Below are 112,351 nucleotides of genomic sequence, written 5' to 3'. Positions count from 1 at the left end.
GTGGGATGGCGGCGGGCGCCACCGCTCGTCCCTCGAGCAGGGGCGGCAGGTCGGAGGTCGATGTGGCACGGCAGCGGATCGGACAGCGCCGACCGGGACAGCAACCCGCACCGTACCGAGGGCCGGGCTGGCAGCGACGACCGACGCTCGGCGTCGACGTCGGCGGTGTGCTGGTGACGCTCGCCGGGCGGGACGAGGACACCTCGTTCTTCGGCGGCCAGCCGTTGCTGACCCCGGCGGTGGCGGGAGTCTTCGAGGCCCTCACCGCGTTGACCGCCGCACCGTTCGCCGGGCGGGTACACCTGGTCTCGAAGGCCGGTCCCAAGGTGGCCGCGAACACCCGGGCCTGGCTGGCGCACCACGAGTTCTTCGACCGTACCGGCATCCCCGCCGGCAACCTGCACGTCGTCCGGGAGCGCCGGGACAAGGCGCCGGTCTGCCAGCGCCTCGGCATCACCCACTTCGTCGACGACCGGCTCGACGTACTGGCCCACCTGGAGACGGTCGAGCACCGCTACCTGTTCCTGGGTGGGACCGACGACCGGCCGCCGGACGGGAGCGTTCCGGACTGGGCGACGGTGGCCGACACCTGGACGGCACTCGCCACCCTGCTCCGGGAGTCGATCCCCGTCCCGGCCACCGGCCGGCCGTGACCAGCACCGCCCACACCGACGGCTCCGGCCCCGTGGCGCGGAGCGGCGTGCACCGGAGCCGTCCTCGACAGTCCTGATCGGAGTGACGGATGAGTTCGGAAGACCCGAGGTGGCGCCTGCTCGACCTGGCCAGCCCCAAACTCCTCGCACACTTCGCCGACCGTGGGGTCGAGCGGATCGAGTACGTCGGCACGTTTCCCGAATTCGACCACTTCGCGGTCTGGCTCTGCACCCGGACCGACGCCCAGCGAGCGGCGTTGGGTACCCCGGACCCGGCGATCGACGAGGTCCGGCAGGTCCTGCGACAGACGGGCTTCACGCCGGCCCAGTTGGCGGGGCTCGGCACCACGGCCCAGTCGCAGGAGACGGTCGACCGCGACCACGAGGGCAGTTGGTTCTACGCCATGCGATGAGTGTTGCCAGCGGCCAGCTCAGCCGTTGGTCAGCGACACCGGGACCGAGCCCGGGTGCGGGATCGGAGGGCTCCCGGCGGGTTGCCGCGCCGGACGGCGCAGTTGGGCCAGCGCGTCCAGTACGGCGGCGATCGCCGGATGGACGGGGCCGTCGCCGCGCGGGCGGGTGACCGCGAAGATCCGGCGACCGGTGACCGGCCGGACCAGCGGCTCGACGTGCACCCCGGCCGGTACGTTCCGGAGCGCCATCCCCGGCACCAGCGCGGCGCCGAGCCCGGCCGCCACCAGGTCCAGGGTGAGCGCGAAGTCGATCGCCCGGTGCCGGATGTCCGGCTCGAAACCGGCCAGGTGGCAGGCGTGCAGGGTGGACCGGCCGCACGGGGTGTGTGCGGCGCTGGCCACCCAGGGTAGGTCAGCGAGGTCGGCGAGCAGTCCGGTGTGCCGGCCCCAGTCGACCGGGGTGATCAGGTGCATCGGGTCGGTGGCGATCGGGTGCCGGTCCAGTTCGGCGGTGGCGATCCCGGGCACGTGGTCGTATTCCTGGAGGACCGCGATGTCCAGTACGGCGGAGCGCAGGTCCAACCGGCTCTGCTCGTCCTCGGCCTCGCTGACGCGTACGTCCAGGTCGGGGTATGCGGCCATCGCCCGGGCGGCGGCCGGGGCGACCAGGGCACCGGCGGCGGACGGGAACGAGCCGACCCGGACGGTCCCGGCTACCCGCTGGTGCGCGACGGCCAGCCCGGTGACCGCCTGCTCGACGGCGCCGAGGATCCGCTCCGCGTGCCCGGCGAGCACCTGCCCGGCGGAGGTCAGCACCACGCCCCGGCCGGAGCGTTCGACCAGCGGATAGCCCGCCTCCCGGGCGAGCTGGGCGAGCTGCTGGGAGACCGCCGACGGGGTGACGTGCAGCGCGGCGGCGGCAGCGGTCACCCCGCCGCGCAGCGCCACCTCGTGCAGCACCCGCAGGCGCCGGACATCCAGGTCCATGTAGTCACGCTACAACGCCGGTTAAGAATCTTGAACTGGACCTTAAACGAGCTGGCCGGCAGCGTGGACGCCATGAGATTTCCGCACCGCATGCAGGCGGTCCTGGTCGCCGCCCTCTGGGGGGTCAACTTCGTCGTCATCGAGGTCGGCCTCCGCGACCTGCCGCCGCTGGTGCTGACCGCGCTGCGGTTCGTCGCCGCCGCGCTGCCGCTGGTCTTCCTGGTCCCCCGGCCGACCGCCCGGTTCCGCTACGTGCTCGGCTACGGTCTGGTCCTCGGCGTCCTCAAGTTCGGCGCCCTCTTCGTCGCCATCGACGCCGGGATGCCGCCCGGGCTCGCCTCGCTGGTGTTGCAGGCCCAGGCGCTGGTCTCGGTGATGCTGGCCACCGCCTTCCTCGGCGAGCGGCCGAGCGGTACGCAGCTCGCCGGGGTGCTCACCGGCTCGGCCGGGATCGCCCTGCTCGCGGTCGGTGCGGGCGGGCACGCCACCGCGATCGGCTTCGCGCTCACCCTGGCCGCCGCCGTCAGTTGGGCACTGGCGAACGTGGTGGTACGGGCCAGCGGCGAGACCCGGCCACTGTCGCTGCTGGTCTGGTCCAGCCTGGTACCGCCGCTGCCGCTGCTCGGCCTGGCCGGGGTGGTGGACGGGCCACGGGTGGTGTTCGACGCGATCACCGGGATGTCCTGGAGTGCCGTGCTGGCGGTCGGCTACGTCGGGTACCTCTCGACGCTGGTGGGCTGGGGCATCTGGAACCGGCTGATCGGCACGTACTCGGTGGCCCGGGTCGCCCCGTTCAGCCTGCTGGTGCCGATCTTCGGGCTGGCCGCCGCCGCCCTGCTGCTCGACGAGCCGATCACCGGTACGGAGATCGCGGCCGGTGTGGTCGTACTGGTCGGACTGGCCCTGGTGGTGCGTACCCCCGCCGACCGGGACGCCGGCACGGCGACGACGCCCGATCCGACCGGGACAGACGCGGCCAGCATGCCCGGTCACCGACACGGCCACGAACCGGCCGACTCCGTCGACCTCGTGCGCGACCACATGCGCGCCCAGCCACCCCGCTCCGCCGGCCCCCGGAAACGCCGCACCCCCACCCCGCCGGCATGAGCGGAGACCGGCCCGGTCACGGCTGGAAGCGGTAGCCCATTCCCGGTTCGGTCAGCAGGTGCCGAGGCCGGGACGGGTCGTCCTCCAGCTTCCGGCGCAACTGGGCCATGTACTGCCGCAGGTAGTTCGTCTCCGACTGGTACTTCGGGCCCCAGACGTCGTGCAGCAGTTGGCGCTGGCTGACCAGCCGGCCCGGGTTGCGTACCAGGATCTCCAGCAGGTGCCATTCGGTCGGGGTGAGCCGGACCTCGGCACCGTCGCCGGTGCGTACCGCGTGTGCGGTGAGGTCCACGGTGTGCCGGCCGATCTCCACCGCCGGCACCTCCTCCCCCGCTCCGGCGGCCCGCCGGGTCACCGCGCGGACCCGGGCCAGCAACTCGTCCACCCCGAACGGCTTGGTGACGTAGTCGTCGGCACCGGCGTCCAGCGCCGCCACCTTGTCCTGGCTGCCGGCCCGGCCGGAGAGCACGATGATCGGCACGTTGGTCCAGCCGCGCAGCCCCCGGATCACCTGCACCCCGTCCATGTCCGGCAGCCCGAGGTCGAGCACCACGATGTCCGGACGGTGGCTGGCCGCCAGACGCAGCGCCCCCGCACCGTCCCCGGCGACCTCGACGTCGTACCGCCGCGCCCGCAGGTTGATCCGCAGCGCGCGGAGGATCTGCGGCTCGTCGTCCACCACCAGTACCCGGGTCACCCGACCCCCTCCTCGTCCGCCACGGGCAGCCGCAGCACCATGGTCAGTCCGCCGCCCGGGGTCTCCTCCGGCTCCAGGTTGCCACCCATCGCCTCGGCCAGCCCTCGGGACAGCGCCAGTCCCAGCCCGATCCCGGCGTGGTTGTCCCGGTCGCCCTGCCGCTGGAACGGCAGGAAGGCCCGTTCCCACTGCTCCCGGGGCAGCCCTGGGCCCTGGTCCACCACCCGGAGTTCGACGAAGCCGCCGTGCTCGCTGGCGGTGACCGCCGGTGGCCGGTCCGCCGGGCTGAACCGGAGCGCGTTGGCGACCAGGTTGACCAGTACCCGTTCCAGCAGGCCGGGGTCGGAGCGGACCGCCGGCAGGTGCGCGGGCAGGCTGACCCGGACCCGGCGGGCCGGTTCGCCCAGTTCGTCCAGGGCCGACGGCACCACGTCCTCCAGGCCGAGCAGCGCCGGGCGCAGCCCCAGCGCCCCGGCCTGGAGCCGGCTCATGTCCAGCAGGTTGGCCACCAGGCGGCTGAGCCGGTCCAGCGACTCCTCGGCGGTGGCCAGCAACTCCTCCCGGTCGCCCGGGTCGAACTCGACGTCGGCGCTGCGCAGGCTGGTCACCGCCGCCTTCGCCGAGGCGAGCGGGGTACGCAGGTCGTGGCTGACCGCCGCCAGCAGTGCGGTACGCAGCCGGTCCGCCTCGGCGATCGGCTTGGCCGCGGCCGCCTCCTCGGCCAGCCGTTCCTGCCGGAGCGCCACCGCGGCCTGCGCGGCGAACGCCTGCACGATGCGCCGGTCGGCCGCCGGCAGCACGCGTCCACGCAGCACCAGGCGTAGGTCGTCGTCGGCGGCCACCTCGGCGTCCCCGGCGGCGGGGGTGCCGCACGCCTCGGCGCCGACGTTGGCGGCGACCCGCCAGGCGCGCGGGTCGCGCTGCTGGTCCGGGTGCTCCGGCGCGTCCGGGGCGCGTTCCAGCAGGGTCACCGAGGCGAGTCCGAACGTCTCGAGCAACCGTTCCAGCAGTGCCGTCAACGGCCGGGCACCCCGGACCACACTGCCGGCGACCGCGCCGAGCAGTTGGGCCTCCGCGCTGGCCCGGGCCGCCTGCCGGGTACGCCGGGCGGCCAGGTCCACCACCCCGCTGACCGCAGCCGCGACCAGTAGGAAGACCACCAGCGCCAGCAGGTTCTCGGTCTCGGCGATGGTGAACTCGTGGATCGGCGGGGTGAAGAAATAGTTGATCAGCAACGAGCTGAGCGCGGCGGCGAGCAGCGCCGGCCACCAGCCACCCACCAGGGCGATGCCGATCACGGCGGCGAGGAAGAGCAGGATGTCGCTGGTCAGCGACAGATCGTCGGCGAGCAGCCAGAGCAGGTACGTCAGCAGCGGGATGCCGATGACGGTCAGGCCGTGGCCGATCAGACGGCGCCGCCGGGACAGCGCCGCCGTCGGCGCCACCAGCCGGCCCAGGCCGGCCTGCTCGTGCGTGACCAGGTGTACGTCGATCGGCCCGGACAGCGCGGTGGTGGTGGCCCCGACGCCTCGGGACAGGATCTGGGCGAACCGCCCCCGCCGGCTGGCCCCGAGCACGATCTGGGTGGCGTTGACCCCTCGGGCGAAGTCGAGCAGTGCGGTCGGGATGTCGACCCCGATCGCCTGGTGGTAGGTGCCGCCCAGCCGCTCCACCAGCGTCCGCTGCCGCTCCAGGGTGGTCGGGTCGGCGCCGCGCAGCCCGTCGCTGCGGGCGACGTGGATCGCCATCAGTTCGGCCCCCCTGCCCCGGGCCGCGATCCGGGCCGCCCGGCGGATCAGCGTGTCCCCCTCCGGCCCGCCGGTCAGCCCGACCACCACCCGTTCCCGGGTCTCCCAGGTGGCGGCGATGCCCTGGTCGGCCCGGTACCGGTCGAGCTGGTCCTCGACCTTGTCGGCGAGCCAGAGCAGGGCGAGTTCGCGCAGCGCGGTCAGGTTGCCGATCCGGAAGTAGTTGGCCAGCGCCGCGTCGACCCTGTCCGGGTGGTAGACGTTGCCGTGCGCCATCCGCCGGCGCAGCGCCTCCGGGGTCATGTCGACCAGCTCGACCTGCTCGGCGCCGCGTACGACGCCGTCCGGCACGGTCTCCTGCTGGGTCACTCCGGTGATCTGCTCGACGACGTCGTTGAGCGACTCCAGGTGCTGCACGTTGACGGTGGAGAGTACGTCGATGCCGGCGTCCAGCAGTTCCTGGATGTCCTGCCAGCGCTTGCCGTTGCGCGACCCGGGCACGTTCGTGTGGGCCAGCTCGTCCACCACCGCGACCTCGGGCCGGCGGGCCAGGACAGCGTCGACGTCCATCTCGGTGAACTCGCTGTCCCGGTAGTGCACCGTCCGGCGGGGGATCGCGGGCAGGTCGCCGAGCATCGCGGCGGTGTGCCGGCGGCCGTGGGTCTCGACCAGACCCACGACCACGTCCGTACCGCGCGCCGCCCGGCGGTGCGCCTCTTCCAACATCGCGTACGTCTTGCCGACCCCCGGGGCGGCCCCGAGGTAGATGCGCAGTTGCCCGCGTGCCACGCTGCCGATCCTGCCTTATCTCTCGGAGCCGCCCGGTGCCGATCAGCCGCCGGCCGGCAACTCGCGGTCCAGGGCGAGGTTGAGTGCCAGTACGTTGACCCGGGGCTCGCCGAGGAAGCCGAGTCCCCGCCCGTCGGTGTGCTCCTCGACCAGCCGGCGTACCTCGTCCGGGCTGGTGCGCCGCTCCCGGGCGACCCGGTTCAGTTGGATCGCCGCGTACGCCGGGCTGATGTGCGGGTCGAGGCCGCTGCCGCTGGCGGTGACCGCGTCGGCCGGTACCGCCGGCTCGGCGGGTGCCTCGCCCCGGATCGGGGTGATCAGCCCGCCGGAGTAGTCCTGCCCGGGTACGGCGCACTCCACCGGCACCCTGCCGAAGGTGCCGACGAACGGGGTGGCCGGGCACGCCTGGTTGACGCTGACCGCCCGGGTCACCGGGCCGGTCAGGCCGTCGCGGTGGAAGACCCGCAGCACCGCACCGACCCCGTCCGGGGTGCAGAACGGCCGCCGGCCGTCCACCCCGTCGAGTTCACCCGCCGCCTTGCTGCGGGTGCAGACCTGGGTCAGCAGGCTCTGGGTACCCTCGTCCGGGTTCCCTTCGGAGTCGACCGCGCCGGGCACCGGCAGGGTGTCCTCGACGCTCTCCGGCCCCAGGTTGCTGGCGGCGGTGGCGGTGGGGTCGTAGCCGTCGCCGGCCGCCGACGGACGGCTCTGGAAGTAGCGCGGGACGGGGTTGCCGGCCGCGTCGGTGAAGGACTGGCCGATCAGTTCGCTGCCGACGACGGTGCCGTCGGCGGTGCGGACCAGCGAGCCCTCGGTCCGGTCGTGCAGGCCGGGTAGCTGCCCGACTCCGACCATGACCAGTGGGTAGGACAGCCCGAGCAGCGCGGTGAAAACCAGCACCGCCCGGAACGCGGCCAGGTGTTGGGCGAGCCAGGTGGGTAGGCGCATCACGAGATCCCTGGGATGAGCGAGATGAGAAGGTCGAGGATTTTGATGCCGACGAAGGGTGCGACGATGCCGCCGAGACCGTAGAGCCAGAGGTTGCGGGTCAGCAGTGTGCTGGCGCTGCTGGGCCGGTAGCGGACCCCGCGCAGGGCGAGCGGGATCAGCACCACGATGACGATCGCGTTGAACACCACCGCCGCGAGGATCGCCGATTCCGGGCTGGACAGCCGCATGATGTTCAGCGCGTCCAGGCTGGGATAGATCCCGGCGAACATGGCCGGGATGATCGCGAAGTACTTGGCGATGTCGTTGGCGATCGAGAAGGTCGTCAACGCACCCCGGGTGATCAGCAACTGCTTGCCGATCTCCACGATCTCGATCAGTTTGGTCGGGTCGGAGTCGAGGTCGACCATGTTGCCGGCCTCTTTGGCCGCCGTAGTGCCGGTGTTCATCGCCACCCCGACGTCGGCCTGGGCCAGCGCCGGTGCGTCGTTGGTGCCGTCCCCGGTCATCGCGACCAGCCGGCCGCCCTCCTGCTCCCGCCTGATCAGCGCGAGCTTGTCCTCCGGGGTGGCCTCGGCCAGAAAGTCGTCCACCCCGGCCTCGTCCGCGATCGCCTTCGCGGTACGCGGGTTGTCACCGGTGATCATCACGGTCCGGATGCCCATCCGGCGCATCTCGTCGAACCGCTCCCGCATGCCGGACTTGACCACGTCCTTGAGGTGGATCACCCCGAGGGTACGGGCCGGTTCGCCGTCGAGGTGCTCGGCCACCACCAGCGGAGTACCGCCACCGCCGCTGATGCCGTCGACGATGTCCCCGACCTGGTCGGTCGGGTGCCCGCCGTTGTCCCGTACCCACTTCATCACGGCTGCGGCGGCGCCCTTGCGGACCCGTCGGGCCGCCCCGCTGGGCCCGCCGTCCACGGTTGCCTCCGGGGCCAGGTCGACCCCGGACATCCGGGTCTGCGCCGTGAACGGCACGTTGCGATCCTCGCCGGACCTGCCGGCGCCGAAGTCGCTGCCGGCCAGGCCGGAGCGTTCGCGCAGACCGTACGCGTTCTTCGCCAGCACCACCACCGAGCGCCCCTCCGGGGTCTCGTCGGCCAGGCTGGCGAGCTGGGCCGCGTCCGCGACCTGCTCGGCGGTGACCCCGTCGACCGGGACGAACTCCGCCGCCTGCCGGTTGCCGAGCGTGATGGTGCCGGTCTTGTCCAGCAGCAGCGTGTTGACGTCACCGGCGGCCTCGACCGCCCGGCCGCTCATCGCCAGCACGTTGCGCTGGACCAGCCGGTCCATCCCGGCGATGCCGATCGCGGAGAGCAGTGCGCCGATGGTGGTCGGGATCAGGCAGACCAGCAGGGAGACCAGCACGATCCCGGTGACCCCGTCGGAGTTGATCGCCGCGGTGTCCGGCGCCGCGCCCTGGAAGCCCTTGGAGAAGATCGCCAACGGCTGGAGCGTGACCACCGCCATCAGGAAGATGACGGTCAGCGCCGCGAGCAGGATGTTCAGCGCGATCTCGTTCGGGGTCTTCTGCCGGTTCGCCCCTTCGACCAGGCCGATCATCCGGTCGATGAAGCTCTGCCCCGGCTGCTGGGTGATCCGCACGACGATCCGGTCCGAGAGCACCTTGGTCCCGCCGGTCACCGCGCTGCGGTCACCGCCGGACTCCCGGATCACCGGGGCGGACTCGCCGGTGATCGCCGACTCGTCCACGCTGGCGATCCCCTCGACCACGTCGCCGTCACCGGGGATGACCTGTCCGGCCTCGACCAGTACGACGTCGCCGTGCCGCAGCTCGGCGGCGGCGACCGCCTCCTCGCGGTAGGCGCCCGGCCGGGCCCCCGGCGACCAGCCGGTCAGCCGGGTCGCCACGGTGTCCCGCTTCGCCTGCCGCAGCGTCGCCGCCTGCGCCTTGCCCCGGCCCTCGGCGACCGCCTCGGCCAGGTTGGCGAAGAGCACGGTCAGCCAGAGCCAGACCGTGATCGCCCAGGCGAAGCCGGTCGGGTCGGCGACGGCCAGCCCGGTGGTGAAGACCGCGCCGACCTCCACGATCAACATCACCGGGTTGCGCCACAGTGTCACCGGGTTGAGCTTGCGGAACGCGTCCGGCAGCGCGCGGACGAGCTGCCGAGGATCCAACAGCCCACCGCCGACCCGGCCACCGCTCGCGGGGCCGGAGGAGGGCAGCCCACCGGAGGGGGCGGGCACCACCGGGCTGACAGTCATTTTCCCTTTCCTCACCATGTCGTTCAGGACTCTCACCGCGCTCACAGCCCTTCGGCCAGTGGGCCGAGCGCCAGCGCGGGCAGGAAGGTCAGCGCCACCAGGATCACCGTCACGCCGGCGAGCATCCCGACGAAGAGCGGCCGGTGCGTCGGCAGCGTTCCGGCGGAGGCGGGTACCGGCCTCTGCCGGGCCAGCGCGCCGGCCAGGCCGAGCACGAAGATGATCGGCAGGAACCGGCCGAGCAGCATGCAGAGCCCGAGGGCGGTGTCCCACCACGGCGTGTTCACGGTGATGCCGGCGAACGCCGAGCCGTTGTTGTTGCTCGCCGAGGTGAAGGCGTACAGCACCTCGGTCAGGCCGTGTGGGCCGACGTTCAGGGCCGTCGAGTTGTTGCCGGTGGCGAAGGCCGCCGCCGTGCCGATCAGCACCAGCATCGGGGTGATCAGGAAGTACAGCGAGGCGAACTTGATCTCCCGGGCACCGATCTTCTTGCCGACGTACTCCGGGGTGCGCCCCACCATCAGGCCGGCCACGAAGACCGTGATCACGGCGAGGATCAGCATCCCGTACAGGCCGGCGCCGACACCGCCCGGGGCGACCTCGCCGAGCATCATGTTGACCAGCGGCATCATGCCGCCGAGCGGGGTGAACGAGTCGTGGAACGAGTTCACCGCACCGGTCGAGGTGAGCGTGGTGACGGCGGCGAAGGTCGCCGAGTTGGAGACCCCGAACCGGGCCTCCTTGCCCTCCATCGCCGCCCCGACCGCCTGCGGCACCGCACCGTCGCCGGTCAACTCGAAGACGTTGGTCAGGGTGACGCTGACGATCGCCAGGATCGCCATCACCGCGACGATCGCGTAGCCCTGCCGGTTCTGCCCGACCATCCGGCCGAAGACCCGGGGCAGGCTGAACGGGATCACCAGGATCAGCAGCAGCTCGAACCAGTTGGTCCAGGTGGTCGGGTTCTCGAACGGGTGCGAGCTGTTGGCGTTGTAGAAGCCGCCGCCGTTGGTGCCGAGTTCCTTGATCACCTCTTGGGAGGCGACCGGGCCGCCGGTGATGGTCTGGGTACCGCCGGCCACCGTGGTCACGTCGGTGCCGCCAGAGAGGTTCTGCACCACCCCGCCGATCATCAGCACGATCGTGCCGAGTACCGCGATCGGCAGCAGCACCCGCAGGGCGATCCGGACCAGGTCGACCCAGAAGTTGCCGAGTTGGTCGGTGCGGCTCCGGGCGAAGCCCCGGACCAGGGCCACCGCCACCGCGATGCCGACGGCGGCGGAGACGAAGTTCTGTACGGCCAGCCCGGCCATCTGCACCAGGTGCCCCATGGTCGACTCACCGGAGTACGCCTGCCAGTTCGTGTTCGTCACGAAGCTGACCGCGGTGTTCCAGGCGATGTGGTCCGGTACGGCGTCGAAGCCGAGCGAGAGCCAGAGCCTGTCCTGCAACCGCAGGAAGGCGTAGAGGAAGAGCAGGGAGATCAGCGAGAACGCCAGTACGCTGCGGGCGTACGTGCCCCAGGACTGCTCGGCCTTGGCGTCGACGCCGATCAGCCGGTAGATGCCCCGCTCGACCCGGGAGTGCCGGGTGCCGGCGACCACCCGGTAGAGGTAGTCGCCGAAGGGCTTGTAGACGGCTGTCAGCACCACGGCGAGCGAGGCGACGAGGATGATGCCCGCGGTCGTCGTACTCATCTAGAAACGCTCCGGGAACAGGAGTGCGAACAACAGGAAGACGGCCAGCCCGGCCGCCAGTACCAGGCCGATCAGATTGACCAGGCTCACAGCCGCTCCACCGCCCGGGCCAGCAGGGCCAGGGCCGCGAAGAGCCCCAGCGTCAGCAGCACGAACACGACGTCGATCACCGAACGTCCTTTCCAGCACGCGATCGAGGCGACCGTTCTCGGCCGCCTGATCCAGGTAAACGCACAGGTCGGGGCGGGGTGATCGGTTCTGACGCTTCGGCTACGCGGCCGGGGCGCTTCTTGACGTGATCTTGACGAAGTCGGCCGTGGGCCTGCTCGTCCGGATAGCGACGGCGCGGTTCACGGTGCAGCGGTTCGCCGTGCAGCGGGTCACCGTGTAGCCGGTCACCGTGCAGCCGGTCAGCGGGGCGCGGTTCGCCGGGCGCGGCTGAGCTGCGGGTTTCCCGGCGGTCGTGCCGGGTAGCCCCGCCGGGGAGCCACACGGGGGGTGCGGGATGCCGGAATCGGAAGCCTGGGTGCACGAGGCCACCGCGACGGCCGAGGGGGGTCAGTTGCATACCGACGACGGTGAACTCTCCACCACCCTGGCCTCGCCGCTGGCGCCGCACTGCACCGGGCTCGCCCCCGAGCAGTTGCTCGCGGCGGCGTTCGCCTCCTGCCTGCACCACGCGGCGGTCGAGGCGGCCACCGGCATCACCGACGAGGCGCACACCGTCCAGGTCCGGGCCCAGGCCCGGCTCGCCCGGGACGCCGACGGGCTCTACCGGGCCGACGTACGGGCCAGCATCGCCTCGGTCGGCCTGAACCGCGACCAGCTCACCGACCTGGCCCGGTACGCCGACCAGCTCTGGCCGTTCTCCAGCGACGGCGGCCGGCACACCCTCACCGTCGGCCCGGCCGAACCCGGCCGCCGCTGACCCGCCCCATCCCGGACGCGCAGAGCCTGGTCGCGGAGCCGTTACCTAGCGGCGCTACCGGAAGCCGGCGCTACCGGAAGCCGGCGCTACCGGAAGCCGGCGGTCACGGCCCGGTGGTCGCTGGCCGGGGTACGGACGACCCCGGCGTACGCCGCGGTGAGCCCCCGGTACAGCACGTGGTCGGGCCGGGTCACCGGCAGGGCGGCCGGCCAGGTGAAGCCCGGTCCCCGACCGGCGTCCGCCTGGGCGTCGTTGAGCAGTGCGGTCAGCGGCTCGATCATGCGGTCGGTGGTGGCGGTGTTCAGGTCGCCGAGCACGATCAGCCGCTCCGCCGGGTCCTGCCGGATCTGGGTGGCGAGCGCGCTCACCGTACGGTCCCGGGTGCCGGTGTCCCCGGCCCGGGCGGAGCCGAGATGTACGACGTAGACGACCACGTCGCCGCCGGGCGCCGCCACCACCGCCCGCAGCGCCCGGGTCCAGGCCAGCCCGGTGTCGACGCCGACGTCCTCGCGGATCGGGAACCTGCTCCAGAGCGCGACCGTGGAGACGGCCGCCCGGTACGGATACCGCTCGGCCAGCGCACCGGCCGCCGGCACGCGGGTGTCGCCGGAAACCTCCTGCAACCCGATCAGGTCGGCGTCGGTGTCGGCCAGCCCGGCCAGCGTGCTGGCCGGGTCGGGGTTGCCGGCCCGCAGGTTCTGGCTGGCCACCCGTAGCCGCACCGACCCGCCACCGCCGCCGGGCAGCCATGCGGTGCCGAAGAGCACCGCCCAGAGCACCGCCGGCACCAGCGCCCCGGCCAGCGCGATCCGGGACCGGCGCAGCGCGGCGGCGAGCACGAGCAGCGGAATGCCGAGGCCGAGGAAGGGAGCGCCGCTGTCGACCAGGCTGCCCAGCCCTCGCACGTTGGGGATCAACCGGTGACCGGCCATCAGCGCGGTCAGCAGTGCGCCAGCGACCAGGATCAGCATGCCGCGGCGTCGCCCCCGCCCAGCCGGCCCGCCACCCGCAGGCTTGATCTTGCTCTCCGCCACCGAGAGCATCGTATCGGAGCCGGTGTGCTCAGGACCCGACGACCGCAGAGCCGGCCGCTCGACCATTCGGTCCAGCGCCAGACCGGGCCCGACCGGACCAGCGGAAGCAGAGCGGGCCGCTCGACCATTCGGTCCAGCGCCAGACCACGCCCGACCGGGCCAGCGGAAGGAGGAGCGGGCCGCTCGACCATTCGGTCCAGCTCCGGATGGGACCGACCGGGCCAGCGGAACTGGACCGAACGACCGAACCGGACGATCTTCGAGGTCGACCCGGGTCTCGGCGGGGAAGCGTGCCCGGCCGGCCCGGCCCACTCGACAAGACGGACATGCCGCATCTGTCCGGTCCCGCCACTGACCGCCGCCGGTGCCGACGACTGCCCGGTTGACCAGGCAAAAGTGTGGCGCAGGCCACCCATCCGACCCGCCCCATTCAGCTCGGCGTTACCTAACCTCGGCGGGTGCCTCACAGGGAACCGATTGATCGCGGACAGGACAACGGAGCGCAGGCTGACCGTTCGGCTGATGCCGGCTCCATCGACCAGCTAAACGGCCGCCACCGGGCCGGAGCGCCACGCCGGCTGCGCCGGACCCGCGCACTGCTCTCGTCGGGCCCGGTCCGGGTCGGTTCGGTCGCCGCGGTGGCCTGCTGCCTCGGCGCGGTGGTCTTCGTCGAGTCGCGGGCGGCGACCACACCGACCGACCCGGCCTCGGCCAGCCTGCTGGCCGAGCGCGCCGCCAGCGCCGACCGCCAACCCGCGTCCCGGGCCACCGAACGAGCCCCGGTACCGACCCCGCCGCCGACCCCGACCGGCGCCCCGTCCGCCACGCCCACCCCGACCGCCCGGCCGTCGCTGGCCAAGACCAAGGTCGCCCGGGTGACCAAGAAGCCGAGCAAGCCGACCCCGGTCGCCGGGCTCACCCAGGCGCAGATGGACAACGCGCACACCATCGTCCAGGTCGGGGTGAAGATGGACCTCCCGCGCCGGGGCCTGGTGGTCGCGATCGCCACCGCCATGCAGGAGAGCAACCTCTACAACCTGGCCAGCGGCGTACTGCCGGAGTCGCTGGACTATCCGAACCAGGGTGTCGGCTACGACCACGACTCGGTCGGGCTGTTCCAGCAGCGGCCCAGCTCCGGTTGGGGCACCGTCGCGGACCTGATGCGCCCGGCGTACGCGGCCGAGCAGTTCTACGCGGCCCTGCTCGAGATCCCCGGCTGGCAGGAGATGAGCGTGACCGCCGCCGCCCAGGCGGTGCAGGTCTCCGCGTTCCCCGACGCGTACGCCCAGCACGAGGAGCGGGCCGGCACCGTGGTCGGCGCGCTGGTCTGAGCGGCACCCCGGTACGGCGGGGCGGCTCAGTAGCGGCGCCACTCCGCGCGGGCGTACTCCAGCACCCGGGGGTGCAGCAGGGTGGACGGCGGCAGGTCCAGCCGCTGCCGGTCCGGCGGGAAGTTCGTGCCGGCCCGCAGTGTCCCGGCGTCCAGGTAGCGCAGCGCGGGTACGTCGGCCGGCAGCCCCAGTGCCGGAGCCGCCGGTCCGGGTGCGGCGAGCAGGAACCCCCAGTCGCCGAACGAGGGCACGTCGACGTGGTACGGCACGGTGCCGAAGCCGGCCGCCCGCAGCGACGCCTCCACGCACCAGTACGAGCGGGGCGCGAAGTACGGCGAACCGGCCTGGACCACCACCCGTCCCCGCTCGGCGACCACTGCCCTCACCAGCGAGTAGAACTCCACCGAGTAGAGCTTCGCGGTGGCCGTCTCGTCCGGGTCCGGCAGGTCCACCACCACCGCGTCGAACCGGGCCGGCTGGCCGCGCAGCCAGCCGAACGCGTCGGCGTTGACCACCGTGACCCGGGGATCGGTGAAGGCGTCCCGGTTCAGCGCCCGCAGCTGCGGCTCGGTCCGGGCCAGCCGGATCACCGCCGGATCCAGCTCCACCACGGTCACCGCGCCGACGTCGGGATAGCGCAGCAGTTCCCGTACGGCCAGCCCGTCGCCGCCGCCGAGGACCAGTACCGATCCCCGGCTGCCGGCCAGTGCCGGGTGCACCAGTGCCTCGTGGTAGCGGTACTCGTCGACCGAGCTGAACTGGAGGTCCCCGTTGAGATAGAGCCGCAGGTCGGTGACCCCCTGCGCGACGAGTGGCACCGACCGGGTCAGCACGATCTCCTGGTACGGGCTGCGCTCGGCGTGCACCACCGGGTCCCGGAAGAGCTGCTGGCGGGCGGTCACCTCGAAGTCGGCGGCGGTCAGGTAGGCGTACCCGAGGACGAGGCCGACCGCGACGGTGCCGGCGGCCAGCGCGACCCGGACCCGGGCGGTCAGCTCCCGCCGGAAGACCGTGCCGACCAGGGCCAGCCCGGCCAACGCGTTCACCACCCCGACCACCAGGACCCCGCGAAGCTGGCCGAAGAAGGGCATCAGCAGGAACGGGAAGGCGAGGCCGCCGAGCAGCGCGCCGACGTAGTCGGCCGCGAAGAGGTCGGCGACCGCGCTGCCGGCGGACTGTTCGCGGATCCGCTGCAACAGCACCATCAGCAGCGGAATCTCGGCCCCGATCAGCAGCCCGAGCAGCAGGGCGGTGCCGACCAGGGCCGGCGCGTAGAGGTCGAGCCAGGCGAAAGCGGCGTAGAGGCCGAGCACCGAGAGCCCGCCGAAGAGCGCGAGGGCGAGTTCGACGACCGCGAACGCGGCGGCGGCCCGGTGCTGGAACGGCTTGGCGACCAGCGCCCCGATGCCCATCGCGAAGACCATCACGCCGAGCACGATCGACGCCTGGCCGACGGTGTCCCCGATCAGGTAGCTGCCGAGCGCCACCAGGGCGAGTTCGTAGACCAGGCCGCAGGCGGCGCAGACGAAGACCGCGCCGAGCACCCCCGCCCGGGCCGCCCGCCGCCGCGGGCCGCTGGCCGGCGCGGCCGGCTCCGGTCCGGGCCCTGCCGCGTCGGGCGGCCCGGCGGGCACACCGTCGGGTGCCGGCCGGTCGGCCGAGGTCACGGTCACCGGCTGCGACCCCCATTCCCGGGTACGCCGGCAGCGTCCTCGGTCGGCCCGGCGCCGGACCCGGCCGGTGCGGGCCGCTGGTGCCGCCGCTCGTACCGGCCGATTGCCAGGAAGAGGGCGGTGAGCAGCAGGATGCCGGTGGCGCCGAGCAGCAGGGGCCAGCGGTCGCGCCAGAAGTCGTTTCCGGGATCGGGCAGTTCCGGTGGCACCGCCCCGGCGGCCGGCGCGACCACTGCCCGGGTCGCCGAACCGGCACCGTTCTCCGAGACCAGCAGCGGCAGCAGCACCGCCGCCTGGCAGACCGCCCAGCCGGGATCGTCGACGAACTGGTCGGGGTCGACGCCGAGCCGGGCCAGACCCCGGTCGAAGTCGATCTGAGCCAGGTCGGGAGAGCTGCTGACCCGGTAGGAGGCGCTGTCACTCGCCTCGCTGCTGGCCGAGGTGTACCAGACCACCGCGTCGATCTCCACCCAGCGGGGGCAGCGGGCCGGATCGCTCTCCGCCGCGAGGCTGTCGCCGAGGTTGGAGCCGACGCTGACCGGTGCGGTGTCGAACGCCGCTCCGCCGGTACGCAGCCGCCAGCCGTAGCAGATCTGCTGGGTCGTGTACGCCCGCTGGAGCAGCGTGACGGTGTCGGTCCGCTCGGCGGGTGCGGGCAGCGGGACCACGGTGCTCTCGCCGTCGGGGAGCAGTACCCCGTAGAGGATGAACCCCGCGAAGGCCAGGCTCAGCACGACGCCCAGGATGATCTTGAGTCGCCGGGCGGTCCCCTGGGCCGCCCTCGCCCGCTCGGCGGGGGCCCGGCGCGCGTTCCCGCGCCGCGCGCCGCTCCCGTTCCCGCCGACGGCCATCAGCTTATCGCCGCCGCGATCACGGCGCCGGTGGCCAGGTGCACCACGGCCGACACCCAGACCGCCGGGTGCGGCTCGGGGTCGACCAGGATCTCGCCGAGCTGTCCCGGGGTGGCCAGGTCCAGCAGCATGAACGCGCCAGCCATGATCAGCAGCCCCAACAGCCCGTACGCGGCGCAGCTCACCAGCCCTTCGACGAGGCCGTCGTGGCTGACCACGATCGCCGTGGTCACGATGACGCCCACCCCGGCCAGGTTCGAGGCGAGCAGCAGGGCGGCGTTGCGGTTGCGGTCGGCCCAGATCAGCTCGTGCAACCGGCCCGGGGTGGCCACGTCGACCAGCAGGTAGCCGACGGCCATCAGCAGCAGCCCGACCACCCCGTAGGCGAGGGTGGCCAGCAGGTCGGTGGCGAGGGTCGTCAACACATCAGGCTCCGGAGGGATGAGGAGGTGGGGGTGATGGTGGAGCGAGCGGAACGGTTACTTGCCGGCGCCGGGGCCGCCGCCCCGGACCGAACTGCCGCGACCCCAGCCCCAGGCGTTGCCGACCGTGCCGGAGTAGCGGGGATACGCGGTGACCACCCGTTCGAGCAGGATCAGCGAGCCGGCGGCCAGCGGCAGGATCACCACCGAGTCCTCGTCGTAGCGCAGGTAGACGCCGCTGGCGTCGACGTACCGGTCGGCCGGCTGCCAGGCCCTGGTGATCTCGTCCGCCACCACGCTCGGCGCCTTGTCCGAGCGGTACGCGGTCGCGTCCCCGCCGATGTCCTGGGCCGCCGCCCGGGCGTACCGGTCCTGCACGTAGCCGCGCGGGGAGAAGTTGCCGTGGAAGATGGCGAAGACGGCGAGCAGGGCGCCCACCAGCGCGAACGCGCCGCCGATCACGAACCAGCCACGGTACTTCATACCGCCGTCACCACCGTCTCCGTCTCGACCAGCTCGCCGCTCTGCGGGTACGCGTGCCAGGTGCGCCACCCGATCCCGCCCGTCCCGTCACCCGGGTCCGCCCGGTACGCCACCCGCAGCGCGGTAATCGCGTCCGGCCCACCGGGAAAGACCCCGACCAGGGCGTACGGGTCGTCGGCGAGGTCGCGCCGCAGCCGGGCCGTCCGGGCCGACATCCGCACCGCCGGCAGCCGCCGCACCCGGGCGGTGAACCGGTAGCCGGTGGCCGGGTCGGCCAGGGTCGCCGGCAGTTCGGGGCGCCGGCCGGGCAGGCAGGCCACCGTCTCGATCAGGCCGCCACCGGCACCTTCCAGCACCACCTGGTGGGAGGCGCCGAGCAGCCGGAGCTGGAGCCGGGTCCCGGGTCGGCCGAGGCGGGTCAGCGGACCGAGGTCGAGCAGGTGCAGCGCGGGTTGTTCCGGGGTGTCGAGCGCGAGGCTCAGCTCGGCGGCGGTGGTGTCCTCGTAGGCGGTGTCCAGGGTGACCAGCATCGTTCAGCCGATCCGCCCCGCCGCCGGGTCGTCGGCGCCGTCCGTCGCCTGTGGATAGATCAGCACCTCGGCCCGGTGCAGCCGCTCCCCCGTACCGACCTCCCACTTCCCGCTCTCCCCGTACGCCTCGAAGGAGAGCAGGGAGCCGTCGGCGGCGACGTAGTCGTGGTAGCGGACCGTGCCGGTCGGGTGCAGTCCGGTGCTGCCGGCCGAGGTGAAGGTGGCCCGCCCCGACTCGTCACGCCGGTACCGCCGGCCGCCGACCTCCAGTTCGGCCGGGCCAGGGTCGACCTCGGCGTCCGGCAGCGCGGTCCAGAGCACCAGTTCCAGGTCGGGGTCCTCCTCGACCGAGAGCCAGAGCTTGCCGCCGTGCGCGTCGTCGAGCAGGTGCTCCGCCCAGCCCCAGGCGCCCTCGGTGAACCGCAGCGTGCCGCGTACCCCGTACGAGGTGTGCCGGATCTCCACCAGGTCGCCGGGCTTGAGGGTACGCGGATCGCCGCGCAGCGCGTCGGCGTCGTCGTCGGTGGCCCGGAACGGATCGCGTACCGGTGTCCCGGCCGGCCTGGCGGCCCGCCTCCGGGCGGTACGCAGCGCGACCACCGCCACCAGTACGCCCGCCGCCGCGATCAGAAACCCCGCCGCCGCCACCAGGTACGCCGTCGCCCCGTCCACCGCCCGCGCTCCTCTCGATCCGTTGGGCGCCGACGGTAACAAGACCACGCACGCCACCGACAGTGGCGTGATCAAAAATGGACCCGGCAGACCGGCCGGGCACCGCCGAACGACTGCCGGCCAGTGCGGCTCGGCAGTGCGGCTCGGCAGTGCGGCTCGGCAGTGCGGCTCGGTGACGCGACTCGAATCCCGCCGCGACGGCGGGACCGGCTCAGGAGGCCGGGGCCGCCAGGGCGTCGCCCGGCGTCGCCATCCGGTCGGCCGCCATCCGGTCGGCGGCCAGTCGCTGTTCTCCCGGGACGGCGACGTCCCGCAGGATCTCGTCGGCCCGCTCGGCGCGGATCCGCCGCACGTGCAGCGCCGCCTCGAAGTCCCGCCGGGCCTGCACCGCCTCGGCGTAGACCTGGTCGCGTACCTGGCGGGCCTCCTCGCGGGCGGCCGCGAGGTCGGCCCGGGCCTGGGCCAGGATCTCGGCCGCCTCCCGCTCGGCGGTAAGCAGGACCTGGCGGGCGGCCGAGCCGGACCGGTCGGCGGAGACCGGTCGCACGGTCAGCAACTCGCCGAGCCGGGTGATCTCGGCCTGCAGCCGGGCCAGTTCGGGATTCGTTCGTGCGGCGGCGTCCGTCCGCACCGCCAACCGGGCCAGCCGCTCACCCAGATCTTCCAGGCAGCGGTCGACCTGCTGCTGGTCATAGCCTGTTTGCACGACGGAGAACTCCATGCTTCGCCCCCAGGAAGCCGATGTCACCTACCACCTGAAATCCTGGTCAATCGGCAGGGCCACCGAGGCGGATCCGGAAAATTCTTCAGCATTCGGCCCGCTCAGGGCTGTTTCGGCAGCACCACGATCTGCCCGAAGAACTCGTCGATCCGCCGGATCACGTCGTTGAAGTCGTCGAGGTCGATCGGCTTGGTGACGTACGCGTTGGCCCGCAGGTTGTAGCTGCCGAGGATGTCCGTGTCGGCGTTGGACGTGGTCAACACGACGATCGGGATGGTCCGCAGCCGGTCGTCGCTCTTGACCTTGTTGAGCACCTGCCGACCGTCCATCCGGGGCATGTTCAGGTCCAGCAGGATCATGTCCGGCCGGGGAGCCTCGCGGTGCCGCCCCTCCTGGCGCAGGAACTCCATCGCCTCCTGGCCGTCGCCCACCACGTCGATCGCCTTGGGTACCTCCGAGTCGGCCAACGCCTCCTCGATCATCAGTACGTCGCCCGGGTCGTCGTCGACGACCAGGATGCGTACAGGGGTCGGCTCGGCTGCGTCCACGGCATACCCGCCTCTGGTCGTTGGGATGGTGCGACGGCGACCCGCGTCACCAGCCTAGGGTGTGGTCTCCGGCAAGCTGTCGACCGTCGGCGCGAAGTGCGAACTCTAACGGATCAACGGTCACCCAATGCGGCCGGGTCATGCTGTTCCCGGTCATAACGGAGCAAGTCGTCCAGGCCGCTGATCCGCAACACCCGCTCGACCCGCCCGGTCGCACCGGTCAACCGGAGCCAGCCGCCCACCGCGCCCGCCCGGTCGTCGCCCCGGACGAACGCCGCCAGACCACTGGAGTCGCAGAAGGTCAGCTCCGCGAGGTCGACCAGCAGGCGGTGCTGCCCGTCGTCGACCAACCGGTCGATCTCCGCGCCGAGCTTCGGCGCGGCGGTGACGTCCAGTTCGCCCACCAGGTGGAGGCGCACCAGTTTGGAGTGCACCACATGCCTGACGGAGAAACCCACACCCGCCTCCGTACGCTCGGCAGCCGATACTTGCAGTCAGGCAAGTATACGCATGGGCTAGAGCTACCTCGAGGCCCGGTGCGGCCCGAGGGTACCGGTCCAGCGGTCCGGCCGCCGACCTCCCCCGCCCACCGCCCCGGCGAGGTCGGTTTGCCGGGGACGGCCGGGGGAAGGCGCCCACCGGCGGGCAACCGGGTACGGCCTGGTCGGGAAGGGGAGAACGGATGGCGGAGCGGGGCGTCCCCACGGTCACACTTCCGTCCGGCGAGGTGATTCCCGCGCTCGGCCAGGGCACCTGGGGAATGGCCGAGGACCCACGACGGCGGGACGACGAGATCGCCTCCCTCCGCACCGGAGTGGACGCCGGCCTCACCCTGGTCGACACCGCCGAGGTGTACGCCGACGGCGGCGCCGAGGAACTGGTCCGGGAGGCGCTCGGCGACCGGCGCGAGGAGGTCTTCCTGGTCAGCAAGGTCTCCTCGGAACACGCCACGGTCACCGGTACCGCCGACGCCTGCGCGCGCAGCCTGGAACGGCTCGGCACCGACCGGATCGACCTGTACCTGCTGCACCAGCGCGGCGACGCACCGCTGCCGGAGACGGTCGAGGCGTTCACCAGCCTGATCACCCAGGGACTGATCCGGCACTGGGGGGTGAGCAACTTCGACGTACCCGAGGTGGTCGAACTGGCCGCCATCCCGGGCGGTACCGCCGTGGAGACGGACCAGATCCCCTACAACCTGACCCGTCGGGGCGCCGAGTGGGACCTCCTGCCCCGCTGCCGCGCCGCCGGCCTGCCGATCATGGCGTACTCGCCGCTGGAGCGGGGCCGGATGCTCGGGCACCCGGCGCTGGCCAGGGTCGCAGAGCGGCACGACGCCACGCCCGGGCAGGTGGGACTGGCCTGGCTGCTCGGTCAGCACGGTGTCTGCACGGTGACCAAGGCGAGCAGTCCCGCGCACGTCCAGCAGAACCGGGCGGCCGTCGAGCTGACCCTCACCGAGCAGGACCTCGCCGAACTCGACCAGTCCTTTCCGGCACCCGGCGGCCCCCGTCCCCTCGAACTCCTCTGAACGAACGCGTCCCGCCGCCGGCCGGTCTACTCGGCCCGCCACCGAACCGGGCCGACGCCGTCGAACCGCTCGATGCGTCGAGCCACACATGCGTCGAGCCACTCGATGCGTCGAGCCGCTTGGCTGCCCGCCAGACAGGCAGCCGGAGGGTGACGCTCAGACGGCCTTCAGTCGGGCCGGCTGGCGGGTCGGCTCGACGCCCAACTCGTCGGGCCGGGCGGCGTCCTCGGGTGCGCCGCTGTCCGGCGGCTGGAACAGGTAGCGGACGAACTCGCCGCCCGTCTCGTTCTCCTCCGAGCCGGGCCACTGGCCGACGGCGTCCACCCCGATCACCTCCCGACCGCCCTCGTCGGTCTCCTCCAGCAGCGCCCAGAGCGACACCGGATAGCAACGGGTGGTGTCCGGGGCGAGCCGCCAGCGGGCGTACCAACCGGGCCGGGCGGGGACGATCTCGACGATCCGCTTCATGGTGACCCTCCTCCGGCGGCACGCGGGTCTCACGGGCCGACCCGATCATCGATGCCGGCCGGGTGAGGACTCCTCACCCCGGTCGGATGAGCTGTCCGTCGTCCGGGGCCACGATCCCGGCGCGTTTCGCCGATGCCGGCTCGGGAAGGCGGTTGATCGCGCCACGGGCGTACGGTCGGCCGGCGCACGTGGCCGGAGTCGGCCCGGCGGTGGGCGACACGCGGAGCGAGCCGAGGTGGGCCCGGATCGTACGACTCGGGGGCTCACGACGACGAGCGCAGCGAGGAGACGGCATGAGCGGGAAGCAGACGGAGGGCGACAACCAGCGGCGCCGTACCCTGGCCCGGCAGGCCCGTCAGCGGGGCCGGCGGCCGAGCGAGGTCGGCGCCACCCTCGGCGCGGACAAGCAACTGGAGAGCCTCGACCGGGGCCGCCGGGACGGTCCCGCGTCGGCCGGGCGCCGCAAGCCGAACGCCGAGCGGGGCGGTCCGGGCACCCCGCCGCCGAATCCGGTCGAGCGGCCCACCCCGACCCCGGACGAGTTGGTCGGCACGACGACGACCGACGTCGCCGTGATCGCGTACCGGGATCTCGTCTCCGACATCGGGCGCCGGGCCGGGGTCGACTTCGAACAGGCCCGCGCCGCCGCCGGAGCCACCGTGGTGGCGCTGGCCCGGGCGCTGGACAGCGACGACCGGGAGCGGCTGCTGGACGCCGTACCGAACCAGTTGCACGACGACGGCTCGCTGGCCGCCGGGAACCGGCGCCGCGACCTGGCCGGCTTCCTCGACGAGGTGGCCCGGCTGACCCACCGCAGCCCGGAACAGGCCCGCTACCAGGCGCAGGCGACCCTCAGCGCACTCGCCGCACAGGACAGCGGGCTGATCGACTCGCTGAACCTGCCGCCGGAGCTGCGGGACCTGCTCGGCCCGCCACCGGCCGGCGGCGGGCTGGTCGACCCGGCCGGCGCCACCGCCGCGCTGACCGACGACGAACTCCGGGACGCGCTGGCGACCCTCCCCTACTGGTCCGGCGACCGCCGCAGGCTGACCCGCAGCATCGAACTGCCGCCGGAGAACCTGGACCGGGTGCTCGGCCGGCTGGCCCGGCTGCGCCCGGAGACCGGCCGGGGGCCGACGGTCGGCCGCGAGTCGCCGCAGACGGCGGTACTCACCGTCCGGACCCGGTCACTGGACGCGGTGACCGCGCTGGACGTGGCGCTCGCGCACCAGATCGACGACGCGATCGACGAGGTCGGTGCCGGGATGGCCGCCCCGCCGCCGGAACGGTCGCCGGGGCCCCGCTTCGGCCCGTGACCCCGCCGCTGGCGAAGCTGGTCGGCGAACGCCGTCGGCTGGCACGAGGAGACCCGGCGCGCCCGGGAGGCGGCCCACCACTCGGCCCGATCCCCGTCGGGCTCGCTCGCCGCCGCTACCGTCGGGCCGGCAGTTCCGGGGAGGCGCTCTCCAGGGGTACGGCGTTCGCCGGCACCAGCCCGAGCTGGATCGCCTGTCGGGTGAACGCCGCGTCCAGCAGCCAGTCGGCGCTGACCCGAGCCCGGTTCGCCGGCATGGCGATCAGGTGGTACCCCCGGGTGACCGCCTTGGCCGGCAACCCGGACAGCGGCACGTGCACCGGGTTCGCCGCCGCGTCGGTGCCACCGAGATCCACCACGAACCCGAGGTCGTGGTGCCGGTACGGCCGCCGCCTGCCCTGCCCGTACGAGGCGGCGACGTTGTGCGCGGCCAGTTTCCCCTGCCGCTGGGCGTGCTGGGCGGTCATCGCCGTCGACTGGCCCGGCCGGGTCAGGTCGGGTACGGCGGCGGCGTCCCCGCAGGCGTAGACGTCGGGGAAGCCGGGCACGTTGAGGAACTCGTCGACCACCAGCCGCCCCTTCTCGGTCGGCAGTCCCAGATCGGCGACGAGCGGGTCGGGGCGGACGCCGACGCACCAGATCAGCGAGCGCGTCGGCACGTACTCGCCGTCGCTGAGCTTCACCCCGTCGGCCGTCGCTTCCTTGACCGTGGTGCCCATCCGGACGTCCACGCCCCGGGCGTCGAGTACCCGGCGGGCGGTCTCCGACATCCGCTGGTCGAGTTCCGGCAGTACCCGCTCGGCGAGGTCGAGCAGCATCCAGCGCGGCCGTACGTCGAGCCGGGGGTGCTGGGCGGCGAGCGCGTCGGTGAAGAGCTGGCCGTGCGCGGCCACCTCCGTACCGGTGTAGCCGGCGCCGACCACCACGAAGGTGGTCCGGGCGTCCCGCTCCGCCGGGTCGTCGGTCGCCTCGGCCAGCTCGATCTGGCAGACCACGTGGTCGTGCAGGTAGAGCGCCTCGGGCAGCCCCCGGAACCCGTGCGCGTGCTCGGTGACCCCGGGGATCGGCAGCAGTTTGTTGACGCTGCCGACCGAGATGATCAGCCGGTCGTAGTCGAGCTGCGCGGAGTCGCCCTCGGCGCCGGTGTAGTCGACCCGTTTCGCGGTCAGGTCGATGTGCTTCGCCTCGCCGATCACCACCCGGACCCCGTCCAGGGTGCCGGCGAGGGAGACCGAGACCCGGCTCGGCTCCAGGATCCCGGCCGCCACCTCGGGCAGCAACGGGAGGTAGAGGAAGAAGTCGGTCGGGTTCAGCAGCACGATCTCGGCCCGCCCGTTGGCGATCCGGGACAGGCTCTTCGCCGCGTGGTAGCCGGCGAACCCGGCCCCGACGATCACAACGCGCGGTTTGGTCATGAGAACGCCCGTTCCCGCACATCCGCCGGGCAAACCCACCAGTGGGCGTACCCGGCGGGGCGGGGGTGAACGGACGGGACCGGTCGGGAGGACGGCAGACCGGACAGGGGAGATGTCCCGCCCGGCATCCCCGCACCCCGAGGGCAACGATCATGCCCGTTGACAGCCGCAGCTCGCATTGATGACGATGCCTGTCATGACATCCCAGGGCTCCCGACGCGACGGGCCCACAAAGCCCACCCGCCGTACGTTCCTGTCCGCCGCCACCGTCACCGCGGCCGCCGCCACGGTCGCCGCACCGCTCGCCACCACGTCGGCCGCCTCCGCCACCACCACCGGCGGCGGCCCGTCCGGACCCGGTCGGCCGATCCGGCCCCAGTCACCCGACCGTGAGCTGCGGAAACTGCTCCGCGAGATCGACCAGCGCCGGATCGAGGCGATCGTCCGCCGGCTCGCCGAGTTCGGCACCCGGCACACGCTCTCCAGCCAGGACGACCCGGCCCGGGGGATCGGCGCCGCCCGGGACTGGATCTACGAGCAGCTACGGGGCTACGCCGCCCGGTCCGACGGACGGATGACGGTGGAGCTCCAGTCGTACATCCAGGAGCCGGCCTCCCGGATCCCGGTGCCGACCCGGATCACCAACGTCGTCGCCACGCTGCGCGGCGAGACCTCGCCGGAGCGGATCTACGTGGTCACCGGTCACTACGACTCCCGGTGCACCGACGTCATGGACGCCACCAGCGACGCCCCGGGCGCCGACGACGACGCCTCCGGGGTGGCGGTGGCGATGGAACTCGCCCGGATCATGGCGACCCGGCGTAGCGAGGCCACCATCGTCTTCGTCGCGGTGGCCGGCGAGGAGCAGGGCCTCTACGGTTCGGGATACCTGGCCCGGCAGTACAAGGCGGCGAACGCCGACGTGCAGGGCATGTTCAGCGACGACATCGTCGGGAGTTCGACGGCGGACGACGGCACCCGGGACCGGCGTACGCTGCGGCTCTTCGCCGAGGGCGTGCCGACGGCCGAGACGCCGGGCGAGGCGAACACCCGGCGCTCCGTCGGCGGCGAGAACGACTCGCCGAGCCGGCAACTCGCCCGGTACGTCAGCGACGTGGCGGACAACGACAGCACCGGGATGCGAGTTCGGGTGGTCTACCGCCGGGACCGCTACCTGCGCGGCAGCGACCACATCTCGTTCCTGGAGCAGGGCTACCCGGCCGGCCGGTTCACCGAGCCGAACGAGGACTTCGCGCACCAGCACCAGGACGTCCGGGTGGTCGACGGGAAGCAGTACGGCGACCTGCCCGAGTTCTGCGACTTCGAGTACATCAGCCGGGTGGCCAGGGTGAACGCGGCGGCGCTCTGGTCCCTGGCCCAGGCACCCGGTACGCCCAAGGGCGTCACCATCGTCACCTCGAACCTGACCAACGACACCGAACTGCGCTGGACCCGGGGTACCGAACCGGACCTGGCCGGTTACGAGGTCGTGTGGCGGGAGACCACCGCACCGGAGTGGACCCACGTGATCCCGGTCGGCGACGTCACCACGACCACCATCGACCTCTCCAAGGACAACGTCTTCTTCGGCGTACGGGCCGTCGACACCGCCGGGCACCGCAGCCCGGTGGCGTTCCCCCGCCCCGGTAGCTGAATACGGGGCGGCTGCCGACCGACCACCGTCGCCCGTCCCGCCCTGCCCGGTTGGTGCCCGGGCGGGGCGGGATCCCGCTCGGCGGTGACGTGCCCGGGGACGGGGACGGGACCGGTCACCACCAGGCGGTGCACTGGAACGGCGTCGCGTACGGGAAGGACTGGCCGCAGGCCTGGAACCGGTAGTTGGCGTTGCCGCTGGTGGTCTTCGCCGCGCTGGTCTTGGTGCTGCCGGTGGCGTCGACCAGGAACGGGCCGCACTGCACGTGGATGTTGGCGCCGCCGTCGAGGCTCCAGTTCAGCCACACCCGGTCGCGGGCGAAGGTGCCTCCGTCGATCATCGCCCAGCCGCGCTGTGCCCCGGCGACCGTACCGTAGTAGAGGCGGACGACCGGGCCGCCGGGCAGCGTCACCGGCGCGACGGCCTGGGTGCCGCGCAGGGTGTCCGGGATGTCGCGGAAGCCGTTCGCGCCGCGTTCGCAGTCGGCCGCCGTCCGGGGTGCGGGGGTGGCCGCGGCGGCCGACTGGGGCGCGGTGGCGAAGACCGCGACGAGCGAGGCCGCCAGTACGCCCACGATGGCTCGGGTTCTCATCAGGGATCCTCCTGTTCGGATGGGTTCCGCTGGCGAGAACGTATGCCGGACCGACTTCAATTCGGCTTCACCGACATCGATGCCACGCCCGAGCAACCACTCGACCCGCCACCCGGTACTCGGTACTACCGCATAGCGGTACTCGGTGCTACGATATAGCGGTACTCGGTGGTACGAGGTACCAGAGATCGAAGAGGAGCCACGAGTGGACGGCCTGACGGAGATGCTGAAGGGCACGCTCGAGGGCTGCGTGCTCGAAGTCATCGGCGGCGAGGAGACCTACGGGTACGCCATCACGCGTCGACTGAACGAACTCGGCTTCGCCGACGTCATCGAGGGGACGGTGTACACCATCCTGCTGCGACTGGAGCGGAACGGACTCGTCCAGGTGACGAAACGACCGTCCGAGGTGGGCCCGCCGCGCAAGTTCTACGCGCTCAACGACGCCGGACGCGAGGAACTCGCGACGTTCTGGACGAAATGGCAGTACGTCTCATCGCGCATCGACAGGCTCAGGGAGGGTGGGAGATGAACTTCTGGGAGACCATCACCGGCAGCGATCTCACCAGGGATTGGAAGGCGTTCGAAGCTCGGGCAGCGGCATTGCCGGCCGACTACCGGGCGGCGTGGGAACAGATCAAGAGCAACCTCTTCCCCTACGGGAGCCTCACCGGCCGCAACCTGATGCCGATCGTCGACGCCGCCCTCGGGCTGCTCGAAGAAGCATCGGCCGACGGGCAGAGCATCCACGAGGTGTTCGGCGACGACATCCCCGGCTTCTGTACGGCGTTGGCCGGCGGCACGGGGGCCCGCACCTATCGCGACCGGTGGCGCGAGCAGTTGAACCGGAACGTCGCGAGGAAATTGAGCCGGCTGGGAGGCTGACGTGGGCATCCAGGACATCATCGAGGGCAAGAAGCAGTGGCGGGCGCACGTGGCTCGGGTCAAGGCGCTCCCGCCGGACTACCGGATCGTCTACCAGGAGATGCAGAAATACCTGTTCAAGGTCGGACCGATCGACCTGCCGGACGGGGGCCTGCTCCCCGGGATCGTCGACTTCTTCGAGGAGGGCGTCGCGGCCGGTAAGGGGGTTCTGGAACTGATCGGCAACGACGTCGCCGCCTTCTGCGACGACCTGGTCAAGGACTCGCGCACCTACGCGGACGTCTATCAGGAGTCCATCAGCGGGAAGCCCGGCACGGACGAGAAGTAACACCCGTCGTCATCATGCCAGCGGGCCTTAAGCCCACCCGACGCCTGGCGAGCTGAGCACCTTGGCCCCGTGCTGGACCGCATCACCGTCCCGACGCGCCCGAACCGCTGTCGGCGTCAGCGTCGGGTGTCGGCATCGGCATCGGCATCGGCATCGGCATCGGCATCGGCATCGGCGAGAACCTCGTCGATGGTGTGCCGGGCCTCGGCCGCGTACCCCGGTGCTCGGTCCTGGTAGTAGGGCAGCGCGATGAGCGCGATCGACAGTGCCCGGCCCCGGGCCCGCCGCCAGGTGGCGTCGTCGGCGTCGACCGCCGCCCGGAACGTGTACCGGGCACCGGAGGGCAGCAGGTTCCAGGCGACGATCAGGTCGCAGGCCGGGTCGCCGACGCCCACGGTGGCGAAGTCGATGACGGCGCTGAGCCGGCCGTCCACGGTGAGCAGGTTGCCCGGCAACAGGTCGGCGTGCACCCAGGTCGGCGGGCCCGCCCACGGCGGGGCGTGCAGGGCGTCGTCCCAGGCGGCGGTTGCCGCGTCGGGGTCGATGGTCCCCCGCAACTGGGCGATGGCGTTCCGGGTGTGCACGTCCAGTGCCGCCAACGGCCCGCCCCGGTACGCCGCCGGTCCGTCCGGCAGCCGGACGGACCGGAACGCCCGGACGAGGCCGGCCAGGTCGGTGGCGAGGTCGTCCGCCAGGGTGAGCTTCCCGGGGACCGGGTTGGTGCCGGGGAGCCAGCGCAGCACCGACCAGGTCCACGGGTACCCCTCGGCGGGCTGCCCCACCGCCAGCGGGGCCGGCACGGCGACCGGCAGGTACTGCGCCAACCGCCGTAGCCAGCGGTGCTCCTCGACCTCCTCGCCCGCCGCCCACGGCACCCGGCACAGCCGCACCACCAGATCCGGCCCGAGCCGGAACAGCGCGTTGACGGTGCCGGTCGCGGTCACGGGACGTACGGGAAGGTCCGCCCACTCGGGGAACTGCCCGGCTAGCAGCCGGGCGACCAGCTCCGCCGAGATGTCGATCTCGTCTTCGTGCATCTTCGGAACGGGCAATACACTCTCCTGATCAAGGGGCAGACTTGCGGCAGCATCGCCGATGCGCGGGCACCGGGGCAACCGAGTTCGGGCGGCCTCCCGCCGTCACGTCGACGCTCCAGGTGACCCGCGCGGGACCGGAGGAGGAGCCTTGCCGCCGACCTCGAAGCCCCTACGCAAGCTGGGCTTCCTCACCATCGGGCTGTTCGACGGCGCCGATCCGCGCCGGGGCCACGAGACGACCCTCGACATCATCGCGCTCGGCGAGCGACTGGGCTTCGACAGTGCCTGGGTACGGCACCGCCACCTCCAGTACGGAATCTCGTCCCCGGTCGCCGTCCTGGCGGCGGCGTCGCAGCGGACCAGCCGGATCGAGTTGGGCACCGCCGTCATCCCGCTCGGTTGGGAGAACCCGCTGCGCCTGGCCGAGGATCTGGCCACCGTCGACATCCTCTCCGGGGGCCGACTCAACCCGGGCGTCAGCATCGGCCCGCCGATGCACTACGACCGGGTGAAGCAGGCGCTCTATCCCGAGACCGCCGACGTCGAGGACTTCAGCTATGAGAGGGTACGCCGGCTGCTCGACGCCGTCCGGGGCGAAGCGGTCACCGACTTCGGCGGGGTCGAGGGCTTCGAGGTCTACTCCGACCGGGTCCAGCCGCACGCCGAGGGCCTCGGCCAGCGGATGTGGTACGGCGGCGGGAGCCTGCGCTCCGCCCGATGGGCCGGCGAGCACGGGATGAACTTCCTGACCAGCAGCGTCGTGAAGGCAGAGGAGTCCGAGGACTTCGCCGAGATCCAGCTCTCGCACATCCGTACCTTCCGGTCCCACCACCCCGACGGCGACCGGGCCCGGGTCTCCCAGGGGCTCGTCGTGATCCCGACCGACAGCGCGTCGCCGGAGCAACGCACGAAATACCAGGAGTACGCCCGGAAGCGCGCCCCCCGCACCGCCACCCCGCAGGGGCCGGCCCGGATGATGTTCGCGCCCGACCTCGTCGGCAGCTCTGCGGAGATCGCCGAGCGGCTGCACGCGCACCCCGCGTTCCAGCAGGTCGACGAGGTCGCCTTCGCGCTGCCGTTCACCTTCGCGCACGACGACTACGTGCAGATCCTCACCGACATGGCGACCCGGCTCGGCCCGGCCCTCGGCTGGCGCCCGACGACGGCGCCCGGACAGCCGGCGGGGTAGGTATGACCGGCGACAGCACGGAAGCCCGCCCCGGCCTGGCACCCGGTGCCCGCTCTCCGGTGGGCACCATGTTCGCGGCACTCTACGGGGAGTTGACGCCGCACCCGTGGCGGGACCCGGCCCGCGACCGGGACGCGTATGCGCTGTTCTACGACCGGTCGCTCGCGATGGACTGGCTCGACGACGTGGGCGGGGTCGTCCTGATCACCGACGCAGGCATCAAGGAGCGGGCGACCGGGGCGCCGGGCCTGTGGGGCATGAACGACGCCGGGCAGGACCACCCGCTCGCCGCTCCCGACGCGTCCCTGGTCGCCTGGTTCCAGGTCGGGGTCGAGCCGCTGCCCGCCGACCGGCCGCTGCCGGTGCAGCCGTTCCTGCGCTGTGCCGGTGACGTGGCGGCCCGGATCGGCGCCCTGGACCTGCGGGCGGTGCAGGTGTTGCTACCGGTGCAGGGCCTCGACCCCTCGTCGTCGCCTCCGGAGTACGCCGGGATGCCGTCGCTTCGCACGGCCGGCTGGTTCGGCGACGCTGACCCACGGTCGCGTACGCCGGTCCGGGTCACCCTGGACAGCGGCCGGGCGCCGTCCATCACCTCGGCGGCACCGCTGATCCGGGAGCGGATCGGCGGGCTGGAGCAGGACGTGTTCGAGTGCGAGTCGTACTCCCTGGCCGATCACGACCCGTTGGCGACGGCACCGCCGTTCGACGACAGATCCTGGAACGGCCCGTCCCGGCATCGGGCGACCTTCCACGGGACGCTCGCCGAGTGGTCGCTCGACACGCTCGGCTGGCTGGGCGGCTTCCTCGCCGACCTGAGCGCCGGCCAGGGGGTCAGTACCCCGCTGCTGCTCACCGCCACCCGGTCGTAGTCGGGTCGCTCGCGAGTTCGGGCGCGGCCGGGCACCCCGTTGATGCTCAGCCGAGCCGGCGCAGGACCTCGTCGGTGGTGAGAACCTCACCGAACCGTGGAAAGGTAACCGTCAGGGCGTGGTTGTGTTCCAGGGTTGTCACGCCGCTCATCGCGTCGGAAGCGAACACCAACTCGAAGCCGTGGTCGGACGCGGCCCGAGCAGTCGATTCGACTCCCATCGTTGTCGCCAGCCCAGCCATTACCACAGTTTTGATTCCCCGCTGCCGCAACTGCTCGACCAGACCGGTGCCGTAGAACGCGCCGATCGTGCGCTTGACGACGGTGATGTCGCCCGCCTGTGGCTGCATGTCGGGGACGAATCCGCTGCCCGGCGGCTGCTCGGTGACTCCCGGCCGTTCGACCCGCACGAGGACCACCGTGCCGCCCGCCTGGCGGAACGCGGCGGACAGGCGTACGGCCCGTTTCACCACACTGGCTCCGTCGTGCGGACCCATGTCCTGCTCGACGATGCGCGGCATGAGATCCACGACGATCAGCGCCGTGCGCCGTGCGGCAGGTGGTTCCGTAAGGGGCACATTCACCGTGCGATCCTAACAACGCGCGGCCGTGGTTCGACGACTGGTCGACATGCGTACGGCCATTGGCCCGCCGCCCTGGGAGGTACGGGAGGCGGGCCAATGGGCCGTCTCGTATCGGTGCCGATCGAACGCCCGCGTCGAACCGGCTACTCGACCGGGTTGATCCGCCTGGCGAGATCGACGAACGCCTGCCAGCCCGCCGGTTCAAAGGTCAGCGTGCCGCCGTCACGATCCTTGGTGTCCCGAACCAGGACAACGCCGGGGAGGTTGTCGGCCACCTCCACACACGCGCCGCCGTTGGAGGTCGAGCGGGTCGACTTCCGCCACTGTGCGCTGGTCACGTCCATGACTTGGTCACTTCCTTCAGGAGATCCAGGGTCTGCGCACGGGGAAGTGCCTCGCCCTGTACGGCATCCCACGACACACCCAGGCTAGCAACGTCCTCGCCGCGAGTGACCACCTGCGCCGTGAGCTGGTTATCCACGTAACCGACTCGGCTGTTGTCAGGCATGTCCGCAAGGATGAAGCCGCCGGCCATCCCCGAGTAGAGGCCAAGGGTTGTCGGCACGAGATGCAGGGTGACGTTCGGGCGCCCGGCCAGGTTCAACAGGTGCTCCACCTGCTCGGCCATCACGTGCCGGCTGCCACAAAGACGGCGGACCACCATCTCGTCCAACACGACGAAGATCTGCGGCGGGGAATCACGGTCGAGGATGGCCTGACGCTCCATCCGGGACGCCACTCGCTGTTCGACCTGAGCGGCAGTCAGCCGGCCGATAGCAAGCGCCGCGCGAGCGTACGCCTCGGTTTGGAAGAGGCCGGGGACGAAGGCCGGCTCGTACCAGCGCAGCGTGCGGGCATCCCGCTCGTACTCCAGCCATTCGCGCAGCCAGACCGGCGCGGCGTCGTCCTTGACCAGTTCCTCCCAGAGCCTCTCGAAGTAGCCGCCGGTCTCCAGCGCACTGTCCACCAGGCGCAGGTGTTTGATGGTGACCGGCGTGGTGCCGGTCTCGATGGCGGAGATCTGCGAATTCGAGCAGAAACATTTGGCGGCCAATGCTTCCTGGGTCACGTCGGCGAACGTGCGGCGCCGTCGCAGTTCGCGGAGCAGAAACTCCGAAGGTGAGATGCCCACCCTTTCCACGCCCTTCCAAGGTCGTTCCTGCGATTCCAGGCTGATTCGAAAGTCCGCCTCCTGCTCCGAAATGCAGCCCGTCCACTGTCGCCGGTAAGCATGCCACAACAGACTGTGATCAGCGGGACCGCTCAGGACCGGCCCGACCGCCAGGGCGGAACCGAGGGGGTCACTCCACTTCCCCCGCAGCGGAGTGGCCCCCATCCACCCAGCGGAGGGACCGAGCAGGAGGAGGGCGTGATGGCGAGGAGAGATCGGCCCGACGCGACACCACTGGTCGTACGGCACCGGCGGGACTGGCGCCGCTGGTGGCGGTACTGCCGGTGCGGGCTCTGCTGGCGGTGCTGCCCGGACCGGGGGCGCTCGGTGCTCGTACACCTGGTTCTGCGCAGGCCCGACGCTCCGCCGCAGCTCGCGTCGGTCGGCGGACCTCCACCCCGTCCGCTCCCCCGCAACCACAACAGCCGGTTCGGTCTGAACGCGCCGACGCTGATCGACGCCGAGACCGGGTACGGGTCGGGCCAGCGGCGGCGCGGGCGGCGGGCCGAGCTGAGCGGCCGATGACCGGCGCCGCGCCGCACCCGGGCCCACACACGCCGCTGCGTCCACTCTGGCTCTGCCGCACCGACGGGCAACCGTGGCCGTGTGGGCCCGCGCGGCTCGCCCTGACCAGGGAGTACGCCGGTCAGCCGAGCGCGCTGACCATCCACCTCGGCACCTCGCTGGCGACGGCGTTCCGGGACCTGCACGCGCTCAACCCGAGCACCGCCCCGGAGGCACACGCGCTGAGCAGGCGGTTCCTCGGCTGGGTCCGCGTCTCCCCCGTGACCTGACATCCGCCCCCGGCCGGGAGGGCGCCGATGCGGAGATGCCGGCGGCAACCGGCACGCATCGGCGCCCTCCAGACACGTTCCGGATACCGCTGCATATTCCGGCTACGCCCGCACATGGGATTTGGCGCTGCCGCGCCACGACTGGCGGGGAACCGACAGCGGCCGGGGCGGCCGGAATCGCACACCCCGGGGCACACATCGAACCACCCCGATTGGAGGCACGATGCGACTCCGTCCCCGCATCCTCGCCACCGCCCTGGTCGCCGCGTTGCTGGCCACCGTCCTGGGCCCGCCCGCGCTCACCACTGATGAACCGACCCCGCCATGCTCACAGTCAGGTCAGGCCGGCGAGCTTGTAGAGGACCAGAGAGCCGGCTACGGCGACGTTCAGGCTCAGCCCAGTGCCGACCATCGGGATCTCCACCGCCGCGTCGAGGCTGTCCAGCGCCTCCGCCGGGATGCCGGTCGCCTCGTGCCCGAGCACGACGATGGTACGGCGCCGGGCCATCGGCAGGTCGGCGAGCCGGACCGCCTCGTCGGTCAACTCGACGCCGAGCACCTGGGCACCCGACGCCCGCTCCGCCGCCAGCCACCGCACCGGATCACCGACCCGGTGTACGCAACTCGGCTGGCGCAGCGTGTTTCCGCGCGCCAGCGCCTCGTCGACCCACCGCCACGGCGGTACGGCCAGACAGGCGCCAACCGCGTCACAGGTACGCAGTAGCGTGCCGAGGTTGGCCTGGTGCATCGGCCACAGGGGTGCCGCGACGAGGTGGCCCCAGCAGCGGTGGGCCCGGCGACGGCGGGCGGCGGCGAGTTCACGACGGGGACGGACCCGGATCGCCGGGCTCATCGGAGGACGGCGACTCCGCCGCAGGAAATGGCGATCATTCGAGGTGTGCTTCTCGGCGCACACGGGCCATCGACGGGGAAGCGTTCGCCCCAGTGTAGCGGCCCGACCGCCGGCCCGACTCCCGGATGATGCCGGGCCACCCATGTCCACACCGCTTCCGCCCGGCACCGGACAGCAGCCGAGACCGGTCCGCCGGTCACCGGCCGAGCACGAAATATCCGAGACCCAGCAGTCCACGGTAGACGGTCACGTACTCCCGCAGTCGGGCGTCGAGTTCCTCGCGTACGCCGGCAGCCCGGGGATCGTCCGGGTGCGCCAGCAGCCACTCCTCGCGGCCGGCCCGCCAGGTGCTCTCGAAGTCGTCCCACTCGCGCTGGTCGGTGGTGGAGAGGTGCAGCACCCGCCAGCCGGTGCCACGGATCAGCTCCACCAGGTCGGGCAGGCTGAGCACGTCGGCGCCGAAGATCTCGACCGCCTCGGCCGAGGGCGTCCGCTCCCAGAAGCCGTCGCCGAAGAGCAGCCGGCCACCGGGCCGGACCAGGTCGGCGAGGACCGCCAGCCCGGCCGCCGCCCCGCCGAGGGCGTGTGCCGAGCCGAGGCAGATCACCCGGTCGGCCGGTTGGCGCCAGGTGGCCGCCGCCTGGCGTACGAAGCTGACCTGCCCGATGCCCCGCTCCTTCGCCGCCCGCCGGCCCCGGTCCAGGGCGTCGGCGTCGGTGTCCACGCCGACGCCGAGCGCCGGGTCGCCACCGGCGACGGCCCGCAGCAGCAACTCGCCCCAGCCGCAGCCGAGGTCGAGCACGGACCCACCGGCCGGGATGTCGAGCCGCCCCAGCAGCAGGTCGGCGTGTTCCTCCGACAGCGGCGTGTTCCAGCGCATCCGGGCGTAACGGTGGCTGGCGGGATCGTCGACGGGAAGCACCGGCCGAGTGTGCCAGCCGATGATCGTCACCGCATCCGGTTTGTCCCGCTGGTCCGGACGCCGGCCGAGCGCGGTCGGGCCGAGCGGCGGCTACACCCGGGGCGGGGCTCGGCGGCGGCTACATCGCGGTCGGGCCGGGCATCATGGCCGGCTCGGCCGGCATCGGGATCTGCACGAAGGTCGAGCCGCGCAGGTCCAGCCAGGCGCTGGTCGGGGTACGTACCAGCCGGAGCATCACTTCCTCGCAGGCCGGACAGCGGGCGACCACCCCGGGTGCGTTCGAGTAGACCCGCAACCCGGCCATCGGGCTGGTCTGGCCGCAGGAGGCGCACCGGCCGGTCGCCGTGGTCAGGTCCACCGCGAACACGTCCCGCATCGGCCCCGCCAGTACGTTGCCGTCCAGGTAGTCCATCCGCCCCTGGTCGGGTCGAAGCTGCTCGGTCATCTCGTCCTCCAGGAAGTCGCGTTCAGCCGGTCGGACCGAACCGTTCGGTCTTGATCCGCCGGGGCTCGTGCCCGAGCGCGACCAGGATGTCGGAGACCGCCTCGACGAAACCGGTCGGACCGCAGACGAAGTTGACCGGTTCGAGCTGTGCCGGCCAGCCGTGGGTGTTGACGTCGGCGACCGCGACCCGGTGTGCCTGGGCGGATAGCCCTTCCGGCACCTCGCGGGTGTAGACGTAGGCGACGTCGAGACCCCGGTCGTCCCGGGCACGCCGGCGCAGTTCGTCGGCGAAGTAGACGTCCCGCTCCGAGCGGACCGAGTAGATCAGCCGGAACGGTACCCGGCTGTCGGCCTCCCGGCGGGCCCGGATCATCGCCATCAGCGGCGCGACGCCCGAGCCGCCGCCGACCAGCAGCACCGGCGCGGGGTCAGTCGCCCGCCAGACGAAGTAGCCGCCGACCGGGCCGCGCACCTCGATCTGGTCGCCGACCGAGAGCCCTTCCAGCAGGTACGGCGAGACCTCGCCGTCCGGTACCCGCTGGACGGTGACCTCGACCCGGTTGCCGTCGGCCGGCGCGGAGACCGAGTAGCTGCGCGCCGCCTGGTAGCCGTCCTCGGCTGTCAGCCGCAGGTCGACGTGCTGCCCGGGCAGGTGCCCCGGCCAGTCCGGCACCTCCAGCACCAGCGTGGCGGAGGTGGCGGTCTCGTCCCGGCGGTCGACCAGCCGGGCGACCCACCAGCCGGTCCGCTTCATCAGTCTCCCTGGTACCGCTGTTCGCGCCATGGGTCACCGTAATCGTGATAGCCGGCGGTCTCCCAGAAACCGGGCTCGTCGGTCAGGCCGAGGCGGATGCCGCGTACCCACTTGGCGGACTTCCAGAAATACAGGTGCGGCACCAGCAGCCGGGCCGGGCCACCGTGCTCGGCGGGCAGGTCGGCACCGTCGTACCGGTGCACCACCCAGGCCCGGCCGTCGCGCAGGTCATGCAGCGGCAGGTTGGTGGTGTAGCCGCCGTACGAGTGCACCAGCGCGTAGTCGGCCGTGGTGTCGACGCCGTCGAGCAGGGTGTCCAGGGAGACGCCCTGCCAGTTGGTGCCGAGCTTCGACCAGTGCGTCACGCAGTGGATGTCCACCGTCGGCGTCTCGTTGGGCAGCGCCCACATCTCGTCCCAGCTCCACCGGACCTCGGAGCCGGACTCGGTAGTGATCACGAACTCCCAGTCCGTCAGCGGCACCCGGGGGGTGGGGCCGGCGGAGAGCACGGGCCAGTCCTCGGTCAGATACTGCCCCGGCGGCAGGTTCGGCCCGGACGGCCGGCGCCGGCCCTGGAAGCCTGGTGACACGATGCCCACCCGCTAGTCCTACCACCTCCCGCCGCACCACAGGTTCCAACCGGGGATATCCGGCTGGCCCCGGGGCAGCGGGCGGGGCCGCCGTCAGGACCGGTCGGGTCGGGCGTTCGCCGATCCGCTCCGCTGGTCCGGGGCCGGCCGTCCGGGCGGTACGTCGACCTCGCCCAGCACCTCGGCAGGCAGTCCGGGCCAGTACGCGGAGGCGGTGTCGAGGAAGTAGTCCTCGCCCGGGTCCCAGGTGTGCCCGGTGGCCCGCCGGTGGTAGACGTAACCGAGCGGGTGGGTCCGGTAGATGTCGCCGCCGTTCCGGCGTACCCGGTCCAACAGTCCTAGGTCGACGGACCGGGGTACCGGCCGCCAGCCGCCGACCGCCTCCAGGTCGCCCCGGGCGATCAGGATCGTGCCGCCGGCCACCACCTGGCAGTCGGACTCGGCGGTGCCGGACGGCCGGCGCAGCGTCACGCCCCGGGTCTCCAGGTGCACGAACTCGGACCCCTTGCCCACCAGGGTCGCCCCGGAGTAGTGCCGGGCCAGCACCAGGTCCCAGACGTGTTCGGCGGCGTAGCTGTCGTCGTCGTCGAACTTGCTGACCAGGCTGCCCCGGGCCCGCCGGGTCGCGGCACCGAGCGCCGCACCGAAACTGGCGGCACCCGGCACCCGGACGATCTCGTACGGGCGGCCGGAGTCGGCCAGCGTGGCCCGGACCGGTTCCGGCAGCTCGACGCCGTGCAGGCAGAGCACGATCTCCAGCTCCGGGTAGGTCTGCGCGACCAGCATCCGGACCGCCTCCGGCAGCCGTTCGGGGCGCCGGGTCGACAGGATCGCGCTGACCGACGGTACCGGGCCGAGCTGCGGGAACACCGCCGAGGCGAGCCGGGGCAGGGCGAACGCGGTGGCGTGCCCGCGCAGCGCCGCCCGCCGCTGCCGGACGCTGCGCGCCTCCAGGGCCAGCCCGCCGCCGTCGGGTACCGGGGCGGTCAGCAGGGCCCGCAACTCCGGCGCGATCAGCCCGGCGACCCGCTCCGGCAGCGCCGGGACGGCGAGCACCGCACCGGTCATCGCGATCTGGACCAGCAGCGCCGCCACCGCCAGCGGCTCGGCGTCGGGGAGCTCCGGGCAGTCGACCACGCCGGTCCGGCGCAACGTGCCGAGCACCGGCGCGGTCACTCCGGGGCCGTCCAGCGGGTACGCCCCGGCGCCGGGGTGGCGCGCGGCCGGGACGAAGTCGAGGCGTACCCGGGGAGCGTCCGGCTGGTAGCAGTCGGGCCGCCGGCCGCGCGGGTTGACCCGACACGCGTCGACCAGCACGGCCGGGGTGCCGTCCGGCGTCTGGATCCCGTGCTGGGTGGCCTGCCACTCGACCGCGTACGCCGGTGTGCCCGCCCGCACCCCGCCGCCGCCGGTCGCCCCGCGCAGCAGTACGTCGTGGGCCCGGATGTCGGGGCTGCCGACCAGCTCGCCGAGCAGCACCGTCCCGCCCGCCGACAGGTACGCCGGCAGCGTCCCGTGGCTGGTCAGGCTCGGTCCGGCCGGTGCCGGCAACGGCCGCCCCGGCACCAGCGCGTCCAGCGCCGCCCGCAGCACCTCGCGCAGTTGCGCCGGCCGGGACAGCCGGACGGTGACGACGGCGGTCCCCCGCCCCCGGCCGGGCAACGCCACCCGATGCCGGCACAGGTGATCCAGCGGCCCGATGCCGTTCGACCAGCCCCGCCGGGGCGCCCGCCAGTACGCCACCACGATCACCGCCCGCCTGGTCGGGTGCAGCGAGACGGGCCGGACCAGCAGGTCCCGGAGCCGGTCGGTCGAACCGGCGACGACCAGCACCCGGCGTACGCCCGGGATCCGCAGCACACGCAGGCCGACGAGGCGACCGAACCGTTCGGCCCGACCGGGTCGCGGAGCACCGAACAACCGCCAGTGATCGACCCGTTCCACCCCGTGACGATAAGCCCTGTCGCAACCGATCGACAGCAACCACGCGCCGCGCCGCGCCGACCGGATCCTCACGAGCGGGCCGTGCCTAGCGGGGCGTGGCGGGCGGGTGACGGCACCGTATGGACCTGGGTGGGGCGCGGTGTCCTATCGTGCAGGGATGATCACACCCCGGCCGGCCGGGGCCGGCCCGCTCACCGGCGTCCGGATCGTCGAACTGGCCGGCATCGGCCCCGCCCCCTTCGCCGCGATGGTCCTCGCCGACCTGGGCGCCGACGTGGTCCGGGTGGACCGGGTCGGCGAGGTCCGGCCGGACCGGGTCGGCGAGGTCCGGCCGGAACGGTTCGGCACCCCCCATCCCGACCTGCTGAACCGGGGCCGCCGGTCGCTCGCCGTCGACCTCAAGGCGCCGGCCGGCCGGCAGGTGGTACTCGACCTGGTCCGCTCCGCCGACGTGCTGGTCGAGGGTTTCCGGCCGGGCGTCACCGAGCGGCTCGGGCTGGGCCCGGACGACTGCCTGGCGGTGAACCCCCGACTGGTCTACGGCCGGATGACCGGCTGGGGGCAGGACGGCCCGAACGCCCGGTACGCCGGGCACGACATCGACTATCTTGCGCTGACCGGCGTACTGCACGGCATCGGCCGGTCCGGCGAGCGGCCGGTACCGCCGATGAACCTGGTCGGCGACTTCGGCGGCGGCGGAATGCTGCTGGCCCTCGGCGTGGTCTGCGCGCTCTTCGACATCCGGGGCGGCGGCACCGGGCAGGTGGTCGACGCGGCCATGGTGGACGGGGTGTCGCTGCTCGCCACGATGATCCACTCGATGCGCGGGATGGGCCGGTGGGGCGACGACCGTGGGGTGAACATCTTCGACGGCGGCGCCCCGTTCTACGACACCTACGAGTGCGCTGACGGGAAACACCTGGCGGTGGGCGCGGTGGAACCGCAGTTCTACGCCGAACTGGTCCGGTTGACCGGCTTTCCGCTGCCCCCCGACGAGGCGCTGGACCGGACCGATCCGGCGAACTGGCCGGCCCTGCACCGAGCCTGGGCCCGACTCTTCCGCACCCGTACCCGGGACGAGTGGGCCGCGCTGCTGGAGCACACCGACGCCTGCGCGGTGCCGGTACTCGACTGGCGGGAGGCGCCCCGGCACCCACACCTCGCCGCCCGGGAGGTCTTCGTCGTGCACGCCGGAGCCGAGCAGCCGGCCCCGGCACCCCGGTTCAGCCGTACGCCGGGGGCGATCCGCCGGCCGCCGCCACAGCCCGGCGAGCACACCGACGAACTGCTGGCCGAAATCGGCCTCGACGCCGACCGGATCAGCCAACTCCGAACCGCCGGCACCGTCGCCTGAGCCGACAATCCCGGCAACCGACAACCCGGCGGCCCGACTGACGGCTCGGCCAGCGGCGCCGGCAGCTCGGGCCGCTGGAAGACCAGCAGCGCGCAGATCATCTGCATCCAGGTGGTGCCGCTCTTGGAGCGGGTGCTGATCACGATGTCACCCGGGCGGAACGGGAAACCGGTCCACCGGGCGCTGTCCTCGTCGCCGGAGCGGTACCGGACAGGAGCGTCGGGCATTCGGCCGAGGATACCGGCCGGTGATCGACCCGGCGGGGCAGGCGTGAGGGTGCGCACAACGGGTATCCGGCCGGCCGGTGAACCAGACAACCGGCGAGGAGCGGATCCCATGGTGACCAACGCGGACGTACTGCGGTACCTGGAGTCGATGGACTTCCCGGCGCCCAAGGAGGACATCGTCCGGGAGGCCGAGCGCGCGGGTGCGCCACGCGAGGTACTCCAGGCGCTGCGCGGGATGCCTCCGGTGGACTACCACAACACCGAAGAGGTGGCCCGGTCCGCCAAGACCGACCTGGCCCCGGACGCCAGCCCGGCGGAACTGGCCGCCAAGGCCCGCGACCGCACGCACCAGCGGGTCGCCCGGCACATGCGCCAGATCTGACCTCCTGTTCCGCAGATGCGGCACAACCCCTGGTACGACCCGCCCAAGGCCTCGGTCCAGATGGCCGTCATCCTGGTGGTCGGAATCTGTGTCGGCGTACCGGCCACCTTCGTGATGTCGCCGCTGCTGGGCCCCCTGATCGGCTGGGACGCCGCGGCGGTGACCTATCTGGTCTGGGCGTGGCGGGTGCTGTGGTACCGGGACGCAGAGCAGACCGCCGAGCTGGCCGTCCGCGAGGACCCGAGCCGCGCGGCACGCGACGCGGTGCTGCTCGTGGCCGGACTGGCCAGCCTGCTGGCGATCGGCATCCTGCTCGCCACCGCCAAGAGGGTCCCCGGCATCGACCCGGAACTGCACATCGGACTCGGCATCGTCAGCGTGCTGCTCTCCTGGACGGTCGTGCACGCCGTCTACGCCGCCCGCTACGCCCGGCTCTACTACACCGGCGACGACGGCGGGGTGAACTTCCACGAGAAGGCCCCGCCCAAGTACACCGACTTCGCGTACATGTCGTTCACCGTCGGGATGACCTTCCAGGTCTCCGACACCGACCTGACCACGAAGACGATGCGGACCGCCGTGCTCGGGCACTCCCTGCTGTCGTACCTCTTCGGCGCGGTCATCATCGCCGCGACCATCAACCTGCTGGCCGGGCTGGCCCACTGACCGACCGTCCCGAAGGGAGGGATGGATGGGAGGGCGGGGGAAAGGCACCGGACGGGGCGCCCGTTACGTCCGCGCTCGCGCGCGTGTCCCGGGCGCCACGTCCGCCAGTGCCCCGGTGAGGCCACACGTCCGAACCGGACCCGCTCACCGGATCGCGGCGGCCGGCCCGAACCGGGCTGGCTGACGCCGCGCACCCATCCTATGATCCGGGATGGACCGTTCGGCCAGAAATCCGGGAAACTGTGTGTGAAACCACGCTGTTTCGCCGCTCAACGGGCGATTTCGTGGTATCTGTCCTCCAGATCGATCCTGGCCAGGGTACCCACCAACCAGGCCAGTTTCTCCGACTCCCCGCCGCCGGCCAGGGTGGCCAGGTCGGCCGCCGAGCGCCCGAGTCCGAGCCGGCGGGCGGCGGCGAGGGCCCGACGGTCGGCGACCGGCGCCGTCTCCGCCCACAGCGCCTGCACCTCGCGGAGGAACAGCTCGACCACCTCGGCGTCCACCCCCGGCAGCTCGGCGAGCAAGGCCCGCTCCCGGGCCGGCGCGTGTCTCGCGGCGGCCCGCAGCCGGCGCAGGTCTCCCCGGTAGCGCGCGACGAGCGCCTCGGCCAGCTCACCCAGGGTGCCGGCCAACCGGTCGGCGTCGGCACTCCGGCCATGCTCGCGCAGCACCGCCGCCCGCGCCTCCGTGCGGGCCCGGGCCATCCGGGCCGGGCTCTCCCAGCCCGCGTCCCGTAGCGCCCGGGCCGGCTCGACCGCCCGCCGGACGTCGCCGGTGCGGCGCAACAGGATCGCCAGGCAGAGCACCTGGAACAGGCTCGCCGGATTGTTGGTGACCTGGAAGCCGTACTCCTCGGCAAAGCCGCGGCTGCGTGCCACCAGCCGGCGGACGAGCCGCTTGCGGTCCTCGACGCTCGTCGTCGCAGTCGTCGCCATGCCGGCGACTACCCACGACGGATCGGGCCAAAGCTGGCCGGGGCCACGGGTTTCCGCCACCGCCGACCGCGGGTCTCCCGCCATCTGCTGCGGGTGTCCCGCCACTGCCACGGCGGGTTTCCCGCCATCTGCTGCGACGGGCGGGCCGTCAGCCGACGGACTGGCCGTGCCGGTCGCGGCTCTTCAGCCGGGTGGTCGGCATCGGCGGAGCCGGCAACGGATCGGAGTCGTCGCCCCGCACCCGGCCGAACCGGAGGCTACCGGCCGCCCAGTCCGCACGGGCCTCGGCGATCTCCTCGTGCGAACGGCCGACGAAATTCCACCACATCACCAGCGACTCGTCGAACGGCTCGCCGCCGAGCAGCATCAGCCGGGTCGGGCCGCTCGCCCGCACCACCAGCTCGGGACGACCGGCGCCGAGGTAGAGCAACGAACCCGGGGTCAGCCCGACCCCGCCGACCTCGGCAGCCCCGGACATCACCAGCAGGCCGTGCTCGAAGCCGGCGGTCAGCGGCAACCGGGCCGGGCCACCGTCGGGGAGCCAGAGCTGCGCGCCGAGCAGCGGCGAGTGCACCACCGCCGGGGAGCGGACCCCGGCCAGCTCGCCGACGAGTACGGTCACCGAGTAGTCCGGCTCGGTCAGCACCGGAAGCTCGGCGTGGTGGGCGAAGCCGGGCGGGCCGGACCGGGCCCCGTCGGGCAGCGCCACCCACAGTTGCAGGCCGTGCAGGGTCGGCGGATGCTCCGGCGGCGAGTACTCCGAGTGCGCGATGCCGTAGCCGGAGGTCATCACGTTGAGCTGACCGGGCCGGATGAGCTGGTCGTTGCCGAGGCTGTCCAGGTGCCGGATCTCGCCGTGCACCAGCCAGGTCACCGTCTGTAGGCCGGTGTGCGGATGCGGCCCGATCCCCATGCCGGGCCGGTCGGCCACGTCGTCTGGACCGAAGTGGTCGACGAAGCACCAGGCGCCGACGGTGCGGAGCCGGCGCTGCGGCAGCAACCGGCGCACGGTGGTGTAGCGGCCCAGCGGCACGTCGTGGCCGGGCAGCAGCAGGTTGGTCGGCTCGGTGTCCGCGCCCGCCCCGGTGCCCGGCGGCAGGGTCTCCCCCGGCATCGGCTCGGTGATGCTCACCGGTCGAGCCTACGCCGCCGACCAGGGGTGCCGGGGCGGCTACCCGACCCGTCGGCGCCGCCCGGGTGCCAGACTGGCGGACATGGATCAGCCGGTGAGATTCGGCCTCAACGTGGACCCGAACGTCGGTGGACTGGCCATCGCCGAACGGATCGCCGCGATCGCCGACAACAGTGGCATCGAGTACGTCGGTGTGCAGGACCACCCGTACAACGACGGGTTCTTCGACACCTTCACGGTGCTGACCTGGCTGGCCGGCCGGACCAGTCGGGTGCACCTGTTTCCGAACGTGGCGAACCTGCCGCTGCGCCCGCCCGCGATGCTGGCCAAGCAGGCGGCCAGCATCGACGTGATCAGTGGCGGCCGGTTCGAGCTGGGGCTGGGCGCGGGCGGGTTCGTCGACGCCATCGCCGGCATGGGTGGCCCGCGCCGCGACCGGGGCACCGCCCGGGCCGCCCTGGTGGAGGCGATCGACGTGATCCGGGCGTCCTGGGCCGGCGAGCCGTACGAGTACCAGGGCCGGCACTACACCCTGGAGGGTCTGCGCCCCGGGCCCCGGCCCGCGCACGAGATCGGGCTCTGGCTGGGTGTGGTCGGCCCGAAGGCGGTCCGGCTGGTCGGTGCCAAGGCCGACGGCTGGTCGGTCTCGGCGCCGTACGTGCCGCCGGAGCGGGTGACCGAACTCAACGCCGTCATCGACGAGGCGGCCCGGGCGGCGGGGCGGGATCCCGGGCGGATCGTCCGGCTCTACAACGTGATGGGGCTGATCGGCCCGGAGGACCGGGACCCGTTCCACGGACCGGTCCGGCGCTGGGTCGAGACGTTGACCAGGCTCTACACCGAGCAGCGGATGAACACCTTCGTCTTCTGGCCGAGCGGTGACCGGGAACGGCAGTCCCGGATCTTCGCCGAAGAGGTGGTGCCGGCGGTCCGCGCGGCCCTGGCCTGACTGTGCCGCAGCGGCACGATCCTGGCCAGCGACGCAATCCCGGCCAGCGACGCGATCCGGGCCGGCGGTGCAATCCGGGTCGGCGGTGCGAGAACGCCGGGGTTGACCTCGACTGCGGTCGAGGTTGTTGACTGGCCCGGCGGAGGGTCGGCGGAGGTGCCGGCGGGCCGGGAGGGGCTGTGATGCGGGCGGTGTGGTTGCGGGAGTTCGGCGGGCCGGAGCGGCTGGTGGCGGCGGAGACGCCCGACCCGGTCGCCGGTCCGGGGCAGGCGGTGGTCGCCGTCGAGTTCGTCAACATCACCTTCGTGGAGACCCAGCTCCGGGCCGGCACGGGCCCGTTCCCGGTGCGGCTGCCGACCATTCCCGGCAACGGCGTCGGCGGGGTGGTCGCCGAACTGGGTCCGGGAGTCGGCCCGGCGCTGTCCGGCCGGCGGGTGGTCACCAGCACCGGCGGATCGGGCGGGTACGCCGAACGCGTGGCGGTGGACGCCGACGGCCTGCTCGAGGTGCCGGACGGGCTGCCGCTGGACAGCGCGGTGGCACTGCTGGCGGACGGCCGTACCGCGCTGCTGATGCTGGAGACCGCGGAGGTACGCCCCGGGGAGCGGGTACTGGTCGAGGCCGCGGCGGGCGGCGTCGGCAGCCTGCTGGTGCAACTGGCCGGTACGGCTGGTGCCACCGTGGTCGCGGTGGCCGGCGGTGACCGGAAGGTGGAGCTGGCCCGGGATCTCGGCGCCGACCTCGCGGTCGACTACTCGGCGCCCGACTGGCCGGACCGGGTCCGGGCCGGGGTCGGCGGGGTCGACGTCGTCTTCGACGGGGTGGGTGGCGCGGTGGGCCGGTCGGCGTTCGAGCTGCTCGATCGGGGCGGCCGGATGGTCAGCTTCGGGCTGGCCAGCGGTAGCTGGACAGAGGTTCCGGACGAGGTCGCGAAGGAACGGGGGGCGACGGTCGTCCGGTCGCTGTCACGATCGCCGGAACAGTTGCGGGAACTGACCCGCCGTGCGCTGACCGAGGCGGCGGCGGGGCGGCTGCGTCCGGTGATCGGGCAGCGGTTTCCGCTGGACCGGGCGGCCGACGCGCATGCGGCCATCCAGTCCCGCCGCACGCTGGGCAAGACGCTGCTGGAGGTGCGCTGACCGCCGAGCGCCCACAAGCAGTTGACCGTCGAGCGCCCACCAGCAGTTGACCCCCGAGCGCCCACCCGCAGAGGGCAGCAGGGTCCGGTAAGCCGTCAGGATCCGGCAAGCTGTCAGGGTCCGGCAAGCCGTCAGGGGCTGTCGGGGGCTCGGGGTCGTCAGGCCGGCTTCCGCGCGGCGAGCCGCTCGATCAGGCCGAGCCGGAGCCGGTCCCGGGCCTCGGCCACGAACCCGAGCCGCAGGGCGAGGTCGGCAGGGCGCCCCCGCAGCCACCGCCGCTCGGCGTGGTCGAGCAGCAGCAGCCGGCCGCCGGGGCGGAGTACCCGGCGCATCTCGGCGAGCGTCGCGTCCCGGTCGGCGACCGCACAGACCGCCAGGGTGCAGACCACGGTGTCGAAGGAGGCGTCGGGGAAGGGCAGACGCTCGGCCTCGCCCACCCGCAACTCGACCGGCCGGCCCAGCACCTCGGCCTGGTGGCGGGCCGCTGCCAGCATGTTCGGGCTGAGGTCGATGCCGACCAGTTCGACGTCCTCGTCGTACCGGGAAAGGTTTCGGCCGGTGCCGACCCCAACCTCCAGGGTCCGGCCCCGGGCCCGGACGCAGACCCAGTCGCGGCTGTCCCCGATCGTCAGCCGCTCCATCCGGTCGCCCGCCCTGTCGTAGCCCGCCGCGCGCCGGTCCCAGGCCTGGCGGGCGCTCTCTCGCTTGACCATGGCACCCACTCTGCATCTTAATGTCAACATGAAGTCAAGTCCTGCACCGGCGGTGAGTGCCGCCACGGCGGCCAGTTCGCAGACCCGCGAGTTCACGATCGGCGAGTTGGCCGCGCGCTTCGGACTGGCCACCCACGTGCTGCGGCACTGGGAGTCGGTCGGCCTGCTCCGGCCGGACCGCCGGGTCAACGGCCGACGCCGCTACACCAGCGCGGAGTTCACCCGGGTGGCGATCATCATGCAGGGCCGCGCGGTCGGCTTCGGCCTCGACGAACTTCGGCTGATGCTCGGCGCGGACAACGGTGCCGCCCGCCGGGCCGTGCTCCAGCGGCACCGCGACGAGTTGGACCGCCGGATCGCCACCGCCACCGCCGCCCGGGACCTGCTCGACCACGCGCTCGACTGTCCGGCGGAAGACTTCCTGCGGTGCCCCAACTTCCAACGGCTGGTGCAGGGCCCCGGCTGCCAACTCGACTCCTGACGCGCCGCAGGGCCGGCGGAGAGCGCCCGGCCGGCCGACGTCGAGGTCGTAGCCGCCGGCCTCGACGTGGGAGATCCCGGCGGAGACGAAGGCGCCTGCCGGACGCGAAGACTCGTCCGGCAGGCGCTCCTGCGACGTGCGGAGCAGCGTTCGCTGCCCGCTCGATGGTCAGCCGACCGAGGTCAGCTCCCGCGACCGGCCCCGGCGGCGGCTCTTGGTCCGCCACGCGACCGCCACCAGTACCAGCAGCACGCCGGCGATCAGCAGCATGGTGCCGAGCGCGATCTGCGGACCGGTCTCGCTACCGGTGACCGGCAGCGGTGGCTGCGCCAGGACGACGCCGACCGTGGTGCTCGCCACCCGACCGGTGGTGAGCCCGGTACCGGTGATGGTGATGGTGCCGGTTCGGCCGAACCGGACCCGGACCGAGAACTCCCCGGTCACGTTCGCCTGGACGGTGAGCGTGGTCGGGTCCCGGTGCACCGTCGGCGCCTGCTGCGCGATCGGCAGCATCGCGCCGACCCCGCCGGAGTCCTGCACCGCCGCCTCGGCGCCGAGCGCGAGCGGGGTACGCCGGAAGACGAGTCGGACGAGTTCGTTGCCGCCGTACCCGGAGCCGAAGACGGTGAACGTCTGGTTCACTCCCACGGTCGGGTCGCTGACCGTGAGCGCCGGTGGCTGTGGTGGGTACGGTGGTTGTGGTAGTTGCTGGGCCTGTGCGGGCGACCCCGCGACGGCGAACGCGCCCACCGTGGCGAGCGTCGCCACGGCCGAGCCGATGATGCGGGATAGCCGCATGATGGTTCCTCTCTCTACTGATCGCATGACGTTCACAACGGATCGCATGACTTGTTCTGACGTGCCGGCCTACTGGCCACACGCGGGTGCGGAACTGACACGGGCGGTCCACGGGGTCGGGCCGGGAGTGAGCCACAGCTCGACCGCACCACTGGCCTTCGGCGGGGTCAGCAGACCCACCTCCAGTACGCGGGTCTGGCCAGGGCCGATGTCGACGGCCAGTACCCCGACCCGGCGGCCCCGCTCGACGCCGCCGCCCATCGGCTTCGCCTTGCCGTCCAGCCGGGCGCCGAGCGGTGAGCCGCGTACCGGGCTGAAGACCGAGACCAGGACCCGGGCGGTGTACGGGTCTCCGGACATCGCAAGGCCGCGTACCGACGCGGTGAGCCCGGAGGAGGGTGCGGACGAGCGCAGCGTGAGCCGGAGGTGGAGTTCGCGGCTGCCGTCCGCCTTGCAGTCGCCGACGGTCAGCTCGGCCGAGCGGTGCAGGTAGTAGCCGAGCTTCGCGCCGCTGCCGTCGTTGAGGAAGACGCCGACGTTGTGCACCGACTCCTGCTCCGGCAGCGCCCCGGCGAGCCGGGTCTCGACGAGTTCCCGCTGCTCGCTCTCGTGCGCGCTCCAGAACAGGATCCGGCGCTCGGCGACGGCCGTGTTGACCGCCTGCGCCACCGCGCGGGGGTTCACCGGACGCTTCAGCAGTGCGTCGAAGACCGCCCGGGCCGACGCGGCGAAGTAGTTGTCCTGCTGGGCCGGCTTGCCGAGCCGGCGGTACGTGTCCGACAGCAGGGTACGCACCACCGTGGGCGCGGTGAGGGTCGGATGCCCCGGCACCGGTACCGGCCCGATGGCCTTGAGCAGGTAGGAGAGCGCCACCGGGTCGGTGGCGAGTACGCCGTCGACGGTGCCTCCACCGGCCCGCCGGTACATCTCCCTGATCAGGGTGGCCGCGGTCGGGAAGTGCGGGGTGAGGTTCACGTCCGCCGGATAGATCCCGGGCAGGTCGGTGTAGAGGGCGCGCAGTTCCTTGCTCAGCGGCAGCGGTGGCTTGCCGTAGGCGTCCAGGTCGGTGGCCGGGCCCTGCTTGACCAGCTTCACCTCGCCCTTGCCGGCCTGGATGACGGCGTAGGCGCCGAAGATCCCGCCGGTCGCCCGGGGCTCGGCGAGGTTCTGGAAGACCGCCAGGTAGGTCCGGGTGCCGTTGCCGCCGAGCAGGGTGGGCAGCAGAGCGCCGCTGCGCCGGACGGCGGAGGTCACCTCGGCCAGCCGGTCCAGCTCGGCACGCAACTGCGACACCGCGTCCCGGACCGTGGGCACCAGTCCGGTGGTCGGCACCGTGAGGATCCGGTCCCGGACCTCGCGTACCGCGCTGTCCGCCTCGGCGAGCGCGGGCATCGCGCCGCGCAGGGCGGCCAGGTCGAGCCGTCCGGAGCTGGGCAGCAGCGTCTGGGGGTTCAGCTCGACCAGGGCCGGGAAGGCCCGCCGGGAGAGATCGTCGACGCCGACCGCCAGCTCGTGGACCGCCGACATGTTCCGGCCGGCGTACGGGGCGGAGCCGGCGGCCCGCCAGCCGACGTCACCGGTACGCGACCGGGCGGCGGCGGTCTGCTGTTGCAGCGCCTCCAGGGTCCGGCGTGCCTGCCCGGTCTGGCCGTCCAGCACCTGCTGGCTCAGCTCCCGGGCCAGGCTGGCGGCGTTCTCCAGGTGTCCAGCGGCCTGCCAGCCGCGTAGTCCGAGCCAGCCGCCGGCGACGGCCAACAGGCAGCCGAGGACGAGTGCGGTGAGCAGGATCCGGCGGAGGTGCCGCCGAACCACTCGACGGCGCGCCGACCGCCGTCTCGTCGGGGACAGGTCCCCCACCGCCACCACCGCTTTCGACTAAGTCGGATGAAGTAGACACAACGCCGTTTGCGCCTATATCTCTATAGCACGGTGGACAGTTCACTGTTGGTATTTCAAGTGCCCTTATGGTACTTTTGAGCTTTTATAGTGAGGAAAGCTCACGAATCGGCCAGAGCGGCGCAGAGGTGACGAGCGACGACCCAGGTCAGCGCCGCCGCCGGCTGGCCGCCGCCTCGGCCAGCATCTGCTCCATCTGATCGACGCCGGTGCGCAGCGACATTCGAGACAGATAACTGTCCCGGGCCCGCTGGGCCATCTCGGCACGCGCGCCGCTCGGGATGACCGAGGCCAGGGCGAACCGGTCCGCCAACGCCTGCCAGTCCTCCGGCGGACAGGAGAGTCCGGCCCGGGCCCGCTCCACCAGGTCGGCGGTGTCCCCGCCGGCCGAGGCGACCACCGGTGCCCCGGCGGAGAGCGCCGCCTGCAACTTCGCCGGTACCGCCCCGCGCAGCGCCGGAAGATCGCGCAACATCACGAGCTGGTATTCGGCGGCGGCGTACAGGTCGGCCATCTCGGCCGGTGGGCGCCAGCCGAGGAACCGCACGTTGGTCGCGCCGAGTTCCTCGGCGAGTTCCCTGGACTGCCGCTCCTCCGGCCCGGACCCGACCAGCACGAGATCGAGGTCGATCTTGCCGTTGACCGCGGCGGCGGCCCGGACCGCCGTGTCGACGCGCTGGAACGGACCCATCGTGCCGGCGTGCATCACGGTGGTGTACCCACGGTGCCCGATCGCCCGCCGGGCCGCCGGAGTCGTACCCATCGGCCGGAACAGCCGCTCGTCGGTCCAGTTGAGCACCACCCGCACCCGGTCCGGATCGGCGCCCCGCTCGACCACCACGTCCCGCATCGACGGCGAGATCACCGCGATCCCGGCCGCCGACCGGTAGATCCCGCGCATCGTCCGGCCGAGCAGCCCGTGGGTGAACCCGCCCGGGGCGTCCCGCCCCGACTCGCCGGGTGCCGGGGTCACCGCGTCCGGCCAGATGTCCTGCACGTGCACCACCGCTGGCACCCGGCGCAGGATCCGGAGCAGCGCCGCCGCCGCGTACGCGCCGGCCGGCGGGAAGTGGACGTAGAGCGCGTCCACCCCGCTCAGGAAGCCGGGCGCGGCCAGCGCGCTGCTCATCGCGTACGTGAGCTGGCGCGCCGCCCGCCGGGCCGCCGTACCGTCGTGACTGGCGTACGCCGGCACCCGCCGGATGGTCACCCCGCCGTCCTCGGTCTGGTGCCGCCACCGCTGCCGGTACCCGGGATAGACCTGCCCGGTCGGATGGTTCGGGAATCCGGTGAGCACCCGGACCTCGTGACCCCGTTCGGCCAGTTCCTCGGCCAGGCAGCCCGGTATGAAGGCGGGCTCAGGCGGAAACCAGTACGAGATAACGCCGATCTTCATTTTTCGTCCCCCGATCACCCCGCGACCGGGCGAGCCCGCGTCATCGCGGTACCCGGTCGAACTCCTCCGTGTTGTCCGCGGACGCGGCGGCCACGGCGTCGTTCGGGGGGATGCGCACCCGGTCGGCGGCCGGCGGCTCCTCGGCACGGGTGGCGAGAACGGTCTCCACCGGCGCACCCTTCCGGTACGCCCGGTACTGCTCGACGTCGATCTTGTTTTCCTTCGACATGTTCAGCACGCAGCCGAGCACCCGGGCGGAGACCGAGTGCAGCGCCTGGGCGGCGGCGGCGGTCTGCGCGCTCGGGGTCTTGCCCTGCCGGGCCACCAGCAGCGCACCGTCGGCCTGCACCGCCACCACCACGCCGTCGGTGAAGGCCAGCAGCGGCGGGGTGTCGATGATGACGATGTCGGTCAGCTCGCGCAGCGACAGCAGCAGGTCGGCCATGGCCTTCGAGCCGAGCAGTTCGCTCGGGTTCGGCGGCACCGAGCCGCCCGGCAGGACCAGCAGGGACTTGTCGCCCCACGGTTGCAGCACGTCCTCGACCGCCACCTCGCCGATCAGCACGTCGGTCAGGCCGGCGCCCGAGCCGAGCCCGAGATAGCCGGCGACCCGGGGGCGGCGCAGGTCGGCGTCGACCAGCAGCACCTGCCAGCCCGCCTCGGCGAGCGTGATCGCCAGGTTGCAGGCGAGCGTGGACTTCCCCTCGGCCTGCACCGCGCTGGTCACCGCGATGACCCGGGCCGGCTCCTGGGCGTCCACGAACCGCAGGTTGGTGCGGAGTTTCCGCATCGCCTCGGCCCGGGCCGTCTGGGCGGCGGTACCGACGATCAGCGGATTCGACCGGGCGTGCCCGTCGTACGGGATGCTGCCGAGCAGCGGCGCCGAGGTCGCCTCCTGGAGCGTCTCGCCGTCCCGGAAGGTGGTGTCGGTCAGTCCGCGCAACACCGAGAGCGCGGCGCCGAGCACCAGCCCGAACACGCCGGCCAGCACGAGGTTGCGGACCGGGCGGGGCGAGACCGGTTCGGCGTTCACCCGGGGGCCGCCGACCACCTCGATCTTGATCGGCGGGTCCTTGGCGCCGGGCGGGGTCTCGATGGTGTGCACGAGTTTCACGAACTGCGCCGCCAGCGCCTCGGTGAGCCGCAGCGCCCGGGCCTGGTCGCTGTCGGTGACCGTGGCGGAGAGCAGTACGGTGTCCGCCTCGACCCGCGCGCTGACCCGGGACCGTACCTCGTCGGCGGTGAGCCCGACCCGTTCCTCCGCCGCGACGGTCTGCGCCAACCGGTCGCTGCTGAGCAGGTCGACGTACGACTTGACCCGCTGTTGGAGGAAGAGGCTGCCCTGGTACGCGTCGGTCATGCCGTGCCCGGAGGAGGTGACGAAGAAGGTCACCGAGGAGGCGTACTGCGGGGTCGCCCGTACCGTGACGAACCCGGCGAGGCCCAGCGCGACCATCACCGTCGCGAGTACCACCCACCAGCGTTGGCGCAGCGCGCGCAGGTAAGTGTGCAGATCCATCAGCCCCGGCCTTCCGTCTCAGCACCAACCGGTCGGGGGCGCCAAAGACCTCTAGTGATCACAAAAAATGCGACAGTATGAAAAGTTCCCACTTGTCGCTTGGCAGTTCCTACCGAATGTAGATGATTGAGCGCCCTCAGTAGTCGCACTCGGCCCAATCCCGCCGATAAGTACCAGCGGCGCGTTCAGCCCATACGCGGGTCGTCGGCCACGACGGTGCCGACCAGCCCAGGGCGGACGGGAGCCGGCGGGTGGGAGTCGGGAGATGGAAACGGCGCCGAGAGACGGAAGCGGCGCCGGCCAACTGGCCGGCGCCGTCGACGATGCCCGGGACTCAACGCGACGAGGGTCGCTCCTCACCCTCGTCCGCCTCGTCCACCTGGTCCGAGTCGGCGAGCGCCTCCTGGAACTCACGCGACAGGTCCGAGCCGGGGACCGCCACGTCCTCGGCTTCCTCCTCCACCACGTCCCGCTTGTGCGGCCGTTCCGGCTCGGGCAACGTCACGTCGCCGGCGAACCCGTACTCGTTCGGCTCATCGTGCCTGGTCATGCGGTGATCCTCCCTCGGGCCACGGCCGCTGCGTACCCACCGCTGGCCATCGGCACGGCTACCCGCAGACCGGCCCTCCCACACCACCCGGCAGCGGTCGTCAGGTCAACTGGTGTACCGCGTCCACCAGCAGCCAGACGCCGCAGATCCCGAACAGCGCGCCGGCGCCGTACCGGATGGTCCGCTCCGGCAGGCGGCGGCCGAGGATCCGGCCGACGCCGATGGCCAGGGCGTCGGCGGCGACCATGCCGACCGTGGAGCCGAGCCAGGTGCCGAACCAGCCATGCTGGGTGGCCAGGGTGATGGTCGCGAGCATGGTCTTGTCGCCGAGTTCGGCCAGGAAGAAGGCGATCGAGACCGCGATGATCGCGGAGCGGGTGGTCCGTTCCGCCTTTCGCCGCTCCTCGTCGGTGAGCGAGTCGCCGCGTAGCGTCCAGAGCCCGAAGCCGAGGAAGGCCAACCCGGCGATCAGCGCGATCCAGCCGGTGGGGAGCGCCGCGCCGAGACCGACGCCGAGGGCGACCGAGGCCAGGTGTACGACCGAGGTCGCCACGGTGATGCCGATGATCACCGGTAGCGCCTTGAACCGGGTGGCGAAGGTCAACGCCATCAACTGCGACTTGTCGCCCAACTCGGCTACGAAGATGACGCCGAAGCTGATCGCCAAGGCGGTGTTGAAGTCCTCCATGTCACCCTTCCCGGTCGATGCCGGGCGGGGCCTAGGCGACCTCGACCCGGCATTGCTGCCTGAGTCGAAGGTCTCGCCCGCCCCACCGTGGGTGAGGCCGCGTGGCCGGGTGCACAACACGCGCGCACCAGTATGTCGACCACGACGTTGGGAGCTACTCCCCTTCGCTGCCGACGACCATACCCGAGCACGCCGGGCGGCGACGAGCCGCCCTCGGCACGTGCGCTGGCTTCAGGACGTGCGCTGGCTTCAGGACGTACGCCGCCTTCAGCCCTCGACGTGCCCGCGACGACGGCACCGGAACCGGTGGCCGGGTCGGCACGGGAGCCGTGGCCGGTGTCAGGTGGCGCGCAGCGCGGACAGCATCCGGGTCAGCGCGGCGACGGTGTACGTCATGTCCTCCGGCCGCCCCGAGGTCGCGAGCCAGAGGGCCGCCTCGTTCATCGCACCGGAGAGCAGCCGGGTCAACGGTGCGACCGGCTGCGGGGCGAGCACCCCGGTCTCGATCAGAGCGTCGAGCGCCTCGGTCAGGTGGCGGGCCGAGTTGACCTCGTCCAGCGCCCGCCACTGCGCCCAACCCAGCACCGCCGGCCCGTCGACAAGCATGATCCGCTGTACCGCCGGATCGGTGCTCGCGGCGAGGAACGCCTCGCAGCCGGCGGTGAACCGGGTCCACGGATCGTCCGGAGCCTCGGCCGCCGCCACCACCCGCCCGGCGACCTCCCGCTGCACCTCGGCCAGGACGGCGTGGAACAGCGCCGCCTTGTTCTCGAAGTGGTGGTAGAGCGCGCCCTTGGTGACCCCGGCCGCCTGGACGATCTCCGCCAGCCCCACCCCGGCGTAACCCCGGGCCGCGAAGAGCCGCCGGCCCTCGCGCAGCAGGGTCTGCCGGGTCTGCTCCCGCTGTTGCCGCCGACTGAGATCCGGCATCGCACCCTCCGTTGACATACCGACGGTACGCCAACTAGCTTACCTTCACATACCAACGGTATGCGAATGGGGTTGATCCTGATGCTGACCAGCTTCTATCCGGTGATCTGCACCTCCCGGTTGGCGGAGTCACGCGACTTCTACACCCGGTTGCTCGGATTCGAGCCGACCTTCGAGGCCGACTGGTACGTCAGCCTCCGGCGACCCGGCCCGGCAGCCTACGAGCTGGCGCTGCTCGACCACGACCACCCGACGCTGCCCGAGGCGTACCGGGCTCCGGTGCGGGGACTGCTGCTCAACTTCGAGGTGACCGACGTCGACGCGGAGTGGCGACGACTCGTCCTCGAGGCAGGGCTGCCGGCCGAACTGGAGCTGCGCAGCGAGGACTTCGGGCAGCGGCACTTCATCGTGGCCGACCCGAACGGAGTACTGATCGACGTCATCACCCCGATCCCGCCCACCGGGGCGTACGCGGAGCAGTACGTCGAGGGCTGACCGGGCGGTACGGTCGAGGGCTGGCGGGGCTCAGGTGGCCTGGGCGAGGGTCACGGCGAAGAGGCCGTCGTCGTCGGTCCACCGGGCCTGCCCGGTGAACCCGGCGGCGGCCAGTTCCGCGTCGACGTCCTCCGGACGGAACTTCGCCGAGATCTCGGTCCGCAGTTCCTCCCCCTCGGCAAAGGCCAGGTCGAGGTCGAGTACCCGGACCCGCATCGGCCGCCGGGCCCGCAGCCGCATCTCGATCCAGCGCTCGTCCGGGTCCCAGAGCGCGACGTGGTCGAACGCGTCGACCTCGAAATCCGCGCCCAGCTCGCGGTTGAGTACCCGCAACACGTTGCGGTTGAACTCGGCGGTGACCCCGGCCGCGTCGTCGTACGCCGGCACCAGTACGCCGGGGTCCTTGACCAGGTCGGTGCCGAGCAGCAGCCAGTCACCCCGCTCCAGTGCCGAGCGCAGCGCGGCGAGGAAAACGGCCCGCTCCGCCGGCAGCAGGTTGCCGATGGTGCCGCCGAGGAAGGCCACCAGCCGCCGACCACCGGTGGGCAGTCGGTCCAGATGTCGGGTGAAGTCGCCGACGATGCCACGTACCCGCAGCCCCGGGTAGGCGGCGGCGATCTCGGCGGTCGACTGCTCCAGCGCGCTGACCGAGACGTCCAGCGGTACGAAGGTGCCGAGGCTGCCCCGTGCGGTCAGCGCGTCGAGCAGCAGGCGGGTCTTCTCCGACGAACCCGACCCCAGCTCGATCAGCGTCTTCGCGTCGGTGAGCCGGGCGATCTCCCCGGCCCTGGCCACCAGCACGGCCCGCTCCGCCCGGGTCGGGTAGTACTCGGGCAGCCGGGTGATCTCCTCGAACAGCTCGCTGCCCCGGGCGTCGTAGAACCACTTCGGCGGCAGCCACCGGGGCGTCGCGGTGAGCCCGTTCCGGACGTCCGCCCGCAGCGCCCGTTCCAGGTCGCGTTCCTCCAGGTATATCTCCAACGGATCCGCGGTCACCCGCACACTCCCCTCGATCGGCACCGCCGCCCCCTGCGGCGGGTCCTGTTGCGCGCGGCCGGCCCCGCCGGTCGCACACGCCGGACTCTCGTGGTTACTCGCTCGGTCGAATTGCTCCCTCCGTCCGGTCACTCCCGCCGCCCCTGTCGCTCGCCCGGTCCTGCTGCTCGCTCGGATCTGTTGCTCGCCCGGATCTGTTGCTCGCTCGGATCTGTTGCTCGCGCCGGAGTTGCGGCTGTTCACGACGGGGCTCCGGCTGCTCACGTCGGCCCGATCGACGCGACGTCGAGCCGGCCGGCGGTGGCCACGAGGAGATGACCGTCCGGGACCGGTTGCCAGCCCGGCTCCTCGGCCAGCGGCTCGGAACTGACCAGCACCGATCCGCCGGTGGCCCGGACCGACAACGCGTGCCCAGCCGCGTTCGCCACCATCAGGTGCCCGTCGGTGAGCAGCAGGTTCAGCCGGGAGCCGGGAGCCGCGGCGGACACCTCCCGAACGGTCTCGGCGACCGCCTCGGCCGGCGCGGCCCCGGCCCGCAGCCGGTGGCGTACCAGGGCCCAGAGCAGGGCCGCGTCGGTCGGGGCGTCCAGGGTCATCAGGTCCCGGGTCGGCAGCCGGCCGGCCAGCGGCGCGATGGAGTCCGGCCAGCCGCGTACCGCGCCGTTCAGGCTGAACAGCCAGGGCCCCTCGGCGAACGGGGCTGCGGCGGTCTCGACCACCGGCATACCGACGGTGGCCGAGCGCACCGCCGCCAGTACCGCGCCGGCCGAGGTCGCCTGGGCCAGCACCGGCAGGGTGGCGTCGGACCAGATCGGAGCGGCCCGCCGGTAGCGCACCGGCGGGCCGTCCGGCGGGTACCAGCCGACGCCGAAGCCGTCGGCGTTGACCGTGCCGCCGCCGCGCATGTCCCGGGGTGCCCAGGACTGCCGCGCGAGCGAGTGCGGCGGGTCGAGGAGCAGCGCGGCCAGCGGTAGCGGAGGGCCGAGATAGGCCAGGTGACGGCACATCAGCGGCCGATCTCCGCACCGAGCTGGCCCGGAACCCGCGCGACCCCGGACGTCCCGGCCCGACTCCGCCGGCCGGGCGAACGGTGCCGACCGGTCACGCGATCTCTTCCGGCCGGGCGTCCCGGGCACACCGGAATCCGCTGAAGATCTGCCGGCGGATCGGCAGGTCCCAGTTGCGGAAGGTGCCCCGACAGGCCACCGGGTCGGTGCCGAAGGAGCCGCCCCGGAGTATCCGGTAGTCGGATCCGAAGAAGACCTCCGAGTATTCCCGGTAGGGGAAGGCGGCGAACCCGGGATAGCCGAGGAACGGGCTGGAGGTCCACTCCCAGACGTCCCCGATCAACTGGTGCACGCCGAGCGGCGAGGCACCCGCCGGGTACGCCCCGACCGGTGCCGGCGCGAGGTGCCGCTGCCCGAGGTTGGCGTGCTCCGGAGTCGGGTCCTCGTCCCCCCACGGATAGCGGCGGGACCGGCCGCTGTCCGGGTCCCACCGGGCCGCCTTCTCCCACTCGGCCTCGGTCGGCAGCCGCTTGCCGGCCCAGGTGGCGTACGCCTCGGCCTCGTGGAAGCCGACGTGCACCACCGGCTCGTCCGGCACCAGCGGGGCGTACCGGCCGAACCGGGTGTAGCCCCAGTCGGTGCCGTCCCGCCGCCAGTGCAGCGGAGCGGTCAGTCCGGCCGACGAGCGGTGCCGCCAGCCCGGCTCGCTCCACCAGCGCGGGTCGGCGTAGCCGCCGTCGGCGACGAAGGCGAGGTATTCGCCGTTGGTCACCGGTGCCGCGTCGATGACGTACGCCGGCAGCTCCACCGGATGGCCGGGGCGCTCGTTGTCCAGCGCCCACGGGTCGGTCGAGGTACCCATGGTGAACCGGCCGGCCGGAACCAGCACCTCACCGGCGACCGGGCGGACCGAGGGCGGCGGTGCGGGTGCGGAGAGCACCGGCGGGCCGGTCCGGAGCTGGTGGGTGGCGAGCATGGTCTCGTCGTGCTGCTGCTCGTGCTGGGCGATCATGCCGAACGCGAACCCGTCGGCGACCAGCCGGCTGCCGTCGAACCGGACGCCGTCGAGCAGGTCGAAGACCTTGTCCCGGACGGTCGCCACGTAGCGTCGGGCCTCGGCCGGGCCGAGCAGCGGCAGGGCCGGCCGGTCCCTGCGGGGGTGCTTGAAGGCGTCGTAGAGGTCGTCGATGTCCTGCCGCACGGGCTCACGGCCGCCGACGTCGCGGACCAGCCAGAGTTCCTCCTGGTTGCCGACGTGGGCGAGGTCCCAGACCAGCGGGGACATGATCGGTGAGTGCTGCCGGACCAGGTCGTCGTCGTCGACCGCCTCGGTGAGCCGGACACTGCGGTCCCGGGCCCGGGTCAGCTCGGCGGCGATCCGGTCGCGCAGCGACCCGGTCGGCCGGTTGTCGGGTCGGACGTCGGTCATGTCGATCCCTTCCGCGCGGCGGCGAACCGCCGCGCCACGATCCGGGTGATCTCCTCGCGGGTCGCCGGGGGCAGACCCGTGCGGTCCAGCGACCGCAGCGCGAGATCGAGCAGGGTGTCGGCCGCTCCGGCCAGCAGCGGGTCCCGCAGTCCGCACCGGGCCGCCTCGGCCCACCGGCCGGCGACCGGTTCGCAGACCGCCCGGGCGGCGTCCCGGGTACGGTCGTCGTCGAGCAGCGCCGCGAGCACGCCGACCGGCGCGATCCACTCCGCGCCGGGTTGCGCGTCGAGGTAGCGGATCTCCAGGTAGCCCCGGGGGCGTACCGGCGGGAACAGGGTGCTGAGGTGGTAGTCGAGGTCGTCGGTGGTCGGCGGTCGGGGCAGCGCACCGGCCAGCCAGTCCCGGAAGGTGATCCCGGGCGGGACGGTCCAGTCCGCGCCGTCCCGGCGTACGCAGAGCAGTGGGGCGGCGAGCGCGTACCGGACCCAGACGCCGACCGGGTCGGCCGAGCCCGACGCCGGTGACCAGGCCGGACGGGTCCGGGCCGGGTCGATGTACTGCCAGGCGGCCATCCGGGCGGAGGCCCAGCCGGTGTCCCGACCGGCGTGCCGACGGGCGGTGGCGAAGACCGCGAGCAGGGCCGGCCCGAACTCGTGCGCGGCGGCCCACCGGTCGGCGAACCGGCCGACGGTGCCGGCGTCCAGGCAGACCTGGAGCCCGGCGGTGCTGTACATCATGGTCCGGCCGGCCGCGCCGAGCCGGTCGAAGGCGCAGCGCATCGCGCGGTATCGAGGGGTGTCGACCACCTGACTCGGTGGCCGGTGCGGATCGATGCCGGTGTCGCCGAGGACGAGTCCTGCGGCGCCGAGCAGATCGGTGAGGTGGGCGAGGTCCGAGGTGGTGCTCTCGTGCAACTCGCCGAGGGAGCGACGCGGGGCGGTGGAGAGTTCCACCTGGCCGCCGGGCTCCACGCTGACCGTGCCCGAGCGGGGCAACGGTTGGGCGGGACTGTCGGGATCGAGGGTGGTCGGGGCGTACGGGCCGAGTGCGGTACGGAGCCGGACCGGGTCGACCGGCCGGCTCGGAACGGCCGCGTCGTGCACGGTCCATTCCAGTTCTACTCCGCTGAGCGTGGGTGGCCCGGTCTTGAAGCAGATCCTGGCGACGTAACCCTCGGCGTCCTCCAACGCCCGCAGGATCGTGCCGCTGTCCAGGTCGGATGGCATCTGTGCGGATCCTCCCTCCTGGGGAACCGACTCCCCTTACCCGGTTTTCCGGGGCCGAACCTCCGGACTAGTGCCGAGACGCAGGGCGTACATAACTTGCTCGGCATATTACTGAGTTGGTATGTTCGCCGTCATGGCCACGCCGTTCGAAGTCCTCGCCGAGCCCGTCCGGCGACACATCCTGGACCTGCTCCGGGAGCGCCCACGCTCGGTCGGCGAACTGACCGAGCAGTTGGGGCTGACCCAGCCGGGCACCTCGAAACACCTGCGGGTGTTGCGCGACGCCGGGTTGGTCCGGGTCCGCCCGGAGGCGCAGCGTCGCTGGTATGAACTCTGCCCCGAACCGCTCGCCGAACTCGACGCCTGGCTCGCACCATACCGATGGATGTGGTCCGGTCGGCTCGATGTTCTTGAACGGCATTTGAACACCATGCCACCCAGGTCCGACAGTTCCGCCGGCCCCGAGGACCCGACGGCCGGCGAACCGACGGCCGGCGAACCGCCACCACCAGCGCGTTCCGCCCCGGTCGGGCGGCGGCGGACCGATCCGAGATCCGAGGAGTTGTCGTGAACGAGAGCCTGGACACCGCGCACGGACGCCAGGTGCTGCGCATCGAGCGCCGGCTGGCCCATCCGCCGGAGAAGGTCTGGCCGGCCGTCACCGAGCCCGAGCACCTCCGCGAGTGGTTTCCCGCCGAGGTACGGCTGGACCCGCGCGTCGGCGGGCGGATGACCTTCCACTTCGGCTCCGGTCCCGACGCGCCGCCGGAGTCGGTCGGCCGGGTCGAGGCGTACGAGCCGCCCCGGCTGTTCGCCTTCAGTTGGCAGGACGAGCAGTTCCGGATCGAGTTGCACCCGGACGGCCCGGGTTGCCTGCTGGTGTTCAGCCACGTCTTCGACGACCGGGCCGGGGCGGCGAGCTTCGCCTCCGGCTGGCAGATCTGCCTCGACGCGATCGAAGCAGTACTGGACGGCCGGGCGATCGACCACTCGGCTCGCCCGTCCGGGCTGCTGCACGAGTCGTACGTCGAGCGGTTCGGGCTGGCCGACGGCGTCGCCGAGACCACCGGGGACGGCTGGCGGGTGCGCTTCGAGCGGCAACTGACCCGGCCCGCCGAGGCGGTCTGGGCGGCCCTGACCGGTGGGTCGTCCGACCGGCTCGGCACGCTCGGCGCAGCGCCGCCGCCGGGCTTCACCACCGACGAGTTCCCGGCCGGTCCGGTCACCGCGCTGGACGCCCCTAGCCTGCTGGAATACCCCTGGGAGGTCGCCGGAGCGCCCGCCGGCCGGATCCGCTGGGAACTGACCGAGGGCACCGGGCACGGCGCCCGGCTCGTACTGGAGCAGACCGGCCCGCTGGAGCAGACCGGCTCGACCGACGCGCCGAGCGGCCAAGCGACCGCGCTGGCCGCCTGGCGGGCCCGGATCGAACCGCTCGCCCGGCAACTCGCCGAGGAGGCCGACCGGCTCGCCGGCTGAGCGGAGTGCCCGCTGGCTAGGGGCTGTCTCCGTGGATCTCGGTGGAGCGAGGCGGAGTGCCCGCCAGCGAGCCGGCCGGGCGCCGGTTGGATAACGGGACGGACCGTAACGGCGCTCCCGCCTTGACACCAAGCTTCTAAATATGTGCACTTGTGACACTCCGCTCCAGCCGGCATCGGTGCCCGCTCAGCAGTCGAACCGGGCCGGCTACCACCGTCACGGGGAGGCACGATGGCACGACACGCAGGCCAGCCCGGCGCAGACCTCCGGCTCGACCGCCGCCGGCTACTCGGGCTCGGCCTCGCCGCCGGCGCCGCGCCACTACTGAGCGCATGCGGCGGCGCGTCGACCACCGGCTCGGACGAGGAAGGGTCGATCACCTTCCTCTCCACCCAGTTCACCCCGGTCGAGGAACGGCAGCGGTTCGAGCAGATCCTCCGGGACCGGGTCTCCGGTGGCGCGGTCGCGTACAACCCGGTCGAGCCGAACGTCTTCTCCTCGACCATCACCTCGCAGGTCGGGGCCGGGCGGGTCGAGGTCAGCCTCGCCGGCGGGCTGCACGGCGACTTCGCCCCGCACGCCGACAAGTTCGAGAACCTCGACGACCTGGCTGGCAAGCTGGCCGACCGGAAGTTCCCGACCGACCTCGCCCAGCTCGGCAAGCTGCCCGGTGGCGGCACCACCTACCTGCCGTGGATGCAGGCGTCGTACGTGCTCGCCGTCAACAAGCGGGCGTTGCAGTGGCTGCCCAGCGGTGCCGACGTGCAGAACCTGACGTACGACCAGTTGCTGACCTGGGTCGGCGACGCCCGGCGGGCCAACGGCAACAAGCCGGTCTTCGGCCTGCCCTGCGGCCCGAAGGGCCTCTACCACCGGTTCTTCCAGGGCTACCTGCTGCCGAGCTTCACCGGCGGCCAGATCACCACGTTCCGTGGCCCGGAGGCGGTGCAAGCCTGGCAGTACATGGTGGAGCTGTGGGCGCAGACCGCCCCGGCGTCGACCAACTACGACAACATGCAGGAGCCGTTGCAGCGCGGCGAGGTGCTGATCGCCTGGGACCACGTCGCCCGGCTGGTCAACGCCCCGGCCGACAAGCCGGACGACTGGATCATGGCGCCCGCGCCGCGCGGCCCGAAGGGGCTCGGCTACCTGCTGGTCGTCGCCGGCCTGGCGATTCCGAAGGGCGCCCCGGACGCGGACCGGGCACGCCAGGTGATCGAGGCGCTGACCACGCCGGACGTCCAGCTCGAGGTGTTGCGCCGCAACGCGTTCTTCCCGGTGGTCGAGGCCGCGCTCCCGACCGACCTGCCGCCGGCGGTGGCGATGGAGGCCGAGGCGGTACGCCGGCAGCAGGACGCCGAGGGTGCCGTGCTGGCCCTGCCCCCGGTCGGGTTGGGCGGCAAGGACGGCGAGGTGTCGCAGATCTTCAAGAACTGCTTCAAGGAGATCTGCCTGGACCGCCGGCCGGTGCGGCAGGTTCTCGATCGGCAGGCCCAGCAGCTCAACACCATCCTGGACGAGGTGAAGGTGCCCTGCTGGCGCCCGGACCCGGTCGCGGCGGGGCAGACGTGCCGGGTGCAGTGACCACCGCGCCGGATCCGGCGCCCACCGAACCGAAGGCGACACCGACCCGGCCCGGCCGTCGGCGACGAAGGACCCGGGTACCGACGGCGGCGCTGCTGGTCGCCCCCTCGGTGCTCTTCCTGGCCGCGCTCTTCCTCTGGCCGATCGTGGTCGGCGTCGGGCAGGCGGTCACCGGCACCGACGGGCCCACCCTGGCGCACCTGCGCCGGATGCTCGACGACCCCTATTTCTGGCAGGCGACCCGGAACACCGCGCTGCTGATCGTCGTACTGATCCCGTTGCAGTTCGCGTTCGCGCTGACCATGGCGCTGCTGCTGCGGGAACGGCCGAGGCTCTCGTCGTTCTACTTCTACGTCTGGTGCGTACCGCTGGCGATCAGTGACCTGGCCGCCGGGCTGGTCTGGCTGTCGATCTTCGCCGACCGGGGTTACCTCAACTCGGTGCTGGCCCACCTCGGGCTCGGCGACGGCTACGCCTGGCTGTCCTACGACAACGACGCCACCATGTTCCTCGCGGTGCTGCTGGCCGAGCTGTGGCGGGCCACCTCGCTGGTGTTGGTGATCGTGGTGGCCGGGTTGCAGAACATCCCGCGCGACTACGACGAGGCGGCGGCGGTATTCGGCGCGACCTACTGGCAGCGGCTGCGCCACGTCATCCTGCCGCAGTTGCGCCCGAGCCTCCAGGTGGCGCTGATCCTGCGAACCATCCTCGGGTTGCAGACCTTCGCGGTCGCCCAGGCCCTCACCGGGCGGAGCTTCCCGCTGCTGGTCGGCGAGACCTACCAGTGGTACGTGACGTTGCAGAACGAGCGGGTCTCGGCCGCGATCGCCCTGGTGATCCTGCTGATGTCGCTCGGCACCGCAGTGGTCTACCTGCGGGTGCTCCGGGACCCGGCGGCCACCGGGAGCGGCCGGTGAGCCGGCTGCGGGCGGCCCGACGCCGCACCATCCTGATCCACGTCGCCTGTGTCGCGGTCACCCTCTTCATGGGGCTGCCGATCTATCTGATCGCGCTGGCCGCGCTCTCCAGCCGGGAGTCGCTGAACCGGTTCCCGCTCTCGCTGCTCCCCACCGACGTCTCGACCGAGACGATGCGGGTCTTCCTGGACAGCACCGGGGTGATCGGCGGGTTCCAGAACTCGGTGGAGGTCGGCCTGATCAGCCTGGCCCTGTCGCTGGCCCTCGGGGTGCCGGCCGGCTACGCGGTGGCCCGGTACGCCTTCCGGGGCCGGGAGCCGTACCAGCTCTTCCTGCTGCTCACCCGGGCGCTGCCGATAGTGGTGCTGTCGGTACCGCTGGCCCGGGTCTTCCTGGCCACCGGGCTCTACGACACGACCTATGCCGTGGCGCTGCTGCACACCGCGCTGGCGCTGCCGACCACCGTACTGATCACGTCAGCGATCTTCGTGGCGGTGCCGGTCGAGCACGAGGAGGCGGCGATGGTCTTCGGGGCCAGCGCGCCGAGGGCGTTCGCCCGGGTGGTGTTGCCGCAGGCGCTGCCCGGGATCGCCGCCGCCGCCATCTTCACCTTCGTCACCTCCTGGAACGAGGTACTCGGCGCGGCGGTGCTCACCCTCAACCGGCGTACCCTGCCGGCCCAGGTGCTCTCGACGCTGGCCGACTCGCCGCTGGCGTTCCGGTTCGCCGGGGGCTTCGCGCTGGTCGTACCCGCCCTGGTCTTCATCGCGTTCATGCGCCGCTACCTGTTGAACATGTGGGGAACCACGATCCGCTGAGAGGAACGAGCGTTGGCCGAGATCGTGTTGCGGAACCTGGTGAAGACCTATCCGGGGACCCGTACCCCCGCCACCGACGACATCAGCCTGGAGGTACGCGACGGCGAGTTCCTGGTGCTGGTCGGGCCGAGCGGCTGCGGCAAGACCACGCTGCTCCGGATGATCGCCGGGCTGGAGGCCCCGGACTCCGGCAGCGTGCAGATCGGCGGCCGGGACGTGACGGACCTGCCGGCCCGGCTGCGCGGCCTGTCGATGGTCTTCCAGTCGTACGCCATCTGGCCGCACATGCGGGTACGCCAGAACATCGCGTTCGGGCTGGCCATGCGGAAGACGCCGAAGGCGGAGATCGACCGGCGGGTCGGCGAGGCGGCCGAACTGCTGCACCTCTCCGAATACCTGGACCGCTATCCGGCGCAGCTCTCCGGCGGGCAGCGGCAGCGGGTCGCGGTGGCCCGGGCCATCGTGACCGACGCCGACGTACTGCTGATGGACGAGCCGCTGTCCAACCTGGACGCGCTGCTCCGGATGGAGTTCCGCACCGAACTGAAGCGGATCGTCGGCAAGCTCGGCACCACCACGGTCTACGTGACGCACGACCAGGCCGAGGCGCTCTCCCTCGGCGACCGGGTCGCGGTGCTGCGCGACGGCCGGGTCGCCCAGGTCGGCCCGCCGCTGGAGGTCTACGACAGCCCGGCCGACGAGTTCGTCGGCGGCTTCCTCGGCGCTCCGCCGATGAACTTCCTGCCGGCCCGGGTCGACCGGGCCGACGGCCGGTCCCGGTTGCGGATCGGCGACCAGTCCACCGCCGCCCCGGTGGCGCTGGGCGACTATCCGGGCGACGAGGTGACGGTGGGGGTCCGGGCCGAGAACGTCGAGGTCTTCGACGCCGACGGGCCGGACCGGCTGGCCGCCCGGGTGGAGGTGGTCGAGCCGACCGGTGCGGCGATCCTGCTCACCGTGGAGCTGGCCGGTCGGCAGCTCAAGGTGCAGGCGCCGCCGACGTTCCGGATCGGTCCCGGCAGCCCGGTCTGGCTCGCCGTCGACCCGGACCGGCTGCGCTGCTACCACCCCGCCGACTCGACCGCGATCACCGTCTCCGGCTGAGCCGGGGACCGGCCGGCCCGGGCTGCCGGATCGGTCGCGGTGGTCTCCGGGTACGGTGATCCCGCGCGCCACCGGCCGACGAAACGCTGTCGCCGCCGCGATTGCGTACCCGGCCACGCGGCTGGGTACGGTGTGCACGTGCTGGAATCGGGAGTCCTGCTGGGCGGGCGTTACCGCCTTGACGAGCGCGTCGCCACCGGTGGGATGGGCGACGTGTGGCGCGGTACCGACGTGGTGCTCAAGCGTCGGGTCGCGGTCAAGGTGCTGCTCCCCTCGCTGCTCTCCGACCCCGATTTCATCGCCCGGTTCCGCGCCGAGGCCCGGATGCTGGCCACCCTGCACCACCCGGGCATCGTGCAGGTCTTCGACTACGGCGAGGACGAGCTGCCCTCCGGCCGCACCGACTACCTGGTGATGGAGTACGTCGACGGCGAGCCGCTGTCGGCGCGGATCCGGGACACCGGTCGGCTGAGCGTGGTCGACGCGATGCACGTGGTGGCCCAGGTCGCCCAGGCGCTGCACGCCGCCCACCTGGGCGGGATCGTGCACCGCGACGTCAAGCCGAGCAACCTGCTGGTGCAGGCCAACGGCACCGTCCGGCTGCTCGACTTCGGGGTCGCCCGGTCGGTGAACATCACCAGCATCACCAGCTCGAACGCGGTGCCCGGGACGGCGCTCTACATGGCGCCGGAGCAGGCCGCCGGCAAGCCCGTCTCGGCCGCCACCGACATCTACGCGCTGGGCGCGGTGGCGTACCAGTGCGTGGCCGGGCAACCGCCGTTCACCGGGGAGAACCCGTTGCAGGTCGCGGTGAAGCACCTGCACGAGGACCCGGATCCGCTGCCCGCCGACGTACCCCGGCCGGTGGCCAGGCTGATCGGGCGGGCCCTGGCCAAGGAGCCGGCCGACCGGTACCCGAGCGCGGCGGCGCTGGCCACGGCGGCCCGGGCCGCCGCGAAGCACCCGGAGGTGGTGGCGGCGGACGCGGCGGGCGGGGTCGACGGTGGCGGCATCGCCCCGGCGGACCCGACCGCGGTCACCGGTCTCGGCGTCCGCGCGGGCGCGGCCGACGGGCCGAGCACCCTGACCGACAATCCGGTGGTCGACGGCTCGGGCGGCCGGGACCGGGAGCCCGGCCTCGGCGTCCTCACCCTGGCCGGGGTCGCCGCCGTGGTCGGGCTGGGCGCGGCGGTGGTAACCGTCCTGATCGCCCTCCAGATGGCCGACGACGCTCCGGCGACGAACGCACCGCCGTCCCCGACGCCCAGCAGCACCGCGACGGGGGAGGCGCACATTCCGGAGCAGCCGTCGGCGACGGTGCCGGACGGGTCGGAGGTGAACTCGCCGCGTCCTCGGGACAGCCCTCGGCCGCGTCCCTCCGTCTCGGCGACGCCGAGCCCGACCCCGGATGGCGAGCCGACCGGTGCCCCGACCGAGCCGCCACCGAGCAACCCGCCACCGAGCAACCCGCCACCGAGCAACCCGCCGGGCACTGGCGGGCCGGTCGACCCGGGCGGCGACTGAGCCTGACCGCCGCACGCTGTCGGTAGCCTTCCCACCAGCAGAGCGTGTCGAGCCGTGCCGTCCGAACCAGACCGCCAAATACGTCCCGTTATCCCCGTTTCCACGGTGATCAACGACAAATCGCCCTAGGGTGTGCACCGTCGTCAAGTACGGTGGGAGCCCGGATGAGCAGGGAAAAGTTGGTTGTCGTCGGTCAGGGGTACGTCGGTCTGCCCCTCGCGGTGGCCGCCGTGGAGTCCGGACTGGACGTCGTCGGACTCGACCTCGACACCGACCGGATCAAACGACTCGGCAGCGGGGAGTCCTTTGTCGAGGACATCTCCGACCAGCGGCTCGGTGCGGCGCTGGCCACCGGCCGCTACCTGCCCACCAGTGACTACGCCGACGCCCGGGACTTCGACGTCTGCGTGATCAGCGTGCCGACCCCGCTGCGGGACGGCGTACCGGACCTCAGCTATGTGGAGCAGGCCGGTGCGGCCCTCGCCCCGTACGTCCGGCCGGGCTGCACCGTCATCCTGGAGTCGACGACCTATCCCGGTACCACCGAGGAGCTGCTCCGGCCGCTGCTCGAAAACGGCAGCGGGCTGCGCAGCCCGGACGACTTCCACCTCGGCTACAGCCCGGAGCGGATCGACCCTGGCAACCCGGTCTGGGGGCTGGAGAACACCCCGAAGGTGGTCTCCGGGATGGGCCCGGCGGCGCTGGACCGGGTCGACTCGTTCTACCGCCGGATCGTGCGGCAGACCGTACCGGTCGACTCGACCCGGGTCGCCGAACTCACCAAGCTGATCGAGAACACGTTCCGCCAGGTCAACATCGCGCTCGTCAACGAGCTGGCCACCTTCAGCCACCAGCTCGGCATCGACATCTGGCAGGCCATCGACGCGGCCGCGACCAAGCCGTTCGGGTTCATGTCCTTCCGGCCCGGCCCCGGAATCGGCGGCCACTGCCTGCCGATCGACCCCTGCTACCTCTCCTGGCAGGTGAAACGCCGACTCGGCCGGCAGTTCCGGTTCGTCGAACTGGCCAGCGACATCAACCACGCCATGCCGGAGTACGTGGCGCAGCGGGTGATGGCCGGGCTGAGCAGCCGGGGCCGGCCACTGCGGGGCGCCCGGCTACTGATGATCGGCCTCGCGTACAAGAGGAACACCGGTGACCTGCGGGACTCCCCCGCGATCGACCTGGCCGGTCGGCTGCACGCGCTCGGCGCCCGAGTCAGGGCGGTGGAGCCGTACGCCGATCCCCGGCAGGTGCCGACCGAACTGGCGCTGGTCGAGTTGACCGAGGACGAGGTGCGGGACGCCGACGCGGTGGTGGTGGTCACCGACCACGACGGGCTCGACTACGACATGATCATCAAGACCGCCCGGTACGTCTTCGACAGCCGCGACCGCTGCCGTGGCCCGCTGGTCGAACGCCTGTAGGTCGGTGGGTCGACGCCGGTGGTCGAACGCCTGTAGGTCGTGGGCCGCCGCCGGTGATCGGCGCGGACTGCTGGTGGCCGCCCTCTCCCCGGTACTACCCGGGCGGCGCCCGTGGCTGAGGGCCTGGGACGGCGGTGGGTCAGCGGGCGCGGGCCAGCACGCCGACGGGCTCGGCGTACTCGGTCGGCCAGCAGCCCCGGGCCATCGCGAGCCGGTGGTAGAGGTCCCGGGTGGCGGCCACCAGTCGGGGCGTACCGAACGCCTCCCTGGTCTCGGCCAGCGCCGTCCGGCCCATCCGGTGCCGTAACTCGTCGTCCGCCAGCAGCCGCAGCACCGCCCGGCTCAGCCCGTCGACGTCACGGTGATCGCAGAGCAGTCCGGTCCGGCCGTGCCGGACCACCTCGGCGGTGCCGCCGACGTCGGTGGCCACCACCGGCCGACCGGCGTGTCCGGCCTCGATCAGCGCCAACGGCGTCCCCTCGTGGTCCGAGGTCTGCAACACCAGGTCGGCAGCCGCGTAGACCGTCTCCAGGTCCGGCCGCCAGGGCAGGAAGGTCACCTCCAGCCGGCTGGCCGCGGCCACCCGGACCGTCTCGGCCGACTGGGCACCCTCGCCGCAGACCACGAACCGGACGTCGGCCCGGGTACGCCGGACCGCCCGGGCCACCGCGAGGAACCGGTCCGGCCGTTTGGCCGTACTGAGCGGGCCGAGGTACGCCACCACCGGCCCGGTACCGGGCAGCCCGAGGGTACGCCGCGCGTGGTCCCGCTCGGGCAACGGCGACAGACTCGCTCCCGGCGGCATCACGGTGTACTGGTCGGGACGGCCGATCGAGGCGGCCAGGAGTTCGTCGCGTACCCGGGCACCGACCGCGACCAGGGCGTGGCTGGTCCGGGCCAGCATCCACTCGACACCCGCGACCAGCTGGCCGGGGACGGGCGGCGACCCGGACAGCGGATGGGTGTGGAAGGTGTGCACCCGGATCGGCACCCGGCAGGTGACCGCCGCGACCCGGCCCAGCACGCCGGCCCGCAGGTCGTGGGTGTGCACCAGGTCCGGCTGGAATTGGCGGATCTCCGCGATCAGCGCGGCCAGCGCCCGAAGGTTGTCGACCGGCCGGACCGGACGCCGGAGCGCGGGCAGCACCCGGACCGGTACGTCGGTGGCCCGCAACCGGCGGTAGTCGCCGGTACCCGGCTCGACCGGGCCCGCGTAGAGCCGCTGCTCGAAGCGGTCCGGGTCCAGCCCACGCATCAACGCGCCGACCTGCGGCGCGGCCTCGCCCACAGCCATTCGGGAGATGATCCGCAGCACCCGAAGCGGTCGCATGACCAGACCTTTCGCGCGTCGCGACGCAGCCGACCCGGTGATCGGTCGCGCCGAAATCGACCTCTGATCCCGTTATACACCTATCTGTGTAGATAGGCCGATGATCGGGAAAATTAGGAGGGTCGACCATGAACTATTTTCCACCTCCCCTTGCGGTCCATCGTGGCCGAAGGTGGAAGTCGGGGCTGACGCACCGCGCGGTTCAGGTCGAAAAGGTTCAATGGCCGCGGTCAGGGTCGTCGGTCGGCACTGTGCACTTTGGGTGCACCGGCACGGTGTTGGCGATGCACTTTGGGTGCACCGGCACGGTGTTGGCGATTCGTGCCGGACGGTAGGGTGGCAGCCCATGACAGCGAAACACCGGGCGAGCGCCGGCCGGGCGCGGTGAGCGTACTCCGGGTACGTGGGCGTGCCCTGCCCGACGGCGAGTGGATCGACCTGTACGCCGACGGTGACCGCTGGACCACCGATCCGGTCCGGAACGCGGAACTGGTCGCCGAGGGCTGGTTGCTGCCCGGCCTGGTCGACGCGCACACCCACCCCGGAGCCGAGGCGCCCGGTCAGCCGCTGGACGAGGAACTGCTCCGCGCCGACCTGGGCCGGCACGCCGAACACGGGGTGACGCTGATCCGCGCACCCGGCCTGGCCGCCGAGCCACCGTCCTGGTTCGGCACCGATCCGGACCTACCGCGCGCGGTCCACGCCGGACCGTGGATCGCCCAGCCCGGCCAGTTCTTCGCCGACTGGGGCCGACGGGCCTCCCACGCCGACCTGCCGGAGGTCGCCGCGGCCCAGGCTGCCCGGACCGGCTGGGCAAAGGTGATCGCCGACTGGCTGCCGGGCGACGACCCGCTGCCGGTGGAGGTACTCCGGGCGGTGGTCACCGCGGTGCACGCCGTCGGAGGCCGGGTCGCCGTACACAGCCAGCACGCGGCGGGTGGTGCGGCAGCGGTGGCCGCCGGAGTCGACTCGGTCGAGCACGGCATGCACCTGGACCCGGCCCTGCTGCACCGGATGGCGGAGCAGGGCACGGCGCTGACGCCGACGCTGTCGATCATCACCGGCACGCTGGACCGGCTGCGCGACGCCGCCGACAGCCCGCGCCGGCGCTGGTCCCTGAGCGGTGCCACCGCACACGCACCGCTGGTCGCCGCCGCCGCTGAGGCCGGGGTGACGCTGCTGGCCGGTACCGACTCCCGGCCGCACGGGCGGGTCGCCGACGAGGTGCGCGCGCTGGTGGCCGCCGGCGTACGCCCGCACGTCGCGCTCGGTGCCGCGTCCTGGACCGCCCGGGCCTACCTCGGCCTGCCGGGGCTCGTTCCGGGCGCTCCCGCCGACGTCGTCGTCTATCCCGACGACCCCCGCGACGACCTCGACCGACTGGACCGTCCCGGCGCGGTGGTGCTGCGGGGCCGACTGGTCCGGCCGGCGGCCGGATAGTCCCACCACACCGGTCCGCCGCCCCCGGCCGAGTCCTCCCCGGAGCGGGACGGCGGCGGTCCAGCGGCGGTTCAGCGGCGTTCCAGCAGCACCACCGGGATCTGCCGAGGTGCCTGCTCGGCGTACGTGCGGTACATCGGGAAGATGCCCGCCATCAGCTCCCAGAGCCGGGACCGTTCGGCAGGGTCGACGACCCGGGCCCGGGCGGTGAACCGGTCGGCCCGGACCTGCACCCGCACCTCGGGGTCGGCCACCAGGTTGAGAAACCAGCCCGGGTTCTGCGCGGCAGCGCCGTTCGAGGCCACCAGGACGTACCGGTCGGCGTCCCGACCGTAGATCAGTGCCGTCCTGCGCAGTGCGCCGGACTTCCGTCCCCGGGTCGTGAGCAGCAGGGTCGGGAAGCCGTTGTAGTCGTGTCCCTCTGCCCCGTCGGTCTCCAGGTAGCGCTGGATATGCGCCGAGACCCAGCCGGTGGGGCTGTCCCGGACCTCGCCCCGTTCGTTACCAATCGTCACCCTCCCGAGCTTGTCATCGCTGGTCACATCTTGGCGTTGATGTGCGCAAACGCCATCCTGCGTTGATCGCCGCTTGTCACTGGTAGTCAACTCTGAGGAAGGGTTTTCGGGGGGTAAGCGGGGGCAGTCTAGTGTGCCCTCAGCGAACGAATCCTGATGCCTGTTGGTGCCCTGGGCCGTTCAACATCGGGTGATATTGCCCCGGTATGGCGACGCCGACGCGCTGCTGGGCTTAGCGCTGGAGGTCGGCCCCAGAGGCCGATGGCAGGGTCCCGGCCGGCCCCCAGTAGGACACCGGCGACATCCGGTCGCATTGGTGGTCGGCCCCGGAAGGCCGACGACAGCGGGCTGACGTGGCAGGCACCGTCAATCAGGAGGATCTGCTCGCGCACCCGGAGACACCCGCCGGTGACATCGAGGTCGGCGCCGCATAGCGCGGCCACCTCCCGCGGCGCAGCCCGTGCACGACGACCAGCCACCACAGCGGGAACAGCGGGTCGCCCTGGACGCTCTCGATGAACCTCGCGACGTGGCAGACTTCCCAGACGGCGACAGGCGGCGCTGCCCGGTCTCCCGCCATACTGCCTCCCGTTCCGGGTCCCACAGCACAGCCGTCTTGCGGGCCGCCGCTGAGTAGGCGAATCCGCCCTATCGGGGCGATCAGGCCCTGCCGGTGTGCCTCGTTCAATGCGCTGCGCAGCACAGACCAGATCCGGTGCACGGTGCCCGCCTTGATCAGCCGCCTGCGGCGGGAGACCCGGTGGGCGCAGATCTGGTCCAGTACCCGCTGCGCGGTGCGCCCGTCCAGATCAGCGAGCCGGACCGAGCCAAGATGGGGTCTGGAGTTGCATCCGGGCAAGACGCGCATCGTCTACTGCAAGGACGCCGACCGGCGTGGCGATCATGAGGCCACGTCGTTCACGTTCCTGGGGTACACGTTTCGTCCGCGGCTGGCCAGGAACAGGTGGGGCAAGCACTTCGTGAACTTCCTGCCCGCGGTCAGCAAGGACGCGATCAAGGCGATGGGTCGGGAGATCCGTTCATGGCATATCGCCCGGCGCAGTGACAAGTCCCTCAAGGATCTGGCACTGATGTTCAACAGCATCGTGCAGGGACGGATCAACTATTACGGGCGCTTCTACAAGTTCATGTTGTATCCCCTCCTTAGGCGCATCAATGATCATCTGGTGCGCTGGGCCATGCGTAAGTACAAACGGCTACGCCGACGCGAGAAACGAGCGGGTGAGCTACTGGCGGAGGCGTCCAGACGTTCTCCCCGGCTGTTCGCACACTGGCGCGTTGGTCTCAAACCTGGCGGTTGGACGATGGGAGCCGTGTAAGCCGAGAGGTTTAAGCACGGTTCTGTGAGCGGCGGGCGGGGGGTGCGATTCCCCCCGCCGACTCTCCCCGTGGTGCACTGCGCCAGCGAACGCCAGGCCCGCTTGGTGCGGCAGCGATCGAGGACAGGATGGTCGAGGTCGGGCTGCGCTGCACCCGGACAAGACCAGGATCGTGTACTGCAAGGACACCAACAGGCGAGGCGCCTATCCGGACACCTCGTTCACGTTCCTCGGGTACACGTTCCGTCCTCGCGGGCCAAAGATCGCCACGGGGCGCGCGTTTACCGCGTTCCTCCCGGCGATCAGCACGGACGCTCTCAAGCGACTCAGCCGCACCGTCCGACGCTGGCGGATCCACCGCCGGTTGGACCTGAGCTGGGCCGAACTCGCCGAGATGATCAACCCCGTCGTGCGCGGGTGGATGAGCTATTACGGACGATTCTACCGCTCCGAGCTCTGCACACTCCTGGCGCGCATCAACTCCTACCTGGTGCGCTGGATCCGCAAGAAGTATCGACGGCTACGACCACGCCGCAAGGCGCGAATCGTGTGGGAACGCCTCATCACGCAGCACCCACGCTACTTCGCGCACTGGGCCTGGGCACGTAACCCTCTGATGACGGCCAGGGTGGCAAGAGCGGAGTGACGGGAGACTGTCACGCTCCATTCCCTGGGAGCCCGGAGGTGAGATCCCTCCGGGCGACCCGACCCTGCCCTCCGGCACCGACACATCCTGGGCGAACCACCCGGCAGCCTGATGCCGCACCGCCTCACGCTTCGCCCGCCCCCGCGCGGACAACCCGCCTCCATCGGGATACCTCATCCCATCGATCTACCCCAGCCCAAGGCCATCACACAGACCACATCGGACGAACCTGGCTATTCAAGATCTGTAGTACTGCAACGGCAGTGTCAGGGGTAGGGGTGGCTTGAATTCGCCCGTCGAGGGTTGAACACCCGCCGGTCCTCGCCACCGAGGCTTGGCGGCCTGGGCTCAGGATTTCATCTCTCGGCGCAGGTGAATGAAGTCGCGGTATTGATGTCACCGGAGTCGTTGTACCTGGGCCAGCTGGGGAACATGCACAGGGGCCTGGTCCGCCCGGGAACCCCGGCATCGTCGGTCGCGACGAGATTGTTTGCCGGATCAATTCCCTTCTCCACCCAGCTCTCGATTGCCGACAGCTGATCCCACTCCGGCTGGAAGGCGGACGAGGGCCCGTGCTGGGCACCCGGGATCTCGTAATAGCGTACAAACGAATCCACCTGCGCCGGCCCCATGGCGGCCTGTATGCGCGAGTAATAACGCACGCTCGACCTAGCCGCAGGCTCGGCGCTACCTGTCCAGATCAGGAGCTTTCCCCCTCTGCTCCTAAACGCGGTGAGGTCGGTGATGTTGGAGAAGAGCGCCGAGTGGGCCTCGATGCCAGAGGCAATTCCACCTCCGCTCGTTATATCCATTGCCAACGTATTGAAGTTCAGATCTCTCGCGATCATGTGTCGAAATACGCCGTCGGCTTGCGCGAAGCTCGAGGGCATTTGCGCCGTCGGCGGGAAAGCGGGTGGGGCCGAGCCGTAGACGCCAACGTCAGTCAGCAGTTCCTTGTGGACAGCATCGGGCACACCGCCGCCATGGTCGGCGATATAGATCGGGTAGCCGAGGATGCTCGTTTCGCCCGCGCCGACCGTGTACGACAGGGACTTGGGGTCGTTCATTCTTTTCAACGCCGCGAGTTGCGAATCAGACAGGCAGGTGCCGTCTGTGTCCTTTCCCTTCGGGCATCTCACGGTGGACGGGTCGAACCGAGCCTCGCAGGCGCGAACGTTGCCGATAATGCCGTCCTTCGCGCCGTCGAGGAAGTCACACACCTTTATCACCTGGGTATAGAGCGTGTGCCGCTCCGCCTCGTTCAGCCACGCCCCTGGCGCGGCCACCGCCTGGGCCGCGTTGAGCATGTTGAGAGCCACTTCGGTGACGTTCCAACCAGCCGCGCCGGCGACTACGCCGTCCCAGTCTGCGGGCCAGCGTTGAGCAACGGCCAACGCCTCGCCGCCCCCTTTCGAATATCCGATGAAGTAGGACTCTGCGGGCGCACGGCCGTAGCGGGAGACGATCAGTTCCACGGCCACGTCACGCGTCTTCTTCAGTGCGTCGCCGGCATAGTTCTTGAGGGCCTCGAGATTGGACCCGAAGGCGGCAGGCGGCTGCCCCTCGTTGATTTGATGCCCCGAGTCGCTCGAAAAGACCGCATATCCGCGGCCGAGCGGAAGTGGCATCTTCTGGGATCCCCAGAGGTTGGATGCATTCGTTACCGGCGGGATGAACCCATTTAGGCCTGCGCCGCCGAGCATCACAGCCTTGCCGTTCCATGCCCTCGGAAGTGCCACCTGGAACTTGATGTTCGGTGCTGCGGGATCAACCGGCCTGATATCCCCCGAGACCAGACAATGGGCGCCGTAAGCTTGGTTGCCTGTGCCGCCTGCACCCGCAGCGACCGCCGAAGACACGATGGCACCGCCGGTGGGAATGCCGATAGCGCCGGTGGCAATCGTCTTGCCGTTCAGCACGGAGCATTTCTGAGTTGCTGCCGCATCTGTCTCATTGCCAGAGGCACCAATCCCGCTGGCCGCGAGGGCGGGCACGGTGAGGGCGAGCGCTGCGGCGAAGGCGATGGACCACCTTTTGCGCCTGGTGGAAGTCTGCATACTTCTCCTTGTTCACCATGAATGGCTTGCAGGTGGGCATTTCGCCGTGGCGGCGGGCGGTGGCGTGGGTCGCCGGGCCGACAGCTTCTCGGCCAATGGCTTCGCGGTCGGGGGCGCGAGCGGCGGCCCCGACCGGCCCGGTCGCGCGAGGACCGGTTCACCGTCCGGCGGTCGTCCGGTTCATCATCCCGCCGATCAACTCGGTCATGCGTCGGCGACCGACGAGCCGACCCACGACCGCAGCGGCCTTGTTGGATCGGCCGGCGATGACGCTCGGCGGCGGATTGCGGCGGTCCAGCCCGGCCAGCGCCGCAGCGACGACCGCCTCGGCGGACATCCGCCGGGTCCCGCCGTCGGCGCTCTCCCCGGCGATGTCGAAGAACTCGGTCTGCGTCGCCCCCGGCGACAGCGCGAGCACGCGCAGACCAGTGCCACGCGACTCGTACCACAGGGCTTCGGTGAAGCTGAGCACGAATGCTTTGCAGGCGCCGTAGACCGCCATGGTCGGGCTCGCCTGATACGCGGCCATGCTCGCGACGTTGATGAGGAAGCCGTTCCCGCGCTGCCGTAGCCGAGGCATGAAGGCATGGCTGATCTCCACCACACCGGTGACGTCGAGCGCGATCTCCGACATCAGACGAGGCAGTTCCTGCTCGTGGAAGAGGCCGTGATTGGCGAACCCGGCATTGTTAACGATGCCGGTCACCTCGACCTGACGGGCGTCGAGTTCGCCCTGCAGTATCCGGCCCACGCCAGGCTGCGTCAGGTTCATCGGCAGCGTCGACACAGCGACGCCGAACGCACCGTTCAACTCCGCAGCGAGCGCGTCGAGTCGTCCGGCGCGTCGGGCGACGAGGACGAGGTCGCTGCCGCGCCGTGCGAGTTGACGGGCGAACTCCGCCCCGATTCCGGCGCTCGCGCCCGTGACCAGGACCGTTTGTCGGGAGTAATCCACCCGCTGCGGTGAAGTTGTCATGGCGCCATCATATGCCTAGCTGACACCCAGTGCCAGCAGGCGCCTGAGCGTCGAGGTCATATGATGATGCCATGCAGGCGGCGGACGACGCGCGACCCGGGCTGTGGGCGAGGTCCCGGCAACGGGCGTACGACGAGATCACCGAAGTCGCGATGGATCTATTCCTGGCCAACGGCTTCGCGCAGACCACCATCGACGAGATCGTCGCCGTTGCCGGGATCTCCCGCCGGTCCTTCTTCCGCTACTTCGGCACGAAGGAGGATGTCGTCCTCGATCACTTCATCGCCGACGGGGCCGTGCTCCGGGCCGCACTGGAGCGCCGACCCGACGGCGAGGACATCTGGGCGGCCCTCCGCGGTGCGGTGTTCTCGCTGGCAGGAGAGGTGCCCGACGAGGAACGGCTGCTGGCGGTCTCCCGAATGATGTACGAGACGCCGTCGCTGCGGGCGCGCAGCATGGAGAAGCACCTCCACTGGTACGACCACCTGGCTCCGGAGGTGGAACGCCGCCTGGGCGCCGGCGCAGGCGGCAAGCTACGCGCCAGGGCGATCGTGGGTTGCGTCGTGACTTGCCTAGACCTGGCCGGCGAGGCATGGCTCCAAGACGGCGCCGCCGCGCCACTCGAGACCTACTTCGACGCGGCCCTAAACGCCATCCGCCGCCCACTCCCAACCCGGCCCTCGCCCCCAGGATGATGTTGTGGAGGTGGGCGATACCGGAAGCGGTGTCGGTCAATGTGTGGGCGGCGCGGCGGTAGTCGCGCAGGATCTTGAAGCACTGGTGGCGAAGCCGCCGGCGCGCAGGAAGGTCCAGGTCGCCCCGGACGCCTCGATCAGCCGCTCGACCTCGCCCCAGAACCCGTTCAGGGCAGGGTCCTGGTCGTCCCGGACGTTCATCGCGGAGAGATAGACGACGTGTACGCCAGGCCCGGCGACGGCGGCCACCGCCGCCGGGGCCAGCTCGGCGGTGAAGAAGGGCCAGAGCAGGAACACCCCGTCGACCCCGGTGGCGGCGCCGGCCAGGGCACCCGGGTCGGTGAGGTCGCCACGGACCAGGGTCACGCCGTCCGGCAGGTCGGCCCGGTCCGGATCCCGGACCAGCGCCCGGACGTCGGCACCGGCCGCCAGCAGTCCGGTGACCACGTGCCGGCCCACGTGACCGGTCGCGCCGATGACCAGCATTGTGCGCTTTTCATCCATTTCAGTTCCCCTCGTGCCGACAAGCCCAGCAGGTGCTGCCGGGCCCGGGGTCCCGGTGCGGGACCGCCGACACCTCAAGGCTCGGACTTAAACAAAGGTTCAAGTCAAGCTAGCCTCGGCGGAGTGACGACAATTTCCTGGCAGGCGGAGGAGCTGACGATCGGCGAGCTGGCCGAGCGCAGCGGCGTACCGGCGTCGGCGCTGCGGTTCTACGAGCGACAGGGGCTGATCGGCAGCCGTCGTACCTCGGGGAATCAGCGACGTTACCACCGCAGTACGCTGCGTAAGGTCGCCTTCGTCCGGGCGTCGCAGAGCGTCGGCATTCCGCTGTCTGTCATCCGCGAGGTGCTCGGCTTCCTGCCCGAGAACGTCGCGCCCACCCGGGAGTTCTGGCTCCGCGCGTCGGAGTGCTGGAGTGCCGAACTGAACGACCGGATAGCCCGGCTGGAGCGGATGCGCGACCTGTTCACCGAGTGCGTCGGCTGCGGCTGCCTCTCCTTCGAGCAGTGCGGGCTGGTCAACCCACAGGACGTACTCGGCGAACAGGGTTCGGGACCGCGCCGGTTGCAGTGAGCGGTCGCCGCCGCTACCCGCCGAGCTGAGCGCGCTCCGCCCGGCCGTACCCCGGCCGACGACCGGCCGGGCCGCTGGTCCCGGGCCCGGTCCAGCACGTTATGGCCCAGTCCAGCACCTCACGGCCCGGTGCGGCGGGCAGGGCGCTGTGTCGTGGGCGGCGGCGTTTGCGCGTGATCGGGCGATGGGTATCAGGTCGGCAACACTCCCGGCGGGCCGGGCGGTTCGACCGCCGGGCACCGCGCCGGGTCGATCCGCATTCCACCCCCCGAGGAGGCTCTCATGCGTTACGGATCGATAGGCGGCGTCATCGTACTGCTGTGGTTGATCATCGGCGGCATCGCGGCCGGGCAGCGCGGATACTTCGACCGGAGCAACGACAACTGCGCCGAGATCGGCACCACCGTCGTGACGGTGATCGCCGGGCCGCTCAACTACGTCGGACTGAACCCCGAGATCGAGTGTGACGTGCCCGAGCCCTCGCGGTGACCTCGGCCCGTCAGGACGGACCGACAGTCCCCTCGGCGACGCCCGAGGCGTCGTCCGGGTCCTCGGCGGCGATATCCAGCTGCACGGTGGCGATCTCCCAGGCCCGCAGCGGCAGCCGTACCGACCCGTCCAGGTCCACCGGCAGCACCGCGCCGGGCCGACCCAGCAGGTCGGCCCGGCGCGCGGCGCGGATCGGCCGGCCCGACCCGACGGTGGCCGTCGTGTCGGCCGGATGTTCCGCCACCACCCGCAGCTCGACCCTCCCGTCCCGGTCCCGCACGCTGCTCAGCACCACCCCGGTCCCGGTCACCGAGAGGCCGGTCCGGCCCGGCGGGACCAGACCGCCGGCCGGTCCAGTGCCGGCGAAGGTCAGGAACCCGTGCCGGTACGCCTCCGCCGCCGGCGGCACCTCCGCAGAATGCCACTCCCCTCGGAACGGCAACAGGGCGAACTCGGCCGTCCGCTCTCCCCGGCACTGGGCCGATGGCGTCGGCACCTGCGGCCCGGCCGGCTCGTCCCGCATCGGGTTCCGGTTCCGGGAGAGCATCCCGATCGACCGCAGCAGGGTCAGGGCCAGTTCCCGACCGCCGTCGACCACCTCGTATTCGCTCGGCTGGGTGAGCAGCACCGCCAGTGACCCGTCGGCACCGCCGGCCGCCACGAAACCGGCCGCCGGATAGGTCGGCAGCGGTACCTCGCCAGAACCGCCCTCGCTGGTCAACCCGCGTGTGACGACCGCGAACTGGCCCTGCGCGTGTGACACGTCGGCCCGGGACGGCAGCGGCAGGTGTGCGCGTACCCGATGGTCCTCCGACCGGTTGTCGAAGCCCACCGTCACCCGGACGAACGGCTCACCCGCCCGCAGTTCCAGCCGGGTCGACACGGTCACCGACTCGGTACGCACCGACCGCGTCCCCGCCGCCACGTCCGCGTCCACCGGCCACCGATAGGTACGCAGCACGTCCAGCACCGCTGTCACCGGGCCCTCGTGCAGGATCGCGGTCCGCACCGACTGCGGCTTGTCGACCAGCGCGTCCGTTGCCGGCGGCGCGTAGTTGTAGCTGTCTCCGACGTCTCCGCCGTCGACGATCCGGCCGAGCCCGTCGACCCGCAGCCCGTCGGGCGTGCCCAGTCCCACCGTCCCGTCGTCGGCCACCTCCACCCGGAGCAGCCCGTTGTCAAGCGTCCGGCCCCGCGCAGCCGCCGGTCGCAGCCGCATCGGTCCACCGGTCGGGTCGGACCGGGTCACGCCGCCGGCCGGGCCACCACCCGCCGAGCCGTCCCCTGCCAGCTCGGCGTCGGGTACCGCCCCGCCTTCCAGGAGCGTGGTGCCCTCCACCGGTACCGGCCGGACACTGGTCCAGCCGAGCGCGGGCACCTCGACCAGCGCGGCGACCGTTGCCCGGGGTTCGGCGATGATCCGTACCCGCCAGCGCCGGCCCGTCCCGCCCGACCGGCCGCGCCATCCGTCGCCCGGCCCGGCACCCGAAGCGCGCCCGCGCCGCCCGTCGCCGGCCCCGCCGACATCGGCGACATCGGCGACATCGGCGAGCGAGGCGGTTCCGGTCGCCGCGTCGACAGCCCGAGCGGCACCGCCCGGAACCGCTGCGGCCTCGACACCGCCCGCGACCCCAGCAATGTCGGCACCGACCGTGACCCCGGCAGCCTCGACACCGCCCGGGACGCCGGTGATGTCCGCGCCGTCCGGGGCCGCTGGGGCGGCGGTGTCGTCCGAGCCGGCTGTCACCTCGGCCAGCGCCGCCCGCACCTCGGCGACGTCGAACGCCTGGTCACCGTGGCGGGCGACCTGGAAGGTGAGCGTGCCGGGCTGGCCGGGCCGGCCGTCGGGACCGGCCGGGCGGGGCGGCGAGACCGACCACCGGGTGACCTCCTGCCCGTACAGCTCGACGCCGTGCAGCCGGGCCAGCACGACGGGCAGGTCGGCCTCGTCGTACCAGTCGTCGGCGAGCAGAGTGGGGGCGAGCGCGAGCCGCTGGGTGGTGACCGTCCGACCGGTACTCGTGCGCAGGGCGACCGGGGCTGCGGGGGCGGGCAGGGCGACGTCCAGCCGGACCAGGGCGATCCGGGGACAGGGCGTCGGGTTGAAGACCGCGTAGTCGTCCCGAGGGGTGCCGGCGGCGTACCTCGCGCCGACCAGGTCGTGTACCGCCCGGCCGAGCTGTTCCGCCTCGGCGATCCGGGTGGCCACCTGCTCGGCCGTTTCGTCACAGCCGCAGCCGGTCACCGAGTCGTGGCAGCTCGCCTCGATCAGCCGGATCCAGGCCATGTCGAGGAAGCGCTGTGCCGACCCGTCGTACCAGAGGGTACGCAGCGGTTCGGCGTACCGCTCGACGCAGCGTTCGGCCCGGCCCATCGCCTGCTTCAGGTGCGCCCGTACCGAGTAGACCCCGGGCAGGATGTTCGCCCGGGCGTGTGAGCGGAGTTCGCCGGGTACCTCGGGCAGGCCGGTGACCCCGGTCGGCTGGTCGGCGAAGTAGTCGGTCAGGGTGCCGAGGCGCAGTCGCAGGCCGGTCTGCTCCGCCGCCTCGGCCAGCAGGTCGGGCGTGGCGGCGGCCGGTGCACCGTGGTCGGCGCCGTACATCGCCAGCATCGGGGCCGTCGGGTCGGCGTCGTCCGGGCGCCAGGCGGCGAGCCGCTGGGCCAGCTCGGTGGCGCGGCGGGCCACCAGGGCCGGGTTGTCGACCAGGCCGGCGGCGTTGCCGTACCCGCCGTGCAGGTATTCGGTCCGGATCGCGGTACCGTCCGGGGCCACCCAGGCAAAGGCGGAGCTGCGTACCCGGTCCGGCACACCCCGCCAGACGCAGGCGTGCGCCAGCCCGGCACCGGCGAGGATCTGCGGCATCTGGGCGACGTGCCCGAACATGTCCGGCAGGTAGCCGACCGGCATCGCCGCACCGAACCCGGCCGCCCGGCGCAACCCCAGCTCCAGGTTCCGGACGATGTTCTCGCCCGAGCAGAGGAACTCGTCCAGCAGGATCTGCCACGGGCCGACGGCGAGCCGGCCGTCCGCGACCAGGGCGGCGACCTGGTCCCGCCGCTCGGGGCGTACCTCCAGATAGTCGTCGACCGCGGCGAGCTGGCCGTCCAGGGTGAACCGCTGGCGCGGATCGCGCTCCATCCGCTCGAACACCTCGTCGAGGAGCGCGACCAGGCGGAGCCGGAAACGCTGGAACGGCTCGTACCACTCCCGGTCCCAGTGGGTGTGCGGCACCACCACGATGCTGGCCCGCCCGTCCGGGGCGGTGTCTCCGCGTTCGTCGGTCGTCGTCATCCGGTCGCCGCCTCTCCGCCCACCGCCGCTCCGGTCAGTTGCCCGAACCGGCGGACCACCTGCTGACTGCTCACGATGTCGGCCGTGCCGCCGGCCAGCCCGGTCCGGGCCGGGGTACCCCCGGTGACCATGGCGTGGAAGGCAACCAGTTCCCGCTCGAACGCCGAGACCGTGCCCTGGTGGACGCAGCGGCGCTCGGTACCGTCGTCCCCGTCCCGCACGGTCAGCGTGGCCGGCAGGTCCAGCCGGTACGGCGTCGGGAAGACCAGCTCGAACGAGCCCCGGGCGTGGTGCAGGGTGACGGTCTCCCGGTAGCCGGGATAGTCCGGCAGGTACAGCCAGCGGATGCCGTACCGGCCACCCGCCGGCAGTTCGCCGCCGACCTCGACCGAGGGCTCCTGCCCGGGCGCCGGCGCGGCCGGCCAGAGCGCGACGTGCTCCACCGTGGACGGTGGACCGGTCAGCATCCGGAGCAGGGACAGGTCGTGCGAGACACTGTTGATCATGATCTGGTAGAGCGCCCGGACCGTCGGGTCCGCCCCGACCGCCCCGGTCAGCAGCTCGTCGGTGCGCTCGCGCAGCGCCCGGACCCGCTCCGCGTCCGCGTCGGTCGGTGCCGGTGCCAGCCGGTGGGCGGCGAGCTGCGACTCGCCGCTCGGATGCAGCACCGTCACCTCGACCGCGTGCACCGCTCCGGCGCCACCGATCCGGTCGAGCCGGCGGGCGAGTTCGGCCACCGCCGGGTCGTACTGCTTCATGTAGCCGACCATCAGGCGGTCGTCCCCGGCCAACAGCGGGGCCAGCTCGGCGGCCTCGGCCCGGGTGTAGGCGAGCGGCTTCTCGCAGAACACCGGGACGTCCCGGCGCAGCGCCGCCGCCGCGAGGTCGCCGTGCGAGCCCGAGGTGAGCAGCAGCACCGCGTCGAGACCGGCGACGTCGAGCAGTTCCGCGCCGTCGACCAGTCGGCACTCCTCGGGTACGCCGTACCGCCCGCCCAGTTCGTGGCCGCGCCCTGGGGAGAGGTCGGCGACGGCGACCAGCTCGAAGAGGTCGCGTCGGCGCTCCAGCAGCGGCAGGTGCACCGTCTGGGCGATCACACCCAGTCCGGCGACCGCCACCCGGAGCCGCTCACCCCCGTGCCCGCCAGCACTGCGCCCGCTCATGCCGTCGTACCCGCTGCGCTCGCTCATGTCGGCGCTCCGCCGCGCCCGGTCATCGGGACAGGCCCAGGCGGTGCAGGTACGCCCGGTTGGCGCGCTGCTCGGCCAGCATCGTGGCGACGTCGGAGCGGCCGGCCGGGGCGTCCTGCTCCACCACCAGCCAACCGGTGTAGTCGATGTCGCGCAGCGCCGCCAGTACCCCGGCGATGTCCACCCCGCCGGCACCCAGCCGGCAGAACCCGCCGGCCGCCACCACCTCGGTCAGCCCGCCGCCGGCCGAGCGGACCCGGTGGTGCGCGGTCAGGTCGGCGTCCTTGACGTGCACCTGGCGGATCCGGGCACCCCAGCGGCGTACCGCCGCGACCGGGTCGCCGCCGGCCAGCCAGAGGTGTCCGGTGTCCAGGCAGACCGAGACGTCGGTCAGCTCCAGCAGCCGGTCCGCCTCGTCCGCCGTCTCCACGTCGGTGCCGAGGTGGTAGTGGAACACCGGTTCGAGGCCGCGCTCCCGGCACCGGTCCGCCGCCCGCTGCACCCGACCGGCGAAGCCCGGCCACGCCCGCCCCGGCAGGGCCAGCCCGGGATCGTGCGGCACACCCGGCCGGGCCATCCGGGCCGGGTCGGCCGAGCAGGCCAGGGTGGGCCGGGGCGCGAACCGGGGGTCGTCGACCGGGGCGGCGCAGAAGACGTCCAGCGCGGTGTCCAGGTTGGGCAGGTCGGCGGCGAACCCGTCGGGGTCGGCGAACCGCAGGTCCACCCAGCCGCCGGCCAGGCCGAACCCGACCTGGTCCAGCCGGCGCCCGAGCCGGTCGCCGGTGCCGAGATAGCCGAGTGGGCCGCTGTCGATGCCCCGGTAGCCGGCCTCGGCCAGCCCGTCGAGCAGTTCGTCGGGGCCGAGCGGCGCCGCGTCCGGGGCGTAGATGCCGAAGCTGACCGGCGCGTTCGCCACCCGCACCGCCCCGGCGGGGTCACCTCCTGGGCGCCGCCGAGGCTGTCCGGGTCTCCGCTGTAGCTCCGGGCCGCCACCCGAGGACACCGCCTCGGCCGGGGTACTCGGGTCGGCACCGCGCCGCAGCACCCCCGCCGCCGCGCTCCGGCCCGGGTCACCGGGCACCATCCCGGGGTCCCGGTCCGGGTCGGCGCCGTTCTCCCGATCGTCCGCCGTCACGCGCACAGCGCGATCACCTCCGTCCGGTACGACTCCAGCAGGTGCGGCCCGTCCGCCGCCGGCAGCAGTACCCGGTCGCCCCGGATCACCTGTCGTGCCCCGTCCGGCCGGACCAGAACGGTCCCGTCGGCGTCCAGGGCGAGCAGTTCGTCCCCGAGCCGGAGCAGCAGCGGCGCGCCCGGCCCGGCCGACACGGCGGTACGCCCCGCCGCCAGCCCGGCCAGTACCGCGCCGGTCGCCTCACCGGTCGTACCGTCCGCCGGTTCGGCAAGTACCCAGGTGGTGGGGGTACCCGGTGGCGGGTCCCCGGGCCGGTGGAAGTCACTGCCCCCCACCGCTACGACATCCGGTCGCCACGCCTGTGCCCAGGCCAGCGGTGCTCCCCAGGTCCGGTCCCACCAGCCGGAGTGCCAGACCTCGGCCAGCCGGGGCCGGGTCCGCAGCGGCTGCCGCCAGGCGCAGTCGACGGCGAGTGGATGATTGATCGAGATCAGCCCACCGTCCCGCTCCGCCGCCGCCACCCACTCGTCGGCGGGTGCCCGGAAGTCGATCCAGCCGGTCGGGCCGAAGACGTTGGCGTGTCCGCGATCGGTGGTCACCTCCTGCCCGGGCAGCAGCGTGACGCCGTACCGGGCACTCGCGGCGGGCAGCTCGGCGTGATGGCTCACCGTGTTGTGGTCGGTGACCGCGAGGAAGGCCAGGCCCTGGCCGGCGGCGAGGGCGGCGAGTTCCGGCACGGTGCTGCTGCCGTCACTGTGCACGGTGTGCGTGTGCAGGTCACCGGCGAGCCAGCGCAGCCCGTCGACGGCCGGTACGGGGCGACCGGGTCGACGCTCGGGCGGGGCCGGGTCGGAGGGCGGGGCCGGCGGCGCCGGTCGGGTGGGCGTACTGGTGGCGGTCAGCGTGAAGTCCAGCCCGTCCGGCGGGATCCGGTGCAGCCGGAGCAGTACCTGCCACTCGCCGGGTTCCAGCTCGCCGGGCAGGTAACCGGGGGTCGCCCAGTCGACGGCGACGGTGAACCCGTCCCGGGAACCGCCGGACCAGCCCCGGAAGCCGGCCGGGCCCTCGCAGCCGAGATCCAGCACTCCGGGGTCGCGCGGATAGTCGAGCCGTACGCTCAGCGCGGCGGTGCCCGGCGGCACCACCACCGGCAGCGGCCGGAGCACCGCCGCCGCCCGGTCGTCGAGGGTCCACCGCCCCCGGTGCGTCGTCACCCGGTCCCGCACTGCCGCACCCCGATCCGCTCGTCCGACCCCGTCAGGCCGGTCCGCCCACCACACCGCCACCCGTCGCACCGGCACCAACCACACCGCTGCCGACCACACCGCCACCGTCCGCGCCGAGTAGTTCGCCGTCCCGGTAGAGCAGCGAGCGGCCCGCCCGGGGCACCACCCAACCGGTGCTGCCCAGCTCCGGCTCCCGGCCCTCCGGGACCACCACCTGGAGGCCGACCCCGGCGACCCCGTCCCCGCCCGGCAGGTCCAGCGAGACCAGCGAACTGCTGCCGAGGTTCTCCACCACCACTACCCGGCCGGAGAGCGCGTCGTCCAGCGGTGCGGTGTGCAGGTCGAGGTATTCGGGGCGTACCCCGTAGACCACCCGGTCGCCGTCGGCGACCACGGCGCGGGCCGGTTCGGGCAGCGGCAGCCGGGTCCCGGCGACCACCACCGCGTCGCCGGCCACCTCGGCGTCGAGCAGGTTCATCGGGGTGGAGCCGATGAACCCGGCCACGAAGGTGTTCGCCGGGCGCCGGAACACCTCGACCGGGGTGCCGACCTGACGAATCCGCCCGCCCTCCATCACCGCTATCCGGTCCGCCAGGGCCAGCGCCTCGGCCTGGTCGTGGGTGACGAAGACGCAGGTGACGCCCAGTTCCCGCTGCAACCGCTTGAGGAAGGTACGGGCCTCCAGCCGGAGCCGGGCATCCAGGTTGGACAGTGGTTCGTCGAGCAGGAAGACCTGCGGGTGGCAGGCCATCGCCCGGGCCAGCGCGACCCGCTGCTGCTGGCCGCCGGAGAGCTGACCGGGGCGCCGGTCGAGCAGCCCGGTCAGGCCCAGCTCGGCGGCGGTCTCGGCGGCCTTGTCACGCCGGGCCGACCGGGGCAGCTTCTTGATCCGCAGCGGATAGCCGATGTTCTCCTCGACGGTCATGTGCGGGAACAGCGCGTAGTCCTGGAAGACCATCGCCACGTCCCGGCGGCCCGGCTGGAGGTTGGTGACGTCGCGGTCGCCGATCTGGACAGCGCCCTCGGTGGCCACCTCCAGCCCGGCGATGGTACGCAGCAGGGTGGTCTTGCCGCAGCCGGACGGCCCGAGCAGTGCGAAGAACTCGCCGTCCGCGATGCTCAGGTCGAGCCCGTCCAGCGCCCGGACACCGCCGGGATATACCTTGCCGAGCCGGCGCAGGGTGATGGCGGCCATCAGCGCTTGATCCCTCCGTGGAACCGGAAGCCGTAGCGGCTGCTGACGAAGACGAACATGAGCACCACCGGCAGCGAGTAGAGCAGGGAGAAGGTGGAGAGCAGTGCCAGGTTGGCCTGGCCGCCCTCGGTGTAGAGGGTGTACATGATCACCGCCGCCGGGGCCTTCTCCGGGTTGCGCAGCAGCAGGAACGGCACCAGGAAGTTGCCCCAGACGTTCGCCACCGCCCAGACCGCCACGGTGGCCAGCCCGGGCCGGACCATCGGCAGGACGATCTGCCAGACGATCTGCACAGGGCTGGCCCCGAAGACCCGGGCGGACTCCTCGTACGAGGTCGGCGTGCTGTCCATGAAGTCCTTCAGGATGAAGATCGCCGCCGGCAGCAGCCCACCGCTGAGGATCAGGATCACGCCCAGCCGGGAGTCGATCAGGTTGAGCCGGAAGGCCAACTCGTAGAGCGGCACCATGGTGGCGGTACCGGTGACGATCGAGGAGAGCAGCAGCAGGCCGTAGAGCAGCGCGTCCCGCCCCGGCACCCGTACCCGGCTGAGCGCGTACGCGGCGAGGGCGGCGAACGTCACCACCAGGACCGCCGTACCGCCGGAGAGCAGGATCGAGTTCCACAGCGACCGGAGCGCGTACGGGTTGTCCAGCAGGGCCCGGAAGTTGTCCAGGGTGAACTCGGGCAGCGAGGTGGTGATCGTCGGCGTCCGGTCGAAGGGTGCGGTGGCGAGCCAGAGCAGTGGCAGCGCGAAGAAGCCGAGCACCACCGAGACGAAGGTGTACCGGCCGATCTGCACCACCGCACCCCGCCAGCCGAGGGCCGCCCCCGGACCGGCGGTCGGTACCGGATCAGCCGACGTCGCCGGACCGGCGGTCGTCCTCGGGCCGGCCGTCATCGCCGGGCCTCCCGCCGCTGGCCGAGGGTGCGCAGGTAGACCAGGGCGATGACCAGGTTGATCAGCAGCATCAGGAAGGAGATCGCGGCGCCGAACCCGAGTTCCCCGCCGGAGAGGGCGATCTTGAAGACGTAGACCGGGAGGATCTCGGAGCGCTGCTCCGGGCCACCCGCCGTGATCAGGAACGGGGTGAAGTCGTTGAAGGTCCAGAGGCTGATCAGCAGCAGGTTGGTCAGCACGTGCCCACGGATGCGCGGGAAGACCACGTCCCGCAGTTGCTGCCAGGTGGAGGCCCCGGCCAGCCGGGCGGTCTCCAGGTGCGACGGCGGCACGTTCTGCAACGCGGCGCCGTAGAGCATCATCGAGAACGCGGTGCCGCGCCAGGTGTTGAAGAGGATCACCGAGAGCATCGGGTGGTCGAGCAGCCAGGCCATCCCGGGCGTGCCGAGCAGCGCGTTGAGGGTGCCGGCGTCCCGGTCCAGCAGGGCGATCCAGAGGAACGCCACCACCGAACTCGGCAGGATCCAGGCCAGCAGGACCAGTGCCTCCACCACCCGGCGTACCGGGCCGTGCCGGTCGCGCAGCGACCAGGCGATCGCGAAACCCAGTCCGGCCTGGCCGATGACCGCCGAGCCGAGGACGAACTGGAGGGTGAGCCAGAGCGAACTGCGGAACCGCTCGTCGCCGAGCGCGGCGGTGTAGTTGTCCAGCCCGACGACCTGCGGGTCGGCCGCGGCCAGCCCGGTCAGCCGGTAGTTCGTGACGCCGAGGTAGATGGTCCAGAGGGCCGGTACCACCAGGAAGAGGACGATCAGCACCAGGCCGGGCAGTACGAACCCGCCCGCCCGGGCCCGGCCGAGCCCGGCGGCGTCGGCACGGCGGGCCAGCGGCGTACCCGGGTCGTCCCGGCCGGTCGCGGACCCGCCGGCACCGGCGGTCGTCGGGTCAGGAGGTGACGTGGTCCGCGCCACCGACCAGCCCCGCCAGCTTCTTCTGGTAGTCCGTCGCCACCGCGTCCGGCGACTTGCCGCCGACCACCGCCGCGGTGGCCTCCTGGATCGCCACCGACACCTGTGGATAGACCGCCAGCGGCGGTCGGGCGGCGGTGATCGGCAGGACCTTCTCGGCCACGAACTTCAGCATCGGGTCGCCGGCCAGCACCTCGTTGTTGACGTCGGTCCGGGCGGTGATCCGGGGTACGTCACCCAGCTCCGCCTTCACCGCCTCCGCCGAGTGCATGAAGCTGAGCAGCTCGAACGCCTGGGTCGGGTACTTCGAGTGCGGGTTGAGCGTACGCACGCTGCCGCCGGACATGCTCACGAAGTCCTGCCCCCGGATGCCGGCTCCGGGGTTCTTCGCCGGGATCAGCGCGTAGCCGACGGTGGCGTCCCGGTCGGCCATCTTGGCGATGCCGGCCTTCGGCTCGACCACGCTGCGCCAGAAGTAGTCGCCCTCGGCGAGGATACCGATCTTGCCCTCGGCGAAACGCTGGAACGACTTGTCCCGCCCCTTCGCCTCCTGTTGCAGCAGCGGGTCGCCGAGCCCGGCCGGGTAGACCCGGGCGTAGAAGTCGAGCATGTCCCGGACCGGCCCGGTGGCGCCGCTCCACTTGCCGTTCGCGTAGACCTCGCCGCCGGCGCCGGCCAGCAGCGGCAGCGCGCCCTGCATGCTGGTCGCCTCGCCCATCGCGGTGCCGCCGTTGACCTGGATCGGGGTCACCCCGGGCAGCGCCTTCAGCTTGGCGCCCGCGTCGAGGATCTCCTGCCAGCTCCGCGGCTGCCAGTCGGTGGGCAGGCCGGCCTGGCCGAAGAGCTTCTTGTTGTAGTAGAGGATCCGGCCGTCGGTGCCGATCGGGATGGCGTACCGCTTCTCCTCGAAGCGGCCGAGCCCCTGCACCGCCTCCGGGATCTGTGCCCAGCCCTCCCAGGAGTCGGTCTCCGCCCCGGCCACCTCGGACAGTGGCTTGAGGTATCCGGCCTGGGCGAACTCGCCGACCCAGATGCCGTCGATCGAGATCACGTCGCCGCCGGACCGGGCCCGCAGGTCCAGGGCGAGCTTGGTCTTGTACTGCTCGTCGTCGACCCCGCTCGGCACGAAGGTCACCTTCGCGGTCACGCCCTTGGCCTTCTGCGCCTCGACGAACCTCGGGATCACCCAGTTCTGGATCCACTCGGCACTGCGGGAGTTCTTGCCTCCGGCGATCGCGTTGTCGGTGATGGTCAGCGTGATGTCCTTCGCGTCCCTGCCGGCGGGCTCCGAGGAGTCTCCGCAGGCAGTGGCCGCCAGCACCACCGCCGCCACCGTGACGAGCGCGCCCATCGCGCGGCTGCCCGCCGGTCCGGTCGTACGCCCCCGTCGACGTCTGCGCCGATCTGGCATGTCTGCCTCCCTTCGCCAACGATCGATCTCCAACGACCTCACCTTTGGCAGAATGTCATGACAGCCTGACGACGTAAATAGATCTACTCGAAATCCACCGGCAACCGGAGGGACGGCGCTGACCTCGCCGTCGGCGCCCCGCGACCGCGCTCTGCCAGGCGTACCGGCTTGCCGGTCGGGCGTGCACTGTGCACCCGACGGGCGCCGATCCGCTGCCGCCGACCCCACCAGCACTGATTCGTGTATCCGGATATAGCGATATAGATGATCCTCGCTTGCCTGTGGGCCCTGACATTTGTCATAGGTACCCGTGCGCGACGCACCCTGAGGGATGACTTAACACACTAGTAACACCTCGGATCCGACCAGGAGACTCGGATGCGTCGATGAAGCACGGTCGCCCAGGGACCACCCGAGGAGCCGCGACGATGGACGAAAGATACGACGCCTACTGTGCGGTCGATCCGCTGTTCTACGACTCCCTCAGCACCACCTCCGCCACCACCGCCGCCGGGTTCGCGGCAGCCGACCGCCCGGTGCCGGCCGGCTGGCAGCGCGAGCCGAGCGACGACTGGCTGGTCTACGGTCCCGAGGACGGCAAGCTCCCCCAGCAGGGCTGGAAGATCCACGTGTCGGCCTGTCTGGACAACGCCGACCGGATCCTGGACGGCGTCTTCGACTACTGCGTCCCCCGGGGAATGTCGTTCAAGTTCCTCCGCGGCCCGCGGATGCTGCTGATGCGCAACTCCAAGTACGCCCGGCGCGGCTCCAGCGGCAAGTTCGTCACCATCTACCCCCGGGACGAGGCCGAACTCGAACTGGCCTGCAAGGAACTCGCCGAGCGGCTGGCCGGCGAGGCCGGACCGTACATCCTCAGTGACCTGCGCTACGGCGCCGGCCCGGTCTACGTCCGGTACGGCGGCTTCGCCGCCCGCTACTGTGTCGGCGCCGACGGCCAGGTGGTACCCGCCGTCGAGGACGGCACCGGCACCCTGGTACCGGACCGGCGCGACCCGGTGTTCCACGTACCGGACTGGGTGGCCCTGCCCGAGTTTCTCGGCCCGCACCTCGCCGCCCGGAACGCGACCACCACCACCGAGCTGCCGTACCGGATCGAACGGGTCATCCACTTCTCCAACGGCGGCGGCCTGTACGTCGGCCGGGTCACCCGTACCGACACCCAGGTGGTGTTGAAGGAGGCCCGCCCGTACGCCGGGCTGGACGCCACCGGCACGGACGCGATCACGAGGCTGCACCGCGAGGCCGAGATGCTGCGCCGGCTCGCCGACGTACCGGGAATCACCCGGGTGCACGACGAGTTCGTCCTCGGCGACCACCACTTCCTCGCCCTGGAGTTCGTCGAGGGCCGGGCGCTGAACAAGCTGGTCGTCGAGCGGTACCCGCTGGTCGACGCCGACGCCACCCCGGCCGAGCTGGCCGACTACACGGACTGGGCGCTGCGGATCCACGCGCAGGTGCGGCGGACCGTACAGGCGATCGCGGCGCACGGCATCGTCTACGGCGACCTGCACCTGTTCAACATCATGGTCGGCCCGGACGACCGGGTCACCCTGGTCGACTTCGAGGTCGCCGCTCCGGTCGCCGAGGCGAGCCGACCCGCGCTGCGCAACCAGGCGTTCGCCGCCCCGCGTGACCGGACCGGACTCGCCGTGGACCGCTACGCCCTGGCCTGCCTCCGGCTCGCCCTGTTCCTGCCGCTGACCCAGGTGGTCCGGCTCGCCCCGGCCAAGGCCGCGCACCTCGCCGACGTGGTCGCCGCGCACTTCCCGGTGCCGCGCGACTTCCTGGACGCGGCCGTCGCCGAGATCACCGGCACCGCCACCCGCCCCGCCAACCAGCCCGCCGGCCGATCCGACACGCCCGCCGCTCGCACCGGCGCCGAGCCCGGTGTCCAGCCCGACGGGGCTTCGGCCGCCTGGCCCGAGGGGTCGGCGCGGGCCGGGGCGGGTCAGCCGGTGCCCGGGGCCGACGACTTCGCCGCCGGCCGGTCGGCCTGGCCGAGGCTGCGGGACCGGATCGTCGGCGCGATCCTCGCCAGCGCGACACCGGAGCGCGACGACCGGCTCTTTCCCGGCGACATCGAGCAGTTCCGCACCGGCGGCCTCAACCTCGGGTACGGCGCGGCCGGTGTCCTGCACGCGCTGCACGCGACCGGCGCCGGCCGGTACCCGGACCACGAGGACTGGCTGGTCAAGCGGGCCCTGCACCCCGCGTCCGGTACCCGCTGCGGCTTCTACGACGGGCTGCACGGCGTGGCGTACGCCCTGGAGCACCTCGGCCGGCGGCAGGACGCGCTCGACGTACTCGACATCTGCCTCGGAGAGCCCTGGGAAGAACTCGGCGAGGATCTGGTGAGCGGGCTCTCCGGCATTGCGCTCAACCTCGCCGAGTTGGCCGGCCGGACCGGTGAACCGACGTTACGGCAGGCTGCCTGGCGCGCCGCCGAACTGGTCGCCGACCGGTCGACCGACGGCGCCGGTGCGCTGGCCGGAGGCGTCTCCGCCGGCAGCACCGGCGCCGGAGCGCAGATCAGCGGCGGGCAGCACCCGTACGCGGGACTGACCCGGGGGCGTACCGGCCCGGCCCTGATGTTCCTCCGGCTCTACGAACTGACCGGTGACACCGAACTGCTGGACCGGGCCGGCGACGCGCTCCGGCACGACCTGCGCCGCTGCGTACTGCGCCCGGACGGGGCGCTGGAGGTGGACGAGGGCTGGCGGACCATGCCGTACCTGGCGCACGGCAGCGTCGGCATCGGACTGGTGCTCGACCAGTACCTCCGGCACCGGCCGGACCCGGAACTCGCCGACTCGGCGGAGGCTCTCCGGCGGGCCGCCCGGGCCCCGTTCTACGCGCAGTCCGGACTCTTCGCCGGGCGGGCCGGCATCATCGCCTACCTGGCCGCGCGGACGGCCGACGGAAGCCACCCGAGCAGGGAGCAGCGGACGGTCGACCGGGAGGACGACCGGGCCGAACTGGACCGCCAGGTGGGGCGGCTGGCCTGGCACGCGCTGCCGTACCAGGGCTTCCTCGCCTTCCCCGGCGAGCAACTGCTGCGGCTGTCGACGGACCTGGCCACCGGGAGCGCGGGCGTACTGCTCGCCACCGCCATGGCCCGGCACGACGAGCCGGTCACGCTGCCCTTCCTCGCGCCGCTGACCGGCGCGACCAGACTCCCCTCGCTGCCGCGAGGGGCACATCGGACCGACATCTAGGAGGAGGTGAACACACATGGCGCTTCTGGACCTTCAGGGGATGGAGCTGGCCGACCGCACCGGTGGGGGCGGCGGTGGCGGCGGTAGCCGCGCGAGCCTGCTGCTCTGCGGCGACAGCTCGCTGTCCGTGACGACCTGCAACTGATCAGGTCGGCATCGGTGCCCTGGGTGGGCAGACGTCCCCACCCAGGGCAACCCGTCTCGACAGGAGGGTGGTAGGCGTGGCCGCCGACGGGGACCGACTGCTCCGGGCGGACGGGAACCGGCTGTTCCGGCAGGCGATCACGTACGGCGGCAGCTGGACTGTCACCCTCGGCGCCGCCGCGCTGCTCGGCGCGGCGGCCGAACTGCTGTTGCCGGCCGTCCTCGGGCTCGCCGTGGACGCCGCGCTCGGCGACGCGGACCGGTGGTGGCCGCTCGCCGCCTGCGGGCTGGTCGTGCTGATCGTCGCCACCGACACACTGAGCAACCTGGCCGGCGGGGCCGGCACCGCCCGGACCACCGCACGACTGCGGCACCGGCTGCTGGGGCACCTGCTCGCCCTCGATCCGCGCCGCGCCACCCGCTATCCGGTGGGTGACCTGGTCGGCCGGCTGGTCGGGCAGGCCGCCGACTCCGGGCAGGCCGGCAGCACCGTCGTGCTCGGCGTGACCGCCGCGCTCCCCCCGCTGGGCAGCGTGCTGGCGCTCCTGCTGCTCGACTGGCGCCTCGCCGTCACGTTCGGTGCCGGGCTGCTGCTGCTCGCCGCCGGCCTGCGCGCCTTCGTCACCGACGCCTCGGCCGCCGCCGCCGGCTATCTCGGGGTACAGGGCCGGATCGCCGGGCGGCTCGCGGAGGCGCTGCACGGCGCCCGTACCATCGCCGCCGCCGGCACCGTCCGGGCCGAGATCGACCGGGTACTGGCACCGCTGCCGCTGCTGCGCGCGCACGGTACCCGCACCTGGACCACGCTGGCCCGGGCCTCGGGTCGGACCGCAGCGGTGGCCCCGCTGCTGCAACTGGCGATCGTCGCGGTCGGCGGCTGGTCGGTTGCCGACGGTCGGCTCACCCCGGGCCAGCTCTTCGCCGCAGTGCAGTACGCCGCGCTCGGCGCCGGCCTCGGCAGCATCGTCGCCACGCTCAACCGGCTGATCCGGACCCGGGCCGGTACGCAGCGGGTCGCCACCGTACTGGCCGAACCACCCCGGTCGTACGGGACGGCGCCGCTACCCGCCGGCACCGGCCGGCTCGTCCTCTCCAACGTGACGGTGTACGGCGACGACGGGCGGCCGGTGCTGGACGGGATCGACCTACGGGTGCCGCCCAGCGCCACCATGGCGGTCGTCGGCCCGTCCGGAGCCGGCAAGTCGACCCTGGCCGCAGTCGCCGGCCGACTCCGGGACCCCGACGCCGGCGAGGTACTGCTGGACGGGATACCACTGCCCCGGCTGAGCCGATCCGCCCTGCGGCACGCGGTCGGGTACGGCTTCGAACGACCGGTACTGATCGGCGACACGATCGCGGAGGCGATCACGCTCGGCTCCGACCTCGGCTCCGGGCGTCAGCCGGACGCCGGAGAGGCGACCGCCGACGAGCGGCCCGACGCCGAAGGGGCGAGCGCCGACCAGGCGCCCGACACCGGACAGCCCACCAGTGAGGAACTGGCCGGCAGCGGGCTGGCGGGCGCCGACGGGCGGCTCGTCGCGGTGGCTCGGGCAGCCGCGATCGACGAGTTCGTCGAGCGGTTGCCGGACGGCTACCAGAGCCGGCTGGACGCGACTCCGATGTCCGGCGGCGAGGCGCAGCGGCTCGGGCTGGCCCGGGCTATGCACGCCCACCGGCTGCTGATCCTGGACGACGCGACGTCCAGCCTGGACACCGCGACCGAGCACCGGATCGCCGCAGCGGTCGCCGCGCACCCGGACCGGCGTACCCGACTGGTGGTGACCCACCGGGTGGCCACCGCCGCCGGTGCCGACCTGGTCGCCTGGCTGGACGGCGGCCGGTTGCGCGTCGGCCCGCATCGCGAGCTGTGGCGGGATCCCGCCTACCGGGCCGTCTTCGCAGCCTCGACGTCGCCCCGGACCGAACCGGCGCAGCCGGCCGAACCGGCGCAGCCGGCCGAACCGACTGAACCGACGGGACCGGCCGAACCGACCGGACCGACCGGACCGGCTGAGTCGGCCGGGTCCGCCGGGTCGGCGGTCGAGGCGGTCCGGTGAGCGGCGTCGTCCGGTTCACCGCCGCCGCGTTGCGCCGCCGGGCCCGCCCGCTCGGCCGGCTCGCCGGCTGGTCGGCCGCCGAGGCACTGCCGGCGCTGCTCGCCGGCCAGCTCACCGCCCGGGCCGTGGACGACGGGTTCCTGGCCGGCCGGCCGGGCACCGGGCTGGCCTGGCTCGCCGTCCTGGCCGTCGCGGTCGCGGTCGGCGCGGTCGGCACCAATCGGGCGTACGCCCGGCTCGGCGACGTCGTCGAGCCGTTCCGCGACGAGCTGGCGGAACGGGTCGTCACCGGAGCGCTGCACCGGTCGACCGCCGCCGGAGCCCGACCGGAGACTGCGGCGGTGGCCCGGCTGACCCATCAGGTGGAGATCGTCCGGGACACCTTCGCCGGGCTGGTGATGGTGGTTCGGGGCTTCCTGTTCATCGCCGGGGCGGCCCTGCTCGGGCTCCTCTCGCTGACCCCGGTGGTGGCCGGGGTGGTCGCGGTACCGCTGGTCGCCGGTCTGGTGCTGTTCGCCGCCGCCCTGCCGGCGATGGTCGGCCGGCAGCGCGACTACGTCCGCGCCGACGAGCGGCTCGGCGAGGCGGCCGGTGCCGCCTTCGCCGGGCACCGGGACGTGGTGGCCTGCGGTGCGCAGCAGATCGTCGCCGACCGGGTGGGTCGGCAGGTGGGCCGGCAGGCCGAGGCCGAGCACGCGCTGGCCCGGATGGCCGCGCTGCGCAGCCTCAGCCTCTCCGTCGGCGGCTGGCTGCCGCTGGCGGTACTGCTGCTGGCCGCTCCGTGGCTGGTCCGGCGCGGGCTCACCGCCGGTGCGGTGCTCGGCGCCCTGGTGTACGTCGCCACGGGCCTCCAGCCGGCGCTGCACGCGCTGGTGCAGGGGGTGGCCGGTGGCGGACTCCGGTTCGCGGTGACGCTGGACCGGATCCTCCACGCCACCACCCTCCCGACCGGCCCCGCCACCGCCGGTCGGGCCGGAGCCGGCAGCCCGCCGACGGCGCCGCCTCGCCCAGCGCTGGCCGAACCGTTCACCCCGCAGCCCGCCGCCGGAGCCTCCGTCCGCCCGGACGCCGGAACACCGTCACCGGGAAGCGCCGGAGCGCCCCTGGCGTCGGGTGCCGCCGTGACCGGGTCCGGGGTCGGGCCGCCGGGCACCGGGACAGCTCCGGCCCGGGCCGAACTGCGCGGGGTCACCTTCCGGTACGGCCCACGGGCCCGCCCGGTCCTCGACGGCTTCGACCTCACCCTCCCCGACGGGGCACACCTGGCGGTGGTGGGGCCGAGCGGGGCTGGCAAGTCCACCCTGGCCGGACTACTCGCCGGGCTGCTCGCCCCGCAGGCCGGTACGGTGCTGCTCGGCGGGACACCGGTCGGTGCTGCCGAGCCGGCGGCGCTGGCCCGGCACCGGGTACTGATCCCGCAGGAGGCGTACGTCTTCGCCGGCACCCTGCTGGACAACCTGCGCTACCTCCGACCCGACGCGCCGCGGAACCAGGTCGACGCGGCGGTGCAGCGGCTGGGCCTGCTGCCGCTGGTACGCCGCCTCGGCGGGCTGACCGGGACGGTGCACCCCACGGCGCTCTCCGCCGGTGAACGGCAACTCGTCGCGGCGGTACGCGCCTACCTCTCCCCCGCACCGCTGGCGATCCTGGACGAGGCGACCTGTCACCTGGACCCGGTGGCCGAGGCGACCGTCGAGGACGCCTTCGGCACCCGACCGGGTGCGCTGGTGGTGGTCGCCCACCGGATCAGTTCGGCGCTGCGGGCCCGGCAGGTCCTGATCCTCGACGGCGGTCGTCCGCTGCGCGGCCGGCACGACGACCTGCTGGCCCGCTCGGCGACCTATCGGGAGTTGGTCGGGCACTGGCAGGGCGGCGATCCCGTTCCGGCCGAACTGACCAATAGCTAGCCGGGGCGGTCAATAGATAGAGTCGCCTCGATGGCAATCACGCACGTCCTCGGCCTCAGCGCGCTGTCGCACGATGCCTCCGCCTGTGTGGTCCGGGGTGACGAGATCCTCTTCGCCGGCCACGCCGAACGGTACTCACGCCGGAAGAACGATCCCGACCTCGCCCCCGGGCTGCTCGCCGAGGCGCTCTCCTGGGGCCGCCCGGACGTTGTCGCCTGGTACGAGCATCCACTGTGGAAGAAGCTGCGGCACGTACGGGCCGGGCAGTTCCGGCACGCCGTGGCCGTCGACGACCTGCCCCGCCGCTACCTGGCCCGGCTCGACCTGCCGGAACTGCGCGCAGTACCGATCCGGTACGTGGGGCACCACCAGTCGCACGCCGCCGCCGGGCACTTCACCAGCGGCGAGCGGCACACGGCGGTACTCACCGCCGACGCGATCGGCGAGTTCGAGACTCTGACCCTGGGCGAGTTCCGGGACGGCGTCTACCGGGTCTTCGCCCGCTGTCGCTATCCGCACAGCCTCGGGCTGCTCTACAGCGCCTTCACCCGGCGCTGCGGGTTCACGCCCAACGAGGAGGAGTTCATCGTGATGGGGCTGGCCGCGCTCGGCCGACCCCGGTATGTCGAGCAGGTCAAGACGGACCTGATCGAACTCACCCCACCCACCTTCCGGCTCCGCCGCAACGTACACCGGGGCATCGGCGACTGGCAGCCCCGGGCCGATCCGGCGGACCTGGCGGCGAGCATCCAGGTGGTGACCGAGGAGGTACTGCTCGGGGCGGCGCGCTGGCTGCGTACCCGGGTCGACGCGGCGACGCTCACCGTGATGGGTGGGCTGGGCCTCAACTGCGTCGCGAACGAACTGCTGGCCCGACGCAGCGGCTTCGACCGGATAACCCTGCTGCCGAACCCCGGGGACGCCGGGTCGAGCCTCGGCGCGGCGGCGGCGGTACTCGGCCACCAGCTCAACTGGACCGGGCCCTACCTCGGCACCCTGATCGGGGGTGACTACCCGGTCGCCGCTCTGGCCGAGGCGCTGGCCGCCGGGACGGTGGTCGGGGTGGCGCGCGGTCGCGCCGAGTTCGGTCCCCGGGCGCTGGGCAACCGCTCGCTGCTGGCCGATCCGCGCGGGCCGGACAGCCGGGACCGGGTCAACCGGGTGAAGGGGCGGGAGCCGTTCCGTCCGTTCGCCCCCGTGGTCCGGCAGGAGGTCGCCGGGAGGTACTTCGACATGCCGGTCGGCGCGTCGCCGTACATGCAGTTCACCGCTCGGTGCCGGGATCCCCGGGCGTTTCCCGGCATCGTGCACGTGGACGGGACCTCCCGGGTACAGACCGTGACCCGGGACCAGCATCCGGGCCTGTACGACCTGCTCGGCGAGTACGAGCGCAGGACCGGCTGCCCGATCCTGCTCAACACCAGCCTGAACCTCAAGGGCGAACCGCTGGTCAACGACCTGGCCGACGCCCGCCGGTTCAGCAGCCGGACGGGCGTGCCCGTGCTCTGAGCCACGGCGCGGGCGGGCCGGCTCAGATCCAGCCCTTCTCCCGGGCGATCCGGATCGCCTCGATCCGGGTACGCGCGCCGGTCTTGCCGGCGATCCGCGACAGATGGTTCCGCACGGTGCCGGCGGAGAGGGAGAGCTTGCTGGCGATCTCCACCACCGGCCACCCCTCGGCAGCGATCTCCAGCACCTCCACCTCCCGTTCGGTCAGCGGGTTGTCCCGACTGAGCGCCGCGACCACCAGGTCCGCGTCCATCACGGACCCGCCGCAGGCGAGCCGGCGGACGGCCTCGACCACCCGCTCCGGCGCGACGTCACTGCCGAGGAACCCGAGGCGCTGGCAGCGCGCCCGCAGCGCGTCCCCGAGCACCCTGGGCCGGCGCGGATCCACCAGTACCAGCACCGGTAGCGGTTCGGACGACGCGACCGCGGTGGAGAGCACCCCCGCCCCGAAGAGGCTGACGTCCGCGACGGCCACGTCCGGACGCTGCATCCGCAGTGCCGTGCCGATGTCCTCGGCTCGGTCGACCTCCGCGACGACCTCGATGTCGTCCTGAGTGGTCAGCACGAAGGCCAGGGCGCCACGGATGAGAGCGCCGTTCAGCGCGAGCAGCGTTCGGATCACGTTCCCCCCTGCTAGTTGTCACCACTAGATCACCCCGCGTGAACATTCAAACACGAGCGCGCCGCGTACGCCCACCGGGGCGACCGGGACCGGCGACGCGGGTCGCCTGGTCCCGGACGCCGCCGAGCGTCGGAGGTCAGATCCAACCCGCCCGCTGGGCCTGCCGGACCGCCTCCAGCCGGTTACGCGTCCCGGTCTTGCGCATGATCACCGAGAGGTGGTTGCGGACCGTGCCGTGCGCCAGGAAGAGCCGACGGGCGATCTCCTTCAGCGGCAGACCCTCGGCGGCCACTCGCAGCACCTCCAGTTCACGGTTTGTCAGCGGGCTCTCCGGCGGGTTCAGCGCGGCCGCGGCGGCCACCGGGTCGAACACCCGCTCGCCGAACGCCACTGCCCGGACCAGCCGGGCCAGCTCCGCCGGTGGCAGGTTCTTGTCGACGAAACCCCGGGCACCGGACCGGATCGCCCGTTGCAGCGCCTCCGGGCTCAACTGGGTGGCCAACGCCAGCACCGCACTGCCCGGCGCCTCGGTACCGAGCTGCGCCAGGACGTCGAGCATGTCGGCACCGGGCAGCTCCATGTCGACCACCACCACGTCCGGTCGCCGCCGGCGGACTGTCGTCACCAGTTCGGCCGGCTCGTGGAGGTCCGCCACCACGTCCAGGTCCTCCTCACTCGACAACACCGCCCGCAACGCCCCACGTAACAAACCCATCTCCTCCACGATCACAATGCGGATCACGAGGTCACTCCGATCTCGGTACACAAAGTCAGCGACAACCTCGACGTCCGAGCGGGTCCCCACCCGACCGGAGCCGATCACGAGCACGATTGAGTACGGCGCCGTCGGTCGGGCCCGCCACCTCGACGGGTACGGCGGTGCCCGGTGCACCGACGGAGGCTTCCACCGGACCGAGGACGGCCACGGCGGAGAGGAAGAACGGCCGGGAGTACGGCCGCCGGAGCGGATCAGCCAGGCAACGCCGGTACGCCCGGCGACCGGCCGGTGGGAGTGGCGTCCCCGTACCGGAAGATCGACGGAGTTCGCGTGGACGACTGCGAGCCTGCCGTGCCCGGCAGGACGGCGGCCTGTCCAGCGCTGGGCGGCGTAGGTCCGGCGTACTGCGTGCCGGCGCCGGGGTCGACGGGTGAGTCGGGTGTGGACGGGAACCCGGAGTCGATGTCCCAGGCGTCGGCACCCCGGGGCGACGGACGGCTCGGACCCGCCGCGCCGCCGGCACCCGGCTCGGGCGACTGCCGGAGCGGCACGGACGACCCCGGCGGTTCGGCGGGAACCGGAGCCGGCGCGGCCTGCTGAGCCAGGGCCGACGGGGGTGCCGGTGGCGGCGCCACGGCGGGCGCGGAGGGCGGCTCGGCCGGCTGTGACGGCAGGCCCCGGGGCGGCGGTGCGCCGGAGTGGTCGCCGTCCGGCCCCGCACCGACGACCTCCGGGACGCTGCCGACCACTTCCGGCACGGTCCCGACCAGCTCCGGCAACCGTTCGGCCACTGCCGGGACAGCCGCCACCACGTCCGGCAGCACCGCCAGCACGAGTGGCACCCCGGCCGTCAGCTCGGGGAGCACACCTGTCACCACGGACGGGCGGGGTGGCGCTTCGAGGGCCGTCGTCCGGAGCGGAGTGCCCCGGGTGGTGGCCGGGTGCTCCCGCTGTGGCCGCGACGCGGGCCCACCGCGTTCGCCGCCGGAGGGCGGGCGGGCCCGCTCGGAACGGGAGGACTCCGGCCGGGTCCGTTCCGAACGGGCGCGCTCCGGGTGGACCCGCTCCGAACCGGCAGACTCCGGGCGGGTCCGCTCCGGACCGGCAGACTCCGGGCGGGAGGCGGGGCGACCGGTCTCGGGTGTCGCTTTTCGAGGCAACTGAACGTGATCGTCGAGAAGTGCCGGCAGTCCTGGCGCGATCGTCCCGACGAGCGAGCCGAGCGGCTCCGCACCAGTCGCCGGGGCGCCCCGGTCACCGGCGAGCGCCGGCCCGTCGAGCATGCCGAGAAGGAAGTATCCGGTCAGCGCACCCCCGCCGAGCAGGGCGATTCGGGTCAGCAGTCGGACGGCTCGTCTCGGGGGGCCCGGCCGGCCCGGACCCGGCACGCGCCGGACTGCTGAGACCACGGCCATGTCGCGAAGGCGCTCCTCAGGTAGGCGGAAGTAGGCGGACAGAAACGACAGCGTAACGCAGTGTCTATCACGCCGCACCCGGTGCGCCACGCCGGCTCGCGGGCACGCCCGGGAGTACCGGTTCACTCACGCGCTCACCCAGAGCGCGGCACGCCGGCCGACCGCCGAACCTTTCGACCTGGACAGCGCGGCGCATGACCCGACCTCCACCGGCCACGACGGACCGCATGCGGAGGTCGAAGGGCTCACTGTGCCCTGCCCGGCCCGACACGGCCCGGCCCGACACGGCCCGACACGGCCCGGCACGGACCGGGGCGGCCCGGACCGGGGCGGGGCGGCCCGGACCGGGGCGGGGCGGCCCGGACCGGGGCGGGGCGGCCCGGACCGGGGCGGGGCGCTTCGGGCCGGGCTCTCGACGGGCCCGGGCCGTCCAACCCGGCGGCCAGGGCTGGTTATGGTGGGCGGATGACGGCACCCCGCCCGCGCGCACTGCCCATCGTGCAGTTCCGGAGCCGGGCCGGGAGCATCGACCTCGGCTGGGGGCATCCGCATCCGGCGGCACTGCCGATGGACGCCTGGGCCGAGGCGACCCACTCCGCGCTGCGCCGCTACGGTGCCGCCGCGCTCACCTACGGCCACTCGGCCGGCCCGGGGCCGCTGATCGAGTGGCTCTGCGAACGGTTGGCCGAGGTGGACGGCGGGGCACCCGAGCCCGGCCAGGTGTTCGTCACCGGGGGCGCCTCGCACGCGCTCGACCTCGTCGCCGCCGTGCTCTGCCGACCCGGCGACGTCGTACTGGTCGACTCCCCCACCTACCATCTGGCGCTGCGGGTCGTCGCCGACCACCGGGTCGACACGGTGCCCGCCCCCGCCGACGAGCACGGGATCGATCCCGCCGCCACCGACGACCTGATCAGGGCCGTCACCCGGCAGGGCCGGCGGGTGGCGATGCTCTACCTGGTGCCGACGTTCAACAACCCGACCGGGCGGTCGCTGCCGGCGGATCGTCGGGCCGCCCTGCTGGCGGTGGCCGCCCGCAGCGGGGTACCGGTGGTGGAGGACGACACCTATCGGGAACTCGCCTATCCAGCTCCGGCGCCGGCCTCGCTGTTCAGCGGTGCCGAGCCGGGGACGGTGGTCCGGATCGGGTCGTTCGCCAAGAGCGTCGCGCCCGGGCTGCGGCTCGGCTGGCTCACGGGTGACCGACCACTGGTCGCGGCGGTGACCGCACGGGGCTATGTGGACAGTGGTGGCGGGGTCAACCACGCCAGCGCGCTGACCCTGGCCGAGTTCGCGGCGTCCGGGGCGTACCGGCGGCACGTCGAGGCGATCAGGATCCGGTACCGCCGGCAGCGCGACGCACTGGTGGCCGCCGTACGCGACGAGCTGCCGCAGGCCGAGTTCACCGTACCCGGCGGCGGCTGGTTCCTCTGGCTGCGGCTGCCACACGAATACGCCGGTACCGAACTGCTGCCGTACGCGGAGGCCGCCGGGGTCTCGTACGTGCCCGGGCGGCAGTTCTTCGTGGCCGACACGGGGCACCGCCACCTGCGACTGTCGTACTCGATGTGTGATCCGGAGACGCTGGCCGAGGGGGTGCGCCGGCTGGCCGGGGCGTACCGGGACGCCGGGCTGGCGAGCCGGTCGACTCCGTTGCCGGGCTGAGCGGAAAGCGCTGGGCGCCTATGGCGGTTCAGCTCTGTCGGCCGGAGCCGGTCAGCCGGCGCCACGCCGGGCCCACCTTCCATCTCGCCATTCCGGCCAGGTCGCGGGCATGCTCGAAGACGTCCGGCCGGGCCGTACCCTTGGCGACCGCACGGTCGAGGTCGTGGCCGCAGCGCACCAGTACGGTGTCGAAGTCGCGGCGTACCGGTTCCAGCAGCTCGTAGCCGAACGCCCGGTACTGGCGGGCGAAGAGCGCCCGGTACGGCCGTACCCCCTCGTGCAGCCCCGAGCCGAGCGCCATCGGCTCCCTCGGCCGGTCCCGGACGTACTCCGGCAGCAGGTCGGCGTGGGCGTGCCGGAGCAGCCACCGCGGCCGGCCGTCCCGCAGGTTCAGCTCGGCCGGCAGCCGCATCGCCAACTCGACCAGCGACAGGTCGAGGAAGGGCGGCCGGGCCTCCACCCCGTGCCCGAGACCGGTCCGGTCCACCCGCTGCAACCCGGTACGACAGAGGTTGCGGATCCGGTGCCGGAAGAGCCGGCCGGCCACCTCCGGGCCGACCGCGTCCGAGCCCGGGTGCCCGCCGAAGAGGTCGTCGGCACCGTCACCGGTGAGTACCACCCGGACGCCGAGATCACGAACCCGCCGGAACAGCGGCACCGAGACGACCGCGTCGATCAGGTCGGCGTACTCGGTGAGTTCGGAGATCCGGATGGCCGCCCGGATGTCGTCGAGCCGGATGTCCCGGGGCTGGACCTCGATCACCTCGTGGTGTACGCCGAGGTCGGCGGCGAGCCGGCGAGCGCTCTGCACGTCCGGGCTGTCCGGGGTGCCGACGGTGAACGCCACGCAGTCGTGGTGGAGCTGCCGGACGTGCAGCAGGGCGAGGGTGCTGGCCAGGCCGCCGGAGAGCAACACCCCGACGGTGAGGTCGGTGTCGAGCCGGGCCCGGATGCTGTCCCGGACCGCCTCCCGGAGCAGCTCCGCCGCCTCGTCGGCGTCGCGGACCGGCGGCTGCCCGGCACCGAGCCGGACCAGGTCCAGGTATGGCACCAGCTCCGGCCCGGTCATGGCGTCGGCCCAGCCGTGGTGCCCGGGCGGCAGCTCCGAGATCGGCGCCCCGATCGGCACCAGCGCCTTGACCTCCGAGGCGACGTGCAGCCGGCGCAGGTGCCGGGACCAGTAGAGCGGTCGTACCCCGAGTGGGTCGCGGGCCAGGTAGAGCCGTCCGGTGGCGGTGTCGGCGAGGGCGAAGGCGAACTCGCCGCGCAGTCGGGTGACCGCCTCCGGTCCCCAGGCCAGGAACGCCTCCAGTACCACCTCGGTGTCGCTCTCGGTGCGCAGCGGCCGGCCGAGCCGGAGCAGTTCGGCGGCGAGTTCCCGGTGGTTGTAGACCTCGCCGTTGTAGCAGAGCAGCCACCGGCCGTCGGCGGAGCACCAGGGTTGGGCCGCGCGCTCCCGGTCGACGATCCGCAGCCGCTGGACCCCGGCCAGCAGGTCGGGACCGAGCCGGGTCTCCGCCAGGTCGCCGCGCGGGGTGAGTTCCGCCATCATCCGGTGGAAGGTACGGCGGTCCGCGCCGGGACCGAGCAGTAGGACGATGCCGGACATGCCGCTCAACCTCCCAGTGCGGTCAGGAAGTCGCGCCGCAGTCGGCTGGCCGCGCGCGGGCTGACACAGAGGTGCCAGGTCTGACCCTCGTCGATCACGTTCACGTCGCCCCAGCCCTGCCGCTCCCGCAGCACGGCGGCGACCGTGCCGGGCGCGTCGAACCGGCGCAGCCAGGACATCTCCAGATCCATCGCGTACCCGAGGCAGTGCCCGCTGGGCAGCATGGCCGCGTACCCGAGGGCCCGGAGCCGGTGCTGGTGTTCGAGGCTGCGGGCCAGGCTGGTCACCCGCAGCGGCGGGGTCGGACCCGGGCGGCGCCGGGCGAGGTCCACGGCGAGCTGGTTCAGCAGCGCCACCACCTCGGGCCGGGTCCGGGTGGTCCGGGGCCCGGTGCCGGCGGCTGGTACGGCGCTCCGGCCGGCCGGCGGTGTCCCGGGTGGCCGGAGCCGGTGCCGCACCGCCCGGGCCGCCCGGCTCAGCAGGTGCCCGGCCGGCCGCCGGTAGCGGAACCGGAGTAGGTCGGTGCGGCGAAGCGCCTCGAGGTCGACCAGTTCCGCCGAGCTGTGCAGGTCGGCGTCGGTCGGAAACCCGGGCAGGTGTCCCCACCACATGACGTCGATCCGGGAGAGCAGGTAGATCCGGATCAGGCCGGCAAGGTCGCGGGCGACACTGCGGTTGTTCGGCCGGTAGTCCCGGATCTCCCGGACGAGCCGGTTCGCGGCGTCGGCGGCGCCGCCGGGCAGTACGCCGAGCACGGCGGCGAAGTCCGGGCCGGTGACCCGGTCCGTCAGCGTCCGCTCCAGTCTGGGCAGGTCGTCGCGGCCGGCGTGGCCGGCGACCTCGGCGAGCAGGTCCGCCACCGCCGCCCGGTATCCGACCAGTTCGGACAGGGAGGCCCCGCTGGCCGGGCCGGGGCGCGGGGTCCGGCCGGCGGTCACCCGCGACGGCTGCGGTTCGCTCGGCCGGATCCGTGATCCGACCTCCCCGGCGACCTCTTGGCTGGGCATGTCCGGCCTCTCCCAGGTTTCGGCGTCACCCCGAAAAATACTGCCGGTTTTGACCGTAACACCCAATAAACCAGAAAAATCCACATTGCTGCGAGTTGTCGCTGCCGCCGACCCGGACACCACCCCGGACGTCGGCGGCCAAGGGCACGGCGACTACGACACCCCGCCGCAGGGCCGCGACTGCCTGAAACGTTTCACGACCCCGGTCGCGGAACGGTGCCGCGCTGGCCCTGGTGTGGCGTACGGGTCGCCGGCTGCGGGGCGACGGCCTCCGGTCCGAAGGGTTGAGCGACGGCACGGCAGAGCTGAGTAGGGGTACTCGGGTGTCGGCGGGGGCGATGGTGGAGAGTCGAGGACATGATCGAACGGCAGCGGGCAGATGCCCGGCACACTCCGCTTTGGATCGTCGGACTCGCCGGCCTCACCGCGCTCGCGTACTGGGCGTTCCTGGGCTGGGACCAGCAGAAGGAGACCGATCCGGTGACGGGGGCGCAGACCGGGCCGTACTCGGCGTGGCAGGTGGTCGGTCTGGGGGTCGTGCTGGCCGTGCTGGTCTTCGAGACGGGGCGCCGGGGCCGGCCGTGGCTGGCCGGCATCGTCGTACCGGCGGTGCTCACTGTCGCCTTCTCGGCCGACGCCGCGACCGATCCGGACGCCGACGGGCTCTGGGTGATCGGTGCGGTACTGGTGGCGCTCGGCTCGGCACTCGGCACCGGTCTGGTCGCGGCGCTCGGCGCCTACGCGGGACGGCGTTCGCACGCCCGCTGAGCACCGACGGGCCGGGGCGGTGAGCCTGGGCACCGCCGGGATCTCCTGCGGGGCGGGCGACGACACTGCTCCGCCCCTCCGGCCACGAGGCCCGGCGGTACGAGCCGCCGGGGACTGAGCTTTCGGGGCCCGGCGGTACCAGCCGCCGGGACTGCGCTTGTGGGGCCTGGCGGTGCGAGCCGCCGGGGATTGCGCTTGCGGTGGTCTAGCGCCGGCCGGCGGGTTCGCCGTCGAGCAGCGGGTCCGGCTCCTGCCGCCGGATCATGTAAGGGGCGGTGAGAGTGTCCACGCCGGTGCCCCGGGCGCTGTTCGGCCGGTACGTGACCGTCGCGGCCAGCGCCGAGGCCGCCTCGACCACTCCCGCCCGCCAGGTGCCGGACCGGTAGACCCAGACCGGATCGGTCGGCCGGTAACTGGCGGTGGAGTCGATCTCCGCCGGGTTCCGTCGGTGCGGATCCACGTTGGGTACTGGCATGTTGTCACTGCCCTCCTGACTCGGCACCGGGTGTCGTCTCGATCAGTTCACGGTGCACGTCCGGCGCGCCGGTGGCCTCGCCGGTCGTACTGCTTGACAGGCCGAACTGCGCCGGACCCTGGACGTACCCCGCGAACGGGCCGACGCAACCGGCGGTGTCGACGTCGGCCGGGGCGAGTCGGGCCCGCCGGGTCTTCACCCGGTACATCGCGGCGTCGGCGAGGTCGAGCACCTCGGCCAACTGCGCGCGGCCGTGCACCGGGGCCAGTCCGATCGACGCGGTTATCCGCAGGTCGCGCTCGGCGACCTGGATCGGCGCGGAGACCAGCTCCGCGAGCCGTCGCGCGGACTGGTGCAGCCAGCGTCCGTCGGCCCGGGCACCGGCGAGCAGGCCGGCGAACTCGTCGCCGCCGAGCCGGGCCACCAGGTTGTTGCCCGCGTACGCCGCGAACCGCCAGGCCACCGCGATCAGCACCTGGTCTCCGGCGGCGTGGCCGAACCGGTCGTTGATCTGTTTGAAGTCGTCGAGATCCAGGACCACCGCGACCAGCGGCGGGCGGCCGGGATCGGCGACCAGCGCGGCACCGATCTGGTAGAAGGCCCGCCGGTTGAGTAGCCCGGTCAGCGGGTCGTGGGTGGCCGCGTGCCGTTCCGACTGCAACTCCTCGCGGAGCCGGACCACCTCCGCCTGGGCCATCCGCACCCGGCCGTGCATCCGCCAGGCCGCGCCGAGGCCCGCGACCGCGGCGGCGCCGGCCGCGAGGGTGAAGGGATCCACGATGCCGTGTCCCTTCAGGAGACCCGACTCGGGGACGGGTCGCAGGCCGGACCGAGCCGCTGTCCGAAGGCCGGTTGCCGGGAGTAGTCGGTGACTGTCCGTGATCCAAGTTCGCGTACCCCAGCACGGGCCGGAACCGAGCCATTGCGATCCGTTGGCGACCATCTGCCCAGGCAGGCAGGCACACCAGCAATCTCGCCTGGTCCCCGACGCCTCGATTGCGCTGGCAACGGCACCCCGCCTCCATCACGAAAAGTGAACAAACGGACACACCCTTACCGCGCTATCATGCTCGCTGTCAGGTGCATACGCAAGAGCGAATGCACGTGCAGATGGTCATGCAGCGATGACCGGACACGATGCTGCACGCACTGTCACGGCTGAGGACGCGTCCACGGGGAGGAATCACACGCAGTCGGGCCTACGCGACGCCCACCGCCCCCAGCCCTCCGGAACCTCCAGAAAGACTGGCGATGATTCAGACGTACAACGGCATGTCCACCGGCCAACTGCCGACCCTCGCCTGGCAGAAGAGCCGCCGCAGCAATCCCAGTGGGAACTGCGTCGAGATGGCCGAGTTGCCCGGCGGCGCCGGTATCGCCGTCCGCAACTCCCGGGACCCCGACGGGCCGGCGCTGATCTACACGATCGACGAGATCACCGCCTTCATCCTCGGCGCCCGGGACGGGGACTTCGACAACCTCATCCGGTAGCCGACCGTACCTACGGCGTCCGGTACGCCGACACCACCGTACGCCACCATCCCGACACGCTCACGCGATCCCGACTGGACAAGGGTCGAGAAAATTAGCGCGTTGGGTCTAGTCTCCTCACCGTCAAGCCATGGCATGCTTACCGACGGATTTGGCCCAGCCCTCGGTGGGCTGCGTCGAGCATGTGTGGAGGCGACACGTGACGATGGCCCCATCCGGCCGTGGTTCGGTCCCGGACGGCGATGTCGCCGACGGTGAACCGATCATCGACGGTGGACCGGTCTTCGCGGGTGGAACCGCCGACCCGGGGATCGCGGGCGGTCCCACCGTGCTGCGGATCCTGCTCGGTGGCCAGTTGCGCAAGCTGCGGGAGGCCAAGGGCGTCAGCCGCGACGACGCGGGCTGGGAGATCAGGTCGTCCGGATCCAAGATCAGCCGGATGGAGCTGGGCCGGGTGGGATTCAAGGAACGCGACGTCGCCGATCTACTGACCCTCTACCAGGTGACCGACGAGACCGAACGGACAGCCCTGCTCGCCCTGGCCCGCCAGGCGAACAACCCCGGGTGGTGGCACCGGTACGGCGACGTGCTGCCGAACTGGTTCCAGTCCTACCTCGGGCTGGAGGCCGCGGCGGCGCTGATCCGGGCGTACGAGGTGCAGTACATTCCCGGGCTGTTGCAGACCCGGGAGTACGCCCGGGCCGTGGTGTTGCTCGCCCACGACGGGGCACCGCCCGACGAGATCGAACGCCGGGTCGAACTCCGGATGGACCGGCAGAAGGTGCTGACCCGGCCTGGTGCACCGCAACTGTGGGCCGTGGTGGACGAGGCGGCGCTGCGCCGGCCGATCGGCGGGACCGACGTGATGCGCGGCCAGCTCGAGCACCTGATCGAGGCCGGCCGGCAGCCCAACATCACGGTCCAGGTGATCCCGTTCCGGGCCGGCGGGCACGCCGCCGCCGGAGGCGCGTTCAGCCTGCTCCGCTTCCCCGACCAGGAACTGCCGGACGTCGTCTACATGGAACAGCTCACCAGCGCGCTCTACCTCGACAAGCGCGACGACGTGGACTACTACGCCGCGGCGATGGAACGGCTCTGCGTCGAGGCCGTCTCGCCGACCGAGACCCCGGCGTTCCTCCGCGCGGCCCTGGCCGACCTCGACTCCTGACCCGACCGGCGATTCCCCACCGGACCCGGCGTTTCCATGCCCGACCCCGGCAATTCACCATCGGATCCGGCAATTCCCGACCCGACCGGCGATTCCAGACCCGGACCGATAATTCCCGACCCACTCGGTAATTCCCGACCCACTCGGCAATTCCTCACCGGACCGGCGATTCCCGACCCCCCGGCCCCGAGCGGGTTCCGGTTCGGCGCTCCGTGCGGTCCACCGGCACCGAATGGGCGACACTACCGGTATGACTTCCCGCCGCCTCGCTGGCGCCGTCGCCCTGGTCACCGGCGCCTCCTCCGGGATCGGCGCCGCCGCGGCCCGCCGGCTGGCCGGTGCCGGCGCACGGGTCTTCCTCAGCGGCCGGGACCCCGACCGGCTCGCGGCGGTCGCCGCCGAGTCCGGTGGTACGGCGATCCCGTGCGACCTCACCGACCCGGACCGGACGGCGGAACTCGCCGGACGGGTACTCGACGACGCCGGCCGGGTCGACATCCTGGTCAACAACGCCGGCCAGGGCTTCGCGGGGCCGCTCACCGGGATGACCGACGCCCAGATCCAGGCGCTGGTGGCGGCGAACCTGACCGCCCCGATGCTGCTCGCCCGGGCGGTACTGCCCGGAATGCTGGCCCGGGGCAGCGGCCGGCTCGGCTTCGTCGGCTCCATCGCCGGCCGGCTCGGCGTACGCGAGGAGGCGGTCTACGCGGGCACCAAGGCCGGGCTGAGCGTCTTCGCCGACAGCCTGCGCCAGGAGACGACGGGTCGGGGCATCGTGGTCACCGAACTCGTCCCCGCCGTGGTGGACACCCCGTTCTTCGCCCGCCGGGGCCGGCCGTACCCGCGCCGCCGTCCCCGGCCCGTGCCGGCGGAGCGGGCCGCCGACGCCCTGCTCACCGGCATGCTCGCCGGCCGGCACGAGGTCTGCCTGCCGCGCTGGATGGTGCTGCCGATCGCGGTCCGGGCCACCCTGCCAGCCACCTACCGCCGGCTCGCCGACCGGTTCGGCTGACGCAGCCGCCTCGGCTGGCGGCCCCAGTTGGCCGCCCCAGTTGGCCGCCCCAGTTGGCCGCCCCAGTTGGCCGCCCCAGTTGGCCGCCCCAGTTGGCCGCCCCAGTT

The 112,351-nt window shown here is 72.5% G+C and carries 109 protein-coding genes and 3 pseudogenes; 47 read left to right on the top strand and 65 right to left on the bottom strand.

What is annotated here, in order from left to right; translation table 11 throughout:
* Positions 1-62 precede the first annotated feature (62 nt).
* Both Pma05_RS07905 and Pma05_RS07900 read left to right on the top strand, forming a co-directional pair.
* Positions 63-653, top strand: a complete 591-nt coding sequence (locus Pma05_RS07905) for a hypothetical protein (RefSeq protein ID WP_203856648.1) — start codon at positions 63-65, stop codon at positions 651-653.
* A gap of 89 nt (positions 654-742) precedes the next feature.
* Entirely contained in the window at positions 743-1,066 is a 324-nt protein-coding gene (locus tag Pma05_RS07900; protein ID WP_203856647.1) for a hypothetical protein, read from the top strand.
* A gap of 18 nt (positions 1,067-1,084) precedes the next feature.
* Here the strand turns inward: Pma05_RS07900 and Pma05_RS07895 are convergent, their stop codons facing one another.
* Positions 1,085-2,053 (bottom strand): LysR family transcriptional regulator, encoded by a 969-nt coding sequence (locus Pma05_RS07895; protein ID WP_203856646.1) that lies wholly within the window; start codon positions 2,051-2,053, stop codon positions 1,085-1,087.
* 30 nt (positions 2,054-2,083) lie between these two features.
* Here Pma05_RS07895 and Pma05_RS07890 point away from each other — a divergent pair, with 30 nt between their 5' ends.
* Entirely contained in the window at positions 2,084-3,160 is a 1,077-nt protein-coding gene (locus Pma05_RS07890; RefSeq protein WP_203856645.1) for an EamA family transporter, read from the top strand.
* Between the two features lie 16 nt (positions 3,161-3,176).
* Here Pma05_RS07890 and Pma05_RS07885 read toward each other — a convergent pair whose 3' ends face one another.
* The 6 genes from Pma05_RS07885 to kdpF are packed head-to-tail and all read right to left on the bottom strand — an operon-like array spanning position 3,177 to position 11,357.
* Complete coding sequence (locus tag Pma05_RS07885; protein ID WP_203856644.1) at positions 3,177-3,857, bottom strand: response regulator; 681 nt, start codon at positions 3,855-3,857, stop codon at positions 3,177-3,179.
* Positions 3,854-6,394 carry a sensor histidine kinase gene (locus tag Pma05_RS07880; RefSeq protein WP_203856643.1) on the bottom strand — a complete coding sequence of 847 codons (2,541 nt, stop codon included), beginning with the start codon at positions 6,392-6,394 and terminating at the stop codon, positions 3,854-3,856. The genes Pma05_RS07885 and Pma05_RS07880 overlap by 4 nt, the downstream gene beginning before the upstream one ends.
* Before the next feature lie 42 nt (positions 6,395-6,436).
* Positions 6,437-7,342 (bottom strand): potassium-transporting ATPase subunit C, encoded by a 906-nt coding sequence (locus tag Pma05_RS07875; RefSeq protein ID WP_203856642.1) that lies wholly within the window; start codon positions 7,340-7,342, stop codon positions 6,437-6,439.
* Positions 7,342-9,570: a potassium-transporting ATPase subunit KdpB gene (kdpB, locus tag Pma05_RS07870; RefSeq protein ID WP_203856641.1), complete on the bottom strand. Its 2,229-nt coding sequence runs from the start codon at positions 9,568-9,570 to the stop codon at positions 7,342-7,344. Before kdpB ends, Pma05_RS07875 begins: the two co-directional genes overlap by 1 nt.
* Before the next feature lie 41 nt (positions 9,571-9,611).
* The gene (kdpA, locus tag Pma05_RS07865) at positions 9,612-11,267 is read right to left on the bottom strand and encodes a potassium-transporting ATPase subunit KdpA (RefSeq protein ID WP_203856640.1); all 1,656 of its coding nucleotides are present in this window, start codon (positions 11,265-11,267) and stop codon (positions 9,612-9,614) included.
* Positions 11,268-11,357 (bottom strand): K(+)-transporting ATPase subunit F, encoded by a 90-nt coding sequence (gene kdpF / locus Pma05_RS07860; protein ID WP_203856639.1) that lies wholly within the window; start codon positions 11,355-11,357, stop codon positions 11,268-11,270.
* A 415-nt stretch (positions 11,358-11,772) separates the two neighbouring features.
* Between kdpF and Pma05_RS07855 the strand changes: the two genes are divergently transcribed.
* A complete protein-coding gene (locus tag Pma05_RS07855) occupies positions 11,773-12,195 on the top strand; it encodes an OsmC family protein (RefSeq protein WP_203856638.1) in 423 nt (140 codons plus the stop codon).
* A gap of 86 nt (positions 12,196-12,281) precedes the next feature.
* Here Pma05_RS07855 and Pma05_RS07850 read toward each other — a convergent pair whose 3' ends face one another.
* Positions 12,282-13,229, bottom strand: a complete 948-nt coding sequence (locus Pma05_RS07850) for an endonuclease/exonuclease/phosphatase family protein (protein WP_239311893.1) — start codon at positions 13,227-13,229, stop codon at positions 12,282-12,284.
* A 458-nt stretch (positions 13,230-13,687) separates the two neighbouring features.
* Between Pma05_RS07850 and Pma05_RS07845 the strand changes: the two genes are divergently transcribed.
* Positions 13,688-14,560, top strand: coding sequence for a hypothetical protein (locus Pma05_RS07845; protein ID WP_203856636.1), 873 nt, complete (start codon positions 13,688-13,690; stop codon positions 14,558-14,560).
* A 26-nt stretch (positions 14,561-14,586) separates the two neighbouring features.
* On the opposite strand, the gene Pma05_RS07840 is transcribed toward Pma05_RS07845, so the two are convergent.
* The 9 genes from Pma05_RS07840 to Pma05_RS07800 all read right to left on the bottom strand — a co-directional run bounded on the left by Pma05_RS07840 (position 14,587) and on the right by Pma05_RS07800 (position 20,918).
* Entirely contained in the window at positions 14,587-16,194 is a 1,608-nt protein-coding gene (locus Pma05_RS07840) for a polyamine aminopropyltransferase (protein ID WP_203856737.1), read from the bottom strand.
* Positions 16,195-16,229: 35 nt separating this feature from the next.
* Entirely contained in the window at positions 16,230-17,084 is an 855-nt protein-coding gene (locus Pma05_RS07835; protein WP_203856635.1) for a hypothetical protein, read from the bottom strand.
* Complete coding sequence (locus tag Pma05_RS07830) at positions 17,084-17,506, bottom strand: DUF350 domain-containing protein (RefSeq protein WP_203856634.1); 423 nt, start codon at positions 17,504-17,506, stop codon at positions 17,084-17,086. Before Pma05_RS07830 ends, Pma05_RS07835 begins: the two co-directional genes overlap by 1 nt.
* Positions 17,507-17,563: 57 nt before the next feature.
* Positions 17,564-17,989 (bottom strand): DUF4247 domain-containing protein, encoded by a 426-nt coding sequence (locus tag Pma05_RS07825; protein ID WP_203856633.1) that lies wholly within the window; start codon positions 17,987-17,989, stop codon positions 17,564-17,566.
* The gene (locus tag Pma05_RS07820; RefSeq protein ID WP_203856632.1) at positions 17,986-18,519 is read right to left on the bottom strand and encodes a DUF2617 family protein; all 534 of its coding nucleotides are present in this window, start codon (positions 18,517-18,519) and stop codon (positions 17,986-17,988) included. The genes Pma05_RS07825 and Pma05_RS07820 overlap by 4 nt, the downstream gene beginning before the upstream one ends.
* Positions 18,520-18,522: 3 nt before the next feature.
* Entirely contained in the window at positions 18,523-19,191 is a 669-nt protein-coding gene (locus tag Pma05_RS07815; RefSeq protein WP_203856631.1) for a DUF4178 domain-containing protein, read from the bottom strand.
* A 211-nt stretch (positions 19,192-19,402) separates the two neighbouring features.
* On the bottom strand, positions 19,403-19,912 hold the full coding sequence (locus tag Pma05_RS07810; protein ID WP_372441438.1) for an ATPase: 510 nt from the start codon (positions 19,910-19,912) through the stop codon (positions 19,403-19,405).
* A 101-nt stretch (positions 19,913-20,013) separates the two neighbouring features.
* Positions 20,014-20,460 carry a response regulator gene (locus Pma05_RS07805; RefSeq protein WP_203856630.1) on the bottom strand — a complete coding sequence of 149 codons (447 nt, stop codon included), beginning with the start codon at positions 20,458-20,460 and terminating at the stop codon, positions 20,014-20,016.
* A gap of 113 nt (positions 20,461-20,573) precedes the next feature.
* Positions 20,574-20,918 (bottom strand): STAS domain-containing protein, encoded by a 345-nt coding sequence (locus Pma05_RS07800; RefSeq protein ID WP_203856629.1) that lies wholly within the window; start codon positions 20,916-20,918, stop codon positions 20,574-20,576.
* Between the two features lie 224 nt (positions 20,919-21,142).
* Between Pma05_RS07800 and Pma05_RS07795 the strand changes: the two genes are divergently transcribed.
* Positions 21,143-21,991 (top strand): aldo/keto reductase, encoded by an 849-nt coding sequence (locus Pma05_RS07795; protein WP_203856628.1) that lies wholly within the window; start codon positions 21,143-21,145, stop codon positions 21,989-21,991.
* A 156-nt stretch (positions 21,992-22,147) separates the two neighbouring features.
* Here Pma05_RS07795 and Pma05_RS07790 read toward each other — a convergent pair whose 3' ends face one another.
* Positions 22,148-22,459, bottom strand: a complete 312-nt coding sequence (locus Pma05_RS07790; protein ID WP_203856627.1) for a hypothetical protein — start codon at positions 22,457-22,459, stop codon at positions 22,148-22,150.
* A gap of 293 nt (positions 22,460-22,752) precedes the next feature.
* Here Pma05_RS07790 and Pma05_RS07785 point away from each other — a divergent pair, with 293 nt between their 5' ends.
* Positions 22,753-23,775, top strand: a complete 1,023-nt coding sequence (locus Pma05_RS07785) for a DUF2267 domain-containing protein (RefSeq protein WP_203856626.1) — start codon at positions 22,753-22,755, stop codon at positions 23,773-23,775.
* A 115-nt stretch (positions 23,776-23,890) separates the two neighbouring features.
* Here Pma05_RS07785 and Pma05_RS07780 read toward each other — a convergent pair whose 3' ends face one another.
* Positions 23,891-25,189: an NAD(P)/FAD-dependent oxidoreductase gene (locus Pma05_RS07780; RefSeq protein ID WP_203856625.1), complete on the bottom strand. Its 1,299-nt coding sequence runs from the start codon at positions 25,187-25,189 to the stop codon at positions 23,891-23,893.
* A 196-nt stretch (positions 25,190-25,385) separates the two neighbouring features.
* Here Pma05_RS07780 and Pma05_RS07775 point away from each other — a divergent pair, with 196 nt between their 5' ends.
* Entirely contained in the window at positions 25,386-26,843 is a 1,458-nt protein-coding gene (locus Pma05_RS07775) for a M20/M25/M40 family metallo-hydrolase (RefSeq protein ID WP_203856624.1), read from the top strand.
* Positions 26,844-26,958: 115 nt separating this feature from the next.
* Here the strand turns inward: Pma05_RS07775 and Pma05_RS07770 are convergent, their stop codons facing one another.
* Positions 26,959-27,435, bottom strand: coding sequence for a hypothetical protein (locus Pma05_RS07770; RefSeq protein WP_203856623.1), 477 nt, complete (start codon positions 27,433-27,435; stop codon positions 26,959-26,961).
* A 205-nt stretch (positions 27,436-27,640) separates the two neighbouring features.
* Here Pma05_RS07770 and Pma05_RS07765 point away from each other — a divergent pair, with 205 nt between their 5' ends.
* From Pma05_RS07765 to Pma05_RS07755, 3 genes are read left to right on the top strand one after another with little or no spacing between them, the layout of a single operon-like run.
* On the top strand, positions 27,641-27,967 hold the full coding sequence (locus Pma05_RS07765) for a PadR family transcriptional regulator (protein ID WP_203856622.1): 327 nt from the start codon (positions 27,641-27,643) through the stop codon (positions 27,965-27,967).
* The gene (locus tag Pma05_RS07760; RefSeq protein ID WP_203856621.1) at positions 27,964-28,320 is read left to right on the top strand and encodes a DUF1048 domain-containing protein; all 357 of its coding nucleotides are present in this window, start codon (positions 27,964-27,966) and stop codon (positions 28,318-28,320) included. Before Pma05_RS07765 ends, Pma05_RS07760 begins: the two co-directional genes overlap by 4 nt.
* 1 nt (position 28,321) lies before the next feature.
* On the top strand, positions 28,322-28,648 hold the full coding sequence (locus Pma05_RS07755) for a DUF1048 domain-containing protein (protein ID WP_203856620.1): 327 nt from the start codon (positions 28,322-28,324) through the stop codon (positions 28,646-28,648).
* Positions 28,649-28,764: 116 nt separating this feature from the next.
* On the opposite strand, the gene Pma05_RS07750 is transcribed toward Pma05_RS07755, so the two are convergent.
* Positions 28,765-29,700 carry an aminoglycoside phosphotransferase family protein gene (locus Pma05_RS07750; RefSeq protein WP_239311889.1) on the bottom strand — a complete coding sequence of 312 codons (936 nt, stop codon included), beginning with the start codon at positions 29,698-29,700 and terminating at the stop codon, positions 28,765-28,767.
* A gap of 133 nt (positions 29,701-29,833) precedes the next feature.
* On the opposite strand from Pma05_RS07750, the gene Pma05_RS07745 reads away from it, so the two are divergent.
* Both Pma05_RS07745 and Pma05_RS07740 read left to right on the top strand, forming a co-directional pair.
* Positions 29,834-30,874, top strand: coding sequence for an LLM class flavin-dependent oxidoreductase (locus Pma05_RS07745; protein ID WP_239311886.1), 1,041 nt, complete (start codon positions 29,834-29,836; stop codon positions 30,872-30,874).
* Positions 30,875-30,876: 2 nt separating this feature from the next.
* Positions 30,877-31,743, top strand: a complete 867-nt coding sequence (locus Pma05_RS07740; RefSeq protein ID WP_203856618.1) for a hypothetical protein — start codon at positions 30,877-30,879, stop codon at positions 31,741-31,743.
* 46 nt (positions 31,744-31,789) lie between these two features.
* Here Pma05_RS07740 and Pma05_RS07735 read toward each other — a convergent pair whose 3' ends face one another.
* From Pma05_RS07735 to Pma05_RS07725, 3 genes are all read right to left on the bottom strand, one after another.
* Positions 31,790-32,326, bottom strand: coding sequence for an isochorismatase family protein (locus Pma05_RS07735; RefSeq protein WP_239311884.1), 537 nt, complete (start codon positions 32,324-32,326; stop codon positions 31,790-31,792).
* Between the two features lie 143 nt (positions 32,327-32,469).
* Positions 32,470-32,664 (bottom strand): DUF397 domain-containing protein, encoded by a 195-nt coding sequence (locus Pma05_RS07730; RefSeq protein WP_203856733.1) that lies wholly within the window; start codon positions 32,662-32,664, stop codon positions 32,470-32,472.
* Positions 32,661-33,467, bottom strand: coding sequence for a helix-turn-helix domain-containing protein (locus Pma05_RS07725; protein ID WP_239311882.1), 807 nt, complete (start codon positions 33,465-33,467; stop codon positions 32,661-32,663). Before Pma05_RS07725 ends, Pma05_RS07730 begins: the two co-directional genes overlap by 4 nt.
* Positions 33,468-33,698: 231 nt before the next feature.
* Here Pma05_RS07725 and Pma05_RS07720 point away from each other — a divergent pair, with 231 nt between their 5' ends.
* Together Pma05_RS07720 and Pma05_RS07715 are read left to right on the top strand one after the other, a co-directional pair.
* Positions 33,699-34,022 carry a hypothetical protein gene (locus Pma05_RS07720; RefSeq protein ID WP_203856617.1) on the top strand — a complete coding sequence of 108 codons (324 nt, stop codon included), beginning with the start codon at positions 33,699-33,701 and terminating at the stop codon, positions 34,020-34,022.
* A complete protein-coding gene (locus tag Pma05_RS07715) occupies positions 34,019-34,291 on the top strand; it encodes a hypothetical protein (protein WP_203856616.1) in 273 nt (90 codons plus the stop codon). Before Pma05_RS07720 ends, Pma05_RS07715 begins: the two co-directional genes overlap by 4 nt.
* Before the next feature lie 334 nt (positions 34,292-34,625).
* Here Pma05_RS07715 and Pma05_RS07710 read toward each other — a convergent pair whose 3' ends face one another.
* From Pma05_RS07710 to Pma05_RS07685, 6 genes are all read right to left on the bottom strand, one after another.
* Entirely contained in the window at positions 34,626-35,144 is a 519-nt protein-coding gene (locus Pma05_RS07710; protein ID WP_203856615.1) for a TrmH family RNA methyltransferase, read from the bottom strand.
* Between the two features lie 196 nt (positions 35,145-35,340).
* Positions 35,341-36,066 carry a class I SAM-dependent methyltransferase gene (locus Pma05_RS07705; protein ID WP_239311880.1) on the bottom strand — a complete coding sequence of 242 codons (726 nt, stop codon included), beginning with the start codon at positions 36,064-36,066 and terminating at the stop codon, positions 35,341-35,343.
* A 118-nt stretch (positions 36,067-36,184) separates the two neighbouring features.
* Positions 36,185-36,511 (bottom strand): DUF6510 family protein, encoded by a 327-nt coding sequence (locus Pma05_RS07700; RefSeq protein ID WP_307836840.1) that lies wholly within the window; start codon positions 36,509-36,511, stop codon positions 36,185-36,187.
* A 22-nt stretch (positions 36,512-36,533) separates the two neighbouring features.
* Positions 36,534-37,265, bottom strand: coding sequence for a ferredoxin reductase (locus Pma05_RS07695; RefSeq protein ID WP_203856614.1), 732 nt, complete (start codon positions 37,263-37,265; stop codon positions 36,534-36,536).
* A complete protein-coding gene (locus Pma05_RS07690; protein WP_203856730.1) occupies positions 37,265-37,855 on the bottom strand; it encodes a molybdopterin-dependent oxidoreductase in 591 nt (196 codons plus the stop codon). The genes Pma05_RS07695 and Pma05_RS07690 overlap by 1 nt, the downstream gene beginning before the upstream one ends.
* Before the next feature lie 93 nt (positions 37,856-37,948).
* On the bottom strand, positions 37,949-39,799 hold the full coding sequence (locus Pma05_RS07685) for a glycosyltransferase family 2 protein (RefSeq protein WP_203856613.1): 1,851 nt from the start codon (positions 39,797-39,799) through the stop codon (positions 37,949-37,951).
* Positions 39,800-39,956: 157 nt separating this feature from the next.
* On the opposite strand from Pma05_RS07685, the gene Pma05_RS07680 reads away from it, so the two are divergent.
* The 3 genes from Pma05_RS07680 to Pma05_RS07670 all read left to right on the top strand — a co-directional run bounded on the left by Pma05_RS07680 (position 39,957) and on the right by Pma05_RS07670 (position 42,428).
* Positions 39,957-41,153 carry a CaiB/BaiF CoA transferase family protein gene (locus Pma05_RS07680; protein WP_203856612.1) on the top strand — a complete coding sequence of 399 codons (1,197 nt, stop codon included), beginning with the start codon at positions 39,957-39,959 and terminating at the stop codon, positions 41,151-41,153.
* A 336-nt stretch (positions 41,154-41,489) separates the two neighbouring features.
* On the top strand, positions 41,490-41,762 hold the full coding sequence (locus Pma05_RS07675) for a DUF2795 domain-containing protein (protein ID WP_203856611.1): 273 nt from the start codon (positions 41,490-41,492) through the stop codon (positions 41,760-41,762).
* A gap of 15 nt (positions 41,763-41,777) precedes the next feature.
* Complete coding sequence (locus Pma05_RS07670) at positions 41,778-42,428, top strand: DUF1345 domain-containing protein (RefSeq protein ID WP_203856610.1); 651 nt, start codon at positions 41,778-41,780, stop codon at positions 42,426-42,428.
* A gap of 269 nt (positions 42,429-42,697) precedes the next feature.
* Here the strand turns inward: Pma05_RS07670 and Pma05_RS07665 are convergent, their stop codons facing one another.
* Positions 42,698-43,363, bottom strand: coding sequence for a hypothetical protein (locus Pma05_RS07665; RefSeq protein WP_203856609.1), 666 nt, complete (start codon positions 43,361-43,363; stop codon positions 42,698-42,700).
* Positions 43,364-43,511: 148 nt separating this feature from the next.
* A complete protein-coding gene (locus Pma05_RS07660) occupies positions 43,512-44,495 on the bottom strand; it encodes a pirin family protein (RefSeq protein ID WP_203856608.1) in 984 nt (327 codons plus the stop codon).
* 82 nt (positions 44,496-44,577) lie between these two features.
* On the opposite strand from Pma05_RS07660, the gene Pma05_RS07655 reads away from it, so the two are divergent.
* The gene (locus Pma05_RS07655; RefSeq protein WP_203856607.1) at positions 44,578-45,444 is read left to right on the top strand and encodes an LLM class flavin-dependent oxidoreductase; all 867 of its coding nucleotides are present in this window, start codon (positions 44,578-44,580) and stop codon (positions 45,442-45,444) included.
* Positions 45,445-45,626: 182 nt separating this feature from the next.
* Positions 45,627-46,583, top strand: a complete 957-nt coding sequence (locus Pma05_RS07650) for a zinc-binding dehydrogenase (protein ID WP_203856606.1) — start codon at positions 45,627-45,629, stop codon at positions 46,581-46,583.
* 158 nt (positions 46,584-46,741) lie between these two features.
* Here Pma05_RS07650 and Pma05_RS07645 read toward each other — a convergent pair whose 3' ends face one another.
* Entirely contained in the window at positions 46,742-47,296 is a 555-nt protein-coding gene (locus Pma05_RS07645) for a class I SAM-dependent methyltransferase (protein WP_203856605.1), read from the bottom strand.
* A gap of 28 nt (positions 47,297-47,324) precedes the next feature.
* Here Pma05_RS07645 and Pma05_RS07640 point away from each other — a divergent pair, with 28 nt between their 5' ends.
* Positions 47,325-47,777 carry a MerR family transcriptional regulator gene (locus Pma05_RS07640; protein WP_203856604.1) on the top strand — a complete coding sequence of 151 codons (453 nt, stop codon included), beginning with the start codon at positions 47,325-47,327 and terminating at the stop codon, positions 47,775-47,777.
* Between the two features lie 168 nt (positions 47,778-47,945).
* Here Pma05_RS07640 and Pma05_RS07635 read toward each other — a convergent pair whose 3' ends face one another.
* The 7 genes from Pma05_RS07635 to Pma05_RS43420 all read right to left on the bottom strand — a co-directional run bounded on the left by Pma05_RS07635 (position 47,946) and on the right by Pma05_RS43420 (position 55,554).
* Entirely contained in the window at positions 47,946-48,575 is a 630-nt protein-coding gene (locus Pma05_RS07635) for a hypothetical protein (RefSeq protein WP_203856603.1), read from the bottom strand.
* A 69-nt stretch (positions 48,576-48,644) separates the two neighbouring features.
* Entirely contained in the window at positions 48,645-50,387 is a 1,743-nt protein-coding gene (locus tag Pma05_RS07630; RefSeq protein ID WP_239311878.1) for a DUF4012 domain-containing protein, read from the bottom strand.
* A 232-nt stretch (positions 50,388-50,619) separates the two neighbouring features.
* Complete coding sequence (locus Pma05_RS07625) at positions 50,620-51,867, bottom strand: glycosyltransferase family 4 protein (protein WP_203856602.1); 1,248 nt, start codon at positions 51,865-51,867, stop codon at positions 50,620-50,622.
* Between the two features lie 40 nt (positions 51,868-51,907).
* A complete protein-coding gene (locus Pma05_RS07620; RefSeq protein WP_203856601.1) occupies positions 51,908-53,386 on the bottom strand; it encodes a tyrosine-protein kinase domain-containing protein in 1,479 nt (492 codons plus the stop codon).
* Between the two features lie 334 nt (positions 53,387-53,720).
* Complete coding sequence (locus Pma05_RS07615) at positions 53,721-53,936, bottom strand: hypothetical protein (RefSeq protein WP_203856600.1); 216 nt, start codon at positions 53,934-53,936, stop codon at positions 53,721-53,723.
* 100 nt (positions 53,937-54,036) lie between these two features.
* A complete protein-coding gene (locus Pma05_RS07610; RefSeq protein WP_203856599.1) occupies positions 54,037-54,624 on the bottom strand; it encodes a TMEM165/GDT1 family protein in 588 nt (195 codons plus the stop codon).
* Positions 54,625-54,963: 339 nt separating this feature from the next.
* Entirely contained in the window at positions 54,964-55,554 is a 591-nt protein-coding gene (locus Pma05_RS43420; protein WP_203856598.1) for a TetR/AcrR family transcriptional regulator, read from the bottom strand.
* Between the two features lie 66 nt (positions 55,555-55,620).
* Here Pma05_RS43420 and Pma05_RS07600 point away from each other — a divergent pair, with 66 nt between their 5' ends.
* Positions 55,621-56,049: a VOC family protein gene (locus Pma05_RS07600; protein ID WP_239311876.1), complete on the top strand. Its 429-nt coding sequence runs from the start codon at positions 55,621-55,623 to the stop codon at positions 56,047-56,049.
* Positions 56,050-56,079: 30 nt separating this feature from the next.
* On the opposite strand, the gene egtD is transcribed toward Pma05_RS07600, so the two are convergent.
* The 4 genes from egtD to egtA all read right to left on the bottom strand — a co-directional run bounded on the left by egtD (position 56,080) and on the right by egtA (position 60,707).
* Positions 56,080-57,045 (bottom strand): L-histidine N(alpha)-methyltransferase, encoded by a 966-nt coding sequence (gene egtD / locus Pma05_RS07595; protein ID WP_203856597.1) that lies wholly within the window; start codon positions 57,043-57,045, stop codon positions 56,080-56,082.
* A 260-nt stretch (positions 57,046-57,305) separates the two neighbouring features.
* The gene (gene egtC, locus Pma05_RS07590) at positions 57,306-58,052 is read right to left on the bottom strand and encodes an ergothioneine biosynthesis protein EgtC (protein WP_203856596.1); all 747 of its coding nucleotides are present in this window, start codon (positions 58,050-58,052) and stop codon (positions 57,306-57,308) included.
* 94 nt (positions 58,053-58,146) lie between these two features.
* Positions 58,147-59,481 (bottom strand): ergothioneine biosynthesis protein EgtB, encoded by a 1,335-nt coding sequence (gene egtB / locus Pma05_RS07585; protein WP_203856595.1) that lies wholly within the window; start codon positions 59,479-59,481, stop codon positions 58,147-58,149.
* Complete coding sequence (gene egtA / locus Pma05_RS07580) at positions 59,478-60,707, bottom strand: ergothioneine biosynthesis glutamate--cysteine ligase EgtA (protein ID WP_203856594.1); 1,230 nt, start codon at positions 60,705-60,707, stop codon at positions 59,478-59,480. The genes egtB and egtA overlap by 4 nt, the downstream gene beginning before the upstream one ends.
* 133 nt (positions 60,708-60,840) lie before the next feature.
* On the opposite strand from egtA, the gene Pma05_RS07575 reads away from it, so the two are divergent.
* From Pma05_RS07575 to Pma05_RS07540, 8 genes are all read left to right on the top strand, one after another.
* Complete coding sequence (locus Pma05_RS07575; RefSeq protein WP_203856593.1) at positions 60,841-61,278, top strand: ArsR/SmtB family transcription factor; 438 nt, start codon at positions 60,841-60,843, stop codon at positions 61,276-61,278.
* Entirely contained in the window at positions 61,275-62,186 is a 912-nt protein-coding gene (locus Pma05_RS07570; protein WP_203856592.1) for an SRPBCC family protein, read from the top strand. Before Pma05_RS07575 ends, Pma05_RS07570 begins: the two co-directional genes overlap by 4 nt.
* A 231-nt stretch (positions 62,187-62,417) precedes the next feature.
* Positions 62,418-63,770 (top strand): ABC transporter substrate-binding protein, encoded by a 1,353-nt coding sequence (locus Pma05_RS07565; RefSeq protein WP_203856591.1) that lies wholly within the window; start codon positions 62,418-62,420, stop codon positions 63,768-63,770.
* A complete protein-coding gene (locus tag Pma05_RS07560; RefSeq protein ID WP_239311874.1) occupies positions 63,767-64,687 on the top strand; it encodes a carbohydrate ABC transporter permease in 921 nt (306 codons plus the stop codon). Before Pma05_RS07565 ends, Pma05_RS07560 begins: the two co-directional genes overlap by 4 nt.
* Positions 64,684-65,505, top strand: coding sequence for a carbohydrate ABC transporter permease (locus tag Pma05_RS07555; RefSeq protein ID WP_239311872.1), 822 nt, complete (start codon positions 64,684-64,686; stop codon positions 65,503-65,505). Before Pma05_RS07560 ends, Pma05_RS07555 begins: the two co-directional genes overlap by 4 nt.
* A gap of 12 nt (positions 65,506-65,517) precedes the next feature.
* Complete coding sequence (locus tag Pma05_RS07550) at positions 65,518-66,609, top strand: ABC transporter ATP-binding protein (protein ID WP_203856590.1); 1,092 nt, start codon at positions 65,518-65,520, stop codon at positions 66,607-66,609.
* Positions 66,610-66,747: 138 nt separating this feature from the next.
* Positions 66,748-68,133 (top strand): serine/threonine-protein kinase, encoded by a 1,386-nt coding sequence (locus Pma05_RS07545; RefSeq protein WP_239311870.1) that lies wholly within the window; start codon positions 66,748-66,750, stop codon positions 68,131-68,133.
* A 164-nt stretch (positions 68,134-68,297) separates the two neighbouring features.
* On the top strand, positions 68,298-69,560 hold the full coding sequence (locus Pma05_RS07540) for a nucleotide sugar dehydrogenase (protein ID WP_203856588.1): 1,263 nt from the start codon (positions 68,298-68,300) through the stop codon (positions 69,558-69,560).
* Between the two features lie 139 nt (positions 69,561-69,699).
* On the opposite strand, the gene Pma05_RS07535 is transcribed toward Pma05_RS07540, so the two are convergent.
* On the bottom strand, positions 69,700-70,890 hold the full coding sequence (locus Pma05_RS07535; protein ID WP_203856587.1) for a glycosyltransferase: 1,191 nt from the start codon (positions 70,888-70,890) through the stop codon (positions 69,700-69,702).
* 336 nt (positions 70,891-71,226) lie between these two features.
* Between Pma05_RS07535 and Pma05_RS07530 the strand changes: the two genes are divergently transcribed.
* On the top strand, positions 71,227-72,330 hold the full coding sequence (locus Pma05_RS07530) for an amidohydrolase family protein (RefSeq protein ID WP_239311868.1): 1,104 nt from the start codon (positions 71,227-71,229) through the stop codon (positions 72,328-72,330).
* Between the two features lie 71 nt (positions 72,331-72,401).
* On the opposite strand, the gene Pma05_RS07525 is transcribed toward Pma05_RS07530, so the two are convergent.
* A complete protein-coding gene (locus Pma05_RS07525) occupies positions 72,402-72,845 on the bottom strand; it encodes a nitroreductase family deazaflavin-dependent oxidoreductase (protein WP_239311866.1) in 444 nt (147 codons plus the stop codon).
* Positions 72,846-73,576: 731 nt separating this feature from the next.
* Between Pma05_RS07525 and Pma05_RS07520 the strand changes: the two genes are divergently transcribed.
* Positions 73,577-74,185, top strand: coding sequence for a group II intron maturase-specific domain-containing protein (locus Pma05_RS07520; RefSeq protein WP_203856586.1), 609 nt, complete (start codon positions 73,577-73,579; stop codon positions 74,183-74,185).
* A 172-nt stretch (positions 74,186-74,357) separates the two neighbouring features.
* On the top strand, positions 74,358-74,831 hold the full coding sequence (locus Pma05_RS07515) for a group II intron maturase-specific domain-containing protein (protein ID WP_203856585.1): 474 nt from the start codon (positions 74,358-74,360) through the stop codon (positions 74,829-74,831).
* A 356-nt stretch (positions 74,832-75,187) separates the two neighbouring features.
* Here the strand turns inward: Pma05_RS07515 and Pma05_RS07510 are convergent, their stop codons facing one another.
* Entirely contained in the window at positions 75,188-76,888 is a 1,701-nt protein-coding gene (locus tag Pma05_RS07510; RefSeq protein ID WP_203856584.1) for a tannase/feruloyl esterase family alpha/beta hydrolase, read from the bottom strand.
* A 157-nt stretch (positions 76,889-77,045) separates the two neighbouring features.
* Complete coding sequence (locus Pma05_RS07505) at positions 77,046-77,864, bottom strand: SDR family NAD(P)-dependent oxidoreductase (protein WP_203856583.1); 819 nt, start codon at positions 77,862-77,864, stop codon at positions 77,046-77,048.
* A 71-nt stretch (positions 77,865-77,935) separates the two neighbouring features.
* On the opposite strand from Pma05_RS07505, the gene Pma05_RS07500 reads away from it, so the two are divergent.
* Positions 77,936-78,559, top strand: a complete 624-nt coding sequence (locus tag Pma05_RS07500; protein ID WP_203856582.1) for a TetR/AcrR family transcriptional regulator — start codon at positions 77,936-77,938, stop codon at positions 78,557-78,559.
* Here the strand turns inward: Pma05_RS07500 and Pma05_RS43925 are convergent.
* Positions 78,552-78,650 (bottom strand): annotated as a pseudogene (locus Pma05_RS43925) (IS5/IS1182 family transposase); the annotation flags it as partial. The gene Pma05_RS07500 and the pseudogene Pma05_RS43925 overlap by 8 nt on opposite strands.
* 44 nt (positions 78,651-78,694) lie before the next feature.
* Positions 78,695-79,045 (bottom strand): annotated as a pseudogene (locus Pma05_RS07495) (SDR family oxidoreductase); the annotation flags it as partial.
* Positions 79,046-79,195: 150 nt separating this feature from the next.
* Between Pma05_RS07495 and soxR the strand changes: the two are divergent.
* Together soxR and Pma05_RS07485 are read left to right on the top strand one after the other, a co-directional pair.
* Positions 79,196-79,636, top strand: a complete 441-nt coding sequence (gene soxR / locus Pma05_RS07490; protein WP_372441439.1) for a redox-sensitive transcriptional activator SoxR — start codon at positions 79,196-79,198, stop codon at positions 79,634-79,636.
* 282 nt (positions 79,637-79,918) lie between these two features.
* Positions 79,919-80,125: a hypothetical protein gene (locus Pma05_RS07485; RefSeq protein ID WP_203856579.1), complete on the top strand. Its 207-nt coding sequence runs from the start codon at positions 79,919-79,921 to the stop codon at positions 80,123-80,125.
* Positions 80,126-80,135: 10 nt separating this feature from the next.
* Here Pma05_RS07485 and Pma05_RS07480 read toward each other — a convergent pair whose 3' ends face one another.
* Genes Pma05_RS07480 through Pma05_RS07445 form a run of 8 tightly spaced genes read right to left on the bottom strand, consistent with a single transcriptional unit; the run spans position 80,136 to position 91,381 of the window.
* A complete protein-coding gene (locus tag Pma05_RS07480) occupies positions 80,136-83,417 on the bottom strand; it encodes a glycoside hydrolase family 38 N-terminal domain-containing protein (RefSeq protein ID WP_203856578.1) in 3,282 nt (1,093 codons plus the stop codon).
* Positions 83,414-84,607, bottom strand: a complete 1,194-nt coding sequence (locus Pma05_RS07475) for a Gfo/Idh/MocA family protein (RefSeq protein WP_203856577.1) — start codon at positions 84,605-84,607, stop codon at positions 83,414-83,416. Before Pma05_RS07475 ends, Pma05_RS07480 begins: the two co-directional genes overlap by 4 nt.
* 22 nt (positions 84,608-84,629) lie before the next feature.
* Complete coding sequence (locus Pma05_RS07470; RefSeq protein WP_203856576.1) at positions 84,630-85,748, bottom strand: sugar phosphate isomerase/epimerase family protein; 1,119 nt, start codon at positions 85,746-85,748, stop codon at positions 84,630-84,632.
* Positions 85,739-86,968, bottom strand: coding sequence for a CehA/McbA family metallohydrolase (locus Pma05_RS07465; protein ID WP_203856575.1), 1,230 nt, complete (start codon positions 86,966-86,968; stop codon positions 85,739-85,741). Before Pma05_RS07465 ends, Pma05_RS07470 begins: the two co-directional genes overlap by 10 nt.
* A 31-nt stretch (positions 86,969-86,999) precedes the next feature.
* A complete protein-coding gene (locus Pma05_RS07460; protein WP_203856574.1) occupies positions 87,000-88,163 on the bottom strand; it encodes an ABC transporter ATP-binding protein in 1,164 nt (387 codons plus the stop codon).
* Complete coding sequence (locus tag Pma05_RS07455) at positions 88,163-89,062, bottom strand: carbohydrate ABC transporter permease (RefSeq protein ID WP_203856573.1); 900 nt, start codon at positions 89,060-89,062, stop codon at positions 88,163-88,165. The genes Pma05_RS07460 and Pma05_RS07455 overlap by 1 nt, the downstream gene beginning before the upstream one ends.
* Entirely contained in the window at positions 89,059-90,033 is a 975-nt protein-coding gene (locus Pma05_RS07450) for a carbohydrate ABC transporter permease (protein WP_203856572.1), read from the bottom strand. The genes Pma05_RS07455 and Pma05_RS07450 overlap by 4 nt, the downstream gene beginning before the upstream one ends.
* Positions 90,008-91,381 carry an extracellular solute-binding protein gene (locus Pma05_RS07445; RefSeq protein WP_203856571.1) on the bottom strand — a complete coding sequence of 458 codons (1,374 nt, stop codon included), beginning with the start codon at positions 91,379-91,381 and terminating at the stop codon, positions 90,008-90,010. The genes Pma05_RS07450 and Pma05_RS07445 overlap by 26 nt, the downstream gene beginning before the upstream one ends.
* A gap of 488 nt (positions 91,382-91,869) precedes the next feature.
* On the opposite strand from Pma05_RS07445, the gene lanKC reads away from it, so the two are divergent.
* The 5 genes from lanKC (at position 91,870) to Pma05_RS07420 (ending at position 100,294) form a co-directional block, all read left to right on the top strand.
* On the top strand, positions 91,870-94,677 hold the full coding sequence (lanKC, locus tag Pma05_RS07440) for a class III lanthionine synthetase LanKC (RefSeq protein WP_203856570.1): 2,808 nt from the start codon (positions 91,870-91,872) through the stop codon (positions 94,675-94,677).
* Positions 94,678-94,693: 16 nt separating this feature from the next.
* Positions 94,694-94,822, top strand: coding sequence for a SapB/AmfS family lanthipeptide (locus tag Pma05_RS07435; protein WP_101366223.1), 129 nt, complete (start codon positions 94,694-94,696; stop codon positions 94,820-94,822).
* Between the two features lie 76 nt (positions 94,823-94,898).
* A complete protein-coding gene (locus Pma05_RS07430) occupies positions 94,899-96,878 on the top strand; it encodes an ABC transporter ATP-binding protein (RefSeq protein ID WP_239311864.1) in 1,980 nt (659 codons plus the stop codon).
* Positions 96,875-98,785: an ATP-binding cassette domain-containing protein gene (locus Pma05_RS07425; protein ID WP_203856569.1), complete on the top strand. Its 1,911-nt coding sequence runs from the start codon at positions 96,875-96,877 to the stop codon at positions 98,783-98,785. The genes Pma05_RS07430 and Pma05_RS07425 overlap by 4 nt, the downstream gene beginning before the upstream one ends.
* 30 nt (positions 98,786-98,815) lie before the next feature.
* Entirely contained in the window at positions 98,816-100,294 is a 1,479-nt protein-coding gene (locus Pma05_RS07420; protein WP_203856568.1) for a carbamoyltransferase C-terminal domain-containing protein, read from the top strand.
* A gap of 22 nt (positions 100,295-100,316) precedes the next feature.
* Here the strand turns inward: Pma05_RS07420 and Pma05_RS07415 are convergent, their stop codons facing one another.
* The 3 genes from Pma05_RS07415 to Pma05_RS07405 all read right to left on the bottom strand — a co-directional run bounded on the left by Pma05_RS07415 (position 100,317) and on the right by Pma05_RS07405 (position 102,500).
* Positions 100,317-100,916, bottom strand: a complete 600-nt coding sequence (locus Pma05_RS07415) for a response regulator transcription factor (protein WP_203856567.1) — start codon at positions 100,914-100,916, stop codon at positions 100,317-100,319.
* A gap of 136 nt (positions 100,917-101,052) precedes the next feature.
* Entirely contained in the window at positions 101,053-101,658 is a 606-nt protein-coding gene (locus tag Pma05_RS07410; protein ID WP_239311862.1) for a response regulator transcription factor, read from the bottom strand.
* Between the two features lie 227 nt (positions 101,659-101,885).
* A complete protein-coding gene (locus Pma05_RS07405; RefSeq protein WP_203856566.1) occupies positions 101,886-102,500 on the bottom strand; it encodes a hypothetical protein in 615 nt (204 codons plus the stop codon).
* Between the two features lie 300 nt (positions 102,501-102,800).
* Here Pma05_RS07405 and Pma05_RS07400 point away from each other — a divergent pair, with 300 nt between their 5' ends.
* Positions 102,801-103,037 carry a hypothetical protein gene (locus tag Pma05_RS07400; RefSeq protein WP_203856565.1) on the top strand — a complete coding sequence of 79 codons (237 nt, stop codon included), beginning with the start codon at positions 102,801-102,803 and terminating at the stop codon, positions 103,035-103,037.
* Positions 103,038-103,514: 477 nt separating this feature from the next.
* On the top strand, positions 103,515-104,714 hold the full coding sequence (locus Pma05_RS07395) for an aminotransferase-like domain-containing protein (RefSeq protein WP_203856564.1): 1,200 nt from the start codon (positions 103,515-103,517) through the stop codon (positions 104,712-104,714).
* Between the two features lie 28 nt (positions 104,715-104,742).
* Here the strand turns inward: Pma05_RS07395 and Pma05_RS07390 are convergent, their stop codons facing one another.
* A complete protein-coding gene (locus Pma05_RS07390; protein WP_203856563.1) occupies positions 104,743-106,323 on the bottom strand; it encodes an asparagine synthetase B family protein in 1,581 nt (526 codons plus the stop codon).
* Between the two features lie 5 nt (positions 106,324-106,328).
* On the bottom strand, positions 106,329-107,330 hold the full coding sequence (locus Pma05_RS43415) for a hypothetical protein (RefSeq protein ID WP_275414654.1): 1,002 nt from the start codon (positions 107,328-107,330) through the stop codon (positions 106,329-106,331).
* Between the two features lie 357 nt (positions 107,331-107,687).
* On the opposite strand from Pma05_RS43415, the gene Pma05_RS07380 reads away from it, so the two are divergent.
* Positions 107,688-108,098, top strand: a complete 411-nt coding sequence (locus Pma05_RS07380) for a hypothetical protein (RefSeq protein WP_203856562.1) — start codon at positions 107,688-107,690, stop codon at positions 108,096-108,098.
* A gap of 205 nt (positions 108,099-108,303) precedes the next feature.
* Here the strand turns inward: Pma05_RS07380 and Pma05_RS07375 are convergent, their stop codons facing one another.
* Together Pma05_RS07375 and Pma05_RS07370 are read right to left on the bottom strand one after the other, a co-directional pair.
* Complete coding sequence (locus Pma05_RS07375) at positions 108,304-108,573, bottom strand: hypothetical protein (RefSeq protein WP_203856561.1); 270 nt, start codon at positions 108,571-108,573, stop codon at positions 108,304-108,306.
* A gap of 190 nt (positions 108,574-108,763) precedes the next feature.
* A pseudogene (locus tag Pma05_RS07370) lies at positions 108,764-109,354 on the bottom strand (GGDEF domain-containing protein); the annotation flags it as partial.
* 470 nt (positions 109,355-109,824) lie between these two features.
* Here Pma05_RS07370 and Pma05_RS07365 point away from each other — a divergent pair.
* The 3 genes from Pma05_RS07365 to Pma05_RS07355 all read left to right on the top strand — a co-directional run bounded on the left by Pma05_RS07365 (position 109,825) and on the right by Pma05_RS07355 (position 112,244).
* On the top strand, positions 109,825-110,064 hold the full coding sequence (locus Pma05_RS07365) for a DUF397 domain-containing protein (protein WP_203856560.1): 240 nt from the start codon (positions 109,825-109,827) through the stop codon (positions 110,062-110,064).
* Positions 110,065-110,263: 199 nt separating this feature from the next.
* Positions 110,264-111,232, top strand: a complete 969-nt coding sequence (locus Pma05_RS07360; protein ID WP_504960284.1) for a Sco1979 family transcriptional regulator — start codon at positions 110,264-110,266, stop codon at positions 111,230-111,232.
* Positions 111,233-111,482: 250 nt separating this feature from the next.
* The gene (locus tag Pma05_RS07355) at positions 111,483-112,244 is read left to right on the top strand and encodes an SDR family NAD(P)-dependent oxidoreductase (RefSeq protein ID WP_203856559.1); all 762 of its coding nucleotides are present in this window, start codon (positions 111,483-111,485) and stop codon (positions 112,242-112,244) included.
* Positions 112,245-112,351 lie beyond the last annotated feature (107 nt).

It is taken from the genome of Plantactinospora mayteni (assembly GCF_016862935.1).
In the GTDB taxonomy this organism is placed as follows: domain Bacteria; phylum Actinomycetota; class Actinomycetes; order Mycobacteriales; family Micromonosporaceae; genus Plantactinospora; species Plantactinospora mayteni.
This window is presented reverse-complemented; position numbering and strand designations above follow the sequence as displayed.

Coding starts and splice junctions, on each gene's coding strand:
- Pma05_RS07390 (WP_203856563.1), bottom strand. CDS start 106,323: ATGTCCGGCATCGTCCTACTGCTCGGTCCCGGCGCGGACCGCCGTACC.
- Pma05_RS07505 (WP_203856583.1), bottom strand. CDS start 77,864: ATGACAACTTCACCGCAGCGGGTGGATTACTCCCGACAAACGGTCCTG.
- Pma05_RS07810 (WP_372441438.1), bottom strand. CDS start 19,912: ATGGAGTTCTCCGTCGTGCAAACAGGCTATGACCAGCAGCAGGTCGAC.
- Pma05_RS07610 (WP_203856599.1), bottom strand. CDS start 54,624: ATGGAGGACTTCAACACCGCCTTGGCGATCAGCTTCGGCGTCATCTTC.
- Pma05_RS07510 (WP_203856584.1), bottom strand. CDS start 76,888: ATGCAGACTTCCACCAGGCGCAAAAGGTGGTCCATCGCCTTCGCCGCA.
- Pma05_RS43415 (WP_275414654.1), bottom strand. CDS start 107,330: ATGCCCAGCCAAGAGGTCGCCGGGGAGGTCGGATCACGGATCCGGCCG.
- Pma05_RS07710 (WP_203856615.1), bottom strand. CDS start 35,144: ATGAGCCCGGCGATCCGGGTCCGTCCCCGTCGTGAACTCGCCGCCGCC.
- Pma05_RS07620 (WP_203856601.1), bottom strand. CDS start 53,386: ATGGATCTGCACACTTACCTGCGCGCGCTGCGCCAACGCTGGTGGGTG.
- Pma05_RS07475 (WP_203856577.1), bottom strand. CDS start 84,607: ATGAGCGAGCGCAGCGGGTACGACGGCATGAGCGGGCGCAGTGCTGGC.
- Pma05_RS07835 (WP_203856635.1), bottom strand. CDS start 17,084: ATGGCCGTCGGCGGGAACGGGAGCGGCGCGCGGCGCGGGAACGCGCGC.
- Pma05_RS07760 (WP_203856621.1), top strand. CDS start 27,964: ATGAACTTCTGGGAGACCATCACCGGCAGCGATCTCACCAGGGATTGG.
- kdpA (WP_203856640.1), bottom strand. CDS start 11,267: ATGAGTACGACGACCGCGGGCATCATCCTCGTCGCCTCGCTCGCCGTG.
- Pma05_RS07775 (WP_203856624.1), top strand. CDS start 25,386: ATGACATCCCAGGGCTCCCGACGCGACGGGCCCACAAAGCCCACCCGC.
- Pma05_RS07675 (WP_203856611.1), top strand. CDS start 41,490: ATGGTGACCAACGCGGACGTACTGCGGTACCTGGAGTCGATGGACTTC.
- egtC (WP_203856596.1), bottom strand. CDS start 58,052: ATGTGCCGTCACCTGGCCTATCTCGGCCCTCCGCTACCGCTGGCCGCG.
- Pma05_RS07795 (WP_203856628.1), top strand. CDS start 21,143: ATGGCGGAGCGGGGCGTCCCCACGGTCACACTTCCGTCCGGCGAGGTG.
- Pma05_RS07695 (WP_203856614.1), bottom strand. CDS start 37,265: ATGAAGCGGACCGGCTGGTGGGTCGCCCGGCTGGTCGACCGCCGGGAC.
- Pma05_RS07535 (WP_203856587.1), bottom strand. CDS start 70,890: ATGCGACCGCTTCGGGTGCTGCGGATCATCTCCCGAATGGCTGTGGGC.
- Pma05_RS07445 (WP_203856571.1), bottom strand. CDS start 91,381: ATGGGCGCGCTCGTCACGGTGGCGGCGGTGGTGCTGGCGGCCACTGCC.
- Pma05_RS07460 (WP_203856574.1), bottom strand. CDS start 88,163: ATGGCCGCCATCACCCTGCGCCGGCTCGGCAAGGTATATCCCGGCGGT.
- Pma05_RS07825 (WP_203856633.1), bottom strand. CDS start 17,989: ATGAAGTACCGTGGCTGGTTCGTGATCGGCGGCGCGTTCGCGCTGGTG.
- Pma05_RS07500 (WP_203856582.1), top strand. CDS start 77,936: ATGCAGGCGGCGGACGACGCGCGACCCGGGCTGTGGGCGAGGTCCCGG.
- Pma05_RS07375 (WP_203856561.1), bottom strand. CDS start 108,573: ATGCCAGTACCCAACGTGGATCCGCACCGACGGAACCCGGCGGAGATC.
- Pma05_RS07395 (WP_203856564.1), top strand. CDS start 103,515: ATGACGGCACCCCGCCCGCGCGCACTGCCCATCGTGCAGTTCCGGAGC.
- kdpB (WP_203856641.1), bottom strand. CDS start 9,570: ATGACTGTCAGCCCGGTGGTGCCCGCCCCCTCCGGTGGGCTGCCCTCC.
- Pma05_RS07790 (WP_203856627.1), bottom strand. CDS start 22,459: ATGAAGCGGATCGTCGAGATCGTCCCCGCCCGGCCCGGTTGGTACGCC.
- Pma05_RS07665 (WP_203856609.1), bottom strand. CDS start 43,363: ATGGCGACGACTGCGACGACGAGCGTCGAGGACCGCAAGCGGCTCGTC.
- Pma05_RS07895 (WP_203856646.1), bottom strand. CDS start 2,053: ATGGACCTGGATGTCCGGCGCCTGCGGGTGCTGCACGAGGTGGCGCTG.
- Pma05_RS07420 (WP_203856568.1), top strand. CDS start 98,816: ATGGCAATCACGCACGTCCTCGGCCTCAGCGCGCTGTCGCACGATGCC.
- Pma05_RS07780 (WP_203856625.1), bottom strand. CDS start 25,189: ATGACCAAACCGCGCGTTGTGATCGTCGGGGCCGGGTTCGCCGGCTAC.
- Pma05_RS07855 (WP_203856638.1), top strand. CDS start 11,773: ATGCCGGAATCGGAAGCCTGGGTGCACGAGGCCACCGCGACGGCCGAG.
- egtA (WP_203856594.1), bottom strand. CDS start 60,707: ATGCCATCCGACCTGGACAGCGGCACGATCCTGCGGGCGTTGGAGGAC.
- Pma05_RS07650 (WP_203856606.1), top strand. CDS start 45,627: ATGCGGGCGGTGTGGTTGCGGGAGTTCGGCGGGCCGGAGCGGCTGGTG.
- Pma05_RS07715 (WP_203856616.1), top strand. CDS start 34,019: ATGACCGGCGCCGCGCCGCACCCGGGCCCACACACGCCGCTGCGTCCA.
- Pma05_RS07820 (WP_203856632.1), bottom strand. CDS start 18,519: ATGCTGGTCACCCTGGACACCGCCTACGAGGACACCACCGCCGCCGAG.
- Pma05_RS07455 (WP_203856573.1), bottom strand. CDS start 89,062: ATGACGGCCGGCCCGAGGACGACCGCCGGTCCGGCGACGTCGGCTGAT.
- Pma05_RS07785 (WP_203856626.1), top strand. CDS start 22,753: ATGAGCGGGAAGCAGACGGAGGGCGACAACCAGCGGCGCCGTACCCTG.
- Pma05_RS07900 (WP_203856647.1), top strand. CDS start 743: ATGAGTTCGGAAGACCCGAGGTGGCGCCTGCTCGACCTGGCCAGCCCC.
- Pma05_RS07740 (WP_203856618.1), top strand. CDS start 30,877: ATGACCGGCGACAGCACGGAAGCCCGCCCCGGCCTGGCACCCGGTGCC.
- Pma05_RS07720 (WP_203856617.1), top strand. CDS start 33,699: ATGGCGAGGAGAGATCGGCCCGACGCGACACCACTGGTCGTACGGCAC.
- Pma05_RS07575 (WP_203856593.1), top strand. CDS start 60,841: ATGGCCACGCCGTTCGAAGTCCTCGCCGAGCCCGTCCGGCGACACATC.
- Pma05_RS07680 (WP_203856612.1), top strand. CDS start 39,957: ATGATCACACCCCGGCCGGCCGGGGCCGGCCCGCTCACCGGCGTCCGG.
- egtB (WP_203856595.1), bottom strand. CDS start 59,481: ATGACCGACGTCCGACCCGACAACCGGCCGACCGGGTCGCTGCGCGAC.
- Pma05_RS07670 (WP_203856610.1), top strand. CDS start 41,778: ATGCGGCACAACCCCTGGTACGACCCGCCCAAGGCCTCGGTCCAGATG.
- Pma05_RS07645 (WP_203856605.1), bottom strand. CDS start 47,296: ATGGTCAAGCGAGAGAGCGCCCGCCAGGCCTGGGACCGGCGCGCGGCG.
- Pma05_RS07635 (WP_203856603.1), bottom strand. CDS start 48,575: ATGCGGCTATCCCGCATCATCGGCTCGGCCGTGGCGACGCTCGCCACG.
- Pma05_RS07655 (WP_203856607.1), top strand. CDS start 44,578: ATGGATCAGCCGGTGAGATTCGGCCTCAACGTGGACCCGAACGTCGGT.
- Pma05_RS07625 (WP_203856602.1), bottom strand. CDS start 51,867: ATGAAGATCGGCGTTATCTCGTACTGGTTTCCGCCTGAGCCCGCCTTC.
- Pma05_RS07700 (WP_307836840.1), bottom strand. CDS start 36,511: ATGACCGAGCAGCTTCGACCCGACCAGGGGCGGATGGACTACCTGGAC.
- Pma05_RS07480 (WP_203856578.1), bottom strand. CDS start 83,417: ATGACGACGACCGACGAACGCGGAGACACCGCCCCGGACGGGCGGGCC.
- Pma05_RS43420 (WP_203856598.1), bottom strand. CDS start 55,554: ATGCCGGATCTCAGTCGGCGGCAACAGCGGGAGCAGACCCGGCAGACC.
- Pma05_RS07485 (WP_203856579.1), top strand. CDS start 79,919: ATGCGTTACGGATCGATAGGCGGCGTCATCGTACTGCTGTGGTTGATC.
- Pma05_RS07770 (WP_203856623.1), bottom strand. CDS start 27,435: ATGAGAACCCGAGCCATCGTGGGCGTACTGGCGGCCTCGCTCGTCGCG.
- Pma05_RS07365 (WP_203856560.1), top strand. CDS start 109,825: ATGATTCAGACGTACAACGGCATGTCCACCGGCCAACTGCCGACCCTC.
- Pma05_RS07540 (WP_203856588.1), top strand. CDS start 68,298: ATGAGCAGGGAAAAGTTGGTTGTCGTCGGTCAGGGGTACGTCGGTCTG.
- Pma05_RS07875 (WP_203856642.1), bottom strand. CDS start 7,342: ATGCGCCTACCCACCTGGCTCGCCCAACACCTGGCCGCGTTCCGGGCG.
- Pma05_RS07600 (WP_239311876.1), top strand. CDS start 55,621: ATGGGGTTGATCCTGATGCTGACCAGCTTCTATCCGGTGATCTGCACC.
- Pma05_RS07380 (WP_203856562.1), top strand. CDS start 107,688: ATGATCGAACGGCAGCGGGCAGATGCCCGGCACACTCCGCTTTGGATC.
- Pma05_RS07355 (WP_203856559.1), top strand. CDS start 111,483: ATGACTTCCCGCCGCCTCGCTGGCGCCGTCGCCCTGGTCACCGGCGCC.
- Pma05_RS07565 (WP_203856591.1), top strand. CDS start 62,418: ATGGCACGACACGCAGGCCAGCCCGGCGCAGACCTCCGGCTCGACCGC.
- Pma05_RS07615 (WP_203856600.1), bottom strand. CDS start 53,936: ATGACCAGGCACGATGAGCCGAACGAGTACGGGTTCGCCGGCGACGTG.
- Pma05_RS07640 (WP_203856604.1), top strand. CDS start 47,325: ATGAAGTCAAGTCCTGCACCGGCGGTGAGTGCCGCCACGGCGGCCAGT.
- lanKC (WP_203856570.1), top strand. CDS start 91,870: ATGGACGAAAGATACGACGCCTACTGTGCGGTCGATCCGCTGTTCTAC.
- Pma05_RS07435 (WP_101366223.1), top strand. CDS start 94,694: ATGGCGCTTCTGGACCTTCAGGGGATGGAGCTGGCCGACCGCACCGGT.